Source organism: Pectobacterium aroidearum, assembly GCF_015689195.1.
In the GTDB taxonomy this organism is placed as follows: domain Bacteria; phylum Pseudomonadota; class Gammaproteobacteria; order Enterobacterales; family Enterobacteriaceae; genus Pectobacterium; species Pectobacterium aroidearum.
Window position 1 is genome coordinate 863455 of the sequence record NZ_CP065044.1, and the last position, 115343, is coordinate 978797.

Here is a 115343-nt window from a genome sequence, read left to right on the forward strand (position 1 = left end):
CGCGCTGTTTGTGCCGTTCCAGCATAAAGATCGGCAGCAGTATTGGAACGCGCTGCCGTTGGAAAAAGCGGGTGCAGCAAAAATTATTGAGCAGCCACAGTTTAACGTGGCGGCTGTCAGCGAGGTGCTGTCCGGTTGGGATCGCGCAACCTTGCTGACAATGGCGCAAAAAGCCCGCGCAGTGGCGATTCCAGATGCAACCGATCGGGTTGCTGCGGAAGTCAGTGCAGCGGCAGGTAGTCGGGCCACACATGTGGCTCATGGTTAATTAATACAGCGTGGTCGGGCAGAAGGCTGTGCGACGACGCTACAAGGTAGCGATAGAATAAAGTGAATACTCAACAACTGGCGAAACTACGTTCAATCGTGCCCGAGATGCATCGCGTCCGGCACATACACTTTGTCGGCATCGGCGGTGCTGGCATGGGTGGTATCGCCGAAGTGTTGGCCAACGAAGGTTATGAAATTAGCGGTTCCGATCTGGCACCGAATGCGGTGACCCAGCAACTGACCGAACTTGGCGCGCAGATTTATTTCCACCACCGGGCGGAGAACGTTCTGAACGCCAGCGTGGTGGTGGTGTCGAGTGCGATTACTGCGGATAACCCTGAGATCGTGGCCGCGCATGACGCACGTATTCCGGTGATCCGTCGTGCCGAGATGTTGGCGGAACTGATGCGTTTTCGACACGGTATTGCGATTGCGGGGACGCACGGTAAGACGACGACGACAGCGATGGTCACCAGTATTTACGCGGAAGCGGGACTGGATCCGACGTTTGTGAACGGTGGGTTAGTGAAGGCGGCAGGAACGCATGCGCGTTTGGGCTCAAGCCGTTACCTGATTGCGGAAGCAGATGAAAGCGATGCGTCTTTCCTGCATTTGCAGCCGATGGTGGCGATTGTGACTAACATTGAAGCCGACCATATGGACACTTATCAGGGTGATTTTGAGAACCTGAAGCAGACGTTCATCAATTTCCTGCACAACCTGCCGTTTTACGGGCAGGCCGTGATGTGTATTGATGATGCGGTAATCCGTGAGCTGCTGCCACGCGTGGGTCGTCATATCACCACGTATGGCTTTAGCGACGATGCCGATGTCCGTGTTTCAGGGTATCGCCAGGTTGGCGCGCAAGGGCACTTTACGCTGGAGCGGAAAGATAAGCCGCTGCTAACCGTCACGTTAAATGCGCCGGGGCGTCACAATGCGCTTAACGCGGCGGCGGCGGTTGCCGTGGCGACCGATGAAGGCATTGATGATGAGGCGATTCTGCGCGCGCTTGAGCGTTTCCAGGGCACGGGGCGTCGTTTTGATTTTCTCGGTGAATATCCGCTTGAACTGGTGAATGGACAAAACGGTACGGCGATGTTGGTGGATGATTATGGCCACCATCCGACGGAAGTCGATGCCACGATTAAGGCTGCTCGCGCCGGGTGGCCGGATAAGCGACTGGTCATGATTTTTCAGCCACATCGCTATACGCGAACCCGCGATCTGTATGACGATTTTGCACACGTATTATCACAGGTAGACGTGCTGCTGATGCTGGATGTGTATTCCGCAGGCGAATCGCCGATTCCGGGGGCGGACAGTCGTTCGCTGTGCCGTACGATTCGCGGCAGAGGTAAGATTGATCCGATTCTGGTGACGGATGTGGATACTTTACCGGAACTGTTGTCACAGGCGCTGCGAGGTGAAGACCTGATTTTGGTTCAGGGCGCCGGCAATATCGGTAAACTGGCGCGTAAACTGGCTGATTCCAGATTACAGCCGCAGATAAGTGAATGAGGAACATCATGACTGAGAAAGTTGCTGTATTGCTTGGTGGAACCTCTGCCGAACGTGAAGTGTCGTTACTTTCCGGTCAGGCGGTTTTGGCTGGTCTGAAAGAAGCAGGCATCAATGCGCACGCGGTTGATACCCGTGACGTCTCTGTAACGACGCTGAAGGAAGAAGGCTTTACCAAAATTTTTATCGCCTTGCATGGTCGTGGTGGCGAAGATGGCACATTGCAGGGCGTGCTGGAATTCCTGGGGTTGCCTTATACCGGTAGCGGCGTCATGGCATCTGCACTGACGATGGATAAGCTCCGCACCAAACAGGTGTGGCAAGCGGTGGGATTACCGGTATCACCTTACGTGGCGCTGGATCGCCGCCAGTATTCCGAGATGGCAGCAAATGCGTTGTTGGCGACGTTCACGCACCTCGGGTTGCCGCTGATCGTCAAGCCAAGCCGTGAAGGTTCCAGCGTTGGTATGAGCAAAGTGAATACGCTGAGCGAACTGCCTGCGGCACTGGAAGAAGCATTCCGTCATGATGACGATATTCTGGTCGAGAAATGGCTGAGTGGCCCTGAGTATACGGTTGCTATTCTGGGTGATGAGGTGTTGCCTTCTATTCGTATTCAGCCTGCGGGTACGTTTTACGATTATGAAGCGAAGTATTTATCGGATGATACGCAGTATTTCTGTCCGAGTGGTCTGTCGGACGAGAAAGAGCAGGAATTAGCGGGGCTGGCTATGGCAGCCTATCGTGCGGTGGGATGCAGCGGGTGGGGACGCGTTGATTTTATGCTGGATAGCGACGGCGCCTTCTATCTGCTCGAAGTAAATACGTCTCCGGGAATGACGAGCCACAGCCTGGTTCCTATGGCAGCGCGTCAGCGTGGCCTGACGTTCTCGCAGCTGGTCGTGAAAATTTTGGAGCTCGCTGGCTGATATGTCGCAGGCAGCGCTGAATACACGCGGACGAGAGCCTGAAACGAAAGGAACACGTCGCAGTAATGGAGGCCAATTGGCAGGGATGATTTTCCTGCTGATGGTGATAGGGACTATCGTCTGGGGAAGCTGGATGGTGGTGGGGTGGATGAAAGATGCCAGCCGTTTACCGCTCTCCCGCATGGCAGTAACAGGGGAAAGACAGTACACCACCAACGATGATATCCGGCAGGCTATTTTGTCGTTGGGATCGCCGGGTACGTTCATGACACAAGATGTGAATGTGATCCAGCAGCAGATTGAGCGTTTGTCATGGATAAAGCAGGCCAGCGTGCGTAAGCAGTGGCCGGACGAATTAAAGATTCATCTGGTTGAATATGTTCCGGTAGCACGTTGGAATGATCAGCTAATGGTTGATGCGGAAGGAAATTCGTTCAGTGTACCTGCCGAACGTATTGGTAATCGCAAGATGCCGTTGCTGTACGGCCCGGAAGGCAGTGAGACCGAAGTGCTGGAAGGCTATCGCACAATGAGTCAGACGCTAGCCGCCGGGAAGTTTACGTTAAAGACGGTTGCGATGAGTGCGCGGCATTCGTGGCAACTGGGATTAGATGATGATACTCGCCTTGAATTGGGGCGAGACGATAGAGCCAAACGTCTGCAACGCTTTATCGAGCTTTATCCGCTGTTACAGCGGCAGGCTCAGAGCGAAAACAAACGTATCAGCCATGTGGACTTGCGGTACGACAGCGGGGCTGCAATTGGTTGGGCTCCAGCCTTGCTTGATCAGCAAAATGTTGATCGGCAACGAGTTGGTCAGCAATAAGACATTGATCAGCAACAGAACAGTAACCAGAAACAGGCACAGGCTAAACAACAATGATCAAGTCGACGGACAGAAAACTGGTAGTTGGGCTGGAAATCGGTACAGCAAAAGTGGCTGCGCTGGTAGGGGAAGTTCTGCCCGATGGCATGGTCAATATTATTGGCGTAGGCAGTTGCCCGTCACGCGGTATGGATAAAGGCGGCGTAAACGATCTGGAGTCGGTCGTTAAATGTGTTCAGCGCGCTATTGATCAGGCTGAGTTGATGGCAGACTGCCAGATCTCTTCCGTGTATCTGGCGCTATCGGGAAAACACATCAGTTGCCAGAATGAAATAGGGATGGTGCCTATTTCAGAAGAAGAGGTCACGCAGGACGACGTGGAAAGCGTGGTGCATACCGCTAAATCCGTGCGCGTGCGCGATGAACATCGTGTTCTCCATGTGATTCCACAGGAGTATGCGATCGATTATCAGGAAGGGATTAAGAACCCGGTTGGCTTATCCGGCGTGCGCATGCAGGCGAAAGTCCACCTGATAACCTGCCATAACGATATGGCGAAGAATATTGTTAAAGCCGTTGAACGCTGCGGTTTAAAAGTCGACCAGTTGATTTTCGCGGGTCTGGCTTCCAGTTATGCGGTTCTGACAGAAGACGAACGTGAGCTGGGTGTGTGCGTAGTGGATATCGGTGGCGGTACAATGGATATCGCGGTCTACACCGGCGGCGCATTGCGACACACTAAAGTGATTCCGTATGCGGGCAATGTGGTCACCAGCGATATTGCCTACGCGTTTGGTACGCCGCCGACGGATGCCGAAGCGATCAAAGTGCGCCACGGTTGTGCATTAGGCGCGATCGTTGGCAAAGATGAGAATGTGGAGGTCCCGAGCGTCGGAGGACGTCCACCCCGCAGTCTGCAAAGACAGACACTGGCGGAAGTCATTGAACCACGTTACACCGAACTTTTGAATTTGGTGAACGATGAACTTTTACAGTTGCAGGAGCAGTTGCGTCAACAAGGCGTGAAACATCATCTGGCGGCAGGGATTGTGCTGACGGGCGGTGCCGCGCAAATAGACGGTCTGGCGGCCTGTGCGCAGCGTGTGTTCCATACACAGGTGCGTATTGGACAACCAATGAATATAACAGGGCTGACGGATTATGCCCAAGAGCCTTATTACTCAACGGCGGTTGGGTTGCTGCATTACGGAAAAGAATCTCATCTGGGCGGTGAGCATGAAGTCGAAAAACGAGCCTCAGTGAGCAACTGGTTCAAACGAATCAACAGCTGGTTGAGGAAAGAATTTTAATTTTATCAAAGAGATCACCTGGCACAGTTTTATGATCTCGCAGTTACAGGCACAAACGGAGAGAAATTATGTTTGAACCAATGGAATTAACCAACGACGCGGTGATTAAAGTCATCGGCGTCGGTGGCGGCGGTGGTAATGCCGTCGAACACATGGTGCGTGAGCGCATCGAAGGCGTTGAATTCTTCGCGGTTAACACGGATGCGCAGGCATTACGTAAAACGGCTGTTGGCCAGACGATTCAGATCGGTAGCGGCATTACTAAAGGTCTGGGCGCGGGTGCTAACCCGGAAGTCGGTCGTAATTCGGCTGAAGAAGATCGCGAAGCGCTGCGTTCAGCACTGGAAGGTGCGGACATGGTGTTTATCGCCGCAGGTATGGGCGGTGGTACAGGTACCGGTGCTGCACCAGTTGTGGCCGAAGTCGCAAAAGACCTGGGTATCCTGACCGTCGCAGTGGTGACCAAGCCTTTCAACTTTGAAGGCAAAAAGCGTATGGCGTTTGCGGAGCAGGGTATCGCCGAGCTGTCTAAGCACGTCGACTCGCTGATCACCATTCCAAACGACAAATTGCTGAAAGTGCTCGGACGCGGTATTTCCCTGCTGGATGCATTTGGCGCGGCAAACGATGTGTTGAAAGGTGCGGTGCAAGGTATCGCCGAGCTGATCACGCGTCCGGGCCTGATGAACGTCGACTTTGCAGACGTGCGCACTGTGATGTCCGAAATGGGTTATGCCATGATGGGGTCCGGCGTTGCGCGCGGTGAAGACCGTGCAGAAGAAGCCGCTGAAATGGCAATCTCCAGCCCACTGCTGGAAGATATCGATCTGTCCGGCGCGCGCGGCGTGTTGGTCAACATCACTGCGGGCTTTGACCTGCGTCTGGATGAGTTTGAGACGGTAGGTAACACCATCCGTGCATTCGCGTCCGACAATGCGACCGTCGTAATCGGTACGTCGCTTGATCCGGAAATGAATGATGAACTGCGTGTAACGGTCGTTGCAACGGGTATCGGCATGGACAAACGTCCTGAGATTACGCTGGTGACGAACAAGCAGGCCAGCCAGCCTGTGATGGATCATCGCTATCAGCAGCACGGTATGACGCCACTGGCGCAAGAAAAACCAGCTGCCAAGGTGGTTAACGACCAAAATCCGCAGACGAATAAAGAGCCAGACTATCTGGATATCCCGGCGTTTCTGCGTAAGCAGGCAGACTAATTTGCTGCCAGATAACGTTGGAATCTCCGCTCTTTGTGCTAAACTGTGCCACCGAGCCTGGTGTATACTAGGTCGGTAGGTTCAGTAACATGCGAGATAAAATGATGATCAAACAACGTACACTAAAACGTATTGTTCAGGCGACTGGTGTCGGGTTACATACCGGCAAGAAGGTCACGTTGACCATGCGTCCTGCACCGGCAAATACCGGGGTCATCTATCGCCGCACTGACTTGAATCCCCCGGTTGATTTCCCGGCTGATGCAAAATCCGTGCGTGATACCATGCTCTGTACTTGCCTGGTTAATGAGCATGACGTGCGTATTTCTACGGTGGAGCACCTTAACGCTGCGCTTGCAGGGTTGGGCATTGACAATATTGTCATTGATGTCGATGCACCGGAAATTCCAATTATGGATGGCAGCGCCAGCCCGTTTGTTTACCTGCTGTTAGATGCGGGTATCGAAGAGTTGAATTGCGCCAAGAAATTCGTGCGTATCAAACAGCCAGTTCGTGTTGAAGATGGCGACAAGTGGGCCGAAATGAAACCGTTTAACGGCTTCAGTCTGGATTTCACTATCGACTTCAACCACCCGGCGATTGATGCGGGCAACCAGCGCTATCGTTTGGATTTCTCCGCTGATGCGTTTGTTCGCCAGATCAGCCGTGCGCGTACATTCGGCTTCATGCGCGATATCGAATACTTGCAGTCTCGTGGGTTGTGCCTGGGCGGCAGTATGGATTGTGCCATCGTCGTTGACGATTACCGCGTACTGAACGAAGACGGTCTGCGTTTTGAAGATGAGTTTGTCCGCCATAAAATGCTGGATGCCATCGGTGACCTGTTTATGTGTGGTTACAACATCATCGGTGCGTTTTCTGCGTTTAAATCCGGTCATGCTCTGAACAACAAACTGTTGCAGGCTGTGTTGGCAAATCAGGAAGCGTGGGAATACGTGACCTTTGAAGACGAAGCTGAAATGCCGTTGGCGTTTAAAGCACCGTCTATCGTGCTGGCGTAACGCTTAACGTCGTTACTTCTTATTACGACTGGTTTTACTGGTACTCTCTCCGGCCAGTGAAGCCAGTCGTTCTAATATCTTTCCGAGTTTTTCCGGGCTATTTCCTGCCAACGTCCTCAATGTCTCCGCACTTTGTTCGCTCAACTGACGCAGCGGTTTATTATCGGTATTTTCCGGCGCTGAAATGTCACTATTTTTCACGATTTCATGCCCTTTTGCGGCAAGCGTTGGATTAATCCTGATGTCGATTGAAGCCAATGATGGTAGTATTTGTGCGCGTAATGCAGAGAGCAGCGCAGGTTGTTCGTAACGTAACCGCATCAGCCAACTGGCGTTAGCGGTTTCCAGTATCAGTAAACCTTGCCGGTAATTAGCGACGCGGCACCATGGGTGCAACGGTGCAGGCAGTAATCCGCGCACGGCACGGTTAAGTTTTAATAAGGCGATAGCGCGCTGTTGCACATCTTGTAGCGGGCCTTTACCCGACTTAGATGCGCTATCAAACAGAAATTCCAGTGATTGTGGGCGGCTATCACGCATAGACCTGGCTCCGGTGGATGTTACTCGTGATTGGTATTCTAAATCGTTGGCGACAATTTGGCAGACGTTATTTCTGGCCGCATCTCTTATTAGGGATGGTCGCGGCGAGTCTTGGTCTGCCGACAAGCCTGAACGACTCACAGGACATCACTTCACTCCCCAATTCAAGCTCCAGCGTTAGTCGCCAGAATAACGTATCGCTGAGCCTTACCGATCTGGTCGCACTGAAAGAAGCGCATCGACGCTCATCCTACAGCGTAGATTATTGGCATCAGCATGCGATCCGTACGGTAATTCGCCATCTTTCTTTTGCGTTGACGACGCCACAAACGGTCAATGCCCAGCAGGCTGACGAATTAGAACCCCATTCTCTGGTTTTGTTGGATACGTTAAATGCGTTGCTGACGCAGGATTCCCAGTATCCCCTTGTGACCTCCTCCCATGCTGGGCGAGTCACTTTTTATCCCCAAGCTCATCATCAAGTCGGCATCTGGCTTGCTCAAATCCGCGGCATCCGCGCAGGGCCTTCTCTTCTCAGTTGAACGTGTAATGAATAATTAGCTGAAGAAATTTCTCCCGTTTTTCACTGAGTTTCTCAGATTTTCGATGTTGTGTTGCCACTGGATACGTGGCACTTGTGAGATTAAAAATTATTATGGTCATGAATATCCTAACCAAAATTTTTGGTAGCCGTAACGATCGTACGCTGCGCCGTATGCGTAAAAATGTCGACGTCATCAATCGCTTAGAACCTGAAATGGAAAAGCTGTCGGATGAGGAACTGCAAGCGAAAACGCTGGAGTTTCGTGTTCGTCTGGAAAAAGGTGAGTCGCTGGAGAACCTGCTGCCGGAAGCCTTCGCTGTCGTACGTGAATCCAGTAAGCGTGTATTTGGCATGCGCCACTTCGATGTGCAGCTTATCGGCGGTATGGTACTGAACGAGCGTTGCATTGCGGAGATGCGTACTGGTGAAGGTAAAACGTTGACGGCAACGCTGCCTGCCTACCTGAATGCGCTGACTGGCCGCGGCGTACACGTGGTTACCGTGAACGACTATCTGGCACAGCGTGATGCCGAAAATAACCGTCCATTGTTTGAATTCCTTGGCCTGAGCGTTGGTATCAACCTGCCGGGAATGCCTGCGCCGGCGAAGCGCGAAGCCTATGCTGCTGATATCACCTACGGTACCAATAACGAATACGGTTTTGACTACCTGCGTGACAACATGGCATTCAGCCCGGAAGAACGTGTGCAGCGTAAATTGTACTACGCGCTGGTGGATGAGGTTGACTCCATCCTGATCGATGAAGCGCGTACGCCGCTGATCATTTCCGGCCCGGCTGAAGATAGCTCCGAGCTGTATATCAGCGTTAACAAAATTATCCCTCACCTGATCCGTCAGGAGAAAGAAGATTCGGATACCTTCCACGGCGAAGGCCACTTCTCTGTTGATGAAAAAGCGCGTCAGGTTAACCTCACCGAGCGTGGTCTGGTTCTGGTCGAAGAACTGTTGGTGAAAGAAGGCATTATGGAAGAGGGGGAATCTCTGTACTCCCCAACGAACATCATGCTGATGCACCATGTGACCGCCGCGTTGCGTGCGCATGTGTTGTTTACCCGCGATGTCGATTACATTGTGAAAGACGGTGAAGTGATCATCGTTGACGAACACACGGGCCGTACTATGCAGGGGCGTCGCTGGTCCGATGGTCTGCATCAGGCGGTGGAAGCAAAAGAGAAGGTAACGATTCAGAATGAAAACCAGACGCTGGCTTCCATTACCTTCCAGAACTACTTCCGCCTGTATGAAAAACTGGCGGGGATGACCGGTACGGCAGATACTGAAGCGTTCGAATTCAGCTCTATCTACAAGCTGGATACCATTGTGGTGCCGACCAACCGTCCGATGATTCGTAAAGACTTGCCTGATCTGGTCTACATGACTGAGCAGGAAAAAATCGATGCCATCATTGAAGATATCAAAGAGCGTTCAGTAAAAGGTCAGCCGATCCTGGTCGGTACAATCTCCATCGAGAAATCCGAAGTGGTTTCTCATGCGCTGGAAAAAGCGGGCATCAAACATAATGTGTTGAATGCCAAATTCCACGCCATGGAAGCTGATATTGTTGCTCAGGCGGGTCAGGCTGGTGCGGTGACCATCGCGACCAACATGGCCGGTCGTGGTACGGATATCGTCTTGGGGGGGAGCTGGCAGGCGGAAGTGGCGCTTCTGGAAAACCCGAATGATGAGCAAATTGCGGAAATCAAAGCGGCCTGGAAAGTTCGCCATGATGCTGTTCTGGCTGCGGGTGGTTTACACATTATTGGTACAGAGCGCCATGAGTCTCGCCGTATCGATAACCAGCTGCGTGGCCGTTCCGGTCGTCAGGGGGATGCGGGTTCATCACGATTCTATCTGTCGATGGAAGATGCGCTGATGCGTATTTTTGCCTCCGATCGTGTTTCCAATATGATGCGTAAACTGGGCATGAAGCCGGGTGAAGCCATTGAGCACCCGTGGGTCACCAAGGCAATTGCTAACGCCCAGCGCAAAGTGGAAAGCCGCAACTTTGATATTCGTAAGCAATTGCTGGAATACGATGATGTGGCGAACGACCAGCGTCGTGCGATCTATACACAGCGTAACGAACTGCTGGATGTATCTGATATCAGCGAAACCATCACCAGCATTCGTGAAGATGTATTCAAAGCGACTATCGACAGCTATATTCCACCGGAGTCACTGGAAGAAATGTGGGATACGGAAGGTCTGGAACAGCGTCTGAAGAACGATTTCGATCTGGATATGCCAGTCAAAGCGTGGCTGGATAAAGAGCCGGAGCTGCACGAAGAAACGCTGCGTGAGCGTATTTTCCAGCAGGCGCTTGAGGTTTATCATCGCAAAGAAGAAGTGGTCGGCAGCGAAGTCATGCGCAACTTTGAAAAAGGCGTCATGTTGCAGACGCTGGATTCTTTGTGGAAAGAGCATCTGGCCGCAATGGATTATCTGCGTCAGGGCATCCACCTGCGTGGCTATGCACAGAAAGATCCGAAGCAGGAATATAAGCGTGAGTCGTTCTCTATGTTTGCTGCGATGTTGGAATCACTGAAATATGAAGTGATCAGCACGCTGAGCAAAGTCCAGGTGAGAATGCCGGAAGAGATCGAAGCACTGGAGCAGCAGCGCCGTGAAGAAGCCGAACGTTTGGCACGGCAGCAGCAGTTGAGCCATCAGGAAGAAGATAGCCTGAACACCGGTTCACCGGCGCAGGCAGATCGTAAAATTGGACGTAACGATCCTTGTCCATGTGGTTCAGGCAAAAAATATAAGCAGTGCCACGGCCGTTTACAGAAATAATTGGCCGCTGAAATCAGCGAATAAAATGTCATAAGTGCAAAGGAAAGGCGGTCATTGACCGCCTTTTACTTAATAAGAACCTGATAGGAAGTGTCATGACGCAAAAACAGTTATCCGTCGCGGTAGGCATCATCCGCAATGCTGAACAGCAATATTTCATTGCTCGTCGCCCTGATGGCGTTCATATGGCAGGGATGTGGGAGTTCCCCGGCGGGAAAATTGAAGAGGGGGAAACGCCAGAACAAGCATTGATTCGTGAACTGCGTGAAGAAACGGGCATCGATGCTAGCGCACCGCAGTCGCTAAACAACAAAACGTTTTCTACGCCGGAAAGAATTATTACGCTTCATTTCTTCCTGGTTGAAACGTGGCAGGGTGAACCCTATGGTCGGGAAGGTCAGGAATCTCGCTGGGTGAGTGTAGAAGAATTACGTGAGGAAGAATTTCCGCCAGCGAATGCGGAGATGATCCGCTGGCTGAAATCGCTTTAATCTAGCCTTACTTTTTCCTGTCTGAAAATCCCTGCCTGAAAACGATAGTGGCGAAACGTGGTCGTTACCGCGTTTCGCTCCAGTCTTCACTATCAGACACCATATCATCACTTGGAATACGCTTTTCCTCATCAGCCCATTCACCTAAATCGATGAGCTGACAACGCTTGCTGCAAAATGGGCGATAGATGCTGGTTTCATCCCAGACGACCGCCTGCTTGCAGGTTGGGCACTTCACCGTCGTAATCTCTGTTGTCATAAATACTTTTCACTCTATTTGGTGCTTAACTCGTTTTCGTTTATCTGAGCTAAGTCTAGCAGCAGGCCAGTTCAAACGTTAAACGAGGTGGAATATGGCCATTTTCGCTATCTAATGGTAGGAAACGGATGGCGTAACGTGTTTTATGGCCGGATATTTGCGGGTAGAGCTGGTGGGCCTGTTCAAGACGCAGACGCAGCAGATCGGCATCGGAGGCATTGTCCTGAAAGAACCCGTTCAGGCTGATCTGCGGACGGAATATACCAGAGTGGCGGATCAGTTCCAGGATCATATCCAGCGCTTGTTTGAGCGGAGACAGAGAACTAAGCCAGCCAGAAACCAGTTTCTCTCGGAGTTCCTGAGGCTGGTGCAGCCAACTATGCAGCGTCGGTAAATCGAAACTGCAACACCCGCCGGGAATGCCGAGCCGCTGCCGCACCATACCAATTAAGCGATCTTCCCGTAAGAACTGCCCCATCCGCGGTGCCGCCATCAGCGTGCTGGCCAGATCTTTCAATTGGCGCCTTAACGTATGGATGCGTTCCATATCTACGCCGGGCACATCGCTCCACTGCAGTAGCTTTTGCTGTTGTCGCTCCAGCTCTTTCAGCAGTTCAGTACGCACATCTCCGCGTTCCAGCACATCAAGCAACTCGGCGATAGCACGAAAAAATGTCAGTGCGCTTCCCATATCGGTCAGGGAGTGGTTTTGATGCAACTGCTGTAATAATGATTCGATACGCAACCAGGTACGTGTTTTTTCGTTCAGCGGGTATTCGAATAAAATGGTTGAGGGGGCGTCACTCATTATTAGTCATCCTGTCGGCTGCGGAGGCGGCTAGCTCAAGGTAATGGCGGTGTAATTCCGCAACCTGTTGTGCCAGCTCGCTTGGGCATCGACTGTTATCAATAATATCATTGGCATAAGCCAGGCGCTGTTCTCGGGTAGCCTGTGCTGCCAGTATGTTTTCTGCTTGCTGTCGACTGATACCATCGCGGGCCAGCGTGCGTTCAAGCTGTGTGTCTCTGTCTACATCAACGACCAGAATACGCTGCGCTCGCTGTTGTAAACCGTTCTCCACCAGTAGGGGGACGACCCATAGAATGTACGGTGCGGATGCAGCCTGAAACTGGGCCTGTGTTTCCTGATGGATCAACGGGTGGAGTAAATTATTCAGCCACTGTTTTTCCTCTGGCGAGGAAAAAATCCGTTGGCGTAGTGCAGTACGGTTCAATGAACCATCGGTATTGAGTATAGCGTCGCCAAACCGGAGCCTAATGGCATCCAGCGCGGGTTTCCCAGGCTCGACTACCTGACGTGCGATGATATCCGCGTCAACGATAGTGGCCCCTAATTTGGCAAATTCATCGGCTACGGTGCTTTTGCCGCTGCCGATACCGCCCGTTAAGGCTACGATGTATGTCATTGCACCCGTGTTGAAAAGTTAACATTGCTACTATTTTCAAGGAAGAGGAATACCTTCCCATTCCCCTGAAGTCAATCAGGCATAAACCGCAGTTTGCTTCACGCTATCACTTTGCTCGGTGATAGGTAAATTTCTCTGATTTTATCCCAAATAAAGTGAAAATCGCAGTCTTGCCGCAGGATTATTACTGCGTATGATAACGTCACTGGTAAAGGGCATTATTTTTTCAGAAATGATTATACCCGTCATACTTCAAGCTGCATGTGTGTTGACAATACTCGGCTCATCACTGAGCCTCGCCCTGAAGGGCCGCCGTAAACGGCGTTCAAATTGGCTAAACCAATTTGTCCTTACTCACCCCAGTCACTTACTTGAGTAAGTTCCTGGGGATTGATGAACCTCATAAATGAGGTTCACCCTTCGGGCTAGTGCTTGCACTGTTCAAATCGGTCTGGAACCGATTTGTCGTGCGGTCGCCGCCTGCCTGCAACTCGAATTATTTAGGGTATCGCCCAGTAACGATACTGAGCATTCCGACGTCACTAACCAGGAACTCGAACCTCATGCGTATTGAAGAAGATTTAAAGTTAGGCTTTAAAGACGTTCTCATCCGGCCAAAGCGTTCGACGCTGAAAAGCCGCTCCGACGTTGAACTGGAACGTCAATTCACCTTCCTCCATGCCGGCGGCAACTGGTCTGGTGTACCGATTATCGCGGCCAATATGGATACCGTGGGTACGTTTAGTATGGCGGAAGCTCTTGCCTCTTTTGATGTGCTGACGGCCGTCCATAAACACTACTCTGTCGAGCAATGGTCCCAGTTCGTGCAACGTGTACCAGCATCGGTAATGCGCCATGTCATGGTTTCGACTGGGACGTCTGACGCTGATTTCGTCAAATTAAAGCAGATTCTTGCGCTGTCATCTGAGCTGAAATTTATCTGTATCGATGTGGCAAATGGCTACTCTGAACACTTTGTGACTTTCCTGCAAAAAGCGCGTGAGGCCTGCCCAGACAAGGTTATCTGTGCTGGGAACGTCGTGACTGGCGAAATGGTGGAAGAACTGATCCTCTCCGGTGCGGACATCGTGAAAGTTGGTATTGGCCCCGGTTCTGTCTGTACGACACGGGTTAAAACGGGGGTTGGCTATCCTCAACTTTCCGCAGTGATTGAATGTGCCGATGCGGCGCATGGTCTCGGTGGGCAAATCGTGAGCGACGGCGGTTGTGCTATGCCGGGCGATGTAGCGAAAGCCTTTGGTGGTGGAGCCGATTTTGTCATGTTGGGCGGTATGCTGGCAGGGCATGATGAATGTGAAGGAACCATCGTTGAAGAAAACGGTGAAAAGATGATGCTGTTCTACGGCATGAGTTCCGCATCTGCGATGGAGCGTCACGTCGGCGGTGTGGCGGAGTACCGTGCTGCAGAAGGAAAAACCGTGAAGCTGCCACTGCGCGGTCCGGTAGACAATACCGTCCGCGATATTCTTGGCGGCCTGCGTTCGGCCTGTACTTATGTCGGTGCATCCCGTTTGAAAGAGCTAACGAAGCGTACAACGTTTATCCGTGTGGCCGAGCAGGAAAACCGTATTTTCAACGGATAGTTGCTGTTGTTCCACGCCATCTTTCTGCTGCTAATGGTGGTAGGTGGCGTGTAGCTTGTTGTTTTTTGTACGGTATTGGTCGGTTCAGGCTCCGGCCAATACATTTCCCAACTGGAAGATGGGCAAGTACATACCAACCACCAGTGCTCCGACCATCCCCCCGACGATCATCATCAGCAGCGGTTCCAGCGTTTGAGTCAGCATATCAGCCTGCTGTTGTACCCGTCCTTCATGCCATTCCGCCAGCTGTGTAAAGATCGCATCCAACGCCCCGGTTTCTTCTCCAACCCGAATCAACTGCGGGCAGGGGGCAGGGAACAGCATGTCATGATGCTGTGTGGCATGGTAGAGCGATGTGCCTTGATGTAGCTGTGCCTGTATCTGTTGAATCGCATCCTGATACAGCGGGTGGCGGATTGTCGCTGCGGCATCCAGCCCCTCAGGCAGCGTCAAACCGGCCTGTTGTGTCATAGACAGAATAGTGAATATCTGGTTCAGCGACTTACCGCGTAGCAGGCTGGATACGATGGGAAGCTTCAATAGCCATTCCTGTTCTATGGTTTTCCATAGGGGCTTTTTCTGCCTCAAACGGACGTATCCCACTATCAGACAACTAAGACACAGCAACCCAACGAAACCATCGTCAGCGATGACCTCTGCCAGAGAAATCAACTGCCGGGTAAACCACGGTAATGGTGTATCAAATGAGGAGTAGAGCGTCGCAAATTCGGGCAGAACCAGCGTCAACATCATCATGCTGACCAACACCGCGATTGCCAAAACAAAGCAAGGGTAACGTAGTGCTTTGATGACTTTTTGTTGCAGTTTGGACTGCTTTTCTTGCTGCTGGGCGAGCTGTAGGCAGCATGTATCCAGCCTCCCGGTTAACTCGCCAACGGCAATGAGGGAATGATACAGAACGGGAAAGATATGCGGATATTCCTGTAACGCCTCAGAGAGCGAATTTCCCTGAGCAACGCGGGTACGAACATCCCGTAATACGCAGCGCCAACCGGGGCGCTCATGCTGTTCCGACACCAGTTTTAATGCTTCCAGCAGTGGTAACCCAGCGTTTAACAGGGCTGCAAGCTGCTTGATTAACTCGCCTAGCTGTTCACGTTTCCAATAACGAAGTGGCAAGTAATCGCCTGCTTTTACGATGAGCGGCTGGTAGCCCTGAGCAATCAGGCTGGCATAGGCATGCTGGCGTTGTGTACTAATGAGTTCTCCGTCGGCAAATTCGCCCTCGGACGTAATAGCCTGCCAGTGGTACAGACGCGCTAGTCTCATTGCGCCTCCTGATTCATAGCGTGTTCATCGCCCACAACACGATAGACTTCAGCGAGGGAGGTCAGGCCGTCGTTGACCAACTCAAGACCCGCAGTCAGCAACGTTGGGAAACCGGAATGGCGAGACAATGCAGATAATTCCCCTGCGCTGGTATTGCCCGCTAGCGCTGCCTGAAAATCTGGCGTGATGGGAAGTAATTCATAGAGCGCGACTCGACCATAGTAGCCAGAAAAACAGTGGCTACAGCCGCGGGCTTGCCAATGGTGCAGTGGCCCTTGCCATATGTCGTTTGGCAGAGAAAGTAGTGGTTCTCCCGGTATTTTACAGTGTGGGCATAACCGACGTACAAGGCGTTGTGCGATGATGAGCTTTAGCGCCGCAGCTAACAGATAGCCGGGGATGCCCAGGTGACTGAGTCGGGTTAGCGTTTCTACGGCAGAGTTGGTATGCAACGTGGACATGACCAAATGACCGGTTTGTGCGGCTTTTACCGCAATTTCTGCGGTTTCGGCATCGCGGATTTCGCCGATCATAATCACGTCGGGATCCTGACGTAGCAGCGCACGTAACACTCGGCCAAATTCCAACTCGGCTTTAGGGTTGATTGCCGTTTGGTTGATACCCTGCAAGGGGATCTCGACGGGATCTTCTACGCTACAGATATTGCGGCTGCTATCGTTCAGCCAGCGTATCGCGCTGTAAAGCGTGACCGTTTTTCCACTGCCTGTCGGACCCGTCACTAACAGCATCCCCTGTGAGGCGCTCAGCACGTGAATCACCTGCTGTAATGCTTTTGCGGTAAGCCCAAGTTTATCTAGCGCCAGCTCCTGCTGGTGCGTTTGCAAAATACGCAACACCACTTTTTCTCCCTGCTGTACAGGGAGCGTAGCGATACGTAACGAATAGGTTTGTTGATCCAGCATCAGGCTGAACTGGCCGTCTTGCGGCAATCGCCGTTCGGCGATGTTCAACTTACCCATGACTTTCAGCCGCGCGGTAATACGGTTTGTCAGTTCGGGAGGCGGTGCGGATATTGCCTGTAACACGCCATCAATGCGTAGCCGTACGCGATAGTTGTCCAGTAACGGCTCAAAGTGAATATCCGAGGCGCGTCGCTGAACCGCGAGACGCAACGTTTGATGGATAAATTGTGCAACGGGGGAGTCGTCGTCATGATCTTGTTGCCCGGTGCCGTTGTTATAAATGCTGGTATGGTAAGTCTCTGTGGGCTCGGCAACGGCATTCACGGGGTTAAGCTGCTGTTCCATTCTGGCCTGCGGCCATTGCTCCACCATAATGCGGCGATTGCTGGCAAAACGCAGCGCGGCAATCATCTCCGCCGAAGGGGAGGTCGTGACTGCAACCGACAGTGTTTGTTCATCGAGGTTAAGCAGTAATGCCTGATAACGCCGGCACAGCGTCTGTAGCTCGCTGAGCGAATGCTCGGAGGAGAAGGACGAGTCTGTCATGATTAACCTGCCGTGTTATCGAAACGGAAAACGTCCTGACAGGCGGCTTGCAGGCTTTCTGCGCCATTATCCGTGGCACAGTTTTTCGTCCAGCGTGAGGCGCCGGTTTCGCTATCCCATGTTGGCGTCAGAATAACGCGTAGCCCTTGCAGAGTGGATTGTCCGGTCAGCGTAATTACCCCTTGGGTGACGCTAACGGCGCTGACATAGCGTGAAGATTTGCTGCCAGGAATCCCCTGATTACCTGCGCTACAGGCGGTAAACGCGGCATTTTCCAGTCCGCAGAGATCGACGGGTGTTTTATAAGACACCATGGTTTGCAGCATGTCCGTCAGTGCCGCTTTTTGCAGATAGCCCTGATAGGCGGGAACGCCAATGGCGCTGAGGATGGCGACGATCGCAATGACGATCATCAGTTCGATCAGTGTGAATCCTTGTTGTGTGGTCATGTTGATTTCCCTGTTGTGGCGCATAAATATGGTGGCGCATAAATACATACGGACGGCTGGCAGAATAGAAAAGGGAATGAAAGCTGGCGAGCGGGGAAAATGAAAATAGGAAAGCGCTACGATATGTTTTTAGTCATTTGCAGAGGCGTGAAAAATTTTTGCGGACAGGTACGCATTATTCACATTATCAGGACAGAAAGTCCGGGCAGAGTAGGAAGGGCGTATTGGTACGGTGTGAGGGGAAGATGAGATAAATAAGCGAGAACGAGGTGCGAAAGGGCACCCCGTCGGAAGAAAAAGAGAACGCTTAAATAAAGCGCATGGATAAATCCAGCGCCTGTACGTGCTTGGTTAACGCCCCCACCGAGATATAGTCCACGCCGGTTTCTGCATAGCCACGCAGCGTGTCGAGGGTGACATTACCGGATATCTCCAGCAGTGCACGGCCTTGTGTGGTGTTAACGGCTTCCCGAATGTTATCCAGACTGAAATTATCCAGCATGATGATATCGGCACCTGCGTCCAGCGCCTGCTGTAATTCATCCAGCGATTCTACTTCAACTTCTACCGGAACATCATTGCGCAGAGACTGTGCTTTTTCGACCGCATTTTTGATTGAGCCAGCGGCAATGATATGGTTTTCCTTGATCAGGAAAGCATCGGATAGGCCGAGCCGATGGTTATCTCCACCGCCGCATGATACGGCGTATTTCAGTGCGGTTCGCAGTCCTGGCAGCGTTTTACGTGTATCCAGCAGCCGAGTGCGCGTTCCCTGCAATACCGCGACATAACGGCTGACTTCCGTTGCGACGCCAGACAGCGTTTGCAGGAAATTTAGCGCCGTGCGTTCGCCAGTCAGAAGTTGTTTGGCTGGCCCCGTAATCTCACATAGCGTTTGGTTGGGGGTGATGGCATCGCCATCGGCGACGTGCCAGGCGATCGTTGTTGTGTTGCCCAATTGAGAAAAGACTTCTTCAAGCCAACGCGCACCGCAGAAGATACCCGCTTCACGCGTGATAATGCGTGCGCTGACGGTCTCGTTGTCGGTTAACAGAAGCGCGGTAATGTCTTGATTGGCATCGACGATGCCACCTAAGTCTTCACGCAAGGCCAGTTGCACGCTGGCGGGGATATCTTGTGCAATACGAGCGAGCAAGGTTTTTTGACGTTGTTCCTGACTGTAGCGACGCGTTGACATGACAAACTCCGAAAGGGGGATTCGGAGGTCTATGCTACCTTGTTTATATCAGGACATCCATAATGAATAATTATTAAAATTCAATATGTTACTTTCATTACCCTTTCCGGCGAACATCCGTGGTCACTGGAAAGGGTATACGGTTTTAGAAGTTGTAACCGACGACCAGGTAGTATCCCCAGCCGGTAGATTTCACTTCAAACGGACCTTTGCCGAAATTGAGTTCTGCGCCATCAGCCCATTGGCCGCCGTTGTGGAAATAACGTGCGACGAAAGAGTAGTGCCAGTGGTCGTAGCCCAGCGCCAGAATATGGCTGGAGGCAATAGAGTTGTTGGTACGGCTTGCATTTGATTTATCACGCAGCTCTGAACCAAAATCGAAATTGGTGAAGCTGATATACGAGACGTTTCCGCCCAGCAGAGAGCCCAGTGGGTAAGAGTATTTCACTTTTACACGGTAGCCGTCCCACTCGTTTTCGTTAGCGGCGCCGTAGTTTTGCCATTGGTATTTGGCATAGCCGTTCACTGACAGAGACAGGTCGGTGCCAGTATCAATATCGGTGCCTAACCCCATGTACCAGGTGCTCTGGCGTGAACCGCTGTTACGACCCTGATCGTAAATAACGTTATTGGCGATGTACCACTCTTTAAACGGACCAAAGCTGAGGTCAGTTCCCGTCAGTTTATCAATGGAGAAGCGTGGTTCGATCTCGACAAACAGAGGAGAGCCTTTGTCCCAAATACCGCGGCTAGCGGGATCGCCACCAAAAAACTTCGGCGCATCGGCGTAACCGTAGAAATCGAACCAGTCTTTACGTGCAAACGCTTCGTATTCCAGATAGGTCGTGCTGTTCAGTTGCGGTCCAAAACGCGTGTGGGCGCTGCCGACGACGTTAATACTCTGGTGCCACCAGTCGGAGAGGTATTCGGCTTTATTGCTGTCGGCAAGGGCAGGCATTGAGCATGACAGTGCGAGCAAGGCGCCTGCGGCGAAAGTTTTTTTCATCTTAAGTACCATAGTGTTAGAGATGTCATTGACGTCGTGCGTAAGAGCGCGGAATAAGTTTTGGCAATATCTAAAAAAATCAGAAGATAATTTTGGTATGCATTTTAAGTAAAAATAGACGCAATGCACGAAAACGATTGCCTTTTGTTGCTCTATTACATTTCTAATGTGATTTTTGTCACATAATGAGGTTAGGGACTTCACATGACTAAAAAAGCGGCGGAGAGTGATTACGGATAGGAAAGCGACGAGAACATCACAAAATGAACGGTAAAACCTATTGATATCCGGTTGGATAGATAGGATGGCGCGAAACATGGTATCTTGGATACAAGGACCTTCTGGTTACCCTTGTTTTTACACCTGACATTGTTTTTACTCCTGAAGGTGTTTTTACGCCTGATTCAGCCGGCAAACGACACGATGCGAGGTTATCGCCGATGCTTTTGGAAAATGGCTGGTTATCCGACATTACACACACGCCTTCACCGCATTATGATGGTCGCCCGAATAACGAGGTGCCTTCCTTATTGGTGATCCACAATATCAGTTTGCCGCCCGGTGAGTTTGGTGGACCCTATATTGATCAACTGTTTACAGCGACGCTGGATCCCACTGCGCATCCCTATTTTGCCGATATTTCCCATTTACGCGTTGCGGCACACTGCCTGATTCGCCGTGACGGGCAAATCACACAGTATGTGTCGTTCGATCAGCGTGCCTGGCATGCTGGTGTTTCGATGTTTGAAGGCCGCGAGCGCTGTAATGATTTCTCTATTGGGATTGAGCTGGAAGGGACGGATACGCTGCCTTTTACCATGGAGCAGTATCATTCGCTGGTGGCGATTACACGCCTATTAATGCAGGCTTACCCCATCACTTTATCGCGAATTACCGGGCACAGTGACATCGCACCGGGCCGTAAAACCGATCCCGGCCCGGCATTTGACTGGGATGGCTATCATCGTCAGCTACAAGAAAATCGGACAGAGAACAAAGGGAGCCTAGATTAATGACGCTGTTTACACTGTTGTTTACGCTGGCCTGGGAGCGCTTGTTCAAACAGGGGGAGCACTGGCAGATCGATCATCGACTTGAGGTGGTGTTCCGGCACGTTCCATCTCCGTCTTTATTTCAAACGTTGTTCCTGACGCTATGCAGCATGGGCATCGTGGCTGGCCTGCTGTGGCTCACAAGCGGCATTCTGTTCGGTCTGATTTCTCTTCTGCTATGGATTGTTATCAGCCTGATGTGCATCGGCGCGGGTGAAATTCGTCAGCACTATCGGCGCTATTTGCAGGCGGCGCAACGCGGCGAGGCAGATGCCCGCCGGGAAATGGCGACGGAGCTGGCGTTGATTCACGGGCTGCCCGTCGGCACGGGCGAAAGCGAGCAGTTGAAAGAACTGCAAAACGCGTTGCTGTGGATAAATTTCCGGTTTTATTTAGCGCCGCTGTTCTGGTTCATCGCAGCCGGGCCATATGGGCCGATTGCGCTGATGGGATACGCATTTCTACGTGCCAGACAGACCTGGCTGGCGCGGCACAACACGCCGCTGGAACGTGCGCAGTCCGGCGTTGATAGCTTGCTGCATTGGCTTGACTGGATTCCCGCGCGTTTGGCCGGTGCGGCTTACGCACTATTGGGTCATGGTGAAAAAGCGTTGCCAGCCTGGTTCGCGTCGCTAGGGGATTTCCGCAGTTCGCAATATTGGGTGTTAACGCAGTTGGCTCAATTTTCTCTGGCGCGTGAACCCCACATTGAGCCGGTAGAGACGCCCAAAGCTGCTGTGACGTTAGCGAAAAAGGTGACATTGGTGCTGGTAGTGGTGGTCGCACTTCTGACGATATACGGCGCGTTGGTCTGATGTTTGTTGTGGGTTGGTAGGAAAAATAATGGCCGACAGCGTCGGCCATGGAAAAGGATACGGTGAAGGTGGGAACGGCTTAGTTCACCTGGTTTTTCTTTTTGATGAAGTAGCCTACACCCAGAATAATCAGCCAGACCGGAATCAGCATGACGGAAATCTGAATGCCCGGTGTCAGGAACATGATGACCAGTATACCGGCCAGGAACAGCAGGCAGAGGTAGTTACCCAACGGGTAAAACAGCGCCTTAAACTTGGTCACGGTGCCTTCTTTGTCCTTTTGCGTGCGGAACTTCAGGTGCGCCAGACTGATCATCGCCCAGTTAATCACAAGCGCGGACACGACCAGCGCCATCAGCAGCTCGAAGGCTTTACCAGGAATGAGGTAGTTGATCAGTACGCACAGCGCTGTCGCCAGTGCGGAGATACCGATAGCGACAACCGGCACGCCACGGCGATCGACGGTTTGCAGTACTTTTGGTCCATTACCCTGTTTCGCCAGACCGAACAGCATGCGACTGTTACAGTACACACAGCTGTTGTAAACGGACAGCGCGGCGGTCAGTACCACGATGTTCAGCACCGTTGCTACGACGTTACTGTTCAGTTCATGGAAAATCATGACGAACGGGCTACCGCCTTCTACAACCTTGCCCCATGGGTAAAGTGACAGCAGGATAGCGAGTGAACCGATGTAGAAAATCAGGATGCGGTAGATAACCTGATTGGTCGCGCGTGGAATGCTTTTCTCTGGGTCATCCGCTTCTGCTGCGGTAATCCCCACCAGTTCCAGCCCGCCAAATGAGAACATGATAACGGCCATTGCCATCACCAGGCCGAGCACGCCGTTCGGGAAGAACCCGCCCTGGGCCCACAGGTTGGTCACGGTGGCTTCCGGCCCGCCCGTACCGCTGAGCAACAACCAGCCGCCGAAGACGATCATGCCAATAATCGCGGCGACTTTGATGATGGCAAACCAGAACTCCATCTCACCGTAGACTTTGACGTTTGCCAGATTGATGGCGTTAATCAACAGGAAGAACACGGCAGCGGAGACCCACGTTGGGATGTCTGGCCACCAGTACTGGACGTAAATCCCCACGGCGCTGAGCTCGGCCATGGCGACAAGAACATACAGTACCCAGTAGTTCCATCCCGATGCAAAGCCCGCGAAATCGCCCCAGTATTTATAAGCAAAGTGGCTGAACGATCCGGCTACCGGTTCTTCAACCACCATTTCGCCTAACTGGCGCATAATGAGAAATGCGATCAGGCCGCCAATCGCATAGCCTAGCAGGACCGATGGTCCGGCCATTTTGATCGTTTGCGCAATACCAAGAAAGAGGCCAGTACCTACCGCGCCACCCAAGGCAATCAACTGAATATGACGGTTTTTCAAACCACGCTTTAGCGTGCCGTCCGTTTGTTGATTATCCATCCAATTTAACCCTCTGCCAGTGCAAGTAAAAAACACGGTGTGAACGAACACGCGTATTAGTGACTGTACGTTTGTGTAATTTTATTTTTACGGAGTGGTATTTCTTAAAATAAGAAAACGGCTACCGTTTGCCAGAGAATAGTGGTAAGTGCACAAGATTGCACTGATTTCTTATAGCCTGATAATTAAAAACTATCGCTACATCAAAATTCTTACCTTTTATTGATTAAGCCCCTGAGTAGGAGAAGCTGAAGGTGATTTAGGGAGGGAGTACCTCTTTGGGTTTACTCCCTTTTATTATCTCGTTATCCCCGCTGTAAAAATGGTGCTAACCACGATGAGGAGTGTCGAGGTATCTCCTTTTTCTTATAAGAATAAAAATTCTTATATTTTGAATTAAAATTCACTATTTGCGCATTTAAACGGTTCAGCAATGCCTGCTTTACGTTTCAAAAAAGTTAAAATATAGACAGGGGGGATTAATGGTCATACCACAGGCGGGCTATCACTTTGCCGCATGTTTCTCGTGCATTTGTTAAAATCTGGTGGGATTGGTGATTTAGCTCAAGGTCCTTATGGACAGAAGGTGAATACTTTGTTACTTTAGCGTCACGTTTTTTAAATTGGTATTACCAATTGACTCCGCGCCATTCGCAGAGAAGAATTCACTATGGCATACAGCAAGATCCGTCAGCCCAAACTGTCAGATGTGATTGAGCAGCAGTTGGAGTTTCTGATACTTGAGGGAACCTTGCGCCCCGGCGAGAAGCTCCCACCGGAGCGCGAACTGGCAAAACAGTTCGATGTTTCCCGCCCTTCTCTGAGAGAAGCCATTCAACGCCTGGAAGCCAAAGGTCTCCTTTTGCGCCGTCAGGGTGGTGGTACCTTCGTTCAAGCCAATCTATGGCAAAGCGTCAGCGATCCGCTGGCAGAATTACTGAGCACTCATCCCGAATCACAGTTCGATCTTCTGGAAACGCGTCATGCGCTGGAAGGCATTGCTGCCTACTACGCTGCACTGCGTGGCACAGAGTCGGATCTGCAGCGTATCCGGGATTGCCATGCCGTGATTGAGAAGGCGAGGGAAGCGGGCGATCTGAACGCCGAGTCAGAAGCCGTTATGCAGTATCAGGTTGCTGTAACAGAAGCCACGCATAATGTGGTTTTGCTGCATTTGGTACGCTGTATGGGGCCGATGCTCGAACAGAACGTGAGGCAGAATTTTGAATTGCTTTATTTGAGCCGCGAAGTGTTGGCTCAGGTGAGCATTCATCGCGCCAGCATTTTTGAGGCGATTGTTGCCCGTGAGCCAGAGAAGGCGCGCGAAGCATCACACCGTCATCTGGCGTTTATTGAGGAAGTATTGCTGGATCTTAACCGGGAACATAGTCGGCGCGAGAGATCGCTGCGTCGGCTCCAGCAACGCAAGGACTGAGCACCTATATTTTGGTGCTCCGAATGCGGTAATCACGACGATGAGCCTGTCTTCATGCGTTTTGCTTATGGCCAAATCTAAGCCAGAATGCAGGAAGACAGGCTCCAACAAACCAACTTATTAGAGAAGATAAGGAATAACCATGTCAGATCGTTTAAATAATGACGTGGATCCGATCGAAACCCGCGACTGGCTGCAGGCGATCGAATCGGTCATCCGTGAAGAGGGTGTTGAACGCGCCCAGTTCCTGATTGATCAGGTTCTGAGTGAAGCACGTAAAGGCGGTGTCAGCGTTGCTGCTGGTACGGCTGCACGTCAATACATCAACACCATCGCAGTGGAAGACGAGCCGGAGTACCCTGGTAATCTGGATCTGGAACGTCGTATTCGCTCAGCAATCCGCTGGAACGCGATCATGACGGTACTGCGTGCTTCGAAAAAAGATCTGGATCTGGGTGGCCACATGGCTTCTTTCCAGTCTTCCGCCACTTTCTATGAAGTGTGCTTTAACCACTTCTTCCGTGCTCGCACTGCGCAGGACGGCGGCGACCTGGTCTACTTCCAGGGCCACATTTCTCCGGGCGTTTACGCTCGTGCCTTCCTTGAAGGCCGTCTGACCGAAGACCAGATGAATAACTTCCGTCAGGAAGTTCACGGTAACGGTCTGTCTTCTTATCCGCACCCTAAACTGATGCCAGACTTCTGGCAGTTCCCGACCGTATCTATGGGTCTGGGCCCGATTGGTGCTATCTACCAGGCTAAATTCCTGAAGTATCTGGAAAACCGTGGCCTGAAAGATACCTCTAAGCAAACCGTTTATGCCTTCCTGGGCGACGGTGAAATGGACGAACCAGAATCCAAAGGTGCGATCACCATCGCGACCCGTGAAAAACTGGATAACCTGGTATTCGTTATCAACTGTAACTTGCAGCGCTTGGATGGTCCGGTTACTGGTAACGGTAAGATCATCAACGAACTGGAAGGCATCTTCAGCGGCGCTGGCTGGGATGTGATTAAAGTGATGTGGGGCGACCGTTGGGATGAACTGCTGCGTAAAGACACCAGCGGTAAACTGATCCAACTGATGGAAGAAACCGTTGACGGTGACTACCAGACCTTCAAATCCAAAAACGGTGCCTATGTGCGTGAGCACTTCTTCGGTAAATACCCGGAGACGGCTGAACTGGTTAAAGACTGGACCGACGATCAGATTTGGTCACTGAACCGTGGTGGTCACGATCCGAAGAAAGTCTACGCTGCACTGAAAAAAGCACAGGATACCAAAGGCAAACCAACCGTTATTCTGGCGCATACCATTAAAGGTTATGGTATGGGCGACGCGGCTGAAGGTAAGAACATCGCTCACCAGGTTAAGAAAGTTAACATGGATGGCGTGCGTTACTTCCGTGACCGCTTCAACGTGCCAGTATCTGATGCCGACATCGAAAGCCTGCCGTACATCACTTTCGATAAAGATTCTGCAGAGTACAAATACCTGCACGAACGTCGTCAGGCGCTGGGTGGCTACCTGCCGTCTCGTCAGCCGAACTTTGATGAGAAGCTGGAACTGCCAACGCTGGAAGATTTCAGTACTCTTCTGGAAGAGCAGAACAAAGAAATCTCTACCACTATCGCGTTTGTTCGTGCCCTGAACGTGATGCTGAAGAACCAATCTATCAAAGATCGTCTGGTTCCAATCATCGCTGACGAAGCGCGTACCTTCGGTATGGAAGGTCTGTTCCGCCAGATCGGTATTTATAGCCCGAAAGGCCAACAGTACACTCCGCAGGACCGTGAGCAGGTTGCTTACTACAAAGAAGACCAGAAAGGTCAGATTCTGCAGGAAGGTATCAACGAACTGGGCGCAGGTTCATCCTGGCTGGCGGCGGCAACGTCTTACAGCACCAACAACCTGCCTATGATCCCGTTCTACATCTACTACTCCATGTTCGGTTTCCAACGTATCGGCGATCTGTGCTGGGCAGCGGGTGACCAACAGGCGCGTGGCTTCCTGATCGGTGGTACTTCAGGCCGTACGACGCTGAACGGTGAAGGTCTGCAGCACGAAGATGGTCACAGCCACATTCAGTCGCTGACCATCCCGAACTGTATCTCCTACGATCCAGCATTCGCCTATGAAGTTGCGGTCATCATGCATGACGGCCTGCACCGCATGTACGGTGAAGCGCAGGAAAACATTTACTACTACATCACCACGCTGAACGAAAACTACCACATGCCTGCGATGCCGCAGGGTGCGGAAGAAGGTATCCGTAAGGGTATCTACAAGCTGGAAACGGTTGAAGGTAGCAAAGGTAAAGTGCAGCTGCTGGGCTCAGGTTCTATCCTGCGTCACGTACGCGAAGCCGCTCAGATTCTGGCGAAAGACTACGGCATCGGTTCTGACGTATTCAGCGTAACCTCCTTCACTGAACTGGCTCGCGAAGGCCAGGATTGTGAGCGTTGGAACATGCTGCATCCGACCGAAACGCCGCGCGTACCTTACGTGGCTCAGGTACTGAGCGATGCGCCAGCGGTTGCATCTACTGACTATATGAAGCTGTTTGCTGAGCAAATCCGTAACTTCATCCCAGCGAGCGATTACCGCGTACTGGGTACTGACGGTTTCGGTCGTTCTGACAGCCGTGAGAACCTGCGTCACCACTTCGAAGTGGACGCGTCTTACGTTGTTGTTGCGGCTCTGGGTGAACTGGCTAAACGCGGTGAAATCGATAAGAAAGTGGTTGCTGATGCCATCACTAAATTCAACATCGATGCAGATAAAGTTAACCCGCGTCTGGCATAAGAGGTAAAGATTACATGGCTATCGAAATCAACGTACCGGACATCGGTGCAGATGAAGTTGAAGTCACCGAAGTGCTGGTGAAGGTTGGCGACAAAGTTGAAGCTGAACAGTCGCTGATCACGGTGGAAGGTGATAAGGCTTCTATGGAAGTCCCTTCTCCGCAGGCTGGTGTCATTAAAGAGATTAAAGTCTCTGTGGGTGACAAAGTTGAAACTGGCAAACTGATCATGATTTTCGATTCCGCCGACGGTGCAGCTGACGCTGCGCCTGCCAAGGCAGAAGAGAAGAAAGAAGCGGCGCCGGCTGCAGCACCTGCTGCAGCGGCAGCGAAAGACGTCAACGTACCGGATATCGGCGGCGACGAAGTCGAAGTGACAGAAGTGCTGGTTAAAGTGGGCGACACCGTTGCTGCTGAACAGTCTCTGATCACCGTAGAAGGCGACAAAGCCTCTATGGAAGTTCCGGCACCTTTCGCAGGTACGGTTAAAGAGATCAAAATCAGCACCGGCGATAAAGTCTCTACCGGTTCTCTGATCATGGTATTCGAAGTGGCGGGTGCTGCACCTGCTGCCGCTCCGGCACAAGCCGCTGCTCCAGCAGCAGCTGCGCCAGCGGCCTCTGCCGCTAAAGAAGTGAACGTACCGGATATCGGCGGTGACGAAGTCGAAGTGACTGAAGTGATGGTTAAAGTTGGCGATAAAATCGCGGCTGAGCAATCACTGATCACCGTAGAAGGCGACAAGGCTTCGATGGAAGTGCCTGCGCCATTCGCGGGTACGGTTAAAGAAATCAAAATCAGCACCGGCGATAAAGTGAAAACCGGCTCACTGATCATGGTCTTCGAAGTAGAAGGCGCTGCGCCTGCTGCGGCCCCGGCTGCCAAGCAAGAAGCGGCGGCTGCACCGGCTCCGGCGGCAAAATCTGCTGCGCCAGCACCGGCTGCAAAAGCGGAAGGCAAGAGCGAATTCGCAGAGAACGACGCTTACGTTCACGCGACGCCGGTTATCCGTCGTCTGGCACGTGAATTCGGCGTGAATCTGGCGAAAGTGAAAGGTTCTGGTCGTAAAGGCCGTATCCTGCGCGAAGACGTTCAGGCTTACGTGAAAGATGCCGTGAAACGCGCTGAGTCTGCACCAGCAGCTGCCGCTGGCGGCGGTCTGCCGGGCATGCTGCCATGGCCGAAAGTCGATTTCAGCAAGTTTGGTGAAGTGGAAGAAGTGGAACTGGGCCGCATCCAGAAAATCTCTGGTGCTAACCTGAGCCGTAACTGGGTGATGATCCCGCACGTTACGCACTTCGATAAAACTGACATCACCGATCTGGAAGCGTTCCGCAAACAGCAGAACGCCGAAGCTGAGAAGCGCAAACTGGATGTGAAATTCACCCCAGTTGTCTTCATCATGAAAGCTGTTGCCGCTGCGCTTGAGCAGATGCCACGCTTCAACAGTTCCCTGTCTGAAGATGCGCAACGTCTGACGCTGAAGAAATACATCAACATCGGTGTTGCGGTTGATACCCCGAACGGTCTGGTGGTTCCGGTCTTTAAAGACGTGAACAAGAAGAGCATCACTGAGCTGTCTCGCGAACTGATGGCGATCTCCAAGAAAGCCCGTGATGGTAAGCTGACTGCTGGCGAAATGCAGGGCGGATGCTTCACGATCTCCAGCCTGGGTGGCATCGGAACTACGCACTTTGCGCCGATCGTCAACGCGCCTGAAGTGGCTATTTTGGGTGTGTCTAAGTCCGCGATGGAACCGGTCTGGAATGGTAAAGAGTTCACGCCGCGTCTGATGATGCCGATGTCTCTGTCCTTCGACCACCGTGTCATTGACGGTGCTGATGGTGCACGCTTCATTACCATCATTAACAACACGTTGTCTGACATCCGCCGTCTGGTGATGTAATCGAAAAGCCGGCCTGACGGCCGGCTTTTTTCTGATAAGCTGTTATTTGTTACAGCAATCAGTGATTAAGGACAAATCGTTAGTCGCTTGTTGTTTCAAAATTGTTAACGATTTTGTAAACTACTGCGGCAAAGACACGTCCCGGTGGAAGAGGGCGTTATTAAAAATACACCCTCAATCAGAATGATGACGGGTGTGACGTCACAGACCCGCCGGAAATCAATTAAGAGGTCATGATGAGTACTGAAATTAAAGCTCAGGTAGTGGTACTTGGTGCCGGCCCCGCGGGTTACTCTGCTGCATTCCGCGCGGCGGATTTGGGTCTGGAAACCGTACTGGTAGAGCGCTACTCCACGCTGGGTGGGGTGTGTCTGAATGTTGGCTGTATTCCTTCCAAAGCCCTGCTGCACGTTGCTAAAGTCATTGAAGAAGCTAAAGCGCTGGCGGAACACGGTATCGTGTTCGGTGAACCTAAAACCGACATTGATAAAATCCGTCTGTGGAAAGAAAAAGTCATCACCCAACTGACCGGTGGTCTGGCTGGTATGGCGAAAGGCCGTAAAGTTAAAGTCGTTAACGGTCTGGGCAAATTTACCGGTGCTAACACGCTGGAAGTCGACGGTGAAAACGGCAAAACGACGATCAACTTCGATAACGCCATTATCGCTGCGGGTTCACGTCCGATCCAACTGCCTTTCATTCCTCATGATGACCCACGCGTATGGGATTCTACCGATGCGCTGGAGCTGAAAAGCGTCCCAGGACGTCTGTTGGTCATGGGCGGCGGTATCATCGGTCTGGAAATGGGTACCGTTTACCACGCTCTGGGTTCACAGATCGACGTTGTTGAAATGTTCGATCAGGTGATCCCGGCAGCTGACAAAGACATCATCAAAGTCTTCACCAAGCGTATCAGCAAGCAGTTTAATCTGATGCTGGAAACCAAAGTGACGGCGGTAGAAGCCAAAGAAGACGGCATCTATGTGACGATGGAAGGTAAAAAAGCGCCAGCCGAACCACAGCGTTACGACGCGGTTCTGGTCGCTATCGGCCGTGTGCCGAACGGCAAAAACCTGGATGCTGGCAAAGCGGGCGTGGAAGTTGACGATCGCGGCTTCATCCATGTTGATAAGCAAATGCGCACCAACGTGCCACACATCTATGCTATCGGCGACATCGTCGGTCAGCCGATGCTGGCGCACAAAGGCGTGCATGAAGGCCACGTTGCTGCTGAAGTCATCTCTGGTAAGAAACACTACTTCGATCCGAAAGTGATTCCTTCTATTGCCTATACCGAACCGGAAGTGGCATGGGTGGGTCTGACTGAGAAAGAAGCGAAAGAGAAAGGCATCAGCTACGAAACCGCGACCTTCCCATGGGCGGCGTCTGGCCGTGCGATCGCGTCTGACTGCGCTGACGGTATGACCAAACTGATTTTCGACAAAGAAACTCACCGTGTTATCGGTGGTGCGATTGTCGGTACTAACGGTGGTGAACTGTTAGGTGAAATCGGTCTGGCGATCGAAATGGGCTGTGATGCGGAAGATATCGCGTTGACCATCCATGCGCACCCAACGCTGCATGAGTCTGTTGGTCTGGCTGCTGAAATCTTTGAAGGTAGCATCACCGACCTGCCGAACCCGAAAGCGAAGAAGAAGTAAGTTCTCTCAGGTTCGCATAGCGTGAATTCAATCCGGCACCTATACAGGTGCCGGATTTTTTTTATGTATCAGAAGCGGGAAATACTCGCGCGCAGAGGAAATCTACGAATGCCCGTACTTTTGGTGATGGGTGCTTGCTGGCTGGCCATAGCACATGGAAGACGCCGCTGCGTTCCACGTAGTCGGTCAGGATCGGCTGTAGTTGCCCTCCTGCCAACTGCTCACGGATAGAGAAATCCGGCAGGTAAGCGATTCCCAGCCCTTGTAGTGCAAAACAAACGCGCGTTTCGATATTGTTGCAGATCATCGAGGTGGGCAATGGTAACTCTGGTTCGCCGGGGAGAAGCCGCAGCGCCCACGGCTCCAGTTTGCCGCTGTTGGGAAAGCGATAGTGCAGACAGGCATGCTGCATCAGGTCGACAGGTGTCTGGGGGCAACCGTAACGGGTAAGGTAGTCTGGCGCTGCCACCACCAGAAAACGGAAAGTGCCCAGCCTGCGCGCGGTGAGGCGTGAATCCACGGGGTCACCTGTCCGTACGACGGCATCGAAACCTTCCTCAATCACATCCACCATGCGGTCAGTAAAGTCCAGATCCAGTTCGATTTCGGGGTATTCACGCATGAATTCGCCGAGTACGGGTAGCACCAGTGAACTGACCAGCGGCAGGCTTACCCGCAGGCGTCCGCGCGGTACGGCTTTGGTCTGTGACAGTTCCAGTTCTGCGGCTTCGATTTCGGCCAGAATACGTCGGCTACGCGCCAGAAACAGTGAGCCTTCGGCGGTCAATGTGATGCTGCGCGTACTGCGGTGAAACAGTCTCACACCCAGTTTTTCTTCGAGCCGTGCGACGCTTTTGCCTACTGCCGACGCTGATACGCCCAGTAATCGACCCGCCGCAACGAAACTGCGCGTTTCTGCCACTTGCACAAACACCATGAAGCCATTCAGGCTATCCATACTCTCTCTCTATTGCGGACGATTTGTTCCGTATATCGAGGAACTGTAGCCCACTTTTTCTTTAATTGCTGATTTTTTATCGTAACGGGAACGCTCATTGATGAAAGGAACATGTCGTGATAACTCCCGTATTCCCTCTGGGTACCGATGCGCCATCAACGCATTTCTCCGCCCGAATTCAGTCTACCGTCCAGCAGGCATTGGACGATCGGCGTTTGGTTGGCGCCGTTGTGTTGGTCGCGCGTAACGGCGAATTGATTCATCAGCAAGCAGCAGGGTGGGCTGACCGGGAGAATACCCGCCCGATGGCGCTGGACGCTATCTTCCGGTTTGCTTCTGTCAGCAAGCCCATCGTGTCTGTGGCGGCTATGGTGCTGGTGGCGCAAGGTCGGCTCGATCTGGATGAAGATATTACTCGCTGGATACCAACGTTCCAGACCCGACTGCTCGACGGCAGCCCAGCGAACATTACCGTGCGGCAGTTACTCAGCCACACTGCGGGTTTGGGCTACCGTTTTTTTGAAGCTCATGCGGACGGCCCCTATGCGCTGGCGGGGGTCTCAGACGGTATGGATGCTTCCGACATAAGTTTGAATGAGAACCTGAGTCGTATCGCCAGCGTCCCCCTGCAATACGTGCCGGGAACAGCCTGGGGTTATTCGCTGGCAACGGACGTATTGGGAGCTTTGATCGAACGCGTTCAGGGCTCGCCATTGGATGAGGCTGTGCGCCAACTGGTGACCGAGTCGCTGGGCATGCACGATACGGGCTTCACTGTGCGTGATCCATTGCGCCTGACGACGGCCTACGTGAACGACATTCCACAGCCACATCGCCTGACTGAAGGCGAAATGGTTTCTCCTTTCGAGGGGGCCATCGGCATCGCGTATAGCCCCGCTCGTATCTGTAATGCACAGGCCTTTCCATCCGGTGGAGCAGGCATGGCAGGGACGGCCTGGGATCTGCTGCGCCTGCTGGAAGCCCTGCGTAAAGGGGGAGGCGTGCTGCTGCCTGACGCGTTGATCGAGGAGATGGGGCGCGATCAAACACAAGGGCTGGAGCTGCCTAATGCACCGGGCTGCGGTTTTGGCCTCGGTTTCTCGGTCTTGCGCGATCCGCAGTTAGCCGAGTCGCCAGAATCGTCAGGCACCTGGCGCTGGGGGGGAGCTTACGGTCATTCATGGTTTGTCGACCGACAACAAGGTTTGAGCGTGGTGGCTTTCACCAACACGATGTACGAGGGAATGTCGGGGCGTTTTGTCACCGATCTGCGTGATGCCGTGTATAGCTCGTTGGAGGCAATACGATGACGGCCTCAATGACGGATACACATCATGGCAGACTGCCCCTTGCATCATTGCTGGCGTTAGCCACAGCAGCCTTCATCACTATCCTGACCGAAGCGCTGCCTGCGGGCCTGTTGCCGCAGATGGCGCAAGGGCTGGCGGTGTCTGAAGCCTGGGTCGGGCAGACGGTGACTATCTATGCCGTGGGGTCTTTAGTGGCCGCGATCCCGTTGACCGCGGCGACGCAAGGTGTGCGTCGCCGCCTGCTGCTGCTATCAGCCATCGCAGGCTTCGTCGTTGCCAATACGATTACCGCGTTTTCCGGCAGCTATGTATTGACGATGGCGGCGCGTTTTCTGGCGGGTGTTTCAGCCGGGTTGCTGTGGGCGCTACTGGCAGGCTACGCGGCGCGTATGGTGCCTGAACATCAGAAGGGGCGCGCTATTGCGATAGCGATGGTGGGCACTCCCTTGGCGCTGTCGCTCGGTGTGCCCGCTGGCACCTTTCTGGGTAACTTACTCGGCTGGCGCATGTGCTTCGGTATGATGAGTGGTTTGGCATTAATACTCATGCTGTGGGTTCGTATTCAGGTGCCGGATTTCGCTGGGCAATCGGCAGATAAGAGGCTGTCGCTGGGGCAGGTGTTCACGGTGGCAGGCGTGCGATCCGTATTATGCGTCGTGTTGGCCTTTGTGCTGGCGCATAACATCCTCTACACCTATATTGCGTCGTTTCTCGCGGCGGTGGGTATGGTCGCACAGACCGGTCTGGTGCTGCTGGTATTCGGTGTTGCATCGTTACTGGGTATCTGGATGATTGGCGTGCTGATTGACCGCTATTTACGAGCCCTGACGCTTGCCTGTTCGGCATTGTTCTGCGTATCTGTGCTGGCACTTGGCGTGGCGGGTGAGATACATGCAGTGGTCTATGCGGCCGTTTGCGTCTGGGGGCTTGCTTTCGGCGGCGCGGCGACATTGTTCCAAACGGCAATCGTCAGAACCGCTGGGGAAGGAGCCGATGTGGCGCAGTCCATGTTGGTCACTGTCTGGAATATGGCTATCGCAGGAGGCGGTATCATCGGCGGTGTGCTGCTGGAGCATTTCGGTGTCGTCGCATTCTCTCCGGTGCTGCTGGTGCTGTTATTGATTGCGCTCGTTGTGGTGTGGTCTGCCAGACAACATGGTTTCCCCGTGGCGCGACGGTAAAGTACTTGGGTGCGATTTTTTGCCGGACGCTTCGCAGAATGCGCGTTCCGTCCGTTTATTTTTAGCTGCGTCAATTACAATCAAACCTCAAAAAAGAAACGTTGTTTTATTTTTGAGGTTATGATGAATCTTAATACCTTACGCTCCTCTGTCTGGCTATTGGCGGCGTTGCTGGCCAGCCCTTCACTGATGGCGAACGATATGAACCCTACGATTCAACCCGCGACGAATCAGGCGGTCACGGATGAAGGGCTGCCTTCGTTTTATCCGCAGCTTAAACAGCAGATGACCTACTCGGATTCCTGGCTATCCGGAAATTTTTCGGATTTTAGCCAGTGGCAATCCCAGTCGCGAAAAACACTGCGTTCGCTGCTCCTGACGCCGGATTCCACCAAAGACTTTGCGCCGCAGGCGATTGAAAAACAGGATCGCGGTAGCTACACGGCGGAGAAAGTCGCGTTCAATCTGACGGATGAAAGTCGCGTAGATGCGTTGCTCCTGACGCCAAAAAGTGCGGGGCCGCATCCTGCGGTCATCCTGCTGCACGATCACGGCGCGAAGTTTGATATCGGCAAGGAGAAGATGATCAAGCCGTGGGGCAATGACGAACAGCTCGTTTCTGCACAGGCTTGGGCGGATAAGTTTTTCACTGGTCGTTTTGTCGGGGATGAACTGGCGAAGCGGGGCTATGTGGTGCTGGCGGTTGATGCGCTAGGTTGGGGATCGCGCGGGCCGATCAAATATGAGCAGCAGCAGGCGCTGGCAAGTAACTTCTTTAATCTGGGGCGTTCGCTCGCGGGTCTGATGGCCTATGAAGACATGCGGGCAACGGACTTTCTGGCATCGCTTGAGCAGGTGGATAAGCAACGTATTGGCGTCGTAGGGTTCTCAATGGGGGCCTATCGTGCCTGGCAGCTTGCCGCACTATCGGACAAGGTGGCAGCAACGGCGGCAGTCTCCTGGATTGGTACATACGAAGGGCTGATGACGCCGGGCAATAATGTGCTGAGAGGCCAGTCGGCATTCTATATGCTGCATCCGGGGCAACCGACACGCTTTGACTTCCCGGATGTGGCGAGCGTTGCTGCACCAAAACCGATGCTGTTATTTAACGGCGGCCAAGACAAGCTGTTCCCGACGAAATCGGTTGAGGATGCTTACGCCAAAATGCATGAGGTATGGCAATCCCAACGGGCGGGTAGCAAACTGCAAACCAAAATATGGCCTGAGCTAGGGCACGTGTTCTATCAGGAACAGCAGGAAGAGGTGTTTCGCTTTCTGGACCAATGGCTAAAACCCTAGTCGGTAGTGCCTGAATTGTAATAAATTTTTTGATAACATCAGCTTACTGATGCATTGCTAGCCTCTGCGTGCCGCGGCATTCAGAGGCTTTTTTACGTTAACAAGGATGGATGAAATGAAGAAATACCTCGGTGTTGTCATCATGGCGCTATGGCTGTCTGGCTGTAATGGCGAAGAAAAATTTTATCGAATTGATGACATTAATCTCAAATTTGATAATAGCAAGGAGACGATGAGTCAAAAGGAGCTGTCTGTCATTCAGGAAGGCATTACTAAAAAAGCCGTCGACAGTAAGGGGGATATTTATTTTAGTTTCACCCCTGAACAGGGAGCTTATTATCTTCAGGGTGAAAAGCATGATGCGAACCTGAAAGGCGGGCGGATGCAGCTTAATGACATTATGTTGACGGTTAAATCTGATGGAAAGGATACGATCCAACTGATATCAGACAAAGAGACCAATTGTGATTTTTTTGACTGTGAGATCACGATGACATTGAAGAGAGTTGAGGAAAAATCGCCTGACTTCGTAAAAATTAAACAAATTCTTGATAAGCAGAAAAAAAGTGAGTAGGCCAGTCTATTCAGAACAGAGATGTGTTAACAGCATAATCAATTTTATTAAAGTTGATGTGTTATTAGCCTCTGTATTTCCTATATTCAGAGGTTTTTAATTTTACAGGGATGAAGTGATGAAGAAATATCTGGGTATTATCATGATGGCGTTATGGTTGTCGGGCTGTAACGCAGAAGAAAAGCTGAACGAGGGGAAATACCTGGTTGAGGATATCAGCGTGGTGTTTGATAACAGTAAAAATCCTGAAGCCAATAAAAACAGAGATAACCTTCAGGAACATATCACGCAAAACCTCAAAGGCATTAAAAACGATATCTATTTCAATCTGACGCCGACGCAGGTGAGTTACTATAACGTCGATGGCGAATATACCGAGGAGATGAAAGACAACCGTATACAGGTCAACGGTATGTGGCACACGCTAAAAATCACCGGGAAAAACACGGTTACGTTCGTATCGGATAAAAGCGCTGCCTGTGCGTTTTATTATTGTGAAATCACTATGGTCTTGAAAAAGACGGAAGAACAGTCACCCGCTTTACTCAAGCTCAAGCAACGTTTTGACGATCGCAAAAAAGCCTATCAGGCGCGGCTTCTTGAAAAGAAAGAAACATTTAACCGCGCGCCGATGGATGATTTCCCCGGTATCCCTTTTTATCCTGAAGACGACTTTACGATTAAGCTGCCTTTTGCCATGTTCGACAAGCTGAGTTTGTGGGAACACGGGACTTATGTGCGCAGAATGGGGCGTCTGCTTATCGATCGGGAAAATAAAGACACGCAGATCTACACCTATCGGGATAAGCAGAATAACACCGATTTTGACCTGTTTACCGTTAGCGCGGCAAAAGAGGATTTTAATCTGGCATCGTGGCTGGAGGGGCAAAAGGGCGTGTTGTTCCAGTCTGAAAACGGCGCGGCATATGCTAATCAACAGGGAAAATTGGAAGCCGTCTATTTTCAATATGATGAGGCTAAGCAACGCTACTTTATCGGGTTAGCGAATGCTGAAGACACCGTCGCATTAGCCAACGCGTTTGCTGTACTGCGTACCATGGATGAACGTTACCGTGGCGAGCAGGCGTTGTCGATGTACGATTTGGCATTATCTCAGCAGGAACTGGAAGCGAAGTATGGAGTAAAGATCGCTGATGTATTTAATATTTCAGAAATGCATCAGGCTATCTGGAAAACGCTCGAACAGCGCATGGAAAAGCCTGAACGCTTTATTAAACGGAGCATGTCAAAAACGCGCATTGAAATACGGTTCCCGTCGGAAGTGTTTAAGTACGATATTTATTTTACGATCGCTCCCCAATCGATTCCTGAACTCATGGCTGAAACCAAAGAGATCGTCCCCGAAGGTAAAGAAGTTGATAACATTTTTATTTATGGCGACAGCGCGTTTGTCGGCTATGAATACAATGTGAATGTGGGAAGTGGACTCACATTACAATTTTTAGTCCCGAAAGATGCAGGAACGCCGCTGGAGCGCCTGATGTTCCTGCATGTATTACGTCAGCTTGATGTGACGCGTTTCCCTGCTATTGCTGCACAAGAGAAAAAGCACCTGTTTACGTATGGCGAAGCGACGTCTTTTAAAAACAACCTTGATAATCGCTACTTCAAAATAGAAGAAGGCCTCATCGACAGCATAGGCAAGCTGATCGTCAAGAACCCTGATGATGGCTACTTTGAGTTTAAGTATCTCCCTCCCCATATACTGGCGACCCACTATAAATCAGAAGGGGAAGGGAATTACTCCAGAGTGCCGGGCGTGACGGTATTTGATGAAAAAGGGAAATGGCTTTCCCATCAGGCAGACTAATTCGATCTGACGGCGTGGTGGTTGTCGGCAAGGGTATTGGCGTTCATGGTATTGCCAGTAATAGTATTGTCGGTAATAGAGCTGTCGATAATGAGGGTTATCGACAGCACCTCGCATCCTGTTAAAACATTATCCTTTTAAAACAGCATCTTGTTAAAACAATACCGTTTTAAAACAATAGCCCGAGCAAATAGCGTAAATCGCCGTCATGCCGTAATGCGCAGCGGTCGGCGATCTGGTCGCTGTCGAGATGCGTCAGCGAGCCGAGAGTTTGCCGCAGCTTGGCACGGAGATTGGTGGGGCGTGCGGAAGTTTCCTGACGAGTCGTGCGCTGGATTAACGTGTTGCCGTTACGCAAGTGCAGCGTAACTTCATGAAAACGTGCTTCCGGGTCAAGCTCATCGGGTGGGGCGGTTTCATCGGCGCGGCGTATGACGCGATTTGCCAGCGCTGAGATCGTGGTTTCAACCGGAGCTTCCGAGAAATGTGCCAGCTTCAGCTCCCCTTCAATCAACGCCGCCGCAATCACATATTCCAGACTGAACCGCGCCTCTACGCCGTTTGTCGCGTTACGGATAAACGGTGCAACATCGCCACCCGGTGGGAACGTCACCGTGATCTGTTCGATGGCATCAGCCAGATCGGCATTTGCACCATTCTGCTTATGCCACTGTTCCCGCAGAGCAAAAGCCGCCTCGGCAGCGCTGTGGGTGCCGCCACAGGTTGGATAGCGCTTGAACTCCAGACCGGGAGAAAGTATGCGCCACGGCGCACCCCAGTTTTTAACCAGCAGCTCCGGCTGCTGTTTTTGATCGCCGTGCGCGGCAAGAAAGGCGTCAATCACCTGCTGTGTGTTGCCCTCGAAACCCGCCAAGCCTAGCTTGACGGCGGTTAGCCCCGCTCTGGCTGAAAGCCCTGCATGTAGCGGTTTGACCGCTGAACCAAACTGCGCCCGTAGCCCTGCGGCCTGCGTGGCAGCCAGACCAAGAATGGTCTGTGTCTGTTCCACCGACGCGCCAGCCAGACGTGCCGCGGCGGCAGCGGCGGCGATAGCGCCGAGCGTGGCGGTGTTATGGTAGCCGAGGCTGTAATGACGTGGGCCGCATGCCAGCCCGATTCTGCCCGCCGCTTCCACGCCGATCACATACGCCGTCAAAAACGCCTCTTCCGTTACGGATGAAGCCTCAGCGGCAAGGGCAAACAGCGCTGGTAGAATGACGGTGCTGGGGTGTCCACGAAACGCCGGATGGTAATCGTCAAAGTCCAGTACGTGGCCGGAATAGCCCAGAATCAGACTACGCGTCAGGCTGTCCGTGCCGCTGAACACTTGCTTTAATGGCGCGAGCCCGCTATCGGCAATCGCTCCCTGTGCGATCGGGAGCGCGGTAGAGATGAAGTCAGTGACTCCGTCACGGGCGGCATCAATCGCTTCCCGATTGGGTTCGCTATGGATGATGTGGTGGGCAAGCGCTGCGGTGATATCAGTCTGATTGGTCATGGGTTGTCATGTGTGCTGGCAGAAAAGCACTAATTTACTGTGCATCGCTGAAGAGCTATTAATAACCAAACGGAATAACAAATTCCATTTGGTTATTAGTGATTCAGAATCAGAAGCGGTCTTTCAACTGCCCCGGTGTAATCCCGAATGCACGGCGCAGCGCCGTGGCAAAGTTGGCGGGGCTGTTGTAACCGGCGATGCTGGCCGCCTGCGCAATACCGATGCCGTCTTTTTGCAAGGCCAGCATGGCGCGCTGCAAGCGGCTGTTACGCAGGTACTCAAACACGCTCATATTGAATGTTTGGCGAAAATGGCGCTGTAGCGTGCTTTCACTCATATTGACGCTTTTGGCTATCTCACTCATCGAAAGCTGATCGGCGCTGCCGCTTTCCAGCATCTCTCTGACCTGTTGAATGCGATGGTAGCCGCGCAGGGTGACGCCGCTACTTTTTTCCTGCGCTACGCTGGCGGTCAATGACGTAAAGGCCTCGATAATCAGGCCCATACACTGCGTTTCCAGATAAAGGCGCTGGAGCGGCGTTTGGCAAGGTTCAGCGTCCAGAGTTTGTAAGGCAATGGCCAGTGCCTGTCGGGACGGCGTCCATAGATGCGTTGCCAGATGGGTCTGTGTGAAATCGTGGATGGCCTGCCAGTCGCCAACGGTATCCATCATATTGCCGTACAGCCATTCTCTGTCGAATGTTAGCGTAATCGTTCGCTCATATTCATCACGCTTGCCGATACGGGTAAACATCGTTGGTTCTGTCAACGCAATCAGCGAAGCTGGCTGTTTCTCCCCCAGATGTAGCTCCTGATGGCCAAATGAGATGTGCGCATTACCGCTCACCACGATGGCGATCTTGATAGCGTCATCCAGCAGATTTTGGGTTTTCATGTTGTGGCGATTAATCACATCCGCCGTATGCAGGATCAGATGCGGATTGAGCTGCACGACGCTGAACGAGCCGAACAGCACCGGCGTGTTATCGATCAGCCGGGGGCCGATAAAACGGTAATTGTTCGCGACCAGGCTGGATTGCTGAACGATGTGATCTTTATAGATCGGCTTTGATGACTGTGTGAAGCTGCGCACGTGATTACCTACCTGATTAAACCCTTCGACCTGCGCCTTCCATTTTGATGCTTTGGCAAAACATTTTGCTGCTAGAGCAAACCCCGTCCTGAATGACAAATGTAACAATGACCGCGCCAAAATGGTAATGCAAATACTTCTCAATAGCATTTTTCGTTGGGGACGTCACATTGCACGATAAATGCATTTTCCATTTCCGGCAATGCGGAGAAAAGGGCTGATTGATGACAGACCGTATTTCATAACAACACCACGTGATGCCCGTCGGCATGACGCTTCTCTCCCGATAACCGCCATATCTGCGCGTTTTATCTCCGCCGTTATTCAGCACTTTTGCTGATTGTCGTTAGGTGTCGCTGTACCAGCTGCGATGTTGCTCCTTTTTCAGGCTACTTATTCATTTCTTACAGGGCAGGATAATTTTGATGAAACTACCACAATCGCGTCGTTATCTGGCGACGCTCATTGGCGTTAGCTGCGGGATGACATCGTTTCTGAGCGCTGCGCAGACCTCGACCACTCCTTCTACAGAACCTGCTCCTCAGGTGCAGAATCAGGCGGAAAGTAAAGCATCGGGCGATACGATGGTGGTGACGGCCGCAGAGCAAACCCGTCAGGCACCGGGCGTATCGGTGATTACGGCTGAGGATATCAGCAAGCGTCCGCCCGCTAACGACCTGTCAGATCTGATTCGCACCATGCCGGGCGTCAATCTGTCCGGTAACTCAACCAGTGGCCAGCGCGGTAACAATCGCCAGATCGATATCCGCGGTATGGGGCCGGAAAACACGCTGATTCTGGTAGATGGCAAGCCAGTATCGAGCCGTACAGCCGTGCGTTACGGCTGGCGCGGTGAACGTGATACCCGCGGTGACACCAACTGGGTGCCTGCCGATATGGTGGAGCGCATTGAAGTGCTACGTGGTCCGGCGGCGGCGCGCTATGGTAATGGTGCCGCGGGCGGTGTGGTTAACATCATCACCAAGCAGCCGAGTCAGGAATGGCACGGTACCTGGAACACCTACCTGAATGCGCCGGAACATAGCTCGGAAGGCGCAACCAAGCGTACCGACTTCAGCCTGATGGGCGGCCTGACCGACAGTCTGAGTTTCCGTCTGTACGGCAACCTGAATAAAACTCAGGCTGATGCACGCGATATTAACCAAGGGCATCAGTCTGCACGTGCGGGTAATCAGTCAGCTTCACTGCCTTCCGGACGCGAAGGGGTGCGTAATAAAGATATCAACGGCCTGTTGCGTTGGGATATGACCAAGCAGCAGTCGCTGGAATTCGAAGCGGGTTCCAGCCGTCAGGGCAACATCTATGCGGGTGATTCGCAAAATACCAACACGAACCCGCTCGTTGTTAGCAATTACGGTAAGGAAACCAACCGCATGTACCGCCAGAATTTTGCGGTAACGCATCGCGGCTACTGGGACAGCGGCGTCAGCTCTACGTCGTATCTGCAATACGAGCGTACGCACAATACCCGTATCCTTGAGGGGTTGTCCGGCGGTTTAGAAGGGATTTTTGATACAACGAGTCCGAACCAATATGGCACGATAAAACTGGATAACTTCACCGCGCACAACGAAGTGAATATTCCGCTGAATCTCTGGGTCGATCAGGTACTCACGCTCGGGGTTGAGTGGAACGAGCAGAAGATGACAGATCCGGTTTCGAACACGCAGACGACGACCGAAGCGGGGAGTGTGGGTTCGTTGAGCAGCAGTGGTCGCAGTGAGAAATCCGCCGCTCGTCTGGCTTCCGCCTTTGTGGAAGATAACGTTCAATTGACAGACAGCACCATGTTGACGCCGGCGCTACGTGTCGATCATCACAGCACGGCAGGCACTAACTGGAGCCCGTCGCTTAACCTGTCGCAGGAACTGGGTGACGATTACACGCTGAAGCTGGGTATCGCCCGTGCTTACAAAGCGCCGAATCTGTACCAGACCAACGAGAATTACCTCCTCTATAGCCGTGGACAGGGTTGTGCCGGCGGTACGTCTTGCTACCTGATCGGTAATGAAGACCTGAAAGCGGAAACCAGCCTGAATAAAGAGATCGGTCTGGAGTTTCACCGTGATGGGTTGATCGCTGGTATTACCTACTTCCATAACGATTACCGTAACAAGATTGAAGCAGGCAACAATGTCATCGGTAAAGCGGTGGGCGGGAGTGATTCAAGATATGCCAACGCCAATATCTTCCAGTGGGGCAATGTACCGAAAGCCGTCATTCAGGGGTTGGAAGGTAACCTGACCGTTCCTGTCACGGAGACCATCAACTGGCGTAACAACCTGACCTGGATGCTGGAGTCGAAGAATAAAACCACGGGTGATTATTTGTCGATTACGCCGGAGTTTACCCTGAATTCATCAGTGGACTGGCAGGCGACAGAGAACCTTTCCTTCCTGGCCGATGTGACCTGGTATGGTCGCCAGAAGCCGAAGAAGTATAACTACAAAGGTGAGCGCGTAACGGGTAGCGCGACCAATGAGTTAAGCCCTTATGCGCTGTTCGGGTTAAGCAGTACCTATACGTTTAATAAGAACCTGAGCGTGACGGGTGGTGTCGATAACCTGTTTGATAAACGTCTGTTCCGTGCCGGTAATGCGCAGGATGTGGTGAACAATAACGTGGTTACCATCGCGGGTGCGGGTGCTGCAACCTATAACGAACCGGGGCGGACTTTCTTTGTTAACGTGAAGACGTCGTTCTAAGTCGTACCGTTTTTGTTCTAGTGTTAACGCCACGGGGAACTCCCTGTGGCGTTTTTTATGTCGTGCCATCTCTGGCCACCACCCTGTGGGCCGTTGCTGCGCAACGTTAAAAATTTCTCCCAGAAATTTTTATTGCCCTGTTCAGGGACAGAAAATGGTTTTTAAGGTGGCGACGATCGTTTCTACATTCTGATTTTCGATGCGGTAGTGCAGCGTTTGAGATTCGCGTCGATAGCTAATCAATCCTTCTTCACGCATTTTCGCCAGATGCTGTGAGAGGGCGGACTGGCTGAGCGGGATGTGTTCAAGCAGCGCACCCACCGGCATTTCACCGTGTTCGATAAGCAGGCAAAGCACCAGCAACCTGTTCTCGTTGCCAATCGCGCGCAGCAGTGCCGCGGCTTTTTTCGCACCGTCCTGCATGAATTCCCGATCCGAATTGCTCAACGTCATGTTCATACCGTCCTGCGTGACTGGCTAATTTAGAGATGACTAATGTAGTCAGTTTACTATACCGTGCGCACAATGACGACGCTCGGCAACGTTGCGGATGGGGCACCCGCGCGACGCTGTAGCGGTTTACAATCAGGGCGTTCCTCCTTAGAATAATCGGACATCCTTTCCTGAATCTGCTGCTGCAGGAAAAACAACCTTCTCCTCGAAACGGGAGGAGCGATTTTCTGTTTTTTCCAGGTAGCATCATGTCTACATTCACTCGTTTACAAAAACGTTTATCCCGTTTGGGGATAGACACCGATTACCAACATTCTATTTATCATCTTCGCAGGCAGCATGCAGAAGCGCAGGTTCTGTTGCCGGAAGCGTTGCCGCTGGAAGAAAAGGCGGTTCAGCAACTGCTGGATTTCGCCTCAGTACACCTACCGGGTAGCGATGCGCACGTCTGCGCCGCTCGCGCGACACCGGATTTCCACCCCGGCACGCTTGCGCCTGTCGGCAGCATTGTTGCCACTACGGAGAACTTTGTTATCCCTGCGGCGATTGGGACCGATATCAACTGCGGGATGCGCTTGCTGACGACGGGCGTACATCATACTGATGCTGACGCACATAAACCGGCGCTGATTCAGGCGCTCAAGAACACATTGCTGCTGGATCAGCGTGATGTTCCTGTGACGCCGGATTCGTTTTCCGCACTCTTTGATGAAGGACTCGCGGCATGGCTTGCGGCGCTGCCCTTGCAGGGGCTCTGGCAGGACGTAGACTTCCGACGCTTGTCGGCGGAACTTGCCTCCATTGCCGGAACTGAGGCGGTTCGCGCCGATAGTCGACATGCGCCTGAACCGTTTTTTGCACCGCGCGAGATTCTGCGGCCTTCCAGTCTGGGTACTGTCGGGTCGGGTAACCATTTCGTTGAGCTGCAAATTGTCGATGCGGTTTTGGATCGGCATGCGGCGTATCAGGCTGGCGTACAAGAAGGTGAAGTCGTCATTATGATTCATACCGGTTCACGGGACGTGGGCTTTTATGTCGGCCAGCGTGGGATCGATAAAGCGCGAGCCTGCTGGCCTGCTGGAGAAAAATACCCGGCGTCTGGACTGTTTGGTCTGGTTGATGAGCAGGCGACGGACTATATGGAAGCGATGGGCGTTGCTGCTCGCTATGCGTGGATCAACCGGATCGTGCTGGCTGAACTGATTCGTTCCTCCTGGAAGCAGGTGTTTACGCGGGATACCAGCAAGCTGGTGGTCGATCTCTCGCATAACATTATTCTGCCGGAGCACGGAATGAACCTGCATCGCAAAGGCGCGACGCCTGCCAAAGCCGGAGAATTCGCGCTGATCCCCGGCTCAATGGGGGACTACTCTTATCTTGTCACTGGGAAGGGGAACCCTGATTGGCTGTGGTCGTGTTCACACGGCGCAGGGCGTGCCGAACGTCGGCAAAGTATGCGCAATAAGATCGATACGGCCAAACAGGCAGAGACGTTGCCCTGGCAATGCATCACGCTGAAGGATGAGCGCCTGCGGGAAGAAGCGCCGGCGGCTTATAAGCCGGTTACGCCCGTGATTGATATTCAGGAACAGTCAGGGTTGATTCAACCCGTGGCACGGCTGCGACCGTGGCTGACGTTTAAGGCCTGATGTGATCTCTCCCTAAGGGGAGAGATGCGATATTTTTGTCCTAAACATGGCGACCCAATCGGTCAGTGATCGATTGGGTCGTCTGTTTTTCATCGCAGAGGCCCATTTGTCGGGTGTCTCTCCGAGGAAAGAATAGGGCGCGTTATGGTTTTTGTTTAATGACGTTATTGGCACCGCTAGAGGAGAGGCGTGGTTCTGTTCCTCCCCACGAGAGGTGGTTGCTGATGCCATTGAAAGAAACCACTGTGGGCCCCTTAAAATCCAGGTCGAGATGATGTTCTGTGCCTGTTACGTTTACCTTTACTGGCTTATCATCGGCAACAATGTGTGTACGGATGGTGTTTTTATACGCGGCAACGGTCAGGTTGCCCGTTGATTGACCTGTAACGGCAATCTCAGAACCGGTCACGGTGAGCGATGTCGCGGTATCGAATGTGACATTATGCTCGGAACCCATGATGGAAATCGCGGCGCATTCGCCGGTTAGTACAATGTTGTTGCCGTTACCTGAAATAGTGACATCATTGCCATTGCAAGGAATATCACGTGTTAAACTGAACCCCTCCAGTTCAATGGGGGCGGCATAGACAGATGCGGTGAACGCGAAGGCCGTGACGAAGGCCATTTGCAGATACCGGTTTATCTTCATGAAGTCTTTTCCTGAGTCAAAGAGGTCATCCGGCATCGTTGCCGTAGGGGCTCTTATCATCTGTTAACACTTTTCCTGACTCTATTGCGAACATTCTGATTATCACTGCGCCACCGGGTGATGATGAATTGCCTTACGTTGTTAAAAACCCACATATTGTATGGTTAACTCAGCATAGTTAGTGTGCGCCGTCGGGGACATGCTATTCTGCTGATGTCGGTATTTTTCAGTGATAGTGAAATGGGGCACATAGCGTAGTTGAATAAAAATTAATGTTGCTATTATGTGAACGAATTAACAATCAATTCAAATCCTGATATGCTGACGAGGCTGGACCGGACACTCTACTACCTTACATCCACACGCTGACACCCAGGCATGGACACCACAATTGGGAACAAGAGCGCCGGCATAATGAAGACAATGAGAGCGAGGAGAACGTCGTGCTAGAAGAATATCGTAAGCACGTAGCCGAGCGGGCTGCGCAGGGGATTGTTCCTAAACCGTTAGATGCCACGCAGATGGCCGCGCTGGTTGAGTCACTCAAGAATCCCCCGGCAGGCGAAGAAGAAGCATTGCTTGATCTGCTGATTAATCGCGTCCCTCCCGGTGTTGATGAAGCCGCCTATGTGAAGGCTGGTTTTTTGGCTGCCGTCGCTAAAGGCGAAGCCACTTCCCCTTTGGTTAGCCAGGAAAAAGCGGTTGAGCTGCTGGGTACCATGCAGGGTGGATATAACATCCATCCGCTGATTGATGCGTTAGACAACGACAAACTGGCACCGATTGCCGCTGAAGCGCTGTCCCACACGCTGCTGATGTTTGATAACTTCTACGATGTGGAAGAAAAAGCGAAAGCAGGCAATGCGCACGCCAAGAAAGTGATTCAATCCTGGGCTGATGCTGAGTGGTTCCTGTCCCGCCCGAAACTGGCGGAAAAAATTACCGTTACCGTCTTTAAAGTCACCGGTGAAACCAACACGGATGACTTGTCTCCGGCACCTGATGCCTGGTCACGCCCTGATATTCCGCTGCACGCGCTGGCGATGCTGAAAAACGCGCGTGAAGGCATCGATCCCGATCAGCCTGGTGCCGTCGGCCCGATCAAACAGATCGAAGAACTGAACAAGAAAGGCTTCCCGCTGGCTTACGTCGGCGACGTCGTCGGTACAGGTTCATCGCGTAAATCCGCAACCAACTCCGTGCTGTGGTTCATGGGCGAAGATATCCCTTACGTTCCGAACAAACGCGGCGGTGGCGTGGTGCTGGGCGGCAAGATCGCCCCGATCTTCTTCAACACCATGGAAGATGCCGGTGCGCTGCCGATCGAAGTGGATGTGAACGATCTGAATATGGGCGATGTGATCGACATTTACCCGTATGAAGGTGAAGTACGCCGTCATGACACCAATGAAGTGCTGGCGACGTTCGCACTGAAGACCGACGTATTGCTGGATGAAGTTCGCGCCGGTGGCCGTATTCCACTGATTATCGGCCGCGGTCTGACCTCTAAAGCGCGTGAGTCACTGGGCTTGCCGCACAGCGATGTGTTCCGTATCTCCAAAGCAGTGGAGGCCAGCAAAAAAGGCTTCTCGCTGGCGCAGAAAATGGTAGGCCGTGCCTGTGGCGTTGCGGGTATTCGTCCTGACGAATACTGCGAACCGAAGATGACCTCTGTAGGTTCACAGGACACCACTGGGCCGATGACCCGTGATGAGCTGAAAGACCTGGCCTGTCTGGGCTTCTCCGCCGATTTGGTGATGCAGTCATTCTGTCACACCGCCGCCTATCCGAAGCCGGTTGACGTGACCACGCACCACACGCTGCCTGATTTCATCATGAACCGTGGCGGCGTCTCACTGCGTCCGGGCGATGGTGTTATCCACTCCTGGCTGAACCGTATGCTGCTGCCGGATACCGTTGGTACGGGCGGTGACTCCCATACTCGTTTCCCAATCGGTATCTCTTTCCCTGCGGGCTCCGGTCTGGTGGCGTTTGCTGCCGCGACGGGCGTGATGCCACTGGATATGCCGGAATCCGTTCTGGTACGTTTCAAAGGCAAAATGCAACCGGGCATTACCCTGCGCGATCTGGTTCACGCCATCCCGCTATATGCCATCAAGCAAGGCCTGCTGACCGTTGAGAAGAAAGGGAAGAAGAACATCTTCTCTGGCCGTATTCTGGAAATCGAAGGTCTGCCGGATCTGAAAGTCGAGCAGGCGTTTGAACTGACCGACGCCTCGGCGGAACGTTCTGCGGCTGGCTGTACGATCAAGCTGGATAAAGAGCCGATCATCGAGTATCTGAACTCTAACATCGTGCTGCTGAAGTGGATGATCTCCGAAGGTTACGGCGATCGCCGTACGCTGGAGCGCCGTATTCAGGGCATGGAAAAATGGCTGGCCGATCCGCAACTGCTGGAAGCGGATACTGATGCCGAGTATGCCGCGGTGATCGACATCGATCTGGCTGACATCAAAGAGCCGATCCTGTGTGCGCCGAACGATCCAGACGATGCGCGCTGGCTGTCTGACGTGCAGGGCGAGAAGATTGATGAAGTCTTCATCGGTTCCTGTATGACTAACATCGGGCACTTCCGTGCGGCAGGTAAACTGCTGGATAGCCACAAAGGCCAGCTGCCGACCCGCCTGTGGGTTGCGCCGCCAACCAAGATGGATGCGGCGCAGCTGACGGAAGAAGGGTACTACAGCGTGTTTGGTAAGAGCGGAGCGCGTATCGAGATCCCAGGCTGTTCGCTGTGTATGGGTAACCAGGCGCGCGTGGCGGATGGTGCGACGGTCGTTTCTACCTCGACCCGTAACTTCCCGAACCGTTTGGGCACCGGTGCTAACGTGTATCTGGCCTCTGCTGAGCTGGCTGCGGTCGCTTCTCTGCTGGGTCGTTTGCCGACGTCAGAAGAGTACCAGACCTACATGTCGCAGGTGGATAAAACCGCGCAGGACACCTATCGCTATCTGAATTTTGACCAGTTAGGTCAATATACCGAGAAAGCTGACGGCGTGATCTTCCAGACGACTGTCTAACTCGCTATAGTTCGCATCTCTACACCGAAGGAGGCCTTGTGCCTCCTTTTTTTCTGCCTGTTTTCATACTTCACGTTGCCTGTTCGCTGGCCGTTGGCTGCGGGCATTGTGCATCTGCAACATCAATTGTGCATCTGCAACATCAAAGGTGAAGGTGCGTCACGACGGTGGGGCGCATAGGCGACTAAACTGAACAGAAGAAACATCACAGTGAGGATGGCATCATGGACTATGAATTTTTGCGGGATGTGACAGGCCAGGTCATCGTTCGTATGTCGATGGGACATGAAGCGATCGGGCACTGGTTCAATGAAGAAGTAAAAGGCCAGCTAACGGTATTAACGGACGTTGAAGAAGCAGCGCGCTCTGTTGCGGGCAGTGAGCGGCAGTGGCGGCGCGTGGGTCATGAATATACGCTGTCGCTGGATGAAGAAGAAGTGATGGTGCAGGCAAATCAGCTGTCTTTTACCACGGATGAGCTAGAAGAAGGCATGAGTTATTACGACGAAGAGAGCCTGTCTTTATGCGGCCTGGATGATTTTCTGACGCTGGTGGAAAAATACCGCGAGTTCGTCCTGCATTGATGCTTTTGGCAAAACGACCGCATGTGGCAATGCGATCGTTTTGAGAACACGGTTATGTTGGACGCACCACCCGACAAGCGGGTGATGTTTTGCCATCAGTCAGCCTAGATCGGCATGACCGAAACGTGCCTGCCAGTCATGATCGAACCGGTTAAGTGCATCGTCAACCGCGGGGTCTTGCAGGAACAGCTCGGCAACGGCAGGGTCAACGGTAATCGCCCGACACCCGGCCAGCAGACAGTCCAGAACCTGACGTGGTGTCCTAAAGCTGGCTGCTAGCACCTGAGTTTGCGGGCTGTGCAGGTTAATCAGGGTTTGCAGCTCTTTCACCAGTGCAATCCCATCTCCTCCCTGTGCATCAATACGGTTGACGTAAGGCGCGATATAGCGAGCCCCCGCCAGTGCGGCATAAAATCCTTGCCCCGCGCCGTAGACGGCGGTGCCGAGGGTGGGAACATCCAGCTCTGTCAATCGCTTAATTGCCACTAAACCTGCATGTGTCACTGGTACTTTGACGACCAGAGAAGGAATCACGTCTCTGAGCTTCAGCGCTTCTGCCACCATCACGTCAGGATCGCGCGCCATCACCTGAGCAAACAGCTGTCCTTCTGGGCCGACAACGGCTTGCATCTCACGTAGCACGGTATAAATATCGGCTTTTCCGCGTGCGACAATACTCGGGTTGGTGGTCACGCCTTTAATCGGTAACACGCCAGCAAGCCGTTCTACTGCGGCCACATCAGCCGTATCTAAATAGAATTCCATCATTGCCTCCGTAAACTAAAACTGGTGTCGGATGAGATTAATCATGCGGCTTAGCGCACGATAATGCCCAGCAGAATCCCCACCGCGCCGAAATCGGAATCGCTGAATGTCGTGTTTGCCAGTCCGATACTGCCCAGCACTGGCAGCAGGAAAACGGGCAGGAAGGTAATCAGCAGTCCGTTGGCAAAAGAGCCTAAAATTGCGCCGCGACGCCCGCCAGTAGCGTTACCGAAAACCCCGGCTGCTGCGCCGACGAAGAAGTGCGGCACCACGCCAGGAATGATCACCGTCATACCCAACAGATAGAGCAGCACCATACCGACCACTCCAGCCGCAAAGCTGCTCAGGAAGCCGACCAGAACCGCATTCGGCGCATAAGGGAAGACGACGGGGCAATCCAATGCCGGTTTAGCATTGGGAACCAGTTTGTCCGAAATGCCTTTAAACGCGGGCACGATTTCCGCAATCACCATACGCACGCCTTGCAGCACGATGTACACGCCGGCGGCAAAGGTAATGGATTGAATCAGCGAAAACATGAACCAGTTTTTCCCACCGGCGTTCATTGTTTTCACCGCTTCAGGGCCGGCAAACAGACAGGTGAAAATGAAGATGAAAAACATGGTAAACGCGATGGCGACCGGCGTATCACGCAGGAACAGCAGACTCTTCGGCACTTCCATGTCTTCGGTTGATTTCTCTTTATTACCAAATTTGCTGCCGATAAACGCTGACAGCAGCTGTGATATCGCAGAGAAGTGACCAAAGGCGACGTCATCCGAGCCTGTGACTTTCTTCATATACGGGTGAATAATGGCAGGGAACAGCACCATCGATACCCCGACGACCAGCGACCCAACGGTAATCAGCAGCACACCTTTCATCCCTGCTGTCGCCAGAATCACCGCGACCATCATCGACATAAACAGCGTGTGGTGTCCGGTCAGGAAGATGTATTTCCACGGCGTAAAGCGGGCGATGGCGATATTAATGACCATCGCAAAGAACATAATCATCGCCATCTCGGTGCCGAAGTTCTTTTGCGCGACGGCGACAATGGCTTCATTGTTAGGGACTACACCGGCAATACCAAATGCATGGTGGAAAATCTCGGCGAAATCGCCCAGCGAGGACACAATCAGGCTGGCGCCTGCTCCGAGGATCAGGAAACCCATCACGGTTTTCACGGTGCCTTTGATGCACTCCGTGGCAGGTTTCTTTTGTGCAATCAGGCCGATAAGGGCGATCAAACCCACCAGTATTGAGGGTTCAGACAGCACATCACTCATTAAAAAACGGAAGAATTCCATTTTTGATCCTCCGCTTATAAAGCGCCAAGTTCTGTCAGGGCGACCGACAGGCGTTCTTTCATCGCCACTTTGTCGATCATGTTATTCAGGGACACAATTTTCCCTCCCACCGCCTGCGCGATGAGCTGATCGGCAATATCTTTGGTGCCGACAAAAATGTCGCTGTCCGTGCCTTTCGCCGAACCTAAATCCACGTGATCCACATCAGCAACCACGCCGAGTTCTTTCACAATGTTTTTAATGCTCATTTCCATCATCAGGCTGGTACCCAGACCGTTACCGCATACGACTGTAATTTTCATAATGTGTGTCCCTCTGGTGGCAATTAATAACGAGAAATAACGGAAAGCACCTGTTCGATATCCGTTGCACGGAGTAACGCGGCGACGTCATCAGGTGTGTCGAACAACTGAGCGAGCTGTGAAATAATATCGATATGGCTATTGCTGTCCGTGGCGGCTAAAACAATCAACAAATGCACGGGGTCGTTACCGTCAGAATGGAAAACCACGCCGTCACGAATCAGCGTCAGGCTGACAGCGAGTTGATTCACGCCGTCTTCCGGACGGGCATGCGGCATGGCAATGCCGGGGCCGACGACATAGTAAGGACCGATGGCTTCATGAGAGCGATAGATAGCCTCAATATAGGTAGGTTCAATCGAACCGTTATCCAATAAAGGCTTACAGGACAAGGCGATAGCGTGACGCCAATCATCACAGGCAGGCAAAATCTGAACAACGTCTGGTGTTAGTAAAGTGTTAAGCATTAGAGTCACCTCTGTATCATTCTGAACGCAGGATAGTGTGCTGATTGCGAAAATAATGTGATTAACATCTAAAAAGATAGCGCTAACTGATATGTGTATCATTAACTGTGACCGGCTTAGCACAAGCGGGGCCTTTATTTGTCCACTCGAACCGGCACAGGCACACTATCAACGGTGATGACAGGGCGTGAATGACGCAGCATGTTCGGACGGTGTAATACCGCTGTGCGATGAGAAAAATGACGAATGGAGAGGAAGTGAGCATGCGTAAGCGTCGCAGTACCGGTAAGGTTACGCTACAGGATGTCGCTGACTACGCGGGCGTAGGAACGATGACGGTATCGCGCGTGATGCGTAAGCCCGATCTGGTTTCTGAGAAGCTACGCAGCAAAGTGGAACTGGCCGCCAGAACATTAGGCTATGAACCTAATCAGGAGGCTAGCCAGCTCACCGAGAGCACGAATCGCGTCACGCTACAGGACATTGCGAGTCACGCCGGTGTTGGTGCGATGACAGTGTCCCGCGCGTTGCGGGAGCCGGGGCTGGTTTCCGATGCCACACAGAAGAAAATCCATGATGCGATCAAAACGCTGGGCTATGTACCGAACCACGCCGCAGGGGCGTTGGCCTCATCCTATCAACCCGCTATCGCGGTGCTTTATCCTTTTCAGCAAGATCGCGCCAGCGTGCGTTTTGTGCAGGCATTACAGCAGGCGGTGGGCAAACATAATGTGTCGATAATTATGGGCTGCCATGAATATCGCCAGCACACCGAAGCAGGCATGGTTGAAAAACTCTTGCAGCAGCGGCCAGCGGCGCTGGTGTTATTCAGCGCGCAGCTTTCACAACGAACCCAGGACATCATCCAGGCCAGCAACGTCATTACGGTGAATGTGTCCGGCGTAGCCGCGCTGAATGCGAATATCAACATTGATATTGCCCTTGCCGAAGCGGCGGAACAGCTGACGATGTCACTGCTGGAAAAGGGATATCGCCACGTCGCTTATATTGGTGCGCATACGGATAATCGTTTGCAAAAACAGCAGTTGAACGGCTGGAATAAAGCCATGCTGGCGCATTATCACAATGCGGATTTGAAAATTACGATCCCGGAAGCTCCCAGCCTACAGTTTGGTCGCTATGCCATGACGGAGCTACTGCAAAACCAGCCGGAGCTGGATGCGATTATCTGTAGTCATGAGGAAATTGCGCTAGGCGCGCTCTTTGAATGCCAGCGCCGCCTTATGAAAGTTCCTTACGATCTGGCGATTGCCTGTCTGGATGGTTCTGAACAATGTGAGCATACGTTCCCGACGCTGACGGCGATGCAGCTTGACTATGAAAAGCTGGGCGCGGAGGTCGGGCGTCTGGTGCTTGCCATGATGGACAATGACGAGCATCCACCGGTAGTGGAAAAAGTGAAGTTTATCTTTGAACCCCGCGCCAGCAGCTAACAAGGGAATATCACGCAGCATAGAAAAGCCTGCGTATTTCTGACGCAGGCTTCTGATACGCGTTGCCAGGCAGCTAGCTGCCCGCCTCGATGTGCTTATCGTCAAAGAAATAATCTTTGACGGACTCCGGCTTGTTTTTAATCGCCCCAACACGATACAGGAATTGACCAAGCTGCAAGGTATTGTGCGGCGTAACGCTGAACGATACTTCTGGGCTTTTCAGAATGCTCAGCAGCAGTTCGCGATCGATACGGGATTTTGTCACGCGAATAAAGGCGTCAGCGGCCTCTTCGGGATGAGCGCTGGCAAAATCTGCCGCTTCCGCGATAGCGTTGACGAAGGCGCGGTAGGTCCGTGGGTTATCCTGGCGGAATTTTTCAGTGGCGTAGAGCACCACGGGGGAGTTTGGTCCGCCAGTAACCTGATAGGAGTTCAGGATGATATGTGCGTTGGGGTTGCCTGCCAGTGCTTGTTCCTGAAAAGGGGAGTTGGAAAAGTGCGTAGTGATTTCCGTGCCGCCGCTGATAATTGCGGCGGTAGCTTCTGGATGCGGGATAGCGACCTGAAGTTTATCCAGACGATTGTAAGCTTTATCGCCCCACTGTTCGGCGGAGGCTTGCTGGAGAAAACGCGACTGTACGGAAACGCCCACTGCCGGGATGGCGATGCGATCTTTGTCCGTCAGATCCGCAATGGTTTTGACGTTAGGGTTATTACTGATCAGGTAATAAGGGAAATTACCAGTTGCCACCACCGCGCGGACATTCTGACGCCCTTTGGTACGATCCCACAGCGTGAACAGCGGTCCGGTGCCAGCCCCGGCGATATCCACCGAGCCGGAGAGTAAGGCATCGTTCACCGCGGCGCCACCGGAAAGTTGCAGATACTCGACCTTGATATCCACTCCTTCTTCCTTGCCATGTTTCTCAATCAACTTTTGATCCTGTGCGACATTCAGCAGCAGATAAACGATCCCGAATTGCTGCGCAATACGAAGCTGTCCTTCCGCCTGTGCCAGCGCTGGCAGACCGAGCCCCGACAACAAAACGGCGCTGGCTAGCGTCAGGCCAAGCCCTTTACGACGCAACGTGTTCCCAGGGTGCAAGGTGTGAGTGGTATGACTTTTATTATGCATAATGATCTGTCCATCAATAGGTTAGGGCTGTGTGTAGCCTGATAAAATATAAGGGTGAAAATATTGCCTTTTTGAGAGTAAGGAAGCATTCGACGCTTGATAAAGAGTTTTTTGACATAAGCTAGATGGGGAATGCAGGGAGAGAAAAATTTATTTTCTTTAATTAACTTGGTTTCTTCTGATTGTTCTGATGTTGGAAAAATGAAGTTATTATTGGAGCGTTTATCTTTTTGTTTTTTATCTGTAAATAATAAAATTTGTGGATGTTTATGTGGGATGGAATGCCATTTATTTCATTTAGCGGTATTCAGACAAATAAATCCCCCAGAGGGTATATGCCGTTTTCTTCATTTGTTTAGCGATAATTTATCTAGGCGGCCATATCGCCGGGAGCGATAGAATTCCCCCGGTGATATGTTTGTGCAGAATAAGGCCATCTCTATGGCTGGCGTTAACCCGTGACAGTAAGAAAAAATGTACTCGATGATGTTACATGCTCGAATACATATTCATGATAATTCCCCCGCTGATAATTAACGCCATAGAGAAGACGGCGGGGAGATCCGGTTTCTGTTTATAAAGCAGCATTGAAATAAACGTTACGCCGACGATGCCAAAACCGCACCAGAGGGAATAGGCAACCCCTACGGGTAAGTAGCCCATTGCCCGCGTTAATGAAAAATAGCAAAGGCAATAAGCGACGATCACGATAACGGAAGGTGAGAGTTTTTTAAATCCATCGGTTTTTTTGATCATTGACGTGCCGGTAATTTCTGAACCAATGGAAAGTGCCAGCCAGAGGAATCCGTTTAACATGATGGGTATCCTTACGTTTAATGGATGATTTTGGTGTTTAACGGTGGGTTCTGAACACTGTCCGTGAGTATTTCGGGCTGTTCATCAGCGCCCATCTTAGAGAAGAGGTTCATGATTGCTATGCCAGCGGCAATCACGCTCATGCCAATGATGGCCGGAATATCAGGACGCTGGCCGTAAAAGATAATACTGAGCGTCGAAACCAATAAGATCCCCGTACCGGACCAGGTTGCATAGGCTAATCCCACGGGAAGATGTTTTACCGCTTTTGATAGCGAATAATAGCAAACGCAGTACAGCAGAATAATTACCGCTAATAACGCTACTTTTGTTATCCCTTGACTATTATCAAACATTTTTAACGTAGAGGTAGCAGACGTTTCTGACAGGATAACTAATAACATCCAAAGCCATGATTGCTTTCTCAGTGACATATATTGCTCCCGACTTATGTTAAGAATACGCTATTTGGTTTTCTCTTTAATGACGAACCAGACGAATATCGAAATCAAATTCGTTAAAGAACGTCTCCAAACGATTTAACTCTTCTTCGTTGTAACTGGGGTCCTCGTTTATTGGGTAAATCATCCCCAGCCTGTCGTATTTTTTGCGGCCTAGCTGGTGGTAGGGCAGTACGTCGATGCGCCGTATATTGCCGCGCTGTGCCAGCGTCTGGACATAGTGAATGGCGTCGGTAACCGCATCGTACGAATCGTTATAGCCGCGAACGAGTGGCATACGAATGACGATATCGGCTCCCAGCCCGACCAAATGTTCCAGATTTCGCCGTATGTTTTCATTCCCAACGCCAAACAGCGCCTTGTGCTGCTGGGTATCAATGTGTTTGATATCAAAAAGGAATAAATCCGTTACGGCGGCTAATCTGCTGTAGTGGGATTTCAGGGTTGTGCCCTGTGTTTCGACCGCGGTGTGAATCATCATGCGTTTGCAGGCGGTGAGCAGATCGACAGCGAAATCCGTTTGTAGACTCATTTCTCCGCCGCTCAGGGTGACGCCGCCGCCAGAGGACAGATAAAAAGGGTAATCCTGCATGATGATTTCCATCAATTCCGTAACCGTCATCTCTTGTCCTATGACGTCCAGCGCGCCGGACAGACAGGCTGTTTCACACTTTCGGCAACCAATGCAGTCCGCTGTGCGATCGAGATGATGGTGCCATTGGCCGCTGCTGTCTGCTTGCATGCGGTGAACACCCGTCGGGCAAGCCTCCGCACATTTTCCGCAGTCGATGCATTTATCCTGAGAGAACATGATCTGATAGGCGTTGCTGATCCCCTCTGGGTTTGCGCACCAGGGGCAACGGATATTGCAACCTTTCATAAAGATCAGCGTGCGGACGCCTTCCCCGTCGTAGATCGAATACTTCTGAATGTTGAAGAGTCGTCCTGTGGTTTTCTGCGCGTGTTGCATTGCGATGCCTCCTTCTGTCACCGTCAGCGTCCCTGCCCGACGATATGCGGCGAATTCCTTTAGGCGCTGTGGCGATCAGAACTTATCGATCATGGTGCGGCTAATGATCTCATCCTGAACTTCCTTGCATAATTCAACGAAGTAGGCGCTGTATCCCGCGACACGCACGATCAAGTCACGATATTGCTCCGGCGTTTGTTGGGCTTTTCTCAAGACTTCATCGTCAACGTAGCTGAATTGCATCTGCCCATTACCCAGAATGGACGATGTTCTCAGCAGGGAAATCAAGCCGTTGCGGCCTTCTGGCGTATCCAGCATGCCTTTAAGGAATTTGAAGTTATGCACCATGCCGATGTTCATGCTTTCCACATTCATTTTGCTGACAGATTTGATGCTCGCTGTTGGCCCTTTTTTGTCAGCCCCTTGCGTTGGGCTGATCCCATCGGAGAGTGGTGCCCATGCCAGTCGGTCATTCGCGCTGGCTGCGGTCAGTTCACCGATTGGGGTGTTGTTCGAGATCGATAATGTGCCGTGGCTAAACGTGGAGTAGAGCATCTTGTACTGACGGCACTCCTTTTCCGTCCATTCGGTGATATCCCGCGCAAGCTGGTCGGCTGCGTTATCATCATTGCCGTATTTCGGCGCATTCAGGCAGTCTCTTCTTAGTTCGTCATAGCCTGAAAAATTAGCCAACAGGCCGTCACGTAGCTGTTCCAGCGTGTATTGGCGGTCTTCATAAACGAGCTTGCGGATAGCCGCCATGGAGTCAACGTAAGTCGCCAGCCCGGAGAAAATGAGCCCCGGCCCGTGATTGACGACGGCACCACCGGCCGCCACATCCCGTCCTTTTTCCATACAGCCTTCGACCAGCAGGGACATCAGCGGCTTGGGCGCGACATCACGATGCACGCGCTGGCTGATCACGGTGCCAATCGCGGACAGACGGATAATGTGTGCGATCTGCGTTTTCACTGCGCGATCAAAATCTTCAAAAGTCTCCAGCGTGCTCAAGTCGCCAGTATCCAGCCCCTGAACGCGATCGAACAGGATCATACGGCCGCGGTTTAAGACAAACTCGATGGCGATCGGCCACTGGGTGTAGCCCGTGGAGGTCCATTGATAAATGCGGCCTGATTTTTGCGGTTCGACGCAGCCCATCAGGCAGTAGTCGCGCGCATCTTCAAAGTCGAAGCCTTTGCGCAGCATCATCTTGATATGGGAATCATCAAAGTGACACGCCGGAAAGCCCATCCCTGATTTAACGACGTCGACAATTTTCTCCAGATACGCCTGAGGGGATTGGTTGTGAATACGGCAGGCCAGTGACGGCTGGTACACTTTCACGAAGCGCACCGCATCCATGATCAGGTAAGTCAGATCGTTACAGGCATCGCCTCCGCTACGCTTCTGCCCGCCGACCGTCAGGTTGATGAACGGCTGATAGCCCGCGAAATATTTCGCACCGCTTTCGCTGGACATCCACATCAGTTCCGCGCATTTCAGAATGAACATCTGCATCATTTCCAGTGCCTGTTCGCGCGTCAGGCGACCGGACTGAATGTCCGCTTCATACATCGGGTAACAGTATTGGTCTACACGCCCCAGTGAAATCCCTGTCTGGTTCTCTTCCACTTCAAACAGTGACTCCAGCGTCCAGATGCTTTGCAGTGCTTCCTGCAACGTTTTGGGAGGATGGGCTGGCACGTTCTCGTTGATTTCTGCAATGGTCAGCAGTTCAGCGCGCCGTGAAGCATCTGTCTCCTGTGCCGCCAGTTCACGTGCGTGTGCCGCCATGCGGCGGGCATACGCCATGACGCCGTCGCAGGTTTCAATCGCAGCCTTATAAAAATAGATACGATCGATATTATCCGGCTCTTCCATATCAAGCTGAGCCAGATTCGCCTGCGCATCAGCTTTGATGCCCTCCATGCCTTTGGTGAACAGCAGCACATCGTAACCGGGGCAGGTGTCGCCGCCGCCGTTGATCTGGTGGTAAGAAAGATCGCTGACGAAGGTTTCTCCGCTGAATGCCCAGACGCCCGCTTCACGGTATTGTGTCTCGCAAATCTCATCCAGCGAGCGGCCTTGCCAAAACGGGACTATCTCATCACGGATGGTTTTTTTATCTTCTTCTGAAATTTGAAAAGGATCCTGAGGACGGGTACTCATGGTGTCCAGTTCGTCTCGTACCCAGCGCCAGGCAATATCGGGAGAGAACGCCCCCGCACGCGGTTTACCGCAGGGATGCCCGACGATCAGCTCCTCATCCTGAATCAGTATCGGAGCGGTTTCGCAGGCTTTACGAAAGGATTTTGCCCGTAACAGAATAGGCGGCAGGCCAGGATTGTGCTTCGCCACCTCGGTGAAGGCCAGTGCGCGATAAATAGAAATACTGGGGCGCGCTTCTAAATAACGGGCGCGAAGACGTTGCATGCGTGGGGTAAGGGGCTCTTGCTCCGCGACGCTGGAGGTTTTTTTTACGCCACCCAACGTAGCCATTTTTTCATTATTCAATATGCTGTTATTAAACGGGAAATGATTTCTTTCTGGTGCTAATGCGTCATTATCCATACGAAAATCTCCTGCGGTTATTTTTCTACATCAGTAAAGCGCTATAAGAGAAACCTAATTCGTCATCTCTGAATGGAGGAATAGGCAGGAAAATACCGGCACTGAATATTAGTGCCGCTATTTATTCTGGTTCTTTATTTTTTTTAAACTTTTTATTTGTTAAATATCAATGTATTGGTTTTGTTTATTTGTCTTTGAGAAACATGAGAGGTAAATTATTATTAGTTAAGGAATGTTTTTTTAGGTTGCTGTTTTTATTATTTTCATGCGTTCAGATAGTGTAGGTGATGTTTAATTTTCGGTAGTTAATAATAATGTTGATAAGTTGACTAAGATCAATTGATTCTATTTTATTGGGCGGTGTTTCTTTATTATTCTTTTGTTAATTATTTCGGATGGATGTATTCATAATAAAAGAGAGTGATATCTCTCTACATAATGCGAGTTACAGGAGGCGTAAGGGAGGGAGAAATAATTCAGGCCAATCTCCGTTTAAGAATCTTGGCCTGTAGTTATAAACAATGAGTTATGAACAATGAGTTATAAGCAATGAGTTAGGAATTATGAACTACGAGTTATGGAAATCGTGATGAATTACAGCGATGCGCCGCCGCACATCACCAACTGCTGGCCGGTAATGGCTGCGGCAGATGGGGAGAGCAGGTAGCCCACCAGATCGGCCACTTCTTGCGGCTGGATGAAGCGCCCAATCGGCGGCAGCTTCGGTGGTGAGCTCTGACGGCCCGGCATTGTTAGCATTGGGGTTTCTGTGGCGCCCGGTGCGACGATGTTCACTGTAATGCCGCGTGGCGCCAGTTCCGCCGCCCAGCTTCTTGCCATGCCGATCATCGCGGATTTGGTCGTGACGTATTGGCTGCGCCCTGCTGCACCGCTTGAGGTGCGACTGCCCAGCAGCACGATGCGCCCACCTTGTGGCAGCTTATCGACCAGACGGTCGGCAAGTACCTGTGCCGCATGGATATGCAATCGCCATAGCGTTTCACCATCTTCCAGCGAAAGTTGGCCGAGCGGGGCGGATTTCATAATGCCAGCAGCATGGATAACGGCATCAACCTGCGTAATTTCGTCCAGAATGGCCGTCAACGCGGGCGTATCCATGATATCCACCGCGCGGTGGGTAAAGTGTGGATGTGAATAGTCACCCGGCTTGCGCGACAGGCCGGTTACCCGCCAGCCTTCCGCCAGTAATTTTTGTGTGATGGCGGCACCGATCCCTGAGCTGCTACCGGTAATCAGGGCGTGTTTAGGGGCTGTAGCTGACATGCAATGTCTCCTTCGTTCGGACTTAACGGTTTTGATGCAACCGTGTTAATGACAACGCTATGATTTACAACAACGCGACGGGAATTTTAAACACGGCTTTTTTGACCGGAGCAGGGCTGTCGTTAATCGCACATAGCGCCTGATGGGCTTCGCCCGGATAGAACGTGACGAAGTCGCCTGCCCGCAGATGGATCTGATGCGGCACCTGTGGGTTATCCAGAATGTAGAGATCCGGCTTACGCTCGGTCGCGGGTTGACCATGCACATCATTCAGACCGTAACCGATAATTTCCTCGCCTTCCAGAATCAACTGAATATCGAGGTAGTTGCTGTGAAATTCGGTATGTCGCGTGGCACGCGGTGCGGTATTCACGGTACCGATATTGTAAAACCAGTCGGCACCTTCCGGCTGATAGCGGCCTTCGGGCAGCGCATTCAGTTCAGCTAACGACATACCGGGTGCAGACAGAATGGTCCAGAGTGCATCAGGCAGCGTAGCGAGTTTGAGGGCGTTAAGGTTTCCTGCAATCATAATAGTGTCCTGAAGGTAGCGGGGGAGCGCCCCCCCGCTGACAAAGAGAAAAAGTAGCGTGGTTTAGTTCGCCTTGACCCACTCTTCACTTACCACGACGTGCTTGATCGCCTGACGGAAGTAGGTGAACGCCACGTGCAATTTACCGTCCTGCGCCTGTTTGACGCTGGGGTAAGAGAACTCGCGATTCAGCTTCTCGGTTGAGTTGTTGGTCATGCAGTAGCCGTCGCCCACTTCAATATTACGCTGCCACGGCCAGCTCTTACCGCCGTCTTCCGAAATGGCGAGCGTCATCGGTGCACGCGGGGCACCCCAGAAGGCGCTGCGGCTGCCCGCCTGAACTTCCGGCATTTTGGCATTGCTGGCTTTGTCTTCTTCATCCTCGATTTCATCGTACAGCGACAGACGGCGCTCGGTGGCATCGGCGGCGCTCATGTGGTTGAACACCAGCGCCAGATGGCCATTCTCCAGCGTAGTCACCTGAATAGATGAGTTGTTGTTGGGCAAATCGGTCGGCACGGGATCTGACCAGGTTTTACCGCCATCCGTTGAACGACTTTGGTAGATGAAATCAGCCCAGCGGCTGCGGTATAGCGCCAGCAGCGTGCCATCCTGCAACGGGGTGATGTTCATATGTACGCAGCCCGTGCTGTTTGGCACCGGATATTCCCGCCAGGTTTTACCCTGATCGCTGGAAATTTTCACGGCGCTGTCATCGTTGTTGCCGACCCACTTCTCACCCGGCTGAACGCGGCAGTAGAACACCGGTAGCAGCCAGTCGCCGTTTGCCAGCACGGTGATTGGCTGGCGGATGAACGTTCCCGGCTGGTCGAGCAATGTGCCGATCTCGCCCCAGGTGGTGCCGAAATCCGTGGATTGGCGGTAGCGCACAATGGCGGTGTCCTGATTACCGGATTTCTGCGCGGTATACAGTAGCCACAGCACATTATCTGGCGCGAGGAACAGAACCGGGTTCTGTTCGGAACGCGTGGCATCTTCAGACAGCTTAACGGCTTTGCTCCAGTTATCACTGCCTTTCACCAGACGGGACATGTAGATAGAGATATCTGCAATCCCTTCCTGTGTGCCGCCGAACCAGACGCACAGTACATCGCCGTTTGGCAGATGGAGCAGGTTGGCCGCATGATTCTGCGGGCATTCCGACGGAATGTAGGCATCCAGACGCGCGGCATCGCCTTCTGCGTGATGAACTTTTCCGCTACGTTCCACGGTAATGATTTCGCTACTCATGACTCAGGCTCCTGATTTATTTTCAGTTTGAGAAATTTTGATTTTGTTCGCTTTGTTCGGAATCATGCGGTCGAGCAGCATGACGATCGCTGGCGTGGCCAATGCGACGTACATATTATCGATGCCGTATGGGTTACCGAGTATGTACCAGACCGAGGTGACGACACAGGCTGATATCAAGCTGGCGTTTGCACCACGTGCGCTGTTGAAAAACGGCAGGTAGAACGCAATCACCGCAACCACGGAAATCGACAGACGAATAGCACGGGTAAAGAACGACAGCTTCAGAATTTCAGGAACGAACAGCACGAAGACGAGTGGCGCGAAACCTACGACAAGCGACAGGATTCGGGTCATTTTCATCTCTTTTTCTGGTGTCGGTTTCCAGTAAGGAACGTAGAAGTCCTTAATCAGCAGGGAAACGATAGCCAGTGCCACCATACTCACGCTGATGAAGATAGACGCGACCAGTGACGTGGTGACCAGACCAGCGAGCCACGGATTCATGTCTTGCAGGAAAACCGGCATCGCGTACAGGCTGTTGATTTCAGGGTGAGCAAACTTCGCTGCGACACCGATGACCGCGATAGCCAGTGCAATCGGCATACAGAAGAAGAAGGCAACCCAGGTGGCACGTTTGGCGCTGGTGGCATCTTTTGTTGACGAAATGGCCTGAATGACGAACTGCGTACAGAAGATAGAACCGATAGTCCCGATCAGCCAGGCGAAGATGGTGCTGGCACCGAGTTTACCGTCCCACGTCCAGTAGTAATCCGGCATTTGTTCGATCATTGGCTTGAAGCCGCCGGTCATTTTCAATGCCACGAACAGGATGATCATGACGCCAGCGTACTTCACGGCGCTGTGGATCAACGTGATGTAGGCTGTTCCTTTCAGACCACCGAAGTAGTAGTAGAAGGTACTGACGACCGCAGTGATCAATGCGGCAACAGGCAGGGAGACTTTCAGCACCGTGGCAATCGCCGCCGCGCCGCTGACGTAGTTGCCCACGTTTACCAGCAACAGCGCATAGATCATGATGATCGAAATGATGTTTTTGGTGCTGGTACCGTATTTCTCGGCAATCGCGCCAGAGATGGTGATCTTCCCGGTGTTATAAATCTTCTTCACCAGAATAATACCAAACAGCGGGAAGCCGATGGCGGCACCAATCACCGACCAGGATGCGGCAAAGCCGTTCTCAAAGGCAGACTGTGCCGTACCGATGGTGGATTTAGCACCGATGAATTCAGTCATCAGCAGGATACCGACGATAAACGCCGGTAGCGCGCGTGACCCTTCCATGAACTCGGTGTTCGATTTACTGCGGAGCTTGTAGGTTAACCATGAGGTGAATGCGATATAAAACACAATCATCCCAACGATTATGAGAGTGTCAGTAAGGTTAAAATGGTTCATATCTTCTCGGCCTATAAGTGGAAATTGATATTTCTCTGTTACTGCGAGAATTGACTAAGTATGTTGCGGATGTTGTCTTCATCCTGTGCGGAAAACTGGATCGGATAGCGGCTGACGCCGACATCTTCACCCATGATCGCCAGCGCTTTTTTCACCACAGCAGGTGAGAATGCGATGGCATACAGTGTCTTACGCAACTCGGCAACCTGTTCTTGTGCCTGACGCGAGCCTTCAATGTCACCGGCGTGGAAACGATGCCAAATCTGGCTGATCGGTTCCGGTGCCACGTTAGCCAGCCCGGAAATACAGGCGGAGCAGCCGTCAACAAAGCCCTGGTGAATGAGCGAGTCTGGGCCATTCAATACGTTAAAGCCCTGTACACCTTTCACCGCTTGCACATAGCCGCTCAGGCTTTCATAGCTGCCTGCGCTGTCTTTGATGCCGATGATGTTCGGGTGATCCGCCAGCGTGCGGACGGTTTCCGGCGCCAGCGTATTCCCCGTGCGTGCAGGAATGTTGTAGAGAAACACCGGCACAGTCAGCGCATCGGCGACGGCGGTGTAGTGGGCGATCAGTTCTTCCTGTTTGAGTGGGATGAAATACGGTGTGATGACCGAAACGGCATCAACACCCAGCGCGGCGATGCGCTTGCCGAGCTTGATGGTTTCCCGCGTGGAGATTTCACCGATATGGCCGACAACCGGCACTTTTCCGGCGACTTCATCAACGCAGGTTTCAGTGACGGCGACCTTTTCATCGGTGTGCAGTACGAAAAACTCACCGTTGGTGCCGTTACAAAAGATACCGTTGCCGTAGCGCATCTGGCGCTGAACCTGAAGACGCATGGCAGCGGGGTTAAATTCGCCCTGGTTATCAAACGGCGTGACGATGGCGGTCAGGACGCCGGTAATATTTTTACTCATTGTTCTTCCTCGTGACACGTAATCAAAAAGATGAAAACTTAAAACCGTTTTGCCGAAACCCGCGCTTTAAAAGAGGGTCAGATACACCTCGCGGACATCGTCGGCGCTGACCTGTGTCGGCACGTTTTTCATCAGGCGCTGAACCTGTAACGCGGCATCAACCAGATACGGCAGGTGGTCTTTTTCCACGCCGAGCTGCTGTAAGGTATTGGGCAGGTTGAGACGTTTAACCAACTCGCTGAAATAGGTCACCAGCGCCTGCGCTTTTTCCGCAGTACCCAGTGTCAGATCGGCATCCGGCAGCAGGTCATACGCCTGTGCGAATTTGTCCTGTGCGGCGTCCTGCACGAAACGCATGCAAGGGGCGAGCAGGATGGCGTTCGCCACGCCGTGTGGGATGTGGTATTTGCCGCCCAGCGGGTAAGACATGGCGTGAACCAGATGCGTACCGGAGTGGGCAATAGCGGCACCGCCGTAATAGGACGCCCACAGCATGTTCAGCTTGGCTTCCATATTGCTTGGCTCGCGTACGGAGGTTTCGAGGTTGGCAAACAGCTTTTTCAGGCCAATCAGCGCGTAGTTGTCGCTGACCGGATTGGCAATCGTTGAGGTGAAACACTCAATCAGGTGACAGAGCGCATCAATACCCGTTGAAGCGGCGATGTGCGATGGCATGCTGATGGTCAGCTCTGGCACCAGCGCAACGTAGTCCGGCAGCATCACGGGCGTAATAATACCGACTTTGGTTTCTTTTTCTGGGATCGCCAGAATGGCATTCGGCGTGGCTTCTGAGCCCGTTCCTGCGGTGGTTGGGATGAGCAGCGATGTCGTGCGGCGAGTCGGTTTTTCCCCTGCCAGCAGGCTATCCAGCGTGACGGTATCGTCGCCTGCGCACAGTACGGAAAGCAGTTTGGCGACATCCAGCACGCTACCGCCGCCGACGCCGATCACCAGATCGGTCTGAGTTTGTGTGAGCTGGCTCAGTATCTTGGCAACGTCGTGCTGGCTTGGCTCGGCAGGAACATTATCAACTAACAGAACCTGCGGAACGGCTTGCTTAACTTGTGCGATCAGCGCCTGAACGTCAGGCAGCCCGACGATGTTTTTGTCGGTGACAAATAAAACGTGCTGTTTTCCTGCCAACAGGTGACTGATGTCCTGAAGTACCCGGTAACCGCTGAGGATAGTGCTATTGATATTCATGCTTATTACCTTGCCTTTTCTCTTCTTCGCCAGAGCGTTATCACTATGATAATGGTTGCGATGGTGATTACTTTCAGTCAAATGGAGTGATTTTGGTTACTGCTAAACGCCATTTGCCACATCGTGGTGATAATTTATAGGTGAAATTCCTTTTAAATAATTTGATATTGCTCACATATAATCAAATGTGATTCAATATAATCATTATCAGGTAATCTGAATCGGGGATGGAGTATGTCAAACGTGCAGCAATCAGCAGAACAGGTCTTAGTGGTCGCTGATGACTTTACGGGTGCCAATGATGCGGGCGTCGGTCTGGCGCAGCATGGCGCACGGGTTAGCGTCGTCTTTGACGTTAATAAACTGCACGCGGACTTACTGGGTGATGCGGTGGTGATCAACACCGATAGCCGTGCGGCGCGTGACGACATGGCGTCTCAACGTACTGCAGAAGCGGTTGCAGCCTGGCAGGCAGCAGGCGGACAAGGCTGGATTATCAAGAAGATTGACTCGACGTTGCGTGGAAATCTAGGCGCGGAAATTGCCGCTGCGCTGTCTGCGGCAGAGGTGCCCGTCGCGCTGATTGCCGCTGCGTCGCCAACGCTGGGACGCGTGACCCGCAAAGGCGAAGTCTGGGTGAATGGACGTCTACTTACCGATACGGAGTTTGCCAGCGATCCCAAAACGCCGGTGACCTCGGCTTCTATTGCAGCCCGTCTGGCGGAGCAAACCGCGTTACCGGTGGCGGAAATACACCTTGATGACGTCCGTCAGGCCAATTTAGCTCACCGTTTGCAGCAGTTGGCGGACGAGGGCGTACGTCTGATTATTCTTGATACGGATGTGCAGGACGATCTGGAGAAGATCGTAGATGCCGCCAGCGCGTTACCGTTTCGTCCTTTGCTGGTCGGTTCGGCAGGCCTGAGCGAAGCGCTGGCGAATACGCAGGATTTTACGCGCAAAACGGCGAAGCCGTTGCTGGCTATCGTCGGGTCAATGAGCGATATCGCTCAAAAACAGATTGCGGCCGCCAAATTGCGCAGCAATGTCACGCTGGTTGAGATAGATATCAACGCGCTCTTTTCACCCCACTCATCCACCGTCATGGCATCCCAGTGTGAGGAGGCGGTGGCGGCGCTGCTGAACGGCCACCATTGCATTATTCGTACCTGTCACAACGAAAATCAGCGCTTCGAAATCGACGCGCGGTGCCAGCAGCTTGGGCTTAGCCGACAGCAGCTTGGCGAAACGATCAGCCACTATCTGGGGGAACTTACGCGCAACCTTGTTCAGGCGCTAGACAGCCTGACAGCGGACGGTACTCACCAGCGCGAGCTGGGAGGACTGTATTTATCCGGTGGTGACATTGCGATTGCCGTGGCAACCGCATTGGGTGCTACCGGCTTTCAGATTAAGGGGCAAATCGCATCCTGTGTGCCCTGGGGATACCTGCTGAACAGCGTTGTCGGCACGACCCCTGTGATGACTAAAGCGGGGGGTTTTGGCAACGAAACTACTTTGCTCGACGTTTTACGTTTTATTGAGGAGAAGGTCAGTGAGTAAAATTATTGCGGTAACGATGGGTGATCCGGCAGGGATTGGACCGGAAATTATTATCAAGTCGCTGGCCGAGGGCGAGCTTTCCGGCGCGTCTGCCGTGGTGGTGGGCTGCGTACAGACGATGCAACGTATTCTGGCACTGAATGTTGTGCCAGCCGTAGAGCTGAAAATCATTGATAAACCCGCTGACGCGGTCTTCGCGCCAGGCGTCATCAACATCATTGATGAGCCGCTGGAAGATCCGCAGGCGCTGAAGCCGGGCGTCGTTCAGGCACAGGCGGGTGATTTGGCTTATCGCTGCATCAAGAAAGCGACTGCGTTGGCGATGGCCGGTGAGGTCCACGCGATTGCGACGGCACCGCTGAATAAAGAAGCGCTGCACTCGGCGGGGCATATTTATCCGGGTCACACCGAACTGCTGGCGAAGCTGACCAACAGCCGCGACTATGCGATGGTGCTGTATACCGATAAATTGAAGGTGATCCATGTTTCAACGCACATCGCGCTGCGTAAATTCCTGGATACGCTGAACCGCGAGCGCGTGGAAACGGTGATCGACATGGCGGATGTCTTCCTCAAGCGCGTTGGTTTTACCCACCCACGTATCGCCGTTGCCGGGGTTAACCCGCACGCGGGCGAGAATGGCCTGTTTGGTGATGAAGAGATCAAAATCGTGTCGCCATCGGTTGAAGCTATGAAAGCCAAAGGCATTGATGTTTATGGCCCGTGCCCGCCGGATACCGTCTATTTGCAGGCGTATGAAGGTCAGTACGACATGGTAGTGGCAATGTATCACGATCAGGGACACATTCCGCTCAAGCTGCTGGGCTTCTATGATGGGGTCAACATCACTGCCGGATTGCCGTTTATCCGCACCTCTGCTGACCACGGCACGGCGTTTGACATTGCCTGGACCGGTAAAGCGAAGTCCGAAAGCATGGCGATCTCTATCCAGCTCGCGATGCAACTGGCCTGATTGGCGGTAACTTATCACCGCTGATGGCATAGGTTTTGTAAGCGAATAAAACGCGATACAGTGCGCATTGCAGGATATCTTCCTTCCCGCGTTCGGGAAGGTTTCTGGTATCCTGCAACCAACAATTTAAAACAACTTTATGACAGCAAGATGGGTATCGCCGTGGATCCTACATTAACCGATGCTTTCCGCATGAGCGGGGATAAAGTAAGAGGCCAGAGCCGTCTTGATCAGATTATGGATTATCTGAAAAGCCATAATCTGGTGACGGTAGATGAGCTGGTGTCTGTGATCGACGCTTCCCCAGCGACGATCCGCCGTGATTTGATCAAGCTGGATGAACAGGGCGTGATTAGTCGCAGTCATGGCGGCGTGACGCTCAATCGTTTTATTCCTTCCCAGCCGACCACGAATGAAAAATTACAGCGCAGTCTTCAGGAGAAGCAGGCGATAGCTCGCTATGCCGCGACGCTGGTTAAACCGGGTAGCGCGGTAGTGCTGGATGCGGGAACGACCATGCTGGAGTTGGCGCGTCACCTGACGCATTTGCCGCTGCGCGTGATTACCGCCGATTTGCAAATTGCGCTGTTCCTGTCTGAGTTCAAACAAATTGAAGTGACGATTATCGGTGGGCGTATTGATGACAGTAGCCAGTCCTGTATTGGTGAACACGGCCGCCGTCTGTTACGCAGCATTTATCCCGATATCGCGTTTATCAGCTGTAACTCGTGGAGTCTGGATAAAGGGATCACTACGCCAACGGAAGAAAAAGCGGGTGTGAAACAAGATCTCGGCGTAAATGCCAGCCGCCGGATACTGCTGGCGGACAGCAGTAAATACGGCGCCTATTCGCTGTTCTGCGTGACGCCGCTGTCTGAACTGACCGATATCATCACCGACAGTGCGCTCGCGCCCGAGGTGCAGGAGCAACTGAAAGGTAAAACGTTCAGTCTGACGCTGGTGTAAGCCGGGTTTGTGCCTGACGGATGATGTCAGGCCGATTGCCGTCGCCAGTTGAGTTCAGGTTTATGCACCACGCCGTTGAACGTCATCGGATCCGTGGTTAAAGAAAGACGCGTGTCGTTTTCACTGAACAGCGCGTAGCGCAACTGGCTGGAGCCAACCCAGTTAGGAATGAGGCAATAGTCCAGATAGTGGGTGACGGTCTGCTCAGCGTCATTGGTTTCATAACGGCCGGCGTAGGCGAAGTAGGTAGCGGCGGCCTGCATCAGCTGCTGCTCTGAGCCACCCGTCATAATGCCAGCATCGTAGGGCTCTCTGTCGCTGCCCATGATTTGCACCGTCATCCAGTTATCATCGGTATACTGGATATAACCTGTTGCTCCTTCTCCCATCATATAAACCACGTTGCCGTCACCCAGTACATCAATGAAGGATTCCAGAAACCATAGCCCGCACAGTTTCTGGCGTAACAACCCGTTGTTGTTGAACGATTGCGATGTCATAGATCCCCCTTGGAAATAGCGTACGGATTAAGTGTAGTGAATCTTTTCCAGAGGGCAGGGCAGAGAGGGGGTTCCTGCCAGCGGCGTGGCACTGGCAGGAATGCGGTTTACTTCATGCTGGCGGCGAGGGTATCGACGTTGTGCTTAAACGCGGCCGTATAGGTTGCGGCGGGGCCGGAGGCGTCGGTCAGGGCTTCCGGGTACAGTTCACCGCCGGGCTGTGCGCCGCTGGCATTGGCAATTTGCTTCACCAGACGTCCATCGGTCTGGTTTTCAATGAAGTAGCTTTTCACTTTCTCTTGTTTGATTTGCTTAATCAGCGAGGCCACTTTTTTGCTGCTGGCTTCCGATTCGGTAGAGTAGCCCACTGGAGACAGGAATTTCACGCCGTACGCCTGGCTGAAGTAACCGAACGCGTCATGGCTGGTCAACACCTTGCGCTGTTCTGGCGGAATGGCGGCAAAGGTTTTCTTCGCATAGCTGTCCAGCTCCTGTAGCTGTTTGATGTAGGCTTCACCCTGCTGGCGATAGTAGTCGGCATTCGCGGGATCGGCTTTCACCAGCGCGTTGACGATGTTGTGCGCGTAGACCACGCCGTTGCTCATGCTGTTCCAGGCATGGGGATCGGTTTCTGTTTTGCCATCTTCCACCATGGTGCGGGTTTCAATCCCGTTTGAGGCGGTAATCACGTCGCCATGATAGCCGGATGCGGTGACCAGCCGGTCAATCCACCCTTCCAGCCCCAGCCCGTTAACGAAAACCAGATCGGCGTGAGCCAGCGTTTTGCTGTCCTTTGGCGACGGTTCAAACTCATGCGGATCGCCATTGGGCTTCACCAGATCGGTAACGGTTACGCGATCGCCGCCGATGTGGCTGACCATATCGCCAAGTACAGAAAAACTGGCAACTACATCAAGATTCTTTGCCATCGCCAGTGGGCTAAGCAGCAGGCCGGATAACGCGATAGCTAACAGTGAACGTTTCATTTTTCCCTCACAGAAAGTTGCAGATAACGAAATTGAGCGGTCAACGACGCTGGCGGAATAGCCCACCGTTGTGACCCACACAGACCGAGAAACAGAAAAACAGCGTAATCGTCAGGATGATGGCTGGTCCGGCAGGCAGTTCGGCATAGTAAGACCACAGCAGACCGATCAGGCTGGCGGCCATTCCTTGCAGTACCGCAATGCCGAGCATGACGGGCAGGCGCTGCGTCCAGAACCGTGCGCTGGCGGCAGGCAGCATCATCATGCCGACCGTCATCAGCGTGCCTAACAGCTGGAATCCGGCGACCAGATTCAGCACCACCAGCGACAGAAACAGCCCGTGGATCAACGCCCGATAGCGTCCTGAACTGATGCGCAGGAAGGTCACGTCAAACGATTCAATCACCAGCGCCCGATAGATCACCGCCAGTACCAGCAGGGAGGTGGATCCGATCAGCGCAATGTCGATCAGCGCGGCGCGATCCACCGCGAGAATCGATCCGAACAGTACGTGCAGCAGATCGACGCTGGAGCCGCGCAGTGACACCAGCGTGACCCCGAGTGCCAGCGAACCGAGGTAAAACCCGGCGAAACTTGCGTCCTCTTTTAATTCCGTATGGCGGGTGACGAAGCCGGAGAGCATGGCGACGGACAACCCGGCAATAAAGCCGCCGATTCCCATCGCCAGCAGCGACATCCCGGAGATGAGATAGCCGATGGCGACGCCGGGTAAGACTGCGTGCGACAGGGCATCGCCAATCAGGCTCATGCGCCGTAGCAGCAGGAAACAGCCCAGCGGCGCGGCGCTCAGCGTGATGACCAGACAGCCGACCAGCGCCCGACGCATAAAACCGAACTCGGCAAAAGGAGAAGCAATAAGGTGAAATAACATCATGACGTAATGATCCTGAGCGTTGGCGTATCGCTGTCGGCCTTGCGCAGGCTGTGTAGTATGGGCTGAGCATCCCCCCAGCGATGGCCGTCCGGGGTGAGCTGCAGGATGTTCGGGAAGTGCTGACCGACCAGTTCCAGATCGTGCAAAACGGCCAGAATGGTTCGGCCTTCGGCGTGAAGCTGCTCGATCGTTTGTAAAAGCGCCTGCGTGGTTTGGCTATCCACGCCAGTAAAAGGCTCATCCAACAGAATGATGGGAGCCTGTGTCAGCAGTAGCCGCGCGAAAAGCACGCGCTGTAGTTGCCCTCCGGACAGGACGCCAATATGTCGGTCAGCGAAGTCCGCCATAGAGACGGCGTCGAGCGCATCGGTCGCTTTTCGGTACCAGTTGGCGTTGATACTCCGCAGCAAGCCGCGTTGTGGCAGTGACCCCATGAGAACCAGATCGCGTACGCTGATAGGAAACTGTCGATCGAATTCGGAGAGCTGCGGCAAATAGCCGATGGCATTGTTTTTGCTGCTATCACCGAGGCGGAATGATCCGGAAAGCGGTGGCAGCAGGCCAGCCAACGTTTTCAGCAGCGTCGATTTTCCGCAGCCGTTTGTGCCGATAATTGCCGTCAGCGATCCCTGATGGAAACATCCGCTGATTGTCGCGAGAGGCGGCTGACTACGATAGCCAAAGGCCAGTTCCTGTAGGGCAATCATGGCAACACCACCGCCCACCTCACCAATAGCCACAACAGCACCAACAGCAGAGAAACCAGTAACACGCGCTTCAGCGCAGAGAGGGAGTAAAAACTTGTCATTATCATCGGTAAAAGTCTAATTTGTTACATTATAACATATCACTTTTTGGCGATGACGGTAGGGGTAATAGGTAAAAAAGTATGTAAGTCGATTAAGGGGGGATTTGGTGTGATTGCTGACAGGTATGGGGGATTTCGTGCGCGTCGAGCACTGTCCTCTTCATGCTACGTCGTAGCACGCGCCCGACATAGGGGGCTACGCCAGCCCCCTATGAACCCCGGCTTTTGGCGGAAATTATGCCGCTAACGCGGTTCCTTCGGTGCCCATGCCCGCTTTTCGAGCCGCCAGTGACGCGTTCCCGACGCGGCACTGGCTTTCGCGGCGTCCATGCCGCTCACTCGGCGTTCATGTTCACCTCAGCATAATTTTTTACGCCGTGAAGAGAAGACCCGTGAGCAATATGAGTTGACTCAGTTTTATCTTCAGCGTGGCGTACGAAGCCGCCCCCGAAAGAGAAAATCTTATACTTTTAGGAAATTCCCCTGCATATCAACCACAAAGCGAGTCGCAGGCTCATCGTTGATATATCCCGCGAGGATTTTTAGCATCAGGCCGAAGCGATATTGCAGGCTGTCCGGCGGCAGCGTGGCCGTCGGCGTGTAGACCGCGAGCAGGGCGCGGTACTGCTTCACCCGCGCAGCCGGAATATCCTGCCAGGCGAGATCGCTGCCGTTGCGCAGGCAATACCAGTCGGTCACCAGCGTGAGCAGCGAAATATCTTGTAACCCCTCCGTGCCTGCGACCGCATTCGGCTTGCGCGCGCTGGCATCAGGCAGCGCTTTGGCGTTAAGCGGTTCTTTTTGCTGCGCAATCCACAGCAGATCGGCGCAGTTCAGCGTGTTGATGAGAGGCGATAAATCTTCCGGCCAGTCTTTCACCAGAAAGCGTTGGCGTACCAGTAGCGCCAGATGATGATGCAGGAAATCGTAATAATCGCGGCTTTTCAGAATGTCGCCCAGCGGCTCACCGGTGCGCTCCAGCTCTTTCTGATAAAACGGGAACAGATGGTTGAACTGCGGCACGTTGCGCAGAACCAGCGTGTCGATATCGACGCGATCGCTATGCAGCGTCGCCAGTTTCATCGCGGGCGGGTAGGCGGCCAACGACGGCACCGCGACATTCACCAGCGTCCCTTGTGAGCCGCGATACACGCCGGTGTCGTTGACGTGCAGGTGGCCGCTGAAGTGCAGGCGGATTCCGGCCGCTAGCGCCTGTTCGGCGACGTCCGGCCGCGGCGTGCGTTTAATGAAACTGTTGCTGCCAAACAGCTGTTTTTCGTCCTCCACCGTACCGTCGAGGAAATCGACCAGCGGATAGTGTGAGAATACCAGCAGCTTCTTATTCTGCGCTTTCGCCCGCTGTACCACCGATTTCACCCACGGCAGCATGAACGGCTTCTCGGTCAGTAAGGCATTCCAGCCGGTATTGCTGCTGGTGGAATAGCCTTCAATCCCTTCACGTTTCTCCGGGCCGTCTTTGACCTGATACACGTTGGCATCGATGGAAAGCAGCCACAGTCCCGGTTCCGGTTCTACCAGATAGGACGCATCGACAATGTTCCACTGTTTGCTGCCGTCCGGCGAGCGGGCGAGGTACTGGCGTTTACTGAGTTCGTCGCTGTCGCCAAACGGTGTTTCCCAGTGCAGGAAGTCGTCGCGCTTAAAGAAACCAAACGGCTTCATCAGCGGCAGGCCGCGTTCATAGCCAAGCGCCTGCATTTTAGCGGTGACAATCAGCGACTGTGCATCGCCAAGCTTAACGCCGGGCTTGCTGCTCAGCATCGTGCTGCTGCCGTCGGCGTTGAGCATCCTTTGCCAGGAATCATCGCCCTGTGGCCGATTGACATCATGGTTGCCCGGCGTGGCGAAGAAGCGCATGCCGTGGCGCTGTTCATACTGTGTCAGGATGGCGGCAATGCCTTCAACAGTAGGCTGCTGGCCGTCATCTGAATAATCGCCGGACAGCACCACGTATTTCACCTGCTGTTTTGCCAGTTCGTCCAGCGCGGCCAGCAGTGCAAAGTAGGGTTCATTGAAGATGCGGGTCGAATTCACCGAATCTTTCAGGGTGCGAATGGTCAGCTTCTTTCCGGTCTGCGCATCGGGCAGGCCGTCAAAATCGTAGTTGCCGTAGATATTATGGACGTGGACATCCGAAATAATGGCAATGCGCAGCGGACTGGCGGGCACTGAGGATTCGGCGTTGGCGTGAAAAAAACCGCCAGCCAGCGTAATGGCGCTGCCTGCGCCGAGCTTGACGAAAGTTCTGCGAGTGAGTGATGTCATTGATGTCTCCGGCATTATTTATAACGGATGGCTGTATAACGCATAATCATGACAGGCAATCAATCGTGCGCCGTCGAGCGCATCGCCCATCGGGGTGGCGAGTTGGGATTGCCACTCGTCCGGCAGCCAGGGACGAATATGTAAGCCGATGCTGCCCATGAGCGATAAGCGAGGCGTGGCATGGCGCGCCACGGCGGCTAACAGCAGGCTGATTTCGCTGGCCGTCTGCGCCAACAGCGCGTGAGAAACGGCATCGTCCTGCTGAGCGCAGTCAAATACGCGGCGGGCGAACTGCGCGTAGTCACCCGGTTTTGCCTGCTGACTAAACCGCTGTAGCGCGTCGAGCGTGTTGGCAGCCTGCGCGTGCGCTGCGCTGGCGGAAAAGAAATCGTCGATGCTTTGACTGAGCGCAGACGGCGCGCACCAGCCATGCAGTACATCGTAGGTGTGTTGCAATGCGGCCAGCCCGAGGCGTGCACCGCTACCCTGATCGGAGATCGGGAATTCATGGCCGCCGTAGGCGGTAATGGTCTGTTTCTGCCACGCCAGCCCGCAGGAGCCGGTTCCGGCAATGACCACGCCCGCTTCTTTCCCTTGATTGACGGCCAGACAGGCACCCAGCGCATCGGTATTGAGTACCTGAGCGGCATAAGGATGCGGCAACGCCAGAAAGGACTCGTAGGCGAGGCGATGTTCTGCGCTGGCGAGTGCCAGCCCGACTTTAAGCCGGGATACGTCATCCGGCGACAGTCCGCTATGCTTTAGCGCCTGTGCGATGGCATCATCCACCGACTGGCGCACGCTTTCCACGCCGAGCAGCAGATTGGCGCGGCCGCCGTGCCCCTGACCGAGCGGCGTACCATCGGCCTGATAAATACGTGCCCGACAGCCAGTGCCGCCGCCATCTACACCGGCATAGAGCCATGTCGTCATGATGCGCGTGCTCCTGAATCCAGATAGGGAAGGCAGGCCACCGCCAGATCGCCGCTGAGGTCGACGGCGTCAGCCGGTGAGTCCGGCAGGCTATTGAGCAGTACGGTCAGCTCGTCAGCGCAGCGGGTCAGCAATTGCACCGCCAGCGCGTCGTGCGGGTGTGCCAGCACCCTTTTCCCTAGCAGGCTGTAGTCCACGGCCTGCGCCTGCTTTGACCAGTCGATCACCCGATCGACATGCTTATCGAAGTGCAGGAACAGCGCTTCACTGAGTGGCGTAAGCGGCGTGATGCCCTCAACGGCCTGAAGCATCTCTTGCACCGCCCACAGTCCCAGCCGCGACAGGCTGCCCGGATTGCCGATGGGAAAGCTGTCGCCGCCGCGACAGCTCAGGAGACCGTCATGCCAGTGCAGCAGCCGGGTGAAACCGCCAGTGACCAGCAGATAGCGGCTTTGCCCTGACCAGCGCTGCTCGCATATCGCGCTTTCGCGCGTACAATCAAAGGGGCGATCGCCATCAATGTCGATCTCCCTTAGTTGCCATTTCACGGTGCGTTTTTCCGCTGTTGTTGATTGGTCGCGATCGTCTCGTTGAGGCGTTTCACATCGTTTGACGTCAGGCGCAGATACTCATCAAACGACACCTGATCGTTCAGATATTGGGTAAAGCGCGTCAGAATGATGGGGTACAGTTCGTTCGCACCCAAACTTTCCATGCGTTCCCAATCAAAGACGTAAGACGGGATCTTTTTGATCTCTTCGCGTGCGGTGTTCAGGCCGTCGATCACGTGTTTATCTTTGGTCTGGTAGTGCAGATCGGCAATATCCGCGCCGACGATGATATTGAAGCGTTCGGCAATCTCACGTTGCAGCGGTTCGCTGCCCAGCCACTCCATGAATTCGGCCACTTCCTGCGGATGTTTGGTGGTAGTGAACGGCATGATAAAGGTCGCACCGCCCATCGAAATGCACTTCTCTTTACAAGGTGCAGGCAGCACTTTCCAGTCAAAGCCGTCGCCAATCTGCTTACTGAATTGGTTCAACAGCCAGTTGCCGGAGAAGTAGGTCACGATGTTGCCGTTCACGAAATCGTCCGCCATGCTCTTGTACTGGCCGCCGCCCGCTGCGCCCCACATTTCACGTGGGAACACGCCTTCATCTGACCAGCGTTTCAGATCTTTAATCCACTGTTGCGCGGCGGCGTCTGGGAAGTTGATCAGCCCGTCTTTATCGTAGCGTGCGCCGTAAGAGTAGGCCGGACCGGAGAAGCGGAAACCGCTGCGGTCGATGGTGAAGGGGATATGTACGCCGGTTTTTTCCGCGACCAGCTTCGAGGCTTTCATCAAATCATCAATCGTATAACCCGGCTGCGGCAGAGGAACGCCCGCCTGTTCAAACAGCGTCACGTTAACGAACGGTAGATCGGCCGTCCAGGACGCGACAAAGCCCGGCAGCGCATCTGCTTTATGCACGCCTTTTACACGCATGATCTTTTCGATACCGGCGCTGTAGCGTTTCTCAAAGGCGGCGGGGTCTTTCAGGTAAGGGCGCAAATCCAGCGTATACCCGAGCAATCCCATTTGTGTGGTTTTGGCAATATCCGGGCCTAAGCCCGCCGCTAACTGCATCGGTAACTGTGTTTGCAGCGCGTTATAGCCAGTGCTGACAAAATTCACGTCGATGCGCTCGTTGCTTTGGGAGAAAGCTTTCACTTTCTGTTCCATGAAATGCACTAATTCGGGATCGTCGTCACTATATAAAAATGTTATTTGCGTTTTGGCGGCTAACACGCTGTTGCTGAATAACCCCAGTGCAAGGGCGGAAAAAAATAACGCGGTGTTGGAACGCATCATAAACCTCTCCACATCATAAGTTTGATTAATGACGTAAATACCCTGTCGCTGTTAACGGGGCTTATTTTCTTTCTGTGAATTATTCCGTTTTCTTATTAATGCAAATTTGCATTCATCTGTCATTTTCATCATGCAATCATGGACAGAACCCCGACTGATTTATGTGAGGAAGGTTAAAGATATTTTAAATGTTGATTTAAATAAAGCATTTTTGTGATATTAATCACATATATAAACGTGAGGATCTTATTTATTAATGCGAAATGTCAATAAATGAATGCAAATGACAATTTAATGCAAATTTGCATTGAAGTTGCGATATTACGGTGCAGAGAATGGCTCGCTGCCCTAAATATTGGCAGCGTACGCACAGCAAAAGTGCAAATACGTTCAGCCATACATTTTCGTTATTTTATTTGTCAAAGCCGTAAACAGGATTCCGTATGAATATCGGTTGGAAATTAAAGAAGAACGGCGTCATTAATCGGTTTTTGATTACCGAATTGACGGAAGAACGTTATTTCGCCGAACCGGATACGCTGCCGGATAAGGTGAATTACCGCTTTATTAACGGCTTTGTCGATGTCGGCGTGTTGCCCTGCCGCGTGCGTTTTTTGCAGGAAGAGGCAAAGCGCGAGGTGGCGTTGCCGGACAATTTACGATTCCCGCTGATGTGGAGTGGCGGCGATGAAAGCCGCAGCGTGAATTTCAGTGATTTCTGGCCGTGTCCGGTTCACGTTCAGCGCTTTTCCCGCTGCGTGATCCACAGCGATAGCGCGCAGCCAGCCCCCTTTATGCTCAGCACCTGCGGCGGGGTGACGCTGTGGCTGAATGGCGAGCAGGTTGCCCGCTTTACGCCCTTTACCCGTAATACCGAACAAACCTGTGCTATCACGCTGCCGCTGAAAGCCGGGATGAACACGCTGGTGGTTCATAGCGAAGAGCTGTGCGAACGCGATACCGATTACCTGTTTAGCCTGTGTTATCAGGGGGAAGACACGCTCTGCTGGCAGCTTGACGACGACACGGCGCTCAGTGAACAACTGACCGCGCTGGATGGCTGGATAAACGGGCTGGCTCTGGAGAATAACCTGATTCAACCGCCCGTACTGGTGCTGAACAGTACGCAGCCGCTGCCGGAGTCCGTGACGATGGCGCATCGTTTGATTGGTAACGTCAACGAATCCGTCCCCGTATGGCAGCAGAAACAGACGCTGCCTGCTGGTAATCTGGGCTGGCAGGTGGATTTACCCTCCGCTCTGGTGGGCTACTACGATCTGGTCTGCGCCGCGACCTGCAACGGTATTACGCTGACACGCACGCTCAGCTTTGGGCGTTTGCCTGAACAAACGATGCCCGCGTTACCGACGCTGGCAGCACGGCGTGAGGCGGTTCTACGCCATACCGCGCTGCACGGTTTTGAACGCCTCGGACGGCTGTTGGCGATTGTTGCGACAGGTGAGGGCAGCGATGCTGCTGCGCCGATTCTCAACAGCGCGTTGCAAAAAATCAGCCGCCGCGAAGACTGTGCGGATTTCCAACTGGTGCCGTTGATTTGGCTGTGGCAGCGCTATCAGGGGCAGCAATTGCCGCCGCAGGACTGGCGTCGCGTGCGTAGCGCCATTCTCGGTTTCCGCTACTGGATTGATGAACCGGGCAACGACACCATGTGGTTCTGGAGTGAAAACCACTGTCTGTGTTTCCACGTCGGGCAGTATCTGGCCGGACAAAACTTCCCCGATGATACCTTCCCGTGCAGCGGTCGCCGTGGTCTGGAGCAAAAGACGATTGCTCATGAACGCCTGACGCGCTGGTTTGATTCCATTCTGGAGCACGGTCTGGTGGAGTGGAACTCAGCGGCCTATTACCCCATCGATCTGATTGGGTTGATGGCGCTGTACGAACTGGCGCAGGACGCCGATTTGCGCGAGAAATCTCGCGTGGTGATTGACCGCATCATGCTGATGACGGCGTGGGTACATCAGAACGGCGTCGCGGTGGGCACGATGGGACGCGCCTACGATAAAGAGCTGCGATCTGGCATGTTGACCGAGCTGTCCGGCTTGTGTGCGCTGATGTGGGGCGAGGGCTGGCTGATTCCGCACTGCGCCGCACTGCCGCTGCTGTGCCTGAGCGACTATCAACCGCCGGAAACGACGGATCGGATTGCACACTGGTCACTGCCGCACGGTGCAGAAGCACGCTGGGTACAAGGGCTGAACCGTAGCGCTCGCATCATCGCCTGGAAGCAACAGGATGTCGCCTTTTCTTCCGTTTTCGATCATCACCCCGGCCAGCCAGGACACCAGCAGCATCTGCTGGACGTACGGCTGGGGACACACTATGCCGCCCGCCTGTGGGTGAACCACCCCGGCGAGGATCGTCCTGACGGCGTGCACCGTCCTTCTTACTGGGCGGGTAACGGGCGTTTGCCGCACCTGATGCAGCACCGTAACCGCGCGCTGATGGTGTTCGATCTGCAACAGGATGTCCGTCCGTGGACGCACCTTTATCTGCCGCAAACTGCACTGGATGACGTCATCGTTGAAGACGTCTGGTGCTTTGTACGCGGCGGCAATGGCTATGCCGCCTTCCATAATCCCGCCGGATTACAGCCGTTTGCAACCGCAGGCCAGCAGGCGGAAGGCGAACTACGCGCGTATGGCGAACAGAACGTCTGGTTCGTTGCCGTGGACAGCGGCGACGGCGCACAAGGATTCGCCGCATTCGCTGCTCGCTTCCGAGGGCGTTCGCTGATACAGGACCGCGACGGCGTACGTATCGACGATCCCGATTACGGCGAACTGGCCTTTAGCCACACGGCAGGATTCAGCGTGGCGCAGCAGCCTTTCATTTTTCCCGACGATGTCCCGGTCGTCCCGCAGTTCAACACAGGAAACCCATGACATGAAGACAGGTTCACTTAACCGACAACAAACCGAAGCGCTGCTGGCGCAGGTGGCGCGGGCATTTTGCCGCCTGAAAGCGATTGACAGCGTGACGCAGGACGACACGCCGGACGCCGGGCTGACGATTCAATTCGAAGAGTGGGATTGGGAAGTCGGTGTCGGGCTGTACGGTTTCTGGAAGCTGGCGCATCTGACGCAGGACGACACCATGCTGACGACGCTGGCGAACTGGTATCAGCAAAAGCTGGATGCCGGGCTGCCGCCGCGTCAGATCAACTCGACGGCGCCGATGCTGGTGCTGGCATTGCTGTGTCAGGACAAACCGGATGCGCCCGCGCAGTGGCGTGAAACCGTGAGCGATTGGGCGGACTGGCTGCTGCACTCGCTGCCGAAAACCGAGGACGGGGGTTTCCAGCACACGGTGAAAGAGCGCCCGAACACCGGGCAACTGTGGGATGACACGCTGTTTATGGCCGGTCTGTTTCTGGTGGTCGCGGGGAAATTGCTCTCCCGCCGCGATCTCATTGAAGAGGCGGAATACCAGCTCGTCACGCACGCGCGCTATCTGGCCGATGTGCGGAGCGGGCTGTGGTATCACGGCTGGACGTTCGTCGGTCGTCATCACTATGCCAATGCATTCTGGGGGCGCGGTAATGCCTGGATCACGCTAGTGCTGCCGGAAATGCGGGTGCTGGCGGAAGATGAGCTGTCCGCGCCGGTACTGCGCATGCTGGAAGCGATTCTGGAACAGCAAACGACCACGCTGGCGCGCTGCCAGCACGAGTCCGGCCTGTGGCACACGCTGCTGGATGACCCGGATTCACCGCTGGAGACCTCTGCCAGCGCCGGGTTTATCGCTGGCATTCTGACGGCGCGTCGGCTGGGAATGCTGCACGATTTCCCGCAGGAGGTGCTGGAAAAAGGCTATGCCGCCGTGGTGGCGCAGATTGACGCACAGGGTGTGGTGCAGGGTGTCTCGGACGGCACGGCGATGGGGCACGACTTACAGTTCTATCGCGATATTCCCAATGTTGCCGTGCCTTACGGGCAGGCGCTGGTCATGCTGATGTTATTGGCACAGTTAGATTCTGTTTGCGAGGGCTGACAATGGCGAGTCTGGAACTAAAAAACGTCCACAAAAGTTATGGTGCGGTGAACATTATCAAAGGCGTGGACTTAACGATTCATGACGGCGAGTTCATGGTCTTTGTCGGCCCGTCGGGCTGTGGAAAATCCACGCTGCTACGCATGATTGCCGGATTGGAGGAAATCAGCAGCGGTGAACTGTGGATCGACAAGCGCAAGGTGAATGACCTCACGCCGGCGGAGCGCAAGATTGCGATGGTATTCCAGTCGTACGCGCTCTATCCGCACCTCTCGGTGCGTAAGAACCTCGCGTTTGGGCTGGAAAACCTGCACTTCCCTAAAGCGGAAATTAACAGCCGTATTGATGAAGCGGCGCGTATGTTGGGGCTGGAACCTTATCTGGATCGCAAGCCGCGCGCGCTGTCAGGTGGACAGCAGCAGCGCGTAGCCATTGGCCGTGCGATCGTACGCGAACCCGATCTGTTCCTGTTTGATGAACCGCTCTCGAATCTGGATGCCAAGCTGCGCGTGCAGACGCGCGGCGAGCTGTCCCGCCTGCACCAGAAACTGCGTACCACCATGATTTACGTGACTCACGATCAGGTGGAAGCGATGACGATGGCGCAGCGCATTGTGGTGCTGAACGCGGGCCGTATCGAGCAGGTTGGCACGCCATTGGAGCTGTTCAATCGGCCGAAAAACAAATTTGTCGCGGGCTTCATTGGTTCACCGCGCATGAACATGTTCCCGGCGCAGATCGTTGCCACCTGCGCGGATGGCGTCGAGGTGCAGTGTCCGTCCGGTAATCGTCTGGTGCTGCCGTTTATCGGCACCGTCGGACAAAACGTCACGCTCGGTATTCGCCCTTCACACTGTGAACTGGTGGAAGAAGGCGAGGGGATTGCGCTGTGCGTCGATCGCTGCGAGATGATGGGGCATGAGACTTTCATCTACGGGCGAATGGGCGGCATTGACGACGAGATGATCGTCCATCTGGCGCAGCATCGTGAGTTCGCCGCAGGCGAATCGGTGTTCGTCCGCTTTCCACTGGCGTATTGCCATCTGTTCGATAGCGAAACGGATGACACATTACCGCGCTGCACCGAGCATTAATTATCGCGACGGGAGAGGATGACATGAGAAAGATTGCCTTACTGCCCGCAGGCTCGCTGGTTGATAAGCTGGTGACGCCAGTAGAGAAAGCGGTGAATCTGCTACAAAAACTCGGTGGTCGCAAAGTGATGCCGTGGTTTTTTATCGCGCCCAACATGCTGCTGTTTGCCGTTTTTGTCTTTATTCCGATTCTGCTGGCGGTGTGCTACGCCTTTACCGGCGGCACCAATATTCTGCTGTGGGAACGCCCCTACGTGGGCGTGGATAACTTTGCCACGTTGCTGAGCTGTGGCAACTACGCCGAGCCGTCAAGCTGTGAACAGGATCTGTTCTGGACTGGTGTCTACAACACGGTGTCGTTCACCTTTTTCAACGTACTCTGCACGCTGCTGGTAGCGCTGGTGACGGCGCTGATCCTCAACCGCAAGATTATCGCCCGAGGCTTTTTCCGCGCGATGTTCTTCTATCCGGTGCTGCTGTCACCAGTGGTGGTGGGCCTGATCTGGCAGTGGTTCCTTAATCGCAACGGCCTGCTGAATCTGGTGCTGTCGTCGCTCGGCGGGCAGCCGATTACCTTCCTGCTGGATCCGACGCTGTCGCGCTTCTGGGTGGTGTTTGTCTCCGTCTGGTTTCACGTCGGGTTTTATACCCTGATCCTGCTGGCTGGATTGCAGGCGATCCCGCGTGATATTTATGAGGCCGCGGCGGTGGACGGCACCTCGCGCTGGCGTGGTTTTTATCGCCTGACGCTGCCGCTGCTGGCACCGAACATTCTGGTGGTGGTGATTCTGCTGACCATCAACAGTGTGCAGATCTTCGATGAAGCCTGGGTGTTAACCAACGGTGGCGGCCCCGGTACGGCCAACAGCTTTATCGTGCAGTACATCTACCAGACCGCTTTTTCGTCTAACGCGTCGCTCTACGGGCTGGCCTCGGCGGCTTCTGTGTTGATGGGCGTGGTGCTGATGATCCTGACGGCGTTGCAGTTCCTGCTGACGCGTCGGCTGGAAGGGAAATAATAACGGGAGCCATGATGAAGATAATCGCATTTCTCACCCGCACCCGTCATCCGGGACACATTCACATCACCGATATCATGAGCTGGGTCTGGCTGGTGGTCGGCACGCTGCTGGTGCTGATTCCAGTGATGTGGGCGGCGATGTCGTCGTTCAAAACGCCGGCGGAGATCAACCGCTTTCCGCCCAGCTTTCTGCCGCAGGCGGCGGATACCATCACGCTACCGGAGTACCCGAAGCCGCTGGAGCTGTGGCAGGTTAAGCAGGACGATGGCGACGCGAAAACGATGGCGCTGGTGCGGCGCATCGGCTTGATCGCGCAACTGGTGAACCCGGATGCGCCGAGCGAGGTGGTACGTGTTCCGACCAAAGATCTGGTGCCGATGAAAGCGCTGCATCTGGAGATGGATAACTACGCCACGCCGCTGACGAAGTTCCACTTTACGACGTACTTGAAGAACACCGTGTTCGTGACGGTGATGGCGACGCTGCTGACCCTGTTGCTCAGTTCGATGGCGGCGTTTGCGCTGTCGAAATACGAATTTCGCGGGCGGGGTACGGTGCTGACGCTGTTTCTCTCCACCATGATGATTCCGCTGTCGGTGGTCATGGTGCCGACGTTCCTGGTGGTGATTGGCCTGAACATGGGCGATAACCTGTGGGGCGTGATTATTCCTACGGTCGCGACACCGACGGGCGTATTCCTGCTGCGGCAATATATGCTGACCATCCCCGATGAGCTGATCGAGGCGGCGCGCATCGATGCTGCCAGCGAGTTCCGTATTTACTGGAAGATCATCCTGCCGTTAACCGCCCCCGCGCTGGCGGTGCTGGCGATTTTCTCGGTGATCTGGCGCTGGAACGATTTCCTCTGGCCGCTGATCGTCCTCTCCAGTCAGGATAATTTTACGCTGCAAATCGGTCTGAACGCGTTTCAGGGGCAGTTCTCGGTGCAGTGGCATTATATACTGGCGATGACGATGCTCTCGCTTCTGCCGGTAACGGCGGTGTTCGTCTTCCTGCAAAAATACATCACGACGGGGATTGCCAACACGGGGATGAAATAATGGCGACACTCAAGGATATTGCCGACCGCGCCGGGGTTTCCATTAGCACGGTTTCCCGCGCGCTGAACGGCACGGCGCCGATCAGCGCCAAAGTCAGGCAGCACATCATGGCGATTGCCACCGAGCAGGGTTATCCGCTGCATAAAGTGGCTAAAGCGACCGTTGCGCAGACGGAACCGCTGCGCCACATTCTGCTGGCGACGCCGCGCAACCTGATGCTGGAGAGCGAGTACAATCTGGTGTCGCTGACGCTGATTAACGCCCTGAAAACGTTGTGTTTGCAACGTAATATCCAACTGCGTCCGTTTTTGGGGGAGCATGACACCATTAACGAACAGCAGTTGCTGCGCGAGCTTCAGGGCGGAAAAGAGAGCGGTATTCTGATCGTGAATGACGATCACCCGACGCTGCTGAATGCCGTCGCGGAAAGCGGCATTCCGGCGGTGCTGATTAACGGTGAAGATCCCTCGATGCGCCTGAGCAGCGTCACGCCCGCCAACCACTATGCAGCGGCGGCGGGAGTGCGCTACCTGATCGAACAAGGACATACGCGGATCCTGCACCTGACCTGGACGTCGCGTATGACGATCAAACAGCGCGAGCGCGGCTATCGGGATGCACTTATGCAGGCGGGCATTGTGGTCGATGAGGATCTGATCCTTTCGCTGCCGGATTTCCACCCGCGCACGGCGCGTGATGCGCTATTGCGTTGGCTGACGGCGAACCCTGACAGACTGGGGGTTACCGCGATTTTCTGTGCGGCGGATAATCAGGCCATCGGCGTGATCGACGCGCTGTATCAGCACGGACTACGGGTGCCGGAAGACATGTCGGTGATGGGAATGGACGACATCCTGCCGTTCGATATGCTGCCGGTTTCACTCACCACGGTGCATCTGCCATTTGAAACGATTGCTCGCGCGGCGCTACAGCTGCTGGCGCAGCAAATGACACCTTCACAGGCGCTCGGTATTGCCCAGCGCACCGAGTTGGCCGGACAGGTGGTGGTCAGAGAGTCAGTTCGGCGGGTGGGAAGTCATACCGGTTGAGCTTACGGGCCGCAATGCGGCTCGAAACCCTTTCACGATAACCCGATGGCAACGGCCAGTTGATGTACCAACGCCTTCGCCATCGCAGGTTCGGTCACATTAGTGAATCCCATAAGCAGCCCACCCTGTGATGACCTGCTCATTCGCCAGTCATTCAGCGCCTGAATGGCAAGACCATGAGATTGTGCCGCTGCTGCCAGAGACTGATCGTTGCCACGGGCGGCCAGCTTAGCTAACACATGAATACCGCCCGCCTGCGGCTGGACGATCAGGTGTGAACCTAATGTCTGGAGCAGCTCATCGACGAGATAGCCGCGGCGAATCGCATACAGTGAACGCATTCTGCGCAAATGGCGGGCAAAGTGACCTTGCTCTATGAAAGCCGCCACCGTGGCCTGAGGCAAGATCGAACCGGGGCAGCAAAAATGATTTGCCGTATCCTTGAAGCGCTCGATCTGCGGTTCAGGGACAACCAGATAGGCTAAGCGTAAGCCGGGAAACAGCACCTTGCTGAAGGTGCCGGTGTAGAGCACGCGCCCGTCGCGATCCAGACTTTTCAGCGCCGGCAATGGCCGACCGTGGTAACGGAACTCGCTGTCGTAGTCGTCCTCAATGATCCACGATCGGCGGTGGCTGGCCCATTCCAACAGCTGTAGTCGTCGGGGTAAGGACAACGCCACGCCCATGGGGCTTTGGTGTGTGGGGGTCACTACGGCAAAACGTGCCTCTGCGGCTCGTTGTTGGCCCATGTCCACATTCAGGCCTTCCTCATCCACTGGAACGGGTTCCAGATGCATACCTGCTCGCTCCAAAAACTGGCGCGCAAAGAGATAGCCGGGATCCTCGAACCATCCACTATCACCGGGTTGCAATAACGTGCGACACACCAGTTCCAGCGCTCCCCGGTAGCCTGCGGTGATGAACACCTGCTCGTATGTGCAAGTGATACCGCGCGAGATTCCCAGATAGGTCGCGATGGCGCGGCGAAGTGGTTCATACCCCGCCGGATCGGGATAGATCATGGCTGCCGTATCCAGAGTACGTAAATTGTGTCCGGCAAGGCGCGCCCAGCTCTTGCGGGGAAAGGCATCCAGTGCTGGTAAACCGAGTTGGAAAGGTTGTACTTGATCTGCCTCGGTCTGCGGGCGCGTGGGTATTTGAGAAAGGGATGTGGCGATATGTCCCGACTCGCCCAGATTTTCCAGCCGGGGTGAGACGATGGTTCCTGCTGGGCCGCGTGTCAGGAAATAGCCTTCACTGGCCAGCATCTGATAAGCCATTTCGACCGTGCCGCGTGCCAGATTTAGCTCACTGGCGAGGCTGCGCACGGACGGCACGCGATCGCCCGGATGAAGTTTTCCGGCGGTAATGGCGTCGCGGTAGCGTCGATACAACTGTAAATAGAGCGGTGCATCATGTTCTCTGCTTGGCTTCAGTTGCTGCATGTCCATCCGTCATGTCCCATTCATTTACTCAATTCTTGCACCTTTTTTATGGGTCATGATTTTCCTAACATACCCGCTCCATTACAAGGAGATTGACATGAGCACCTTTCGATTGAGCCTCATTGACAGCGATCGGGACTACCTGGCTTGCTTTGATGTTATGCGGGAGCTACGGCCTCATCTTCCTGATGCTGCTGCATTCACTGCGCAGGCTCGTCGTCAGGCTGGGCAAGGTTATCGTCTGCTGGCGGCATGGCAGGGCGATCTCGTCATGGGATTGGCGGGCTATCGCATTCAGGAAAACCTATTGTATGGCCAATTCCTCTATGTTGATGACCTTGTGGTTGCCGTCGCTGCCCGCGATCGGGGGCTCGGCGGCCTGCTGATCGAGGCAATGCGCGAGGAAGCGCAGCGGCAAGATTGTGTTCATCTGGTACTCGATACGGCTCTGGGCAATGCGCTGGCACAACGCTTCTATTTTCGTCAGGGCTTACTCGCTAAAGGGCTACATTTCAACCAGGCGTTATCGGTGTGAAGAGCCATGAAACAACGACTTTGCTGCCACCTCGGATGGCTCGGTCAGGTAACTCTCGACGGTTGAAATATGGGCTCAGACGCTCTATGCGCTGACTTCTTTTCTCGTTCTTTCATTCTTACTGGAGATCTTCTATGAATACGCTTCGTTTGCCCTACCAAACCCTCTCGCCAGAAGCCTATCAAGGGTTCGGCATTGCCAAGAAAGCGCTGAACAAGAGCAGCCTTGGCAAACCGTTGATCGAATTGGTCTATTTGCGTGTTTCACAAATTAATGGCTGCGCTTTTTGTCTGGAGATGCATGCGTCGGCTTTGCGCGCAGACGGTGTGCCAAATGCCAAGCTGGACAGCCTGGCGGGCTGGCGTGTGAGCGCGCAGTTCAATGAACGCGAGCGTGCGGCGCTGGCTTGGACTGAATCGCTTGTGGATGTGGCTCGTAGCCACGCGCCTGATGAAGATTTCGAACCGCTGAAGGCGCATTTCAGCGATGCAGAGATCGCCGATCTGAGCTTTGCCGTTGCGCTGATGAGTGCCTTTAATCGGTTGGCGATCGGCATGCGCCAATAAGGTGTGAGTGAAGATCAACGTAGCGGGTTCATTCATGTTGTGCTCAAATCCCTTACTGTGATGGTTTTATGTCTACGGAGGGAGTGATGGAGATTGAACAGAGAAACTCGGGCGAACATCAAACGGTTATCAATAATGAATCAGGCGTTATTAACGTCAATAATCACCACGGGCAATACACTAATCTGGTGGGCGAAAACACGGCTCGTATTTATAAGGAAATATCGCATTCTGAACAGAGTAAGTTCATTGTCAGTTTTGTCGCCGTTTGTTTATTGCCGGGATTGAGTCTTGTCGCGGATCTTATGCAGATTCATCCTGCAATTAACTTACCGCTGTGGGCGTATGTTGCCGCATTCGGGGTGATATTTGGTGTGGTGCTGGTGGGATATTATGACAATCTCCGCATTTTTGTCGTCGGTGCACCCAATAAAGAGGAATGCAAACAGCTTTATGCCGACAGGTTATTTAGCAGAACCGATGACGGCTATATTGTATTTACCCACACGACAGCATGTATTTATCCTGACTGTTGCGGAAACATCGTGATTGCGACACCTCCAGAGCGATACAACGGAGAATACTCTTTTTTCGGTAAATGCAGCCTGGCTGGCAGGCAGCACTCTTACGGAATTGACTATAACTTCAAAGCGTACCCGATAAAGGTGGATTGGCGGCCGATGCCCAAATCTAACCAATAGCGCAGTGGTGGTGAGTGTCTGGCGCCGCGATATTGCATGCCAGACACGGTTACTGATGTGCTATTTCAGTGATAGCAGACGCTCAAGCGCCGTGACGCGGTAGTCGCGGGCATCGATATAGCCACCGTACCATTCGCTTTCGCTAGGGGAGACGAGCTTCTCGATAAACCAGCGATCTCTCATGATTGAAACCAGTTCAATAATGGTCATGGCAATGGCATAAGCAAACCAAATCGCAGCGATAACCACGCCAAGATAAAACCACGGCCAGTTGACTGTAATGCCGATCAGTTAAGGATCGGTTGACCGATCCAGTGGATGTGTAAAAATCCGGAAATGCTCACCCGTTTCCGGATTTTTTTATGCACATTGGACAGGCTCTTGATCTGGTATCCCATTACGACTCTTTGCGTAACCCACTGACTTCTCTGGGGGATTATCTCGACCCCGAACTCGTCTCACGTTGTCTCGCCGAGTCCGGCACGGTCACGCTACGCAAGCGGCGTCTCCCGCTTGAAATGATGGTCTGGTGCATTGTCGGCATGGCGCTTGAACGTAAAGAGCCCCTTCACCAGATTGTTAACCGTCTGGATATTATGCTGCCGGGTAACCGTCCCTTTGTCGCCCCGAGTGCCGTGATTCAGGCTCGCCAGCGCCTGGGAAGTGAGGCCGTTCGCCGTGTGTTCACACAAACTGCACAGCTCTGGCATAGTGAAACGCCACATCCACACTGGTGTGGCCTGACTCTGCTGGCCGTGGATGGCGTGGTCTGGCGAACGCCGGATACACCAGAAAATGATGCCGCCTTCCCGCGCCAGACACATGGCGGAAAACCGGGACTCTATCCACAGGTAAAAATGGTCTGCCAGATGGAGCTGACCAGCCATCTGCTGACGGCAGCAGCCTTTGGCACGATGAAAGAGAGTGAAAATGCGCTTGCAGAACAGTTGATAGCACAGACAGGTGATAACACGCTGACTTTACTCGATAAAGGCTATTACGCACTGGGTTTGCTGAATGCCTGGAATCAGGCGGGGAAACACCGGCACTGGCTGATCCCGCTGAAAAAGGGGGCGCAGTATGAAGAGGTCAGGAAGCTGGGTAAAGGTGATCATCTGGTAAAATTGAAAACCAGTCCACAGGCCCGTAAAAAGTGGCCGGGTCTGGGGGAGGAAATCACAGCACGGCTACTGACACTGACCCGCAAAGGAAAGGTCTGTCATCTGCTGACGTCGATGACGGATGCGCTGCGCTTCCCTGGTGGAGAGATGGCGGACCTGTACAGCCACCGGTGGGAAATCGAGCTGGGCTACCGTGAGATAAAGCAGACGATGCAACTGAGCAGGCTGACACTGCGAAGTAAGAAACCTGAGCTCGTGGAGCAGGAGTTATGGGGAGTATTACTGGCCTATAATCTTGTAAGATATCAGATGATTAAAATGGCAGGACATCTGAAAGGATACTGGCCAAATCAGCTGAGCTTCTCAGAATCGTGCGGAATGGTGATGCGAATGCTGATGACACTACAGGGTGCTTCACCGGGCCGCATCCCGGAACTAATGCGTGATCTTGAAAGCCAGGGACAACTGGTGAAATTACCGATAAGAAGGGAAAGGGCCTTCCCACGAATAGTAAAAGAAAGGCCCCAAAAATACAGTAAGGCCCGTAGATAAACTGCCAGTCAGTCGCTTAACTGACTGGCATTACTGCTTCTTGCAGGCATTTTTCTTTGCAGCCAACGCGGCGGCGCAAAGATGGTAGTATGTGGTGAAGTATTGGTTATTTATTCAGGAGCCCGACATTGAAGATTTACCTTGTCGGCGGTGCTGTTCGGGACAGCCTGCTGGGTTTACCCGTCACCGAGAAAGATTGGGTGGTGGTTGGCGCTACGCCGGAGGATCTGCTTGCGCAGGGCTACCAGCAGGTTGGAAAGGATTTTCCCGTTTTCTTACACCCCGTGAGCCACGATGAATACGCCCTCGCGCGTACCGAGCGAAAATCCGGCAAAGGCTATACCGGTTTTGTCTGCCATGCTGCCCCCGATGTCACGTTAGAGCAGGATTTACTGCGCCGCGATTTGACTATCAATGCCATTGCCCGCACCGAGCAGGGAGACCTTATCGATCCTTATCACGGTCGTCGCGATCTTGAGAATCACGTACTGCGCCACGTTTCCGACGCGTTCAGCGAGGATCCGCTACGGGTGCTGCGCGTTGCGCGTTTTGCCGCGCGTTTTGCTCATCTCGGTTTCCAGATTGCAGAAGAAACCATGGCGCTGATGCAAAAAATGGCGCATGAGGGCGAACTGGCCTATCTGACGCCAGAGCGAGTCTGGAAAGAGACGGAAAAAGCGCTTGGTACCTCATCACCCGATGTCTATTTTCAGGTGCTACGTGACTGCGGAGCGCTAGCCGTGCTGTTCCCTGAAATCGATAATCTGTATGGCGTACCAGCCCCCGCCAAATGGCACCCGGAGATCGATACCGGCATTCATACCATGATGACGGTGGCGATGGCCGCACGCCTCAGCCCTGAGATTGACGTGCGCTTTGCTACGCTGTGCCACGATTTAGGAAAAGGGCTGACGCCTCCCGAGCTGTGGCCACGGCATCACGGGCATGGCCCGGCAGGGGTCAAATTGGTTGAAGCGCTGTGTCAGCGCCTGCGTGTGCCTAACCCGATTCGCGATCTGGCGAAACTGGTTGCCGAATATCATGACCTGATTCATACCGTGCAGGTGCTGCAACCTAAAACCCTGCTGAAGTTATTTGATGCGATTGACGTCTGGCGCAAGCCGCAGCGTTTGGAGCAGTTAGCGCTCACTAGCGAAGCCGACGCCCGAGGGCGGGCAGGTTTCGAAGATACGCCTTATCCGCAAGGCGACTATCTGCGTGAAGCCTTCCGCGTTGCCAGCCAGGTCAGCAGTGCAGGCGTGGTTGCCGACGGTTTTAAAGGCATCGACGTGCGCAATGAGCTGGCACGTCGCCGCACTCAGGCATTGGCAGACTGGAAAGCACAACAGCCGGATGCATCCGCTACATCCTGAAACAAAGAGGCCACGCTAATGCGTGGCCTCTCCTCTATCTAACGACAACTGATAGAATTAGTCTTACATAAACACCATGTAAACGACGCCCGCGACGATAAAACGGTAAATCGCAAACGGGACAAACGAGATGCGTTTGATGATTTTCAGGAAGGTTTTAATCGCAATCAGCGCCACGAGAAACGCCGTCACGAAACCAACGGCAAACATCGGTACATCAGACAGCGACAGGAAGTGCCAGCTTTTATACAGATCCAGAACGGTCGCGCCCATCATCATGGGAACCGCCAGAATAAAAGAGAACTCAGAAGCCGCATAGCGGCTGACGCCCATCAGCATCCCGCCGGAAATGGTCGCACCCGAACGAGAAAAACCGGGCCACAGCGCCAGACATTGAAAACAGCCAATCATAAAGGCCTGACGATGCGTGATGTCATCCAGCCCGACGGCACGCGGCTTTTTAGGCTTGAGCCATTCCGCCGCTAACAGCAGAAAACCACCGACAACCAGCGCGTACATCACGTTCTGTGGGTAAAACAGCGATTTGATCACGTCATGAAAAACCAGCCCAAGCACCACGGCGGGAATCATTGCCAGCAAGATGTGCGTCAATTTCAGTCGACCCGCCGTATGCCCTTCGTGCGGGACTTCACCGAAGTGAATCCCAATCAGACCAAAGAGGCGACGCCAGAACATGACAACAACGGCCAGAATCGAGCCAAGCTGAATAATCACTTCAAACGTCTTGGCTTTCTCATCAACAAACCCTAACCAATGACCAACAATAATCATATGCCCCGTAGACGATACGGGCAAAAACTCGGTCAGTCCTTCGACCACGCCAAGAATAAATGCGATTAGCAATGAATGCAGGTCAGTCATCTAAAAATCCTTGCCTTAATAAAAACGAAAATTCAGCCCATAAAAAAGCGGCCGCGTACTTTCGCGAGCCGCTACACACACCCTAAATAATTCGAGTTGCAGGAAGGCGGCAAGCGAATGAGTCCCGATGAGCTTACTCAAGTAAGTGATTCGGGTGAGTGAACGCAGCCAACGCACATGCAGCTTGAAGTATGACGGGTATAACTGGCTTATAGACTATTTGGGTTACGGTTTAGTTGCACGTAAATCAGTATTTTTCTGTTAAATCAGATTTATCGCGCGCCGCGCTCAATAATGACCCCAACCTGACGCGCCTGCGCGACCGCGCCAGGCTTGCTGAGCTTGATCCGCAACCAGGGAATCGAGAAGCGCTGCATCAGCATGTGGGCGACTTCTTCAGCAACACGCTCCACCAGCGCAAAGCGCTGATTTGCCACATGAGCAATCACCGCCTCGCTGACATCCGCATAGCTCAGGCAGTCATTGACATCATCACTGGCGGCAGCCTGACGGTTATCCCAGCCCATTTCGATATCGAACACCAGTTTCTGCTGGATAGTCTGTTCCCAATCGTAAACACCGATCGTAGTGATTACAGTAAGTTCTTCAATAAATACGATATCCATCACGCCATTCTCTGTTTTTGTCGCTGTCGGATACCACTTCCGACGGAATGTGCGTATTATCCACAGATGAGAAGAGTAAAACGACCCTTATTAAACGGAATGGCGTTATGAGTGTTACCGCGCTTGGTATGATGTTAATCGCGTATCTGTGTGGCTCTATTTCCAGTGCGATTTTGTTCTGCAGAATAGCTGGGCTACCAGACCCGCGTCAGCATGGTTCCGGGAACCCCGGAGCCACTAACGTATTGCGTATTGGCGGCAAGGCTGCCGCTGCAACCGTATTGGTTTTTGATGTCCTGAAAGGCATGTTGCCAGTCTGGGCCGCTTACGCACTGGGCGTCTCCCCGTTGTATCTCGGGTTAACTGCCATTGCGGCCTGCCTCGGTCATATCTATCCAGTCTTTTTTCACTTTCGCGGCGGCAAAGGTGTGGCAACGGCTTTTGGCGCCATCGCACCGATCGGCTGGGATCTGACGGGCCTGATGACCGGGACCTGGCTACTGACCGTTCTACTGAGCGGCTATTCCTCACTCGGCGCCATCGTCAGTGCGCTCATCGCCCCGTTTTACGTCTGGTGGTTCAAGCCACAGTTTACGTTTCCCGTCGCGATGCTCTCTTGTCTGATACTGATGCGTCATCACGACAATATCCAACGTCTGTGGCGCGGGCAGGAAAGCAAAATCTGGAACAAGCTGCGGAAGAAGAAACAGCCAGAAGACGAGAAAACGTCTCCCGAAGAGTAAGGCAAAAAAATTCCCGTTTTCACGGGAATTTTTTTATGAAGTATGAAGGGGGAATTAGAATCGGCCGATGGCGGCAAACTCCTGCGACTGAACCTTAAACTGTGCCATGCTTTCTGCCAGCAGACGTGCCTGATCTTCCAGTGAGCGTGTGGCAGCGGCGGACTCTTCAACCAGAGAAGCATTGTGCTGGGCAACCTCATCCATCTGCGATACCGCCAGATTCACCTGTCCAATGCCATTGCTTTGCTCACGCGTTGCCGTTGAAATCTCACGCATCAGCGACGTCACACGCGCTACCGCCTCAGAAACATCGTTCATCGTTTCGCCCGCCATTTTTGCCATAACGGTACCTTCACTGACGCGGCTCTGGGATTCTTCCATCAGCGTTTTGATTTCTTTAGCCGATTGCGCACTGCGCTGCGCCAGATTGCGGACTTCACCTGCCACCACGGCAAATCCTCGCCCTTGCTCACCCGCACGCGCGGCTTCAACCGCCGCATTCAGCGCCAGAATATTGGTCTGGAACGCGATGCCATCAATCACGGCCAGAATATCGGCAATACGTTCTGAGCTGCTGGAGATCATCTGCATTTTCTCAATCATACTGCCCACCGTATCGCTGCCTTTATTCGCGATATCAGACACATTTTGCGCCAGCGTATGCGCTTGTTCCGCACTCTCCGCGTTCAGCGCTACCGTGGCAGTCAACTGCTCCATGCTGGCCGCGGTTTCTTCCAGTGATGACGCTGATTCTTCCGTACGAGCTGCCAGATGGGTATTGCCGGAAGAGAGTTCACGCGTACCGACGTCAATCTGCATACCAGCATCGCGGACGCGTCCCACGGCGGTCGCCAGTGAAGATTGCATTGCTTTCATTGCCTGAATCAGGCGGCCAATTTCATTATTCCCGCCGTCAGCGATGTGCTGGGTCAAATCACCACGGGCAATAAACTCCAGTTGGGTGACCGTCTCTTCAAGCGGAGACAGAATAGAGCGCTTCAGCGCAATCCAGGCAGCCAACACCAGTAGCAGAACAACGACACAGGCAATGCCAATGATCGTCAGGCGCTCGAGCGCAAAGCTCTCTGCTTCAGTGAGCATGTTCTCTCCCACTTCCAGGCCGAAGTCGCGGAATTCGTTCGCCACTTTATCCATCTTAACGCTGAGCGGCGGCAGCACGTCCTGCAATAGCACGTAATAAGCAGCGATATCACCACGTTTTAGCGCATCGACCATCGGCTGAACGCCAAGATTCATGTATTGCTCGTAGTTGCTTTTAACCTCTGCTGCCATTCTGGCACCGCGTTCCGTTACGGTACCGTAGGAGAGAAAGCGCGCCATTTCTTTTTGCGAGAGCGCGGTGTAGGCCTCCGCTCGCGCAACCGAGGCATTTGCGAGATCGGTCAGCCCGCTTTCCATCTGACGAGCAGCCAAGGCAGCTCCCGTTCTGGCACGCAGCGACGCGGTGTAGCTCCCCGCCAGCGCCGTGACTTCTTTGCCCTGAATCTTGTCGATCGTAGTAAGCGACGTGATTCCCTGATTGATTGAGGTAATGCCAATTCCACAGACCAGCAACAACAGCAGTACCATCGTTCCTAACAAAGCAATCAAGCTCGTCTTGATTGTGATATTTCTTAACATTTTTATTTCCCTGATATTACAAATGATAAATAAATGCGGAGAAATGCTCCACATAACGTGATCTCGATCATGTTCCTATCGGTAGCAAGCCTGCTTTCTTTAAAGAAACTTTAGTAACGAAAGTATTTTTACTTAAACGACGCATGCGAGCGCATGGCGCCTCGGTACGCTAAAAATCGGGGACATTAAACGCTTTTTGGCTATAATGACGGCCACGCTATTTCAGGTTTTAAGAGAAGGAAACTGACATGAGTCTGAACAATGTTCCGGCAGGTAAAGATCTGCCAGAAGATATCTATGTAGTAATTGAAATCCCTGCGAATGCCGATCCAATCAAATATGAAATTGATAAAGATACCGGCGCGCTGTTTGTAGACCGTTTCATGTCTACAGCTATGTTCTACCCGTGCAACTACGGCTACATCAACCACACGCTGTCTCTGGATGGCGACCCGGTTGACGTGCTGGTTCCAACGCCGTATCCGCTGCAGCCGGGCTCAGTGATCCGTTGCCGTCCTGTTGGCGTGCTGAAAATGACCGACGAAGCGGGCGAAGATGCCAAGCTGGTTGCCGTTCCGCACAGCAAGCTGACCAAAGAATACGATCACATTAAAGACGTTAACGACCTGCCTGAACTGCTGCGTGCACAGATCGGCCACTTCTTTGAACACTACAAAGATCTGGAAAAAGGCAAGTGGGTAAAAGTAGAAGGTTGGGACAACGCTGCAGCGGCAAAAGCCGAGATCGTTGCCTCCTTCGAGCGCGCAAAAAACAAATAAGCGCCGCGCAATATGCGTTACCCCCCTTACGGGCTAAGATAGCGCACGATCAAAAACACCGCCTTACGCGGTGTTTTTTATTTATAACGACCTCGACCTGATTAGCTACGTAGCCTCAAGCCTCTTCTTCATCACGCTTCAGCCAGTCACCGCTGGCTATACGCGTCAGCCCTACAACAGGGTGTTTGTACAGATAGATCCAGGCACTGCCCAAAGGCGTGGAAATCAGCTCACGCTGGTATTCGTGACCGTCCCGCTTTAACGCATCCAGTTCCGTCAATATCGACGAACTAATGCGATAAACCTCACAATGGATTTCTCCATCACCAGGTACTACTGCCGGATAATGGCCGAGATCGTACAGCTCGAAACCTGCGAGCTGACAATCCCCTAGCCATTGCGCATTTGTCATCCAATGACTATTTCCCTGTTTGCGTCGTAAACTGCCGTAAACAATAATTCGCATCGCTAAAACTCAAACTGATAGAGCACATCTAATGCCTGGCTAATTCCAGACACCGCTTCCAAGTATAGCTTTGGCATCAAGCGGTAACGCAGCGTTAACGTTGCCAAAGAATCGAATATGCCAACACCATATTTCACTTGCAGACCCGGAAGGACGTAGCCGCTGACGACAACCTGAGAATTATCGCCAACACCCTGTGTATCCAGAGCTAAATTACTTACGCCAAAGGCCTCGCCGATTTTACCCACAACTTGACCACTTTGTGCAACCCCTAAACCGACTAACATTGAGGTCATTGCCGAGCTATCGGCTCCACCGCTGTCCAAACCCTGTCCACGCAGCAGATAAGAGAGTGCTTCCTGCTGCGACATTGCCGGATCGGAGAAGACTTCCAGCTTCGGCGTAGCGGCCATGCCGGTGACACGCACCCCGGCGGTGACGTCATCAGCGGTGTTGTCTGGGTTACGAATGGCTTCGATATTCAGGATCGGCTGATCAGGCGAGCCAGAGAACAGAATCAGACCTTTGCGGACGATCAAATCCTGCCCGTAGGCTTTAAAACGGCCGGACGGAATATCGATTTGTCCGTTCAGCCCTAATCCACGTTCGTCCTGAACCATTTTCAGATCGCCCTGCAAGCGGGCAGCCAGCCCGAACGCATCCAGCCGTACATCATTTCCGACGCGGATTGTCAGATTGCTGTTAATCGGAATTGCCGCACTGGCTTTCTTCAGTGGCTGGCGCTGGGCATCCAGCATCACTTCATCCGATGACACCGCCACCGCGCTTTCCGGCATATCTTTAACCACAATGCGCGCCCACGGAATACTGACCGAACCGTTTAACGCAAACAGCTGCGGCGTAGCCTCGAAGACAATATCCGGCGAGACATCCAGCCGCGCCATCGGTGGAATCGTCACCCGCAGCTTCTGGCCTTTCGCCGCAATCCGCGCACGCCACACATCAGGCCGCGACCAGTCGGCATTCCCGCCGAGGTTCAACTGTCCGTTATCCGTTTTCAGAAAGCCTTGCAGCGTTGATGACATCCCGCTGAAATTCACCGCCAGCCGCCCGTTGGTCAGATCAACCGGCATCCAGTTGCCATCAATATCCAATCGCTCCAGCACCATCTGGCCAAAGATCTGAGGACGTGCCGCATCCCCTGCCAAGCGCAGGTTCGCATTCAATATCCCTGCCGCTTTCTCTCCTTTACTCAACGCAGGGTTGAGCAAGGCCAGCGAAATATTGTTAATTGTGACATTGCCGCCGAGATTGCGCCGCCCTTGTGGATCGGTCACCTGAATATCACCGCTGAAGCGCCCGTTCTCGCGAATCGCCATCAGCCAGCCAAGCTGCGCCCGCCCGCGATCGAGCCCGGCATTCAGCGTAAAGGTATCGAAATCAATCGGCAGCGTGTTGCCCTGCATCTGCTGACGAACGCTCACACCGTTGCCCACCAGCGACACTTTCGCCTGTGGTAAGCCTTGCCCCGCCTGCCAACTGATATCCGCACCACCGGTAAACGTCCCCGCCAGCACGGTATCTGCCGTCAGGAACGGCTTTAACATAGCGAGATCGAAACGGTTCAATCGGATACTTGCCTGTCCGCTCGGTCCGGCCTCAATCGCTTTCGGTACGCACAGTTCTGCGTTTGGGTTACGCCAGCAGTGTGTCCCGATGGTGATCTTCTGCTGCGTATTCAGGTAGTCCAGCGCTATATCCTGCGTCAAACGCCATTCACCGACAGGGGTGTCGAAGCGGGTATTGTTCAGCGTACCGCGCCAACGCTGTTCCTGACGATCGAAGCTGCCTGAAAGTACCAGTTGCCCCGCGACCGGTTCACCCTGCATAGTCAGCCGAAGCTGATGCTGCTTTTCATTGCCGCTGGCATCCAGCGTCAACAACGCAATATTCAGGCCGTCCTGCTTCAACGCTTCAAGACGCACAGCCAGCTTGCCCTGAATCTGCTGTTCGGAGCGCACATCGCCTTCTACTCTCACCTGACTTATCGTTATTGCCTGCCAGCGCAGGCCGGAAGCGGTGATATCCGCCAGCATCTGCGGTTCACGCAGATTGCCGCGTAGCTTGAGTGTTCCGATGGCGCGTCCTGCCAGACCCGGCAACATACCGTCCAGCGACGGCGCATTGATGTCTGCATCCAACTGCCATTTGTCGCTCAGGTCACCTTTGACATTCAACTGGTTGCGACCTAATGCCAGATTCAGCCCTGGTATTGTCCACTGGCCTGCCGCATTGCCACGCAGTTCACCTCTGGCCGTGAGCTTATTCGCTTTCACGTTGCCATCCAGCCGTAGTTCCGGTACCTGCAACTGCCAGCTACCGCCATAGACGCTACCGCGCGTTGTTATCTTGCCATCTATTTTCGCAGGCCATTCAGGCCACTGTTTCGCGGTGTTAATCCCGTTCAGCAGCAGCTCACTGCGCCAGCTTATCGCTTTGCTCCAGTCGATAAGCGCACTCAGATCGGCATTCCCCTGCAACGCCGCCAGCCGCAAGCGGCTCAGCGTAAACTGCTGCTCGTTGCCTTTGCCATCCAGTAGCAGCGTCGCGGGAGGAATATCCGCACCGCTCAGATCGCCGCGCAGCGATAACGCGTAGTCGGTCACTTTGCCATTAAAACGCAGCCTGACGTTATTGGCCTGATACTGCGTTGTCCCCGTCAGCGGCCAGCGCACACGCTCGGTTTGCAACGTCAACGCCAGCGGCAGCCCGGCTTCCGCCAGTTTGGTCTGCAAATCCAACTGAGCGCGCTGCGGCCCAGAAAGATTCAGAGCCACATTCAGCTGTTCACGCAGGCCGCCATCGACCGCCAGTTTCAACGTTTCGCCTTTGAGCGGATCGACATTCAGCACGCCGTTCGCCGTCAGCGAGACGGGCCAGTTATCGCTAAGCGTCGCTTCACCGCGTACATTCAACCCACCCTGCGGCGATTGCACGATCAGTTTGTCCAGTCGCAAATGCTGTTGCTGGGTCGACACCTGTACGAACAGGTTATTAATCACAATGTCCTGATCGCCCGTCAGCCGCAGCTGTTCACCGTGGATCTCAACAATATTCAGATCCAACGGCAGCGTGAACTGCGGTAAATCCGGTAATAGCGGTTTGGAGAATAGCTCGCTCAGGCGTTCGCCCAGCGGCTGTTCAGGGACTGCCGGCTTGTCAGCGGCGCCATCCGTTTTTGGCGTCGACGCTGTCGGTATCGGTGTCGTCGTCGTGGCGGCCGCTACCGTATTATTCGCCTCTAGCACTTTATCGATTTGAAGCGTTTGCGAAGAGCCTTGCTCAGCCGCCTCACGTACGTTCGCCGCCGTTTCTTTGATGACGGACGCCATTTCCGCCGCCGTCACTTTGCCATCTTCCAGCACATCGACAGGGGTTTTCGGTAAAGCCACCAGCAGTGCGCTGATTTTGGTCGGCAGTAGCGTCAATGCGCGCCCTTCCCACTGCATTCCGGTGCGGAATTCGCCCAGAGAAATCGCCGTGTCATCCACGGTAACCTGGACGCTATTGAGCACGAGTTGACGTAGAGAGATAGGGAAAGGTGCGGAGATTTCCGTGACTGGAGTCGAAGGCGGCGGTGGCTCTTCCGCCACAGGCAGGGCTTTGGTATCCACAACCACATCGACGCGGTTCGCCGAGAGATCGTTAATGCACAGCTGGCTTTTGCGCAGACACCCCAGCGCGAGCGACAGGTGAAATTCATCACTCTTTACCGTCACGCCCGGCATCTCGTAGCTGACATTTTTCAGCGTTAAATCACGCCAGCCGCCGCTCACGCTGGCAATGTCCAGCCCCGGCACCACGCGTGCTGCGGTATTCAGCAACAGGTGCAGACCCGGCGTAGTGCCCACCAGCAGCCCTATGCCAACAACAAGCAGCAACAAGAATGCGGCGATACCAATGCCGATGCGTTTCCACCAGCGCCCTTTTCGTACAGGCGTCGTCGGCACGTTATCCTGCGCGATGTTTTCTTCTGCCGCGGCATCCTGTGCTTTTTTTTCGTTTTTTTCATCCATCATAATTCAGGCCCCAGCGCGATATAGAACTGAACATCGTTCTTCTTCTCTGCATCGCCGATCGGCATGGCAACATCGAGTTTCACCGGGCCAATCGGCGAGGCCCAGCGTACGCCGACGCCCGAACCGGTCTTGAAATTACTCCGTTTGATGTCATTCACTGCTTCACCTGAATCAACAAAAACCGCGCCCCACCATTTTCCCGTTACGTTGTATTGGTATTCGAGCGAGCCGGTCGCCAGCTTGGACGCACCGGTCAGTTTGCCGTCGCTGTCGCGTGGCGAAATCGATTTGTATTTATACCCACGAATGCTGCGATCGCCACCGGCAAAGAAACGTAGTGAGGGCGGGACACGGGAGAAATTATTGGTCTCAATCCAGCCCAGATTGCCGCGCGCGACAAAGCGGTGTTTGTCCGCCAGCGTACGAATCCAGACGTTTTGCGCCTGAACCACGGCAAAATCGATATCCGATCCCCAGAGGGTGTCTGAAACATCGATGGAATAGCGCTGCGTGTCGCCCCACACCGGCATCAGCCCGCCGCGTTGACGGGTTCGGTTAATGCTGACGCCCGGATAAATCAGCATCGTGGTATCCGTCACGCTCGCCTGCGTAAAGTGGTCGAGACTCCAGCGCAGATTAATCGCCCGTTGCCAGCCGCTGGAGAGATCCCAGTAGCGTGCCACGTTCAGCGTGGTGCCATCGGATTTGGTATCGTTGAGATCTTCGCGCTTGAAGCCGCCTTGTAGCAGGTAATACTGCTCTAGCGGGTTCTTCAATAAGGGGATTTTGTAGCTAAAATCAAGCGATTGCTCCGGCGCAGACACACTCAGGCTGCTTTCCAGACTGTGGCCCCGCGAATTCACCCAAGGCTTATTCCAGGTGGTTTTAAAACGTGGGCCAACATCGGTCGCGTACCCCACCCCGGTTTCGATACGGTTACGGGTTCGCGGCGTCACCACGGCTTCCAGCGGCAGTACCTTAGAGCTTTTCGACTGTTCGAAATCGGGTGAGACTACGACAGAATTAAACCATCCCGTCGCAGAAAGACGACGGTTTAACTCACCGAGATCTTCACTGGTGTAGGCATCGCCTTCATGAAACGGCACCAGATTTTGCAGGTAATCATCGCGGATTTGTGCGCCCTGAAAATGTACGGCACCAAAGCGATAGCGTTCACCGCTATCAAAATCGATATCCCAAAACGCTTCTCTCTCTTCCCGCATAACGCCAAGCTGGCTTTGCTGGAAGCGCGCATCGAAATAGCCTTTGCGTAATGACAAACCGTTCAACCCGCTTTTAAAGCGATCGAAATCGCCGTGGTTCAGCACCGACCCGATTTCAGGGCGATCGTCTTTAACCAGCTGCTGGTAGTCTTTATCGTCATGCGCGCCACCGCGTAGGGTGATGTTCACTCCGGCAATTTTTACCGGTTCGCCGGGGGTGACGGTAGCAATTAATACGGGTCGCCCGCCATTAACGGCAGGCCGGAATTCAAAGCCAATCTGTGGATCGTAATAGCCAAGCGCGCGCAATCCCTGACGGATCGCTTCATCGACGCGCGAGCGGAAACGCCCGTCGGCATTCACCTCATCAACCGCAATGGTCGATAAACGTGCCCGAACATTTTTTTGTAGCTGCCCTTCCAGCCCCATGACTTGCAGACGCACATTCGCCGCCTGGCTCTCCGGTGCCAACATGAGCAACGCACACATCAGGCCAAGAAACCGGTACCGTGGCGCACCACAGCCAGCAAAACTGTTTTTTTGTCCTGCTATGCCTTTTTGCCCGGTAACGCTTTTTTTTCCAATGAGACTGTTCTTTGAAGTGAAACGTCTTTTTGCAATGAAAGTAGTCACTGAGCTCCCTGATAAATCGGTCTGTCGCCTAAAACCTTGTCGTCTAAAACCTATAGCATGGCTTTTATCACTTCGCCCGCCGTGTTGACGGACGCCGCTGTACGCCTACCTGACAATCCGCCACGTAGCGCCGAAATCCCCTAACAATTTTGTATTATCTTAGTGATAAATACTAATTTTTCATCTTAAGAATAGATTTTCAACTGCAAACATCAATACGCGGCATTACAGATAAACATTACCTTAACATTAAACCCCATTAAGATATAAAGACAGCTCAATGCTTCTTGGTTATGCTTTCCATGAAAGCGGGTTATTTACCCAGTCTAGCTGGAGTTAACAACGTGATGAGTTCGATTGATAAGACGCAGCGGATTACACAATCCGATGCTTTACCGGGACGTTCCACCCCCATGCCGGTGGCCAGGCTGCATGTCGTCCATGAGCATTCCATGACTCATGTGCCCGATCATATGTCCGTTGCTATTTTTGCGATGGGATGTTTCTGGGGCGTGGAGCGTTTATTCTGGCAACAGCCGGGAATCTACAGTACCGCGGCGGGTTATATCGGTGGTTATACCCCGAATCCAACCTACCGCGAGGTGTGCAGCGGGCAGACCGATCATGCCGAAGCAGTGCGTGTCGTTTTTGATCCTGCGGTTATCAGTTACGATCAACTGCTGCAACTGTTCTGGGAAAATCACGACCCCGCGCAGGGTATGCGTCAGGGCGGTGATATCGGCAGCCAGTATCGTTCCGCTATCTATACGCTCACGCCCGAGCAGGAACAGGCCGCACAGGAAAGCCTTCAACGCTTTCAAAAGGCAATGAGGGAAAACGGTGACGTCCGTGCTATCAGCACAGAAATTGAGCCTGCGGGCCCGTTCTATTATGCGGAAGACGATCACCAGCAATACCTGTACAAGAACCCGAACGGCTACTGTGGATTAGGCGGTATCGGCGTCTGTCTGCCTCCTCCGCGTTGACCACTGGCGGTAAATTCACCGCTCCTGCTATAATGCGCCCGAACCGGGCAGCGCGTTGCCCGGTTATATACCTTCAATTATTGCTATTAATTTACTCACCTTTCTGAGGATCGCTGCGTCAATCTCGGTGCATGCGAAAACTTTAAAAATGATGTTAAACAGTCTATTGCTGATTCTTTGTCTCATTGCCATCAGTGCGTTCTTCTCGCTGTCCGAGATCTCACTGGCGGCATCCCGTAAAATTAAACTCAAGCTGATGGCCGATGAGGGAAATATCAACGCCGATCTAGTGCTCAAGTTTCAGGAAACGCCGGGCATCTTCTTTACCGTGATTCAAATTGGCGTTAACGCCGTCGCGATTCTGGCCGGTATCATCGGCGATGCGGCATTTTCCCCAACGTTTTCTATGTTGTTTGAGCGCTTCATGTCACCCGAAGCCGCCGATAAAGTTAGCTTCATCTGCTCATTCGTACTCGTCACCAGCCTGTTCATCCTGTTTGGCGATCTCACCCCGAAACGCATTGGTATGATTGCGCCAGAAGCCGTCGCGGTTCGCATAATCAACCCCATGCGCTTCTGCCTATTCCTTTTCCGTCCGCTGGTTTGGATCTTTAACGGATTGGCTAACGTTATTTTCCGTCTGCTCAAACTGCCGATGGTGCGTAAAGATGACATCACGTCCGATGATATTTACGCCGTCGTAGAAGCCGGTGCGCTGGCTGGCGTCCTGCGTAAGCAGGAACACGAACTGATCGAGAACGTGTTTGAACTGGAATCCCGCACCGTGCCCTCTTCGATGACCTCACGCGAAAGTGTGGTCTACTTCGATCTGCGCGAGCAGGAAGACAGCATTAAGGAAAAAATCGCTCAGCAGCCACATTCCAAGTTTTTGGTTTGTGATGGCACAATCGATCAGATCGTCGGCTACGTGGACTCCAAAGACCTGCTGATTCGGGTGTTGGGAAACCAGAGCCTGACGCTAAGCAGCGGCGTGCAGATCCGTCCGGCGCTGATCGTACCGGATACCCTGACGCTGTCCGAAGCGTTGGAAAGTTTCAAAACGGCGGGGGAAGACTTCGCAGTCATTCTGAACGAATATGCGCTGGTCGTCGGCATCATCACGCTTAACGACGTCATGACCACCCTGATGGGCGATCTCGTCGGCCAGGGAATGGAAGAACAGATTGTGGCGCGTGACGAAAATTCCTGGCTGGTTGAAGGCGGTACGCCAATAGAAGACGTCATGCGGGCGCTGAATATTGATGATTTCCCGCACTCCGGCAACTACGAAACCATTGGCGGTTTCATGATGTATACGCTGCGGAAAATCCCGAAACGTACCGATGCGGTGCGCTTCTCTGGCTATAAGTTTGAAGTGGTCGATATCGATAGCTATAAGATCGATCAGCTGTTGGTGACGCGTCTGGAAGACCGCCCGATTGTCTCATCAAGCGTGAAGATCGATAGCGACGATTAACCGCCAGAAGGCATGCCCAAGCAATCGGGCTTCATCACAAACCAAAACGGCCCGCTATGGGCCGTTTCTTTATCATTCATCCCATCTCGGCCTGGAGCCGGATGACCTGGCGATTCACTTCAGACATCACCAGAAGATGCTGCTTATCCTGTTTCTTTGGCAAAAGAATTTTGCCGTAGTCGAACTCAAAAGCACCAACCCCTTTAATGTACAGCCGCCCGCGAAACAGGGTTTTCACATATTTGGCGACTTTCAAAGGATTGTAACGTTCGAAGATCCTCATCGTTTTACTCTCCCGTTTTATTTTTCTACGCTCTCCCTTTCGCCAACATGGCTGAGGTTCTGGAGCGCTAATGAGATAACGGATACTGCTAATTAGTACTGTAAAACGGTATTTAGTTCCCCACTATTCAGTATTCTTAACTGCTTTTACAGATTTTTACAGAACAGTGTTTAAGTAAACCCTTAGTCATCAGTATAAACCTTCAAAAATAAGGGTTTTGTGCACTCTGGCACAAACCGTTTTACAGCGAAGCAGGACAGACCAGTGTCCTGAATCTACGCTTATTCCATAGCCTGACCTTTTCCATCATTAACATCGCATCGGGCTCCCACACAGAAGGACATACCATGATAAAAATACGTCACCTGTTCCTCGCGCTCTCTATCACGCCCTTGTTAGGGATTATCTCGCTCCCGGCCTCTGCCCATACGCTGGTACTCAATCAGATGGTTCCTCCTGTCGGCGTCGCAGACCGGGGAGAACTTCAGTACCTTAATAATCAGTTTAGTTATAAAAACTGGAACAGCGCGCAATTGCCCGGAAAAGTACGGGTGATACAACACATAGCTGGCCGAACCTCGGCCAAAGAGATGAACGATCCGCTCATCTCCGCACTGAAGGCCGCTAACCTACCGCATGATTATTACCAAACGACGACAATCGTGAATACCGACGATGCCATCATCGGCACCAGCATGTTTGTGCGCAGTAGCCTTGAGGACAACAAGAAAGCCTTTCCGTGGTCACAATTTATTGTCGATAGCAACGGCAACGTGCGAAAAACCTGGCAGCTACAGCCCCAAAGCTCGGCTATCGCGGTGCTGGATAAACAAGGGAAAATCCGTTTCGTGAAAGATGGCGCGCTGAGCGGACAAGAAGTGCAGCAGGTGATGTCCCTGCTGCGCCAATTGCTCGAAGAGAAATAGGACGAAAACGCTTAGTAAATTAAAATAAAGAGACGCGAAAACCGGGGTTGAGGAAGGATTCACGCGGCGTATAGGACAACGGCTGCCCTTGCCAATCGTGAATCTGCGCCCCGGCCGCCACCGCTACCGCGTGGCCTGCTGCGGTATCCCAAATGTTGGTCGGCCCGAAGCGTGGGTAAAGCTGCGCTTCTCCTTCCGCCACCAGACAAAATTTTAGCGATGACCCAATGGCCACCGTCTGGTGTTCACCTAACTGGCTGAGATAATCCTTCAGTTCACTATCGGCATGAGAACGGCTAACCACCACCAGCGGCGGATGAGCCGGCTTCACCGTAATTTGCCGACGCTGACCGTTCTCTTCTTTCCAGGCTTTGCCTTGTGCCGCAGAATACATCACGCCGGTGACCGGCACATAAACCACGCCCAGCACGGCCTGACCATTCTCGATCAACGCAATATTCACCGTAAACTCACCGTTGCGACTCAGGAATTCTTTGGTGCCATCCAGCGGATCGACCAGCCAATAGCGCTGCCAGCGCTGGCGGATTTCCCATGTTGGCGGATCTTCTTCTGACAGCAAAGGAATATCAGGGAACGCCGCAGCCAGCCCGTCCTTAATGACCCGATGCGCCGCCAGATCGGCGGCGGTCACTGGCGAATCATCTTTCTTGAGCGAGACATCCACAGGATGTTGCCCGTCGTAAACCTGCATAATGGCAGCACCGGCATCGCGAGCCAGTTGGCAAACAGTTTCTAACATGATCGACCTCGTCGTTATCGGTTACGCGTAACGCAGACTTCATCTCTGTCATTCATTATACATCTGTGAGGCAATCTACGATTATTGCCATTATTGATGTCATCCTCAGTATTTAGAGACGATAATCACTTTAACTTCATCATCATATGAAAGACACCCCCGATCGCCTCACGCGTCGACAATCACCGCACAAGGAGTTACGCAATGAAGCATTCACTGGCACTCAGCCTGCTTGCTACGCTGGTCGCCACGACCGTTCATGCCGCTACCGTTGATCTACGGGTATTGGAAACCACCGATCTGCACAGCAATATGATGGATTTCGATTACTACAAGGATACGCCAACCGATAAATTTGGTCTGGTGCGCACTGCCAGCCTGATTCACGCCGCGCGCGAACAGGCCAGCAACAGCGTGCTGGTCGATAACGGCGACCTAATTCAGGGCAGCCCGTTAGGCGACTATATAGCGGCAAAAGGGTTGAAAACTGGCGATGTGCATCCGGTTTATCAGGCGATGAATACGCTGGACTATTCTGTCGGCAACATCGGTAACCACGAATTCAACTATGGGCTGGATTATCTGCATAAGGCGCTGTCAGGGGCGAAGTTCCCTTATGTGAACGCCAACGTGCTGGATGCCAAAACGGGTAAACCGCTGTTTACGCCTTACCACATTGAAAACAAATCGGTTAAAGACCGTGACGGCAAACAGCATACCCTGCGCATCGGTTATATTGGCTTCGTTCCACCGCAGATCATGGTGTGGGATAAAGCCAATCTGACAGGAAAGGTGACCGTCGAAGACATCACGGAAAGTGCCAAAAAATGGGTGCCGGAAATGCGTAAGCAAGGTGCAGATTTGGTGATTGTTATCCCCCATTCTGGCCTTTCTGCCGAACCGTACAAAGCGATGGCAGAAAACTCCGTTTACTACCTCAGCCAAATTCCTGGCGTCGACGCGATCATGTTTGGCCATGCGCACGCGGTATTCCCCAGCAATGATTTTGCGAACATCAAGGGCGCTGACATCAAACAGGGCACGCTCAATGGCGTCCCCGCGGTAATGCCGGGGCAATGGGGTGATCACCTCGGCGTCGTCGATTTCACGTTGAATAACGACAGCGGCACATGGAAGGTAGAAAGTGCAAAAGCAGAAGCCAGACCTATCTATGACAAAGCGCAGAAGAAATCTCTGGCGGCGGAAGACGACAAGCTGGTGAAAGTCCTCGCTGACGCGCATAAAGACACACGCGAGTTCGTCAGCAAGCCGATCGGCAAATCGGCAGACAACATGTATAGCTACCTGTCGCTGATTCAGGACGATCCTACCGTGCAGATCGTCAACAATGCTCAGCGCGCCTATGTAGAACACTTTATTCAGGGCGATCCCGATCTGGCCGATCTGCCAGTACTTTCCGCTGCCGCGCCGTTTAAAGCCGGTGGACGTAAAAACGATCCAGCCAGCTATGTCGAAGTGGAAAAGGGCCAGCTCACCTTCCGTAACGCTGCCGATTTGTACCTTTACCCCAATACACTGGTGGTGGTGAAAGTTAACGGACAGCAGGTGCAGGAGTGGCTGGAGTGCTCTGCGGGCCAGTTCAAACAAATCGATCCGAGCAAACGTGAGCCGCAATTCCTGCTGAACTGGGATGGCTTCCGCACATATAACTTCGACGTGATCGACGGCGTCAATTATCAGATTGATGTGACGCAACCCGCCCGCTACGACAGCGAGTGTGCGTTAATCAACGATAAAGCACACCGCATCAAGGCGCTGACGTTTAACGGAAAACCGATCGATCCTAAAGCCACGTTCCTGATCGCCACCAACAACTACCGCGCCTACGGCGAGAAATTTGCCGGTACGGGTGAGAAGTATGTAGCCTTTGCATCGCCGGATGAAAACCGCTCCGTTCTGGCGGCTTACATCAGCGCGGAAACGCAAAAATCGGGAGAAGTGAAACCGCAGGCGGATAACAACTGGCGTCTGGCACCTATCGTCAGCGACACGCCGCTGGATATCCGTTTTGAAACGTCACCGTCAGAGAAAGCCACGGCGTTTATCAAAGAGAAAGCCCAGTATCCGATGACGCACGTCGGCAATGATGAAACAGGCTTTGCGGTTTATCGCCTTGACCTGCAACAGGCTAAATAAGGGCTGACAGCGCTGTTACCCACAGGTTCCTGCTACGGCAGGAGCCTGAACGCTGGCCTTACAGCGGTTCAGCCGCACTATTCGCTGACGCATCAAACTTCTGCTGGGATAACAGCACATTATCCATATTCTGTTCCGCCCAGTACGTCAGCTCGGCAATCGGTTTGGCCAACGTTTTTCCCATCACGGTCGAGGCGTATTCCACCGTCACCGGAATGGTTGGGAAGACCGTACGTTCGACGAAACCGTCACGCACCAAATTCTTCAGCGTTTGCGACAATACCTTTTGTGAAATCCCTTCTACGTCGCGTTTTAACTGATTAAAGCGCATCGGCCGTTCAACCAGAATATTCAGGATCAGCAACGTCCATTTATCCGCCACGCGATCCAAAATCATGCGGGTCGGGCAATGCTGCGCATAAACATCATAACGTTTGTTCATCGTTGAGTTTCCCTCTGTGCCTTAAATCAGTCGAGTTGCGCGAAGACGGACAACACACAACCGCTTGAAATATGACAGGTATAGTTACCTTGAAGATACCAGCTCACTTAAAAGTGCTTTCTTAACAGAACCATGAGGCTCCGATATAGTCCTCACATTATAAAGTTAGTATCTATTAGAAAGCACGTATCACTCGCAGGGCTACATGATGGCCACAGCGTATTGTTGATAAACACAGAGAAATGAGGATAGGTTATGTCAAAAGCAGTTGTTATTTATCATTCAGGCTATGGTCACACACAACGTTTGGCGACGGCCGTCGCCGAGGGTGCTAACGCCGAGCTGATTGCCATTGATGCGGAAGGAAACATCAGCGATGCCGAGTGGGAGAAACTCGCCGCCGCCGATGCGATTATCTTTGGTACACCGACCTACATGGGCGGCCCGACCTGGCAGTTCAAGAAATTTGCGGATGCCAGTTCTAAAGCCTGGTTTTCCCGTACCTGGAGCAACAAAGTGTTTGGCGGTTTTACCAACAGCGCTAGCCTGAACGGGGACAAGCAAGTCACGCTGATTTACCTGCAAACGTTGGCTTCACAGCACGGCGGTATTTGGGTCAGCCTGAATCAGCTCCCTTCCAATGCCAAAGCGGCAAAACGCGACGATTTAAATAACCTCGGGGGCTCCGTGGGTCTGCTGGCGCAGACGCCGTCTGACGCCAGCGTAGATGAAGTGGTCGCAGGCGATCTGGCAACCGGTAAGCTGTATGGCCAGCGTATCGCTGACATCGCTGCAAAACTGGCTAACTAATTAAGCGCCAGTATCCGAGGAACAAGCGCCGCCCTTTCGCGGCGCTTTTTTTATCCGGCTAATCGCGGAACGATCCCCGCCCATTGCGGTAGTAACCATTTCCTCGCTCATGCCCACGTCTGTCCCACTCACCGCGACGCGGACCACGTTCGTCAACATAGCGTGGAGGATCAAAACGGCGATTGTCGTAATCGCGTCTATCGCGTTGGCTCTCACGCCACCAGCGGGCATCGCGCCAGCGCCAGCCATCCCAATAATAACCGTGTCGATTACGTTCACCACGATAGTAACCCCGGTGCTCCTGCCACCAGCGCTCGCTGCGCCAGTCATAGCCATCCCAGTAATTACCACGTCTGTCCCGTTCGCCAATATTCAGCGTGACGCCGGGCATCAGATCGATGCTGGCTCCCTTAGCCTCTGGCGTAGGCATAACCACAAACATTCCCATAAACAGGGCGCTGATGACGAGTGGCTTAAACATAGGGTAACTCCTTGCTCACCGCGATTGCGGCATGGCAAAGATATACGGGAATTCCTCTGCGCCACTATCAGATAAATACGCATTTTCCTGATTTTACTGTTCTTAACGTTTCGCTAACGCCACTACACGCTATTCATCAGCGCCCTACTAATTCATTAATAAAACTAACCTAAAAAACCGTTAACTCTACGAGAAAACGCAGATTCATGGATTAACCATAGGGAATAAATATTAGAAATATTCATCTTATCGCTAATACTTACTCTCAGAATATCCATCATTCATATAGGGAACAGCAATGAGCGAAAACTATACGGTGGGCGATTATTTATTGGACCGTCTGGCACAGATCGGTATTCAGCACCTCTTCGGCGTACCGGGCGACTACAACCTGCATTTTCTCGATCATGTTATCAGCCACCCGGAGATTACCTGGGTGGGTTGCGCAAATGAGTTAAACGCCGCTTATGCCGCCGATGGCTATGCGCGATGCCGTCCGGCAGCGGCACTGCTCACCACCTTCGGGGTGGGTGAACTCAGCGCGATTAACGGCATTGCAGGCAGCTACGCGGAATACCTCCCTGTTATTCACATAGCTGTTGCACCCAGCCTCGCGTCACAACGCAACCGCGAATTACTTCACCACACTCTAGGCGACGGCGATTTTAGCCGCTTTTCCCGCATGGCAGCGGAAGTCACCGCTGCGCAGGCCAGCCTCACCGTCGAAAACGCAACCACAGAGATCGACAGAGTGATTGGAGAAGCGCTTTCTCAGCACAAACCGGTCTATCTGTTTCTGCCATTGGACGTGGCTGCGGCACCGGTCGGCGCACAGCCATACCCGCTTGCGCTTCCTGAACCACTCCGTTCTGATGATTCGCTGCAGGCCTTTATCACCGCAGCCACCACGATGCTGAGCAAAGCCAACACGGTCTCATTGCTGGCTGACTTTCTGGCTCAGCGCATGGGCGTCGCAGAGCAAATCCAACACTGGATCGATAACACGCCGTTCCCCCACGCCACCTTACTGATGGGAAAAGGAACGCTAAACGAACAGCACCGCAACTTCACCGGCACCTACTCAGGTGCCGGCAGTGACGAAGCGATTCGTGCACACATCGAAGATGCGGATGTCATCATCAGCGTTGGCGTGCGCTATACCGATACGATTACGACGGGATTCAGCCATCAGATTGCCTGCGAAAAAAACATCGATATCCAGCCAACATTGGCTCGCGTCGGCAGCCAGGTTTTCCCCTCAATTCCAATGTCAGACGCTATCGCCGCGCTGGAAACCATCACCACAACACTGGCGTCCCGTTGGGATCACCGCACGATTACAGCCCCGGCCTTACCGCAGTCAGAGCAAAAAGACACGCTCAATCAGCGCGAGTTTTGGCAACAGATACAGCGTTTCCTCCGCCCTGGCGATATTCTCGTGACCGATCAGGGCACCTCATGTTTTGGCGCCGCCACGCTCCGGTTACCGAGGGGCTGCCATTTCATCGTTCAACCACTATGGGGCTCGATAGGTTACTCTCTGCCAGCGGCATTCGGCGCACAAATTGCCGAACCGAACCAGCGGGTAGTGCTGTTGATCGGCGATGGCTCACTTCAGCTTACCGTACAAGAGCTTGGTTCTATCATTCGCGATCGCTTGAATATGGTCATTGTGGTGATGAATAACGAGGGCTACACCGTCGAACGGGCGATTCACGGCCCTGAACAGCGCTACAACGATATCGCCGCCTGGAACTGGACACAGCTTCCCGCTGCGTTAGGCGCGGATGAAAACGAAATACTCTGCGAACAGGTGTGCTCACCGACGGCTCTCGCACAGACGCTCAAACAGGTGAACGCAGAATCTCGCTTGTCGCTCATCGAGGTCATGTTGCCGAAAATGGATATTCCCGCGCTTTTACACACCATCACGCAGTCGCTTGAGACCCGCAATACCGTGCAGTAGAACAGTCAGACTGTTGACGAACCCGTTTATTGAACGAGAACGGGAGTAACGGAATAGAAGAGTAAAGCGTTTGCGCCAGGGATGGCGCAATCCGAGCGTACAGGGATGTATTTACAGCGTCTTTACGATCTATCCGTTACTACCGCTATACGGACTTTGTCAGCAACCTCGGCATGCTTTTTACCGCCTACCTCGTAAGCGGTATATTCAACGCCAAAAGATGCATTTAAAATGCAATTTATAAACCGCATTCGTTGAGAGGCATCATCATGGCATACCGCGATCAATCCCTGGGTGAGTTGGCTATCGCTATTCCGCGCGCGACCAAACTCTTTCGTGAACTCAATCTGGACTTCTGCTGCGGCGGAAAGCAAACGCTCAGTCGCGCCGCTGGCAAAAAAGATCTCAATATCGATGAGCTGGAAGCACAGTTAGAAAAACTGGCCGCACAGCCTTCTGATGCGCGGGACTGGCGTGAAGCACCGCTGGCCGACATTATCGCGTACATCATCCCCCGCTTTCACGATCGTCACCGCGAACAACTGCCGGAACTGATTCTGATGGCAGAAAAAGTCGAGCGTGTGCATCACGATAAAGCAGACTGCCCACACGGCCTCGCAAACCAGCTGACCGCCATTTATAACGAACTGTCTCAGCATATGATGAAAGAAGAGCGCATTCTCTTCCCAATGATCGGTCAGGGAATGGGCGCGAA

General features: G+C 53.2%; 99 protein-coding genes and 1 pseudogene (2 of these 100 only partly in view). 50 read left to right on the plus strand and 50 right to left on the minus strand.

Going from position 1 to position 115343, the window contains the following annotated elements; genetic code table 11:
- The 7 genes from murG to lpxC form a co-directional block, all read left to right on the plus strand.
- Positions 1-268, plus strand: the final stretch of a protein-coding gene (gene murG / locus I2D83_RS03850; RefSeq protein WP_181845852.1) for an undecaprenyldiphospho-muramoylpentapeptide beta-N-acetylglucosaminyltransferase. Its footprint begins 824 nt before the window's first position; 268 of the gene's 1092 nt are visible here — the last part of the coding sequence; its start codon lies beyond the left edge, outside the window; its stop codon occupies positions 266-268.
- Between the two features lie 62 nt (positions 269-330).
- Positions 331-1791 (plus strand): UDP-N-acetylmuramate--L-alanine ligase, encoded by a 1461-nt coding sequence (gene murC / locus I2D83_RS03855; protein WP_205947570.1) that lies wholly within the window; start codon positions 331-333, stop codon positions 1789-1791.
- A gap of 8 nt (positions 1792-1799) precedes the next feature.
- On the plus strand, positions 1800-2720 hold the full coding sequence (locus tag I2D83_RS03860; RefSeq protein WP_181847198.1) for a D-alanine--D-alanine ligase: 921 nt from the start codon (positions 1800-1802) through the stop codon (positions 2718-2720).
- 1 nt (position 2721) lies between these two features.
- Complete coding sequence (gene ftsQ / locus I2D83_RS03865) at positions 2722-3546, plus strand: cell division protein FtsQ (protein WP_015841722.1); 825 nt, start codon at positions 2722-2724, stop codon at positions 3544-3546.
- 53 nt (positions 3547-3599) lie between these two features.
- A complete protein-coding gene (gene ftsA / locus I2D83_RS03870) occupies positions 3600-4856 on the plus strand; it encodes a cell division protein FtsA (RefSeq protein ID WP_010298002.1) in 1257 nt (418 codons plus the stop codon).
- Between the two features lie 68 nt (positions 4857-4924).
- Positions 4925-6076 (plus strand): cell division protein FtsZ, encoded by a 1152-nt coding sequence (gene ftsZ / locus I2D83_RS03875; protein ID WP_005975217.1) that lies wholly within the window; start codon positions 4925-4927, stop codon positions 6074-6076.
- 104 nt (positions 6077-6180) lie between these two features.
- The gene (gene lpxC, locus I2D83_RS03880; RefSeq protein WP_039490971.1) at positions 6181-7098 is read left to right on the plus strand and encodes a UDP-3-O-acyl-N-acetylglucosamine deacetylase; all 918 of its coding nucleotides are present in this window, start codon (positions 6181-6183) and stop codon (positions 7096-7098) included.
- Positions 7099-7110: 12 nt separating this feature from the next.
- Here lpxC and I2D83_RS03885 read toward each other — a convergent pair whose 3' ends face one another.
- Complete coding sequence (locus I2D83_RS03885) at positions 7111-7638, minus strand: DUF721 domain-containing protein (RefSeq protein WP_015841720.1); 528 nt, start codon at positions 7636-7638, stop codon at positions 7111-7113.
- A gap of 26 nt (positions 7639-7664) precedes the next feature.
- Here I2D83_RS03885 and secM point away from each other — a divergent pair, with 26 nt between their 5' ends.
- The 3 genes from secM (at position 7665) to mutT (ending at position 11487) form a co-directional block, all read left to right on the plus strand.
- On the plus strand, positions 7665-8180 hold the full coding sequence (secM, locus tag I2D83_RS03890) for a secA translation cis-regulator SecM (protein WP_205947571.1): 516 nt from the start codon (positions 7665-7667) through the stop codon (positions 8178-8180).
- A 113-nt stretch (positions 8181-8293) separates the two neighbouring features.
- Positions 8294-10996: a preprotein translocase subunit SecA gene (secA, locus tag I2D83_RS03895; RefSeq protein WP_194431727.1), complete on the plus strand. Its 2703-nt coding sequence runs from the start codon at positions 8294-8296 to the stop codon at positions 10994-10996.
- Between the two features lie 95 nt (positions 10997-11091).
- Entirely contained in the window at positions 11092-11487 is a 396-nt protein-coding gene (mutT, locus tag I2D83_RS03900) for an 8-oxo-dGTP diphosphatase MutT (RefSeq protein ID WP_180778517.1), read from the plus strand.
- Between the two features lie 64 nt (positions 11488-11551).
- On the opposite strand, the gene yacG is transcribed toward mutT, so the two are convergent.
- From yacG to coaE, 3 genes are read right to left on the minus strand one after another with little or no spacing between them, the layout of a single operon-like run.
- Positions 11552-11746, minus strand: a complete 195-nt coding sequence (gene yacG / locus I2D83_RS03905; RefSeq protein ID WP_015841716.1) for a DNA gyrase inhibitor YacG — start codon at positions 11744-11746, stop codon at positions 11552-11554.
- 55 nt (positions 11747-11801) lie between these two features.
- Positions 11802-12554 (minus strand): cell division protein ZapD, encoded by a 753-nt coding sequence (gene zapD / locus I2D83_RS03910; protein WP_180778518.1) that lies wholly within the window; start codon positions 12552-12554, stop codon positions 11802-11804.
- The gene (coaE, locus tag I2D83_RS03915) at positions 12547-13173 is read right to left on the minus strand and encodes a dephospho-CoA kinase (RefSeq protein WP_181829323.1); all 627 of its coding nucleotides are present in this window, start codon (positions 13171-13173) and stop codon (positions 12547-12549) included. The genes zapD and coaE overlap by 8 nt, the downstream gene beginning before the upstream one ends.
- A 563-nt stretch (positions 13174-13736) precedes the next feature.
- On the opposite strand from coaE, the gene I2D83_RS03920 reads away from it, so the two are divergent.
- The gene (locus I2D83_RS03920; protein ID WP_205947572.1) at positions 13737-14777 is read left to right on the plus strand and encodes a GMP reductase; all 1041 of its coding nucleotides are present in this window, start codon (positions 13737-13739) and stop codon (positions 14775-14777) included.
- 84 nt (positions 14778-14861) lie between these two features.
- Here I2D83_RS03920 and hofC read toward each other — a convergent pair whose 3' ends face one another.
- The 5 genes from hofC to I2D83_RS03945 all read right to left on the minus strand — a co-directional run bounded on the left by hofC (position 14862) and on the right by I2D83_RS03945 (position 20189).
- Positions 14862-16067, minus strand: coding sequence for a protein transport protein HofC (gene hofC / locus I2D83_RS03925; protein ID WP_205947573.1), 1206 nt, complete (start codon positions 16065-16067; stop codon positions 14862-14864).
- The gene (gene gspE / locus I2D83_RS03930; RefSeq protein ID WP_205947574.1) at positions 16064-17536 is read right to left on the minus strand and encodes a type II secretion system protein GspE; all 1473 of its coding nucleotides are present in this window, start codon (positions 17534-17536) and stop codon (positions 16064-16066) included. Before gspE ends, hofC begins: the two co-directional genes overlap by 4 nt.
- 2 nt (positions 17537-17538) lie before the next feature.
- On the minus strand, positions 17539-17985 hold the full coding sequence (ppdD, locus tag I2D83_RS03935) for a prepilin peptidase-dependent pilin (protein WP_205947575.1): 447 nt from the start codon (positions 17983-17985) through the stop codon (positions 17539-17541).
- A gap of 307 nt (positions 17986-18292) precedes the next feature.
- Positions 18293-19183: a carboxylating nicotinate-nucleotide diphosphorylase gene (gene nadC, locus I2D83_RS03940; protein WP_181847190.1), complete on the minus strand. Its 891-nt coding sequence runs from the start codon at positions 19181-19183 to the stop codon at positions 18293-18295.
- 145 nt (positions 19184-19328) lie between these two features.
- Positions 19329-20189, minus strand: a complete 861-nt coding sequence (locus I2D83_RS03945) for a nucleoside-specific channel-forming protein Tsx (RefSeq protein WP_181829318.1) — start codon at positions 20187-20189, stop codon at positions 19329-19331.
- 440 nt (positions 20190-20629) lie between these two features.
- Between I2D83_RS03945 and ampD the strand changes: the two genes are divergently transcribed.
- Together ampD and ampE are read left to right on the plus strand one after the other, a co-directional pair.
- Positions 20630-21202 carry a 1,6-anhydro-N-acetylmuramyl-L-alanine amidase AmpD gene (ampD, locus tag I2D83_RS03950; RefSeq protein WP_015841707.1) on the plus strand — a complete coding sequence of 191 codons (573 nt, stop codon included), beginning with the start codon at positions 20630-20632 and terminating at the stop codon, positions 21200-21202.
- Positions 21202-22056, plus strand: a complete 855-nt coding sequence (gene ampE / locus I2D83_RS03955) for a beta-lactamase regulator AmpE (RefSeq protein WP_015841706.1) — start codon at positions 21202-21204, stop codon at positions 22054-22056. Before ampD ends, ampE begins: the two co-directional genes overlap by 1 nt.
- Positions 22057-22135: 79 nt before the next feature.
- Here ampE and I2D83_RS03960 read toward each other — a convergent pair whose 3' ends face one another.
- Positions 22136-23494 carry an amino acid permease gene (locus I2D83_RS03960; RefSeq protein WP_205947576.1) on the minus strand — a complete coding sequence of 453 codons (1359 nt, stop codon included), beginning with the start codon at positions 23492-23494 and terminating at the stop codon, positions 22136-22138.
- 670 nt (positions 23495-24164) lie between these two features.
- Between I2D83_RS03960 and pdhR the strand changes: the two genes are divergently transcribed.
- The 4 genes from pdhR (at position 24165) to lpdA (ending at position 31300) form a co-directional block, all read left to right on the plus strand.
- A complete protein-coding gene (gene pdhR, locus I2D83_RS03965) occupies positions 24165-24929 on the plus strand; it encodes a pyruvate dehydrogenase complex transcriptional repressor PdhR (protein WP_015841704.1) in 765 nt (254 codons plus the stop codon).
- A 142-nt stretch (positions 24930-25071) separates the two neighbouring features.
- Positions 25072-27735, plus strand: coding sequence for a pyruvate dehydrogenase (acetyl-transferring), homodimeric type (aceE, locus tag I2D83_RS03970; RefSeq protein WP_015841703.1), 2664 nt, complete (start codon positions 25072-25074; stop codon positions 27733-27735).
- Between the two features lie 14 nt (positions 27736-27749).
- The gene (gene aceF / locus I2D83_RS03975) at positions 27750-29639 is read left to right on the plus strand and encodes a pyruvate dehydrogenase complex dihydrolipoyllysine-residue acetyltransferase (protein ID WP_205947577.1); all 1890 of its coding nucleotides are present in this window, start codon (positions 27750-27752) and stop codon (positions 29637-29639) included.
- A gap of 236 nt (positions 29640-29875) precedes the next feature.
- Positions 29876-31300: a dihydrolipoyl dehydrogenase gene (gene lpdA / locus I2D83_RS03980; protein WP_039278363.1), complete on the plus strand. Its 1425-nt coding sequence runs from the start codon at positions 29876-29878 to the stop codon at positions 31298-31300.
- Positions 31301-31361: 61 nt separating this feature from the next.
- Here the strand turns inward: lpdA and I2D83_RS03985 are convergent, their stop codons facing one another.
- Positions 31362-32258: a LysR family transcriptional regulator gene (locus I2D83_RS03985; RefSeq protein ID WP_205947578.1), complete on the minus strand. Its 897-nt coding sequence runs from the start codon at positions 32256-32258 to the stop codon at positions 31362-31364.
- 116 nt (positions 32259-32374) lie between these two features.
- On the opposite strand from I2D83_RS03985, the gene I2D83_RS03990 reads away from it, so the two are divergent.
- From I2D83_RS03990 to I2D83_RS04010, 5 genes are all read left to right on the plus strand, one after another.
- On the plus strand, positions 32375-33568 hold the full coding sequence (locus I2D83_RS03990) for a serine hydrolase domain-containing protein (RefSeq protein WP_205947579.1): 1194 nt from the start codon (positions 32375-32377) through the stop codon (positions 33566-33568).
- Positions 33565-34749: an MFS transporter gene (locus I2D83_RS03995; RefSeq protein WP_205947580.1), complete on the plus strand. Its 1185-nt coding sequence runs from the start codon at positions 33565-33567 to the stop codon at positions 34747-34749. The genes I2D83_RS03990 and I2D83_RS03995 overlap by 4 nt, the downstream gene beginning before the upstream one ends.
- 123 nt (positions 34750-34872) lie before the next feature.
- Complete coding sequence (locus tag I2D83_RS04000) at positions 34873-36051, plus strand: dienelactone hydrolase family protein (RefSeq protein ID WP_205948138.1); 1179 nt, start codon at positions 34873-34875, stop codon at positions 36049-36051.
- A gap of 115 nt (positions 36052-36166) precedes the next feature.
- The gene (locus I2D83_RS04005; protein ID WP_015841696.1) at positions 36167-36625 is read left to right on the plus strand and encodes a hypothetical protein; all 459 of its coding nucleotides are present in this window, start codon (positions 36167-36169) and stop codon (positions 36623-36625) included.
- A 118-nt stretch (positions 36626-36743) separates the two neighbouring features.
- Positions 36744-38456 (plus strand): putative periplasmic lipoprotein, encoded by a 1713-nt coding sequence (locus I2D83_RS04010; RefSeq protein ID WP_205947581.1) that lies wholly within the window; start codon positions 36744-36746, stop codon positions 38454-38456.
- Between the two features lie 169 nt (positions 38457-38625).
- Here the strand turns inward: I2D83_RS04010 and I2D83_RS04015 are convergent, their stop codons facing one another.
- Entirely contained in the window at positions 38626-39954 is a 1329-nt protein-coding gene (locus I2D83_RS04015) for an MmgE/PrpD family protein (protein ID WP_205947582.1), read from the minus strand.
- A 109-nt stretch (positions 39955-40063) separates the two neighbouring features.
- Positions 40064-41047 (minus strand): helix-turn-helix transcriptional regulator, encoded by a 984-nt coding sequence (locus I2D83_RS04020; protein ID WP_043881834.1) that lies wholly within the window; start codon positions 41045-41047, stop codon positions 40064-40066.
- Between the two features lie 425 nt (positions 41048-41472).
- Between I2D83_RS04020 and I2D83_RS04025 the strand changes: the two genes are divergently transcribed.
- A complete protein-coding gene (locus tag I2D83_RS04025; RefSeq protein ID WP_205947583.1) occupies positions 41473-43773 on the plus strand; it encodes a TonB-dependent siderophore receptor in 2301 nt (766 codons plus the stop codon).
- Positions 43774-43914: 141 nt separating this feature from the next.
- Here I2D83_RS04025 and I2D83_RS04030 read toward each other — a convergent pair whose 3' ends face one another.
- The gene (locus I2D83_RS04030) at positions 43915-44226 is read right to left on the minus strand and encodes an ArsR/SmtB family transcription factor (protein ID WP_015841692.1); all 312 of its coding nucleotides are present in this window, start codon (positions 44224-44226) and stop codon (positions 43915-43917) included.
- A 248-nt stretch (positions 44227-44474) separates the two neighbouring features.
- Between I2D83_RS04030 and I2D83_RS04035 the strand changes: the two genes are divergently transcribed.
- On the plus strand, positions 44475-45875 hold the full coding sequence (locus I2D83_RS04035; RefSeq protein ID WP_205947584.1) for an RtcB family protein: 1401 nt from the start codon (positions 44475-44477) through the stop codon (positions 45873-45875).
- 142 nt (positions 45876-46017) lie between these two features.
- Here I2D83_RS04035 and I2D83_RS04040 read toward each other — a convergent pair whose 3' ends face one another.
- Entirely contained in the window at positions 46018-46524 is a 507-nt protein-coding gene (locus I2D83_RS04040; protein ID WP_205947585.1) for a DUF3060 domain-containing protein, read from the minus strand.
- A 443-nt stretch (positions 46525-46967) separates the two neighbouring features.
- Here I2D83_RS04040 and acnB point away from each other — a divergent pair, with 443 nt between their 5' ends.
- Together acnB and yacL are read left to right on the plus strand one after the other, a co-directional pair.
- Entirely contained in the window at positions 46968-49565 is a 2598-nt protein-coding gene (acnB, locus tag I2D83_RS04045) for a bifunctional aconitate hydratase 2/2-methylisocitrate dehydratase (RefSeq protein WP_205947586.1), read from the plus strand.
- A 224-nt stretch (positions 49566-49789) separates the two neighbouring features.
- Positions 49790-50149, plus strand: coding sequence for a protein YacL (gene yacL / locus I2D83_RS04050; RefSeq protein ID WP_015841688.1), 360 nt, complete (start codon positions 49790-49792; stop codon positions 50147-50149).
- A 99-nt stretch (positions 50150-50248) separates the two neighbouring features.
- Here yacL and fsa read toward each other — a convergent pair whose 3' ends face one another.
- From fsa to I2D83_RS04070, 4 genes are read right to left on the minus strand one after another with little or no spacing between them, the layout of a single operon-like run.
- Positions 50249-50914 carry a fructose-6-phosphate aldolase gene (fsa, locus tag I2D83_RS04055; RefSeq protein ID WP_205948139.1) on the minus strand — a complete coding sequence of 222 codons (666 nt, stop codon included), beginning with the start codon at positions 50912-50914 and terminating at the stop codon, positions 50249-50251.
- Positions 50915-50964: 50 nt separating this feature from the next.
- On the minus strand, positions 50965-52224 hold the full coding sequence (locus I2D83_RS04060; protein WP_180778566.1) for a PTS ascorbate transporter subunit IIC: 1260 nt from the start codon (positions 52222-52224) through the stop codon (positions 50965-50967).
- A 14-nt stretch (positions 52225-52238) separates the two neighbouring features.
- Positions 52239-52526 carry a PTS sugar transporter subunit IIB gene (locus tag I2D83_RS04065; protein WP_015841685.1) on the minus strand — a complete coding sequence of 96 codons (288 nt, stop codon included), beginning with the start codon at positions 52524-52526 and terminating at the stop codon, positions 52239-52241.
- Positions 52527-52549: 23 nt separating this feature from the next.
- On the minus strand, positions 52550-52993 hold the full coding sequence (locus tag I2D83_RS04070; protein WP_015841684.1) for a PTS sugar transporter subunit IIA: 444 nt from the start codon (positions 52991-52993) through the stop codon (positions 52550-52552).
- A 263-nt stretch (positions 52994-53256) separates the two neighbouring features.
- Between I2D83_RS04070 and I2D83_RS04075 the strand changes: the two genes are divergently transcribed.
- The gene (locus I2D83_RS04075) at positions 53257-54447 is read left to right on the plus strand and encodes a LacI family DNA-binding transcriptional regulator (RefSeq protein WP_181829300.1); all 1191 of its coding nucleotides are present in this window, start codon (positions 53257-53259) and stop codon (positions 54445-54447) included.
- A gap of 73 nt (positions 54448-54520) precedes the next feature.
- Here the strand turns inward: I2D83_RS04075 and I2D83_RS04080 are convergent, their stop codons facing one another.
- The 11 genes and pseudogenes from I2D83_RS04080 to I2D83_RS04130 all read right to left on the minus strand — a co-directional run bounded on the left by I2D83_RS04080 (position 54521) and on the right by I2D83_RS04130 (position 67012).
- On the minus strand, positions 54521-55582 hold the full coding sequence (locus tag I2D83_RS04080) for an ABC transporter substrate-binding protein (RefSeq protein ID WP_181847175.1): 1062 nt from the start codon (positions 55580-55582) through the stop codon (positions 54521-54523).
- Between the two features lie 489 nt (positions 55583-56071).
- Positions 56072-56398, minus strand: coding sequence for a DMT family transporter (locus I2D83_RS04085; RefSeq protein WP_181845875.1), 327 nt, complete (start codon positions 56396-56398; stop codon positions 56072-56074).
- Between the two features lie 17 nt (positions 56399-56415).
- Entirely contained in the window at positions 56416-56832 is a 417-nt protein-coding gene (locus I2D83_RS04090; RefSeq protein WP_180778570.1) for a DMT family transporter, read from the minus strand.
- Positions 56833-56878: 46 nt separating this feature from the next.
- Entirely contained in the window at positions 56879-57829 is a 951-nt protein-coding gene (gene cutD / locus I2D83_RS04095) for a choline TMA-lyase-activating enzyme (protein ID WP_181829297.1), read from the minus strand.
- Positions 57830-57904: 75 nt separating this feature from the next.
- Positions 57905-60280: pseudogene (gene cutC / locus I2D83_RS04100) on the minus strand (choline trimethylamine-lyase); the annotation flags it as partial.
- A gap of 714 nt (positions 60281-60994) precedes the next feature.
- Positions 60995-61684 carry an SDR family NAD(P)-dependent oxidoreductase gene (locus I2D83_RS04105; RefSeq protein ID WP_205947588.1) on the minus strand — a complete coding sequence of 230 codons (690 nt, stop codon included), beginning with the start codon at positions 61682-61684 and terminating at the stop codon, positions 60995-60997.
- A gap of 64 nt (positions 61685-61748) precedes the next feature.
- Positions 61749-62216, minus strand: a complete 468-nt coding sequence (locus I2D83_RS04110) for a NanQ anomerase/TabA/YiaL family protein (protein ID WP_015841677.1) — start codon at positions 62214-62216, stop codon at positions 61749-61751.
- 63 nt (positions 62217-62279) lie between these two features.
- Positions 62280-63467, minus strand: a complete 1188-nt coding sequence (locus I2D83_RS04115) for a sialidase family protein (RefSeq protein WP_205947589.1) — start codon at positions 63465-63467, stop codon at positions 62280-62282.
- Between the two features lie 3 nt (positions 63468-63470).
- On the minus strand, positions 63471-64886 hold the full coding sequence (locus tag I2D83_RS04120) for a sodium:solute symporter family protein (protein ID WP_205947590.1): 1416 nt from the start codon (positions 64884-64886) through the stop codon (positions 63471-63473).
- A 38-nt stretch (positions 64887-64924) separates the two neighbouring features.
- Positions 64925-65809: a dihydrodipicolinate synthase family protein gene (locus I2D83_RS04125; RefSeq protein ID WP_014916605.1), complete on the minus strand. Its 885-nt coding sequence runs from the start codon at positions 65807-65809 to the stop codon at positions 64925-64927.
- Positions 65810-65875: 66 nt separating this feature from the next.
- Positions 65876-67012, minus strand: a complete 1137-nt coding sequence (locus tag I2D83_RS04130; RefSeq protein ID WP_015841674.1) for an iron-containing alcohol dehydrogenase — start codon at positions 67010-67012, stop codon at positions 65876-65878.
- Between the two features lie 234 nt (positions 67013-67246).
- Between I2D83_RS04130 and dtnK the strand changes: the two genes are divergently transcribed.
- From dtnK to I2D83_RS04145, 3 genes are all read left to right on the plus strand, one after another.
- A complete protein-coding gene (dtnK, locus tag I2D83_RS04135) occupies positions 67247-68575 on the plus strand; it encodes a D-threonate kinase (protein ID WP_205947591.1) in 1329 nt (442 codons plus the stop codon).
- Positions 68568-69548 (plus strand): D-threonate 4-phosphate dehydrogenase, encoded by a 981-nt coding sequence (locus I2D83_RS04140; protein ID WP_015841672.1) that lies wholly within the window; start codon positions 68568-68570, stop codon positions 69546-69548. The genes dtnK and I2D83_RS04140 overlap by 8 nt, the downstream gene beginning before the upstream one ends.
- Before the next feature lie 150 nt (positions 69549-69698).
- A complete protein-coding gene (locus I2D83_RS04145; RefSeq protein WP_043881832.1) occupies positions 69699-70514 on the plus strand; it encodes a DeoR/GlpR family DNA-binding transcription regulator in 816 nt (271 codons plus the stop codon).
- Between the two features lie 26 nt (positions 70515-70540).
- Here the strand turns inward: I2D83_RS04145 and I2D83_RS04150 are convergent, their stop codons facing one another.
- The 8 genes from I2D83_RS04150 to I2D83_RS04185 all read right to left on the minus strand — a co-directional run bounded on the left by I2D83_RS04150 (position 70541) and on the right by I2D83_RS04185 (position 78774).
- Positions 70541-71014 (minus strand): lipocalin-like domain-containing protein, encoded by a 474-nt coding sequence (locus I2D83_RS04150; protein ID WP_181845883.1) that lies wholly within the window; start codon positions 71012-71014, stop codon positions 70541-70543.
- A gap of 107 nt (positions 71015-71121) precedes the next feature.
- A complete protein-coding gene (locus I2D83_RS04155) occupies positions 71122-72000 on the minus strand; it encodes a metal ABC transporter substrate-binding protein (RefSeq protein ID WP_015841669.1) in 879 nt (292 codons plus the stop codon).
- A gap of 40 nt (positions 72001-72040) precedes the next feature.
- Positions 72041-72895, minus strand: a complete 855-nt coding sequence (locus I2D83_RS04160; RefSeq protein WP_194431064.1) for a metal ABC transporter permease — start codon at positions 72893-72895, stop codon at positions 72041-72043.
- The gene (locus I2D83_RS04165) at positions 72892-73602 is read right to left on the minus strand and encodes a metal ABC transporter ATP-binding protein (RefSeq protein ID WP_205948140.1); all 711 of its coding nucleotides are present in this window, start codon (positions 73600-73602) and stop codon (positions 72892-72894) included. Before I2D83_RS04165 ends, I2D83_RS04160 begins: the two co-directional genes overlap by 4 nt.
- A 563-nt stretch (positions 73603-74165) precedes the next feature.
- Positions 74166-75989: a metallophosphoesterase family protein gene (locus I2D83_RS04170; RefSeq protein WP_205947592.1), complete on the minus strand. Its 1824-nt coding sequence runs from the start codon at positions 75987-75989 to the stop codon at positions 74166-74168.
- Between the two features lie 18 nt (positions 75990-76007).
- On the minus strand, positions 76008-76922 hold the full coding sequence (locus tag I2D83_RS04175; RefSeq protein WP_205947593.1) for a glucosamine kinase nucleotide-binding domain-containing protein: 915 nt from the start codon (positions 76920-76922) through the stop codon (positions 76008-76010).
- A complete protein-coding gene (locus I2D83_RS04180) occupies positions 76919-77470 on the minus strand; it encodes a glucosamine kinase (RefSeq protein ID WP_205947594.1) in 552 nt (183 codons plus the stop codon). Before I2D83_RS04180 ends, I2D83_RS04175 begins: the two co-directional genes overlap by 4 nt.
- Positions 77467-78774: an ABC transporter substrate-binding protein gene (locus I2D83_RS04185; RefSeq protein ID WP_181847165.1), complete on the minus strand. Its 1308-nt coding sequence runs from the start codon at positions 78772-78774 to the stop codon at positions 77467-77469. Before I2D83_RS04185 ends, I2D83_RS04180 begins: the two co-directional genes overlap by 4 nt.
- 443 nt (positions 78775-79217) lie before the next feature.
- Between I2D83_RS04185 and I2D83_RS04190 the strand changes: the two genes are divergently transcribed.
- Genes I2D83_RS04190 through I2D83_RS04215 form a run of 6 tightly spaced genes read left to right on the plus strand, consistent with a single transcriptional unit; the run spans position 79218 to position 87014 of the window.
- Positions 79218-81680, plus strand: coding sequence for a hypothetical protein (locus I2D83_RS04190; RefSeq protein WP_205947595.1), 2463 nt, complete (start codon positions 79218-79220; stop codon positions 81678-81680).
- Position 81681: 1 nt separating this feature from the next.
- Entirely contained in the window at positions 81682-82788 is a 1107-nt protein-coding gene (bglB, locus tag I2D83_RS04195) for a beta-galactosidase BglB (protein ID WP_205947596.1), read from the plus strand.
- Positions 82789-82790: 2 nt separating this feature from the next.
- Positions 82791-83882, plus strand: a complete 1092-nt coding sequence (locus I2D83_RS04200; RefSeq protein WP_181847162.1) for an ABC transporter ATP-binding protein — start codon at positions 82791-82793, stop codon at positions 83880-83882.
- 23 nt (positions 83883-83905) lie between these two features.
- Positions 83906-84901 (plus strand): carbohydrate ABC transporter permease, encoded by a 996-nt coding sequence (locus I2D83_RS04205; protein ID WP_180778586.1) that lies wholly within the window; start codon positions 83906-83908, stop codon positions 84899-84901.
- An 11-nt stretch (positions 84902-84912) separates the two neighbouring features.
- Entirely contained in the window at positions 84913-85965 is a 1053-nt protein-coding gene (locus tag I2D83_RS04210; protein WP_205947597.1) for a carbohydrate ABC transporter permease, read from the plus strand.
- Positions 85965-87014, plus strand: a complete 1050-nt coding sequence (locus tag I2D83_RS04215) for a LacI family DNA-binding transcriptional regulator (RefSeq protein WP_205947598.1) — start codon at positions 85965-85967, stop codon at positions 87012-87014. Before I2D83_RS04210 ends, I2D83_RS04215 begins: the two co-directional genes overlap by 1 nt.
- Positions 87015-87046: 32 nt before the next feature.
- On the opposite strand, the gene pdxR is transcribed toward I2D83_RS04215, so the two are convergent.
- Positions 87047-88465, minus strand: coding sequence for a MocR-like pyridoxine biosynthesis transcription factor PdxR (pdxR, locus tag I2D83_RS04220; RefSeq protein ID WP_205947599.1), 1419 nt, complete (start codon positions 88463-88465; stop codon positions 87047-87049).
- Positions 88466-88556: 91 nt separating this feature from the next.
- On the opposite strand from pdxR, the gene I2D83_RS04225 reads away from it, so the two are divergent.
- The 3 genes from I2D83_RS04225 (at position 88557) to I2D83_RS04235 (ending at position 90261) form a co-directional block, all read left to right on the plus strand.
- Positions 88557-88994: a GNAT family N-acetyltransferase gene (locus tag I2D83_RS04225; protein ID WP_181845942.1), complete on the plus strand. Its 438-nt coding sequence runs from the start codon at positions 88557-88559 to the stop codon at positions 88992-88994.
- A 134-nt stretch (positions 88995-89128) separates the two neighbouring features.
- Positions 89129-89560: a carboxymuconolactone decarboxylase family protein gene (locus I2D83_RS04230; RefSeq protein WP_181845941.1), complete on the plus strand. Its 432-nt coding sequence runs from the start codon at positions 89129-89131 to the stop codon at positions 89558-89560.
- Between the two features lie 86 nt (positions 89561-89646).
- On the plus strand, positions 89647-90261 hold the full coding sequence (locus I2D83_RS04235; protein ID WP_205947600.1) for a hypothetical protein: 615 nt from the start codon (positions 89647-89649) through the stop codon (positions 90259-90261).
- A 60-nt stretch (positions 90262-90321) separates the two neighbouring features.
- Here the strand turns inward: I2D83_RS04235 and I2D83_RS04240 are convergent, their stop codons facing one another.
- Positions 90322-90510: a hypothetical protein gene (locus I2D83_RS04240; protein ID WP_241007270.1), complete on the minus strand. Its 189-nt coding sequence runs from the start codon at positions 90508-90510 to the stop codon at positions 90322-90324.
- Between the two features lie 113 nt (positions 90511-90623).
- Here I2D83_RS04240 and I2D83_RS04245 point away from each other — a divergent pair, with 113 nt between their 5' ends.
- A complete protein-coding gene (locus I2D83_RS04245) occupies positions 90624-91934 on the plus strand; it encodes an IS4 family transposase (protein ID WP_182101296.1) in 1311 nt (436 codons plus the stop codon).
- Between the two features lie 128 nt (positions 91935-92062).
- Complete coding sequence (locus I2D83_RS04250) at positions 92063-93307, plus strand: multifunctional CCA addition/repair protein (protein WP_205947601.1); 1245 nt, start codon at positions 92063-92065, stop codon at positions 93305-93307.
- Positions 93308-93370: 63 nt separating this feature from the next.
- On the opposite strand, the gene bacA is transcribed toward I2D83_RS04250, so the two are convergent.
- Together bacA and folB are read right to left on the minus strand one after the other, a co-directional pair.
- Positions 93371-94189: an undecaprenyl-diphosphate phosphatase gene (bacA, locus tag I2D83_RS04255; protein ID WP_180778657.1), complete on the minus strand. Its 819-nt coding sequence runs from the start codon at positions 94187-94189 to the stop codon at positions 93371-93373.
- Between the two features lie 272 nt (positions 94190-94461).
- Positions 94462-94815 (minus strand): bifunctional dihydroneopterin aldolase/7,8-dihydroneopterin epimerase, encoded by a 354-nt coding sequence (gene folB / locus I2D83_RS04260; protein WP_015841556.1) that lies wholly within the window; start codon positions 94813-94815, stop codon positions 94462-94464.
- Positions 94816-94922: 107 nt separating this feature from the next.
- Between folB and plsY the strand changes: the two genes are divergently transcribed.
- On the plus strand, positions 94923-95558 hold the full coding sequence (plsY, locus tag I2D83_RS04265; RefSeq protein WP_015841557.1) for a glycerol-3-phosphate 1-O-acyltransferase PlsY: 636 nt from the start codon (positions 94923-94925) through the stop codon (positions 95556-95558).
- A 54-nt stretch (positions 95559-95612) separates the two neighbouring features.
- Here the strand turns inward: plsY and I2D83_RS04270 are convergent, their stop codons facing one another.
- A complete protein-coding gene (locus tag I2D83_RS04270; protein ID WP_194430967.1) occupies positions 95613-97199 on the minus strand; it encodes a methyl-accepting chemotaxis protein in 1587 nt (528 codons plus the stop codon).
- A 248-nt stretch (positions 97200-97447) separates the two neighbouring features.
- Between I2D83_RS04270 and ppa the strand changes: the two genes are divergently transcribed.
- A complete protein-coding gene (gene ppa, locus I2D83_RS04275; protein ID WP_010278977.1) occupies positions 97448-97978 on the plus strand; it encodes an inorganic diphosphatase in 531 nt (176 codons plus the stop codon).
- A gap of 115 nt (positions 97979-98093) precedes the next feature.
- Here the strand turns inward: ppa and I2D83_RS04280 are convergent, their stop codons facing one another.
- Genes I2D83_RS04280 through tamA form a run of 3 tightly spaced genes read right to left on the minus strand, consistent with a single transcriptional unit; the run spans position 98094 to position 104196 of the window.
- Positions 98094-98444, minus strand: coding sequence for a gamma-glutamylcyclotransferase family protein (locus tag I2D83_RS04280; RefSeq protein WP_015841560.1), 351 nt, complete (start codon positions 98442-98444; stop codon positions 98094-98096).
- A gap of 2 nt (positions 98445-98446) precedes the next feature.
- Positions 98447-102484: an autotransporter assembly complex protein TamB gene (gene tamB, locus I2D83_RS04285; RefSeq protein WP_205947602.1), complete on the minus strand. Its 4038-nt coding sequence runs from the start codon at positions 102482-102484 to the stop codon at positions 98447-98449.
- Positions 102481-104196 carry an autotransporter assembly complex protein TamA gene (gene tamA / locus I2D83_RS04290; RefSeq protein ID WP_181845893.1) on the minus strand — a complete coding sequence of 572 codons (1716 nt, stop codon included), beginning with the start codon at positions 104194-104196 and terminating at the stop codon, positions 102481-102483. The genes tamB and tamA overlap by 4 nt, the downstream gene beginning before the upstream one ends.
- A 491-nt stretch (positions 104197-104687) precedes the next feature.
- Between tamA and msrA the strand changes: the two genes are divergently transcribed.
- Positions 104688-105326, plus strand: a complete 639-nt coding sequence (msrA, locus tag I2D83_RS04295; protein WP_181829381.1) for a peptide-methionine (S)-S-oxide reductase MsrA — start codon at positions 104688-104690, stop codon at positions 105324-105326.
- 151 nt (positions 105327-105477) lie between these two features.
- Entirely contained in the window at positions 105478-106803 is a 1326-nt protein-coding gene (paeA, locus tag I2D83_RS04300; RefSeq protein ID WP_043881983.1) for a polyamine export protein PaeA, read from the plus strand.
- Positions 106804-106879: 76 nt separating this feature from the next.
- Here the strand turns inward: paeA and I2D83_RS04305 are convergent, their stop codons facing one another.
- The gene (locus I2D83_RS04305; protein ID WP_005974755.1) at positions 106880-107086 is read right to left on the minus strand and encodes a DUF1107 domain-containing protein; all 207 of its coding nucleotides are present in this window, start codon (positions 107084-107086) and stop codon (positions 106880-106882) included.
- A 347-nt stretch (positions 107087-107433) separates the two neighbouring features.
- On the opposite strand from I2D83_RS04305, the gene I2D83_RS04310 reads away from it, so the two are divergent.
- Positions 107434-108012 (plus strand): YtfJ family protein, encoded by a 579-nt coding sequence (locus I2D83_RS04310; protein WP_205947603.1) that lies wholly within the window; start codon positions 107434-107436, stop codon positions 108010-108012.
- Between the two features lie 19 nt (positions 108013-108031).
- On the opposite strand, the gene cysQ is transcribed toward I2D83_RS04310, so the two are convergent.
- A complete protein-coding gene (gene cysQ / locus I2D83_RS04315; protein ID WP_180778650.1) occupies positions 108032-108772 on the minus strand; it encodes a 3'(2'),5'-bisphosphate nucleotidase CysQ in 741 nt (246 codons plus the stop codon).
- Positions 108773-108976: 204 nt separating this feature from the next.
- Here cysQ and I2D83_RS04320 point away from each other — a divergent pair, with 204 nt between their 5' ends.
- Positions 108977-110929: a bifunctional 2',3'-cyclic-nucleotide 2'-phosphodiesterase/3'-nucleotidase gene (locus I2D83_RS04320; protein WP_205947604.1), complete on the plus strand. Its 1953-nt coding sequence runs from the start codon at positions 108977-108979 to the stop codon at positions 110927-110929.
- A 58-nt stretch (positions 110930-110987) separates the two neighbouring features.
- Here the strand turns inward: I2D83_RS04320 and I2D83_RS04325 are convergent, their stop codons facing one another.
- Positions 110988-111371, minus strand: a complete 384-nt coding sequence (locus tag I2D83_RS04325; protein WP_015841568.1) for a winged helix-turn-helix transcriptional regulator — start codon at positions 111369-111371, stop codon at positions 110988-110990.
- A 255-nt stretch (positions 111372-111626) separates the two neighbouring features.
- On the opposite strand from I2D83_RS04325, the gene I2D83_RS04330 reads away from it, so the two are divergent.
- On the plus strand, positions 111627-112181 hold the full coding sequence (locus I2D83_RS04330; RefSeq protein WP_039277901.1) for a flavodoxin family protein: 555 nt from the start codon (positions 111627-111629) through the stop codon (positions 112179-112181).
- Between the two features lie 58 nt (positions 112182-112239).
- Here the strand turns inward: I2D83_RS04330 and I2D83_RS04335 are convergent, their stop codons facing one another.
- Entirely contained in the window at positions 112240-112662 is a 423-nt protein-coding gene (locus I2D83_RS04335; protein ID WP_205947605.1) for a DUF2502 domain-containing protein, read from the minus strand.
- 298 nt (positions 112663-112960) lie between these two features.
- On the opposite strand from I2D83_RS04335, the gene ipdC reads away from it, so the two are divergent.
- The gene (ipdC, locus tag I2D83_RS04340; RefSeq protein ID WP_205947606.1) at positions 112961-114628 is read left to right on the plus strand and encodes an indolepyruvate decarboxylase; all 1668 of its coding nucleotides are present in this window, start codon (positions 112961-112963) and stop codon (positions 114626-114628) included.
- 269 nt (positions 114629-114897) lie between these two features.
- Positions 114898-115343 carry the 5' portion of an iron-sulfur cluster repair protein YtfE gene (ytfE, locus tag I2D83_RS04345; protein WP_015841572.1) on the plus strand. 220 nt of this gene lie beyond the right edge of the window, so the window shows 446 of its 666 coding nt (coding positions 1-446); the start codon lies at positions 114898-114900; the stop codon falls past the right edge of the window.

Coding starts and splice junctions, on each gene's coding strand:
- I2D83_RS03860 (WP_181847198.1), top strand. CDS start 1,800: ATGACTGAGAAAGTTGCTGTATTGCTTGGTGGAACCTCTGCCGAACGT.
- ftsQ (WP_015841722.1), top strand. CDS start 2,722: ATGTCGCAGGCAGCGCTGAATACACGCGGACGAGAGCCTGAAACGAAA.
- ftsA (WP_010298002.1), top strand. CDS start 3,600: ATGATCAAGTCGACGGACAGAAAACTGGTAGTTGGGCTGGAAATCGGT.
- ftsZ (WP_005975217.1), top strand. CDS start 4,925: ATGTTTGAACCAATGGAATTAACCAACGACGCGGTGATTAAAGTCATC.
- lpxC (WP_039490971.1), top strand. CDS start 6,181: ATGATCAAACAACGTACACTAAAACGTATTGTTCAGGCGACTGGTGTC.
- I2D83_RS03885 (WP_015841720.1), bottom strand. CDS start 7,638: ATGCGTGATAGCCGCCCACAATCACTGGAATTTCTGTTTGATAGCGCA.
- secA (WP_194431727.1), top strand. CDS start 8,294: ATGGTCATGAATATCCTAACCAAAATTTTTGGTAGCCGTAACGATCGT.
- mutT (WP_180778517.1), top strand. CDS start 11,092: ATGACGCAAAAACAGTTATCCGTCGCGGTAGGCATCATCCGCAATGCT.
- yacG (WP_015841716.1), bottom strand. CDS start 11,746: ATGACAACAGAGATTACGACGGTGAAGTGCCCAACCTGCAAGCAGGCG.
- zapD (WP_180778518.1), bottom strand. CDS start 12,554: ATGAGTGACGCCCCCTCAACCATTTTATTCGAATACCCGCTGAACGAA.
- coaE (WP_181829323.1), bottom strand. CDS start 13,173: ATGACATACATCGTAGCCTTAACGGGCGGTATCGGCAGCGGCAAAAGC.
- I2D83_RS03920 (WP_205947572.1), top strand. CDS start 13,737: ATGCGTATTGAAGAAGATTTAAAGTTAGGCTTTAAAGACGTTCTCATC.
- hofC (WP_205947573.1), bottom strand. CDS start 16,067: ATGAGACTAGCGCGTCTGTACCACTGGCAGGCTATTACGTCCGAGGGC.
- gspE (WP_205947574.1), bottom strand. CDS start 17,536: ATGACAGACTCGTCCTTCTCCTCCGAGCATTCGCTCAGCGAGCTACAG.
- ppdD (WP_205947575.1), bottom strand. CDS start 17,985: ATGACCACACAACAAGGATTCACACTGATCGAACTGATGATCGTCATT.
- nadC (WP_181847190.1), bottom strand. CDS start 19,183: ATGTCAACGCGTCGCTACAGTCAGGAACAACGTCAAAAAACCTTGCTC.
- I2D83_RS03945 (WP_181829318.1), bottom strand. CDS start 20,189: ATGAAAAAAACTTTCGCCGCAGGCGCCTTGCTCGCACTGTCATGCTCA.
- ampD (WP_015841707.1), top strand. CDS start 20,630: ATGCTTTTGGAAAATGGCTGGTTATCCGACATTACACACACGCCTTCA.
- ampE (WP_015841706.1), top strand. CDS start 21,202: ATGACGCTGTTTACACTGTTGTTTACGCTGGCCTGGGAGCGCTTGTTC.
- I2D83_RS03960 (WP_205947576.1), bottom strand. CDS start 23,494: ATGGATAATCAACAAACGGACGGCACGCTAAAGCGTGGTTTGAAAAAC.
- pdhR (WP_015841704.1), top strand. CDS start 24,165: ATGGCATACAGCAAGATCCGTCAGCCCAAACTGTCAGATGTGATTGAG.
- aceE (WP_015841703.1), top strand. CDS start 25,072: ATGTCAGATCGTTTAAATAATGACGTGGATCCGATCGAAACCCGCGAC.
- aceF (WP_205947577.1), top strand. CDS start 27,750: ATGGCTATCGAAATCAACGTACCGGACATCGGTGCAGATGAAGTTGAA.
- lpdA (WP_039278363.1), top strand. CDS start 29,876: ATGAGTACTGAAATTAAAGCTCAGGTAGTGGTACTTGGTGCCGGCCCC.
- I2D83_RS03985 (WP_205947578.1), bottom strand. CDS start 32,258: ATGGATAGCCTGAATGGCTTCATGGTGTTTGTGCAAGTGGCAGAAACG.
- I2D83_RS03995 (WP_205947580.1), top strand. CDS start 33,565: ATGACGGCCTCAATGACGGATACACATCATGGCAGACTGCCCCTTGCA.
- I2D83_RS04000 (WP_205948138.1), top strand. CDS start 34,873: ATGAATCTTAATACCTTACGCTCCTCTGTCTGGCTATTGGCGGCGTTG.
- I2D83_RS04005 (WP_015841696.1), top strand. CDS start 36,167: ATGAAGAAATACCTCGGTGTTGTCATCATGGCGCTATGGCTGTCTGGC.
- I2D83_RS04010 (WP_205947581.1), top strand. CDS start 36,744: ATGAAGAAATATCTGGGTATTATCATGATGGCGTTATGGTTGTCGGGC.
- I2D83_RS04015 (WP_205947582.1), bottom strand. CDS start 39,954: ATGACCAATCAGACTGATATCACCGCAGCGCTTGCCCACCACATCATC.
- I2D83_RS04025 (WP_205947583.1), top strand. CDS start 41,473: ATGAAACTACCACAATCGCGTCGTTATCTGGCGACGCTCATTGGCGTT.
- I2D83_RS04030 (WP_015841692.1), bottom strand. CDS start 44,226: ATGACGTTGAGCAATTCGGATCGGGAATTCATGCAGGACGGTGCGAAA.
- I2D83_RS04035 (WP_205947584.1), top strand. CDS start 44,475: ATGTCTACATTCACTCGTTTACAAAAACGTTTATCCCGTTTGGGGATA.
- I2D83_RS04040 (WP_205947585.1), bottom strand. CDS start 46,524: ATGAAGATAAACCGGTATCTGCAAATGGCCTTCGTCACGGCCTTCGCG.
- yacL (WP_015841688.1), top strand. CDS start 49,790: ATGGACTATGAATTTTTGCGGGATGTGACAGGCCAGGTCATCGTTCGT.
- fsa (WP_205948139.1), bottom strand. CDS start 50,914: ATGGAATTCTATTTAGATACGGCTGATGTGGCCGCAGTAGAACGGCTT.
- I2D83_RS04060 (WP_180778566.1), bottom strand. CDS start 52,224: ATGGAATTCTTCCGTTTTTTAATGAGTGATGTGCTGTCTGAACCCTCA.
- I2D83_RS04065 (WP_015841685.1), bottom strand. CDS start 52,526: ATGAAAATTACAGTCGTATGCGGTAACGGTCTGGGTACCAGCCTGATG.
- I2D83_RS04070 (WP_015841684.1), bottom strand. CDS start 52,993: ATGCTTAACACTTTACTAACACCAGACGTTGTTCAGATTTTGCCTGCC.
- I2D83_RS04075 (WP_181829300.1), top strand. CDS start 53,257: ATGCGTAAGCGTCGCAGTACCGGTAAGGTTACGCTACAGGATGTCGCT.
- I2D83_RS04080 (WP_181847175.1), bottom strand. CDS start 55,582: ATGCATAATAAAAGTCATACCACTCACACCTTGCACCCTGGGAACACG.
- I2D83_RS04085 (WP_181845875.1), bottom strand. CDS start 56,398: ATGTTAAACGGATTCCTCTGGCTGGCACTTTCCATTGGTTCAGAAATT.
- I2D83_RS04090 (WP_180778570.1), bottom strand. CDS start 56,832: ATGTCACTGAGAAAGCAATCATGGCTTTGGATGTTATTAGTTATCCTG.
- cutD (WP_181829297.1), bottom strand. CDS start 57,829: ATGCAACACGCGCAGAAAACCACAGGACGACTCTTCAACATTCAGAAG.
- I2D83_RS04105 (WP_205947588.1), bottom strand. CDS start 61,684: ATGTCAGCTACAGCCCCTAAACACGCCCTGATTACCGGTAGCAGCTCA.
- I2D83_RS04110 (WP_015841677.1), bottom strand. CDS start 62,216: ATGATTGCAGGAAACCTTAACGCCCTCAAACTCGCTACGCTGCCTGAT.
- I2D83_RS04115 (WP_205947589.1), bottom strand. CDS start 63,467: ATGAGTAGCGAAATCATTACCGTGGAACGTAGCGGAAAAGTTCATCAC.
- I2D83_RS04120 (WP_205947590.1), bottom strand. CDS start 64,886: ATGAACCATTTTAACCTTACTGACACTCTCATAATCGTTGGGATGATT.
- I2D83_RS04125 (WP_014916605.1), bottom strand. CDS start 65,809: ATGAGTAAAAATATTACCGGCGTCCTGACCGCCATCGTCACGCCGTTT.
- I2D83_RS04130 (WP_015841674.1), bottom strand. CDS start 67,012: ATGAATATCAATAGCACTATCCTCAGCGGTTACCGGGTACTTCAGGAC.
- dtnK (WP_205947591.1), top strand. CDS start 67,247: ATGTCAAACGTGCAGCAATCAGCAGAACAGGTCTTAGTGGTCGCTGAT.
- I2D83_RS04145 (WP_043881832.1), top strand. CDS start 69,699: ATGGGTATCGCCGTGGATCCTACATTAACCGATGCTTTCCGCATGAGC.
- I2D83_RS04150 (WP_181845883.1), bottom strand. CDS start 71,014: ATGACATCGCAATCGTTCAACAACAACGGGTTGTTACGCCAGAAACTG.
- I2D83_RS04155 (WP_015841669.1), bottom strand. CDS start 72,000: ATGAAACGTTCACTGTTAGCTATCGCGTTATCCGGCCTGCTGCTTAGC.
- I2D83_RS04160 (WP_194431064.1), bottom strand. CDS start 72,895: ATGATGTTATTTCACCTTATTGCTTCTCCTTTTGCCGAGTTCGGTTTT.
- I2D83_RS04165 (WP_205948140.1), bottom strand. CDS start 73,602: ATGATTGCCCTACAGGAACTGGCCTTTGGCTATCGTAGTCAGCCGCCT.
- I2D83_RS04170 (WP_205947592.1), bottom strand. CDS start 75,989: ATGACATCACTCACTCGCAGAACTTTCGTCAAGCTCGGCGCAGGCAGC.
- I2D83_RS04175 (WP_205947593.1), bottom strand. CDS start 76,922: ATGACGACATGGCTCTATGCCGGTGTAGATGGCGGCGGCACTGGCTGT.
- I2D83_RS04185 (WP_181847165.1), bottom strand. CDS start 78,774: ATGATGCGTTCCAACACCGCGTTATTTTTTTCCGCCCTTGCACTGGGG.
- I2D83_RS04190 (WP_205947595.1), top strand. CDS start 79,218: ATGAATATCGGTTGGAAATTAAAGAAGAACGGCGTCATTAATCGGTTT.
- bglB (WP_205947596.1), top strand. CDS start 81,682: ATGAAGACAGGTTCACTTAACCGACAACAAACCGAAGCGCTGCTGGCG.
- I2D83_RS04200 (WP_181847162.1), top strand. CDS start 82,791: ATGGCGAGTCTGGAACTAAAAAACGTCCACAAAAGTTATGGTGCGGTG.
- I2D83_RS04205 (WP_180778586.1), top strand. CDS start 83,906: ATGAGAAAGATTGCCTTACTGCCCGCAGGCTCGCTGGTTGATAAGCTG.
- I2D83_RS04210 (WP_205947597.1), top strand. CDS start 84,913: ATGATGAAGATAATCGCATTTCTCACCCGCACCCGTCATCCGGGACAC.
- I2D83_RS04215 (WP_205947598.1), top strand. CDS start 85,965: ATGGCGACACTCAAGGATATTGCCGACCGCGCCGGGGTTTCCATTAGC.
- pdxR (WP_205947599.1), bottom strand. CDS start 88,465: ATGGACATGCAGCAACTGAAGCCAAGCAGAGAACATGATGCACCGCTC.
- I2D83_RS04225 (WP_181845942.1), top strand. CDS start 88,557: ATGAGCACCTTTCGATTGAGCCTCATTGACAGCGATCGGGACTACCTG.
- I2D83_RS04230 (WP_181845941.1), top strand. CDS start 89,129: ATGAATACGCTTCGTTTGCCCTACCAAACCCTCTCGCCAGAAGCCTAT.
- I2D83_RS04235 (WP_205947600.1), top strand. CDS start 89,647: ATGGAGATTGAACAGAGAAACTCGGGCGAACATCAAACGGTTATCAAT.
- I2D83_RS04245 (WP_182101296.1), top strand. CDS start 90,624: ATGCACATTGGACAGGCTCTTGATCTGGTATCCCATTACGACTCTTTG.
- bacA (WP_180778657.1), bottom strand. CDS start 94,189: ATGACTGACCTGCATTCATTGCTAATCGCATTTATTCTTGGCGTGGTC.
- folB (WP_015841556.1), bottom strand. CDS start 94,815: ATGGATATCGTATTTATTGAAGAACTTACTGTAATCACTACGATCGGT.
- plsY (WP_015841557.1), top strand. CDS start 94,923: ATGAGTGTTACCGCGCTTGGTATGATGTTAATCGCGTATCTGTGTGGC.
- I2D83_RS04270 (WP_194430967.1), bottom strand. CDS start 97,199: ATGTTAAGAAATATCACAATCAAGACGAGCTTGATTGCTTTGTTAGGA.
- ppa (WP_010278977.1), top strand. CDS start 97,448: ATGAGTCTGAACAATGTTCCGGCAGGTAAAGATCTGCCAGAAGATATC.
- I2D83_RS04280 (WP_015841560.1), bottom strand. CDS start 98,444: ATGCGAATTATTGTTTACGGCAGTTTACGACGCAAACAGGGAAATAGT.
- tamB (WP_205947602.1), bottom strand. CDS start 102,484: ATGATGGATGAAAAAAACGAAAAAAAAGCACAGGATGCCGCGGCAGAA.
- tamA (WP_181845893.1), bottom strand. CDS start 104,196: ATGTGTGCGTTGCTCATGTTGGCACCGGAGAGCCAGGCGGCGAATGTG.
- msrA (WP_181829381.1), top strand. CDS start 104,688: ATGAGTTCGATTGATAAGACGCAGCGGATTACACAATCCGATGCTTTA.
- paeA (WP_043881983.1), top strand. CDS start 105,478: ATGTTAAACAGTCTATTGCTGATTCTTTGTCTCATTGCCATCAGTGCG.
- I2D83_RS04305 (WP_005974755.1), bottom strand. CDS start 107,086: ATGAGGATCTTCGAACGTTACAATCCTTTGAAAGTCGCCAAATATGTG.
- I2D83_RS04310 (WP_205947603.1), top strand. CDS start 107,434: ATGATAAAAATACGTCACCTGTTCCTCGCGCTCTCTATCACGCCCTTG.
- cysQ (WP_180778650.1), bottom strand. CDS start 108,772: ATGTTAGAAACTGTTTGCCAACTGGCTCGCGATGCCGGTGCTGCCATT.
- I2D83_RS04320 (WP_205947604.1), top strand. CDS start 108,977: ATGAAGCATTCACTGGCACTCAGCCTGCTTGCTACGCTGGTCGCCACG.
- I2D83_RS04325 (WP_015841568.1), bottom strand. CDS start 111,371: ATGAACAAACGTTATGATGTTTATGCGCAGCATTGCCCGACCCGCATG.
- I2D83_RS04330 (WP_039277901.1), top strand. CDS start 111,627: ATGTCAAAAGCAGTTGTTATTTATCATTCAGGCTATGGTCACACACAA.
- I2D83_RS04335 (WP_205947605.1), bottom strand. CDS start 112,662: ATGTTTAAGCCACTCGTCATCAGCGCCCTGTTTATGGGAATGTTTGTG.
- ipdC (WP_205947606.1), top strand. CDS start 112,961: ATGAGCGAAAACTATACGGTGGGCGATTATTTATTGGACCGTCTGGCA.